Annotated in this window: 105 protein-coding genes and 1 tRNA gene (2 of these 106 only partly in view); 53 read left to right on the top strand and 53 right to left on the bottom strand. The window is 69.7% G+C overall.

All coding sequences use genetic code 11. The features are described 5' to 3' along the window. Both ACLQ2O_RS04460 and ACLQ2O_RS04455 read right to left on the bottom strand, forming a co-directional pair. Window positions 1–385 carry the 5' portion of a cysteine dioxygenase gene (locus tag ACLQ2O_RS04460; RefSeq protein WP_425827439.1) on the bottom strand. Its footprint begins 179 nt before the window's first position, so only the first 385 of its 564 coding nucleotides appear in the window; it begins with the start codon at window positions 383–385; the stop codon falls past the left edge of the window. Between the two features lie 102 nt (window positions 386–487). After that, window positions 488–1,426, bottom strand: coding sequence for an amidohydrolase family protein (locus ACLQ2O_RS04455; protein ID WP_425827437.1), 939 nt, complete (start codon window positions 1,424–1,426; stop codon window positions 488–490). A 113-nt stretch (window positions 1,427–1,539) separates the two neighbouring features. Between ACLQ2O_RS04455 and ACLQ2O_RS04450 the strand changes: the two genes are divergently transcribed. Then, complete coding sequence (locus ACLQ2O_RS04450; protein ID WP_425827435.1) at window positions 1,540–2,553, top strand: LacI family DNA-binding transcriptional regulator; 1,014 nt, start codon at window positions 1,540–1,542, stop codon at window positions 2,551–2,553. Window positions 2,554–2,671: 118 nt separating this feature from the next. On the opposite strand, the gene ACLQ2O_RS04445 is transcribed toward ACLQ2O_RS04450, so the two are convergent. Continuing rightward, on the bottom strand, window positions 2,672–4,117 hold the full coding sequence (locus ACLQ2O_RS04445; RefSeq protein WP_425827433.1) for a GAF domain-containing protein: 1,446 nt from the start codon (window positions 4,115–4,117) through the stop codon (window positions 2,672–2,674). 108 nt (window positions 4,118–4,225) lie between these two features. Between ACLQ2O_RS04445 and adh the strand changes: the two genes are divergently transcribed. Beyond that, a complete protein-coding gene (adh, locus tag ACLQ2O_RS04440; RefSeq protein WP_425827431.1) occupies window positions 4,226–5,749 on the top strand; it encodes an aldehyde dehydrogenase in 1,524 nt (507 codons plus the stop codon). Between the two features lie 8 nt (window positions 5,750–5,757). Further along, on the top strand, window positions 5,758–6,135 hold the full coding sequence (locus ACLQ2O_RS04435) for a DUF779 domain-containing protein (RefSeq protein WP_425827429.1): 378 nt from the start codon (window positions 5,758–5,760) through the stop codon (window positions 6,133–6,135). 60 nt (window positions 6,136–6,195) lie between these two features. Here ACLQ2O_RS04435 and ACLQ2O_RS04430 read toward each other — a convergent pair whose 3' ends face one another. Further along, complete coding sequence (locus ACLQ2O_RS04430) at window positions 6,196–6,615, bottom strand: RbsD/FucU family protein (RefSeq protein ID WP_425827427.1); 420 nt, start codon at window positions 6,613–6,615, stop codon at window positions 6,196–6,198. Between the two features lie 125 nt (window positions 6,616–6,740). Here ACLQ2O_RS04430 and ACLQ2O_RS04425 point away from each other — a divergent pair, with 125 nt between their 5' ends. The 8 genes from ACLQ2O_RS04425 (at window position 6,741) to ACLQ2O_RS04390 (ending at window position 17,715) form a co-directional block, all read left to right on the top strand. Then, window positions 6,741–7,724, top strand: coding sequence for a hypothetical protein (locus ACLQ2O_RS04425; RefSeq protein WP_425827425.1), 984 nt, complete (start codon window positions 6,741–6,743; stop codon window positions 7,722–7,724). A 149-nt stretch (window positions 7,725–7,873) separates the two neighbouring features. Next, a complete protein-coding gene (locus ACLQ2O_RS04420) occupies window positions 7,874–10,732 on the top strand; it encodes a M36 family metallopeptidase (protein WP_425827423.1) in 2,859 nt (952 codons plus the stop codon). Window positions 10,733–10,969: 237 nt separating this feature from the next. Then, complete coding sequence (locus ACLQ2O_RS04415; protein ID WP_425827421.1) at window positions 10,970–11,308, top strand: DUF6204 family protein; 339 nt, start codon at window positions 10,970–10,972, stop codon at window positions 11,306–11,308. 56 nt (window positions 11,309–11,364) lie between these two features. Beyond that, entirely contained in the window at window positions 11,365–12,552 is a 1,188-nt protein-coding gene (locus tag ACLQ2O_RS04410; RefSeq protein WP_425827419.1) for a TRAFAC clade GTPase domain-containing protein, read from the top strand. Next, on the top strand, window positions 12,549–12,938 hold the full coding sequence (locus ACLQ2O_RS04405) for a hypothetical protein (RefSeq protein WP_425827415.1): 390 nt from the start codon (window positions 12,549–12,551) through the stop codon (window positions 12,936–12,938). The genes ACLQ2O_RS04410 and ACLQ2O_RS04405 overlap by 4 nt, the downstream gene beginning before the upstream one ends. A gap of 72 nt (window positions 12,939–13,010) precedes the next feature. After that, window positions 13,011–15,161 (top strand): (Fe-S)-binding protein, encoded by a 2,151-nt coding sequence (locus ACLQ2O_RS04400; RefSeq protein WP_425827413.1) that lies wholly within the window; start codon window positions 13,011–13,013, stop codon window positions 15,159–15,161. 87 nt (window positions 15,162–15,248) lie between these two features. Then, window positions 15,249–16,832 (top strand): alkaline phosphatase D family protein, encoded by a 1,584-nt coding sequence (locus ACLQ2O_RS04395; protein ID WP_425827411.1) that lies wholly within the window; start codon window positions 15,249–15,251, stop codon window positions 16,830–16,832. 10 nt (window positions 16,833–16,842) lie between these two features. Further along, on the top strand, window positions 16,843–17,715 hold the full coding sequence (locus ACLQ2O_RS04390; RefSeq protein ID WP_425827409.1) for a hypothetical protein: 873 nt from the start codon (window positions 16,843–16,845) through the stop codon (window positions 17,713–17,715). Here ACLQ2O_RS04390 and ACLQ2O_RS04385 read toward each other — a convergent pair. Together ACLQ2O_RS04385 and ACLQ2O_RS04380 are read right to left on the bottom strand one after the other, a co-directional pair. Beyond that, window positions 17,712–17,927 carry a hypothetical protein gene (locus ACLQ2O_RS04385; RefSeq protein ID WP_425827407.1) on the bottom strand — a complete coding sequence of 72 codons (216 nt, stop codon included), beginning with the start codon at window positions 17,925–17,927 and terminating at the stop codon, window positions 17,712–17,714. The two genes, ACLQ2O_RS04390 and ACLQ2O_RS04385, sit on opposite strands and share 4 nt — an antisense overlap. 154 nt (window positions 17,928–18,081) lie before the next feature. After that, window positions 18,082–18,876: an SDR family NAD(P)-dependent oxidoreductase gene (locus ACLQ2O_RS04380; protein ID WP_425827405.1), complete on the bottom strand. Its 795-nt coding sequence runs from the start codon at window positions 18,874–18,876 to the stop codon at window positions 18,082–18,084. A gap of 110 nt (window positions 18,877–18,986) precedes the next feature. On the opposite strand from ACLQ2O_RS04380, the gene ACLQ2O_RS04375 reads away from it, so the two are divergent. From ACLQ2O_RS04375 to ACLQ2O_RS04355, 5 genes are all read left to right on the top strand, one after another. Continuing rightward, on the top strand, window positions 18,987–19,784 hold the full coding sequence (locus ACLQ2O_RS04375) for a hypothetical protein (RefSeq protein WP_425827403.1): 798 nt from the start codon (window positions 18,987–18,989) through the stop codon (window positions 19,782–19,784). Further along, complete coding sequence (locus tag ACLQ2O_RS04370) at window positions 19,781–20,611, top strand: DUF4097 family beta strand repeat-containing protein (protein WP_425827401.1); 831 nt, start codon at window positions 19,781–19,783, stop codon at window positions 20,609–20,611. The genes ACLQ2O_RS04375 and ACLQ2O_RS04370 overlap by 4 nt, the downstream gene beginning before the upstream one ends. A 48-nt stretch (window positions 20,612–20,659) precedes the next feature. Next, window positions 20,660–20,878 (top strand): hypothetical protein, encoded by a 219-nt coding sequence (locus ACLQ2O_RS04365; RefSeq protein ID WP_425827399.1) that lies wholly within the window; start codon window positions 20,660–20,662, stop codon window positions 20,876–20,878. Window positions 20,879–21,033: 155 nt separating this feature from the next. Beyond that, complete coding sequence (locus tag ACLQ2O_RS04360; RefSeq protein WP_425827397.1) at window positions 21,034–22,623, top strand: hypothetical protein; 1,590 nt, start codon at window positions 21,034–21,036, stop codon at window positions 22,621–22,623. Window positions 22,624–22,642: 19 nt separating this feature from the next. Next, window positions 22,643–24,142 carry a hypothetical protein gene (locus ACLQ2O_RS04355; protein ID WP_425827395.1) on the top strand — a complete coding sequence of 500 codons (1,500 nt, stop codon included), beginning with the start codon at window positions 22,643–22,645 and terminating at the stop codon, window positions 24,140–24,142. Window position 24,143: 1 nt separating this feature from the next. Here the strand turns inward: ACLQ2O_RS04355 and dcd are convergent, their stop codons facing one another. Together dcd and ACLQ2O_RS04345 are read right to left on the bottom strand one after the other, a co-directional pair. Then, on the bottom strand, window positions 24,144–24,722 hold the full coding sequence (gene dcd / locus ACLQ2O_RS04350) for a dCTP deaminase (RefSeq protein ID WP_425827393.1): 579 nt from the start codon (window positions 24,720–24,722) through the stop codon (window positions 24,144–24,146). Window positions 24,723–24,905: 183 nt separating this feature from the next. Further along, window positions 24,906–25,343, bottom strand: a complete 438-nt coding sequence (locus ACLQ2O_RS04345; protein ID WP_337925927.1) for a MarR family winged helix-turn-helix transcriptional regulator — start codon at window positions 25,341–25,343, stop codon at window positions 24,906–24,908. A 225-nt stretch (window positions 25,344–25,568) separates the two neighbouring features. On the opposite strand from ACLQ2O_RS04345, the gene ACLQ2O_RS04340 reads away from it, so the two are divergent. After that, window positions 25,569–25,642 (top strand) — tRNA-Gly (locus ACLQ2O_RS04340). 232 nt (window positions 25,643–25,874) lie between these two features. After that, window positions 25,875–27,098, top strand: a complete 1,224-nt coding sequence (locus ACLQ2O_RS04335) for a hypothetical protein (protein WP_425827390.1) — start codon at window positions 25,875–25,877, stop codon at window positions 27,096–27,098. A gap of 12 nt (window positions 27,099–27,110) precedes the next feature. Here ACLQ2O_RS04335 and ACLQ2O_RS04330 read toward each other — a convergent pair whose 3' ends face one another. Further along, window positions 27,111–27,797 carry an SDR family oxidoreductase gene (locus ACLQ2O_RS04330; protein WP_425827388.1) on the bottom strand — a complete coding sequence of 229 codons (687 nt, stop codon included), beginning with the start codon at window positions 27,795–27,797 and terminating at the stop codon, window positions 27,111–27,113. Between the two features lie 291 nt (window positions 27,798–28,088). Between ACLQ2O_RS04330 and ACLQ2O_RS04325 the strand changes: the two genes are divergently transcribed. Next, a complete protein-coding gene (locus ACLQ2O_RS04325) occupies window positions 28,089–30,587 on the top strand; it encodes a polysaccharide lyase family 8 super-sandwich domain-containing protein (protein WP_425827386.1) in 2,499 nt (832 codons plus the stop codon). On the opposite strand, the gene ACLQ2O_RS04320 is transcribed toward ACLQ2O_RS04325, so the two are convergent. Continuing rightward, complete coding sequence (locus ACLQ2O_RS04320) at window positions 30,584–30,970, bottom strand: G5 domain-containing protein (protein ID WP_425827384.1); 387 nt, start codon at window positions 30,968–30,970, stop codon at window positions 30,584–30,586. The two genes, ACLQ2O_RS04325 and ACLQ2O_RS04320, sit on opposite strands and share 4 nt — an antisense overlap. On the opposite strand from ACLQ2O_RS04320, the gene ACLQ2O_RS04315 reads away from it, so the two are divergent. After that, a complete protein-coding gene (locus ACLQ2O_RS04315) occupies window positions 30,960–31,121 on the top strand; it encodes a hypothetical protein (RefSeq protein ID WP_425827382.1) in 162 nt (53 codons plus the stop codon). The two genes, ACLQ2O_RS04320 and ACLQ2O_RS04315, sit on opposite strands and share 11 nt — an antisense overlap. 180 nt (window positions 31,122–31,301) lie before the next feature. Here ACLQ2O_RS04315 and ACLQ2O_RS04310 read toward each other — a convergent pair whose 3' ends face one another. Continuing rightward, window positions 31,302–33,221 carry a hypothetical protein gene (locus ACLQ2O_RS04310; RefSeq protein WP_425827380.1) on the bottom strand — a complete coding sequence of 640 codons (1,920 nt, stop codon included), beginning with the start codon at window positions 33,219–33,221 and terminating at the stop codon, window positions 31,302–31,304. Between the two features lie 139 nt (window positions 33,222–33,360). Here ACLQ2O_RS04310 and ACLQ2O_RS04305 point away from each other — a divergent pair, with 139 nt between their 5' ends. Genes ACLQ2O_RS04305 through ACLQ2O_RS04295 form a run of 3 tightly spaced genes read left to right on the top strand, consistent with a single transcriptional unit; the run spans window position 33,361 to window position 35,174 of the window. Continuing rightward, entirely contained in the window at window positions 33,361–33,984 is a 624-nt protein-coding gene (locus ACLQ2O_RS04305) for a TetR/AcrR family transcriptional regulator (RefSeq protein WP_425827378.1), read from the top strand. A 1-nt stretch (window position 33,985) separates the two neighbouring features. After that, window positions 33,986–34,729, top strand: a complete 744-nt coding sequence (locus ACLQ2O_RS04300) for a CPBP family intramembrane glutamic endopeptidase (protein WP_425827376.1) — start codon at window positions 33,986–33,988, stop codon at window positions 34,727–34,729. A gap of 4 nt (window positions 34,730–34,733) precedes the next feature. Further along, entirely contained in the window at window positions 34,734–35,174 is a 441-nt protein-coding gene (locus ACLQ2O_RS04295) for a GNAT family N-acetyltransferase (RefSeq protein WP_425827374.1), read from the top strand. Between the two features lie 160 nt (window positions 35,175–35,334). On the opposite strand, the gene ACLQ2O_RS04290 is transcribed toward ACLQ2O_RS04295, so the two are convergent. Continuing rightward, window positions 35,335–36,435 carry a MerR family transcriptional regulator gene (locus tag ACLQ2O_RS04290; protein WP_425827372.1) on the bottom strand — a complete coding sequence of 367 codons (1,101 nt, stop codon included), beginning with the start codon at window positions 36,433–36,435 and terminating at the stop codon, window positions 35,335–35,337. Window positions 36,436–36,530: 95 nt separating this feature from the next. On the opposite strand from ACLQ2O_RS04290, the gene ACLQ2O_RS04285 reads away from it, so the two are divergent. Further along, window positions 36,531–37,001, top strand: a complete 471-nt coding sequence (locus ACLQ2O_RS04285) for an AAA family ATPase (protein ID WP_425827370.1) — start codon at window positions 36,531–36,533, stop codon at window positions 36,999–37,001. 6 nt (window positions 37,002–37,007) lie between these two features. Here the strand turns inward: ACLQ2O_RS04285 and ACLQ2O_RS04280 are convergent, their stop codons facing one another. The 5 genes from ACLQ2O_RS04280 to ACLQ2O_RS04260 form a co-directional block, all read right to left on the bottom strand. Continuing rightward, entirely contained in the window at window positions 37,008–37,754 is a 747-nt protein-coding gene (locus ACLQ2O_RS04280) for a hypothetical protein (RefSeq protein ID WP_425827368.1), read from the bottom strand. Window positions 37,755–37,770: 16 nt separating this feature from the next. Continuing rightward, on the bottom strand, window positions 37,771–38,265 hold the full coding sequence (locus ACLQ2O_RS04275; RefSeq protein ID WP_425827366.1) for a SigE family RNA polymerase sigma factor: 495 nt from the start codon (window positions 38,263–38,265) through the stop codon (window positions 37,771–37,773). Between the two features lie 61 nt (window positions 38,266–38,326). Further along, on the bottom strand, window positions 38,327–39,208 hold the full coding sequence (locus ACLQ2O_RS04270; RefSeq protein ID WP_425827364.1) for an alpha/beta hydrolase family protein: 882 nt from the start codon (window positions 39,206–39,208) through the stop codon (window positions 38,327–38,329). A gap of 54 nt (window positions 39,209–39,262) precedes the next feature. Further along, on the bottom strand, window positions 39,263–40,441 hold the full coding sequence (locus ACLQ2O_RS04265; RefSeq protein WP_425827362.1) for an anhydro-N-acetylmuramic acid kinase: 1,179 nt from the start codon (window positions 40,439–40,441) through the stop codon (window positions 39,263–39,265). A 1-nt stretch (window position 40,442) separates the two neighbouring features. Continuing rightward, entirely contained in the window at window positions 40,443–41,744 is a 1,302-nt protein-coding gene (locus ACLQ2O_RS04260; protein ID WP_425827360.1) for an MFS transporter, read from the bottom strand. A 149-nt stretch (window positions 41,745–41,893) separates the two neighbouring features. Here ACLQ2O_RS04260 and ACLQ2O_RS04255 point away from each other — a divergent pair, with 149 nt between their 5' ends. From ACLQ2O_RS04255 to ACLQ2O_RS04215, 9 genes are all read left to right on the top strand, one after another. Further along, complete coding sequence (locus ACLQ2O_RS04255; RefSeq protein ID WP_425827358.1) at window positions 41,894–42,394, top strand: SigE family RNA polymerase sigma factor; 501 nt, start codon at window positions 41,894–41,896, stop codon at window positions 42,392–42,394. Beyond that, on the top strand, window positions 42,391–43,719 hold the full coding sequence (locus ACLQ2O_RS04250; RefSeq protein ID WP_425827356.1) for a hypothetical protein: 1,329 nt from the start codon (window positions 42,391–42,393) through the stop codon (window positions 43,717–43,719). The genes ACLQ2O_RS04255 and ACLQ2O_RS04250 overlap by 4 nt, the downstream gene beginning before the upstream one ends. 102 nt (window positions 43,720–43,821) lie before the next feature. After that, complete coding sequence (locus tag ACLQ2O_RS04245) at window positions 43,822–44,727, top strand: endo-beta-N-acetylglucosaminidase H (protein WP_425827354.1); 906 nt, start codon at window positions 43,822–43,824, stop codon at window positions 44,725–44,727. A 134-nt stretch (window positions 44,728–44,861) separates the two neighbouring features. Further along, window positions 44,862–46,721 carry an acyl-CoA dehydrogenase gene (locus tag ACLQ2O_RS04240; RefSeq protein WP_425827352.1) on the top strand — a complete coding sequence of 620 codons (1,860 nt, stop codon included), beginning with the start codon at window positions 44,862–44,864 and terminating at the stop codon, window positions 46,719–46,721. A 192-nt stretch (window positions 46,722–46,913) separates the two neighbouring features. Then, complete coding sequence (locus tag ACLQ2O_RS04235) at window positions 46,914–48,197, top strand: hypothetical protein (RefSeq protein WP_425827350.1); 1,284 nt, start codon at window positions 46,914–46,916, stop codon at window positions 48,195–48,197. Continuing rightward, window positions 48,194–48,865, top strand: a complete 672-nt coding sequence (locus ACLQ2O_RS04230; protein ID WP_425827348.1) for a hypothetical protein — start codon at window positions 48,194–48,196, stop codon at window positions 48,863–48,865. The genes ACLQ2O_RS04235 and ACLQ2O_RS04230 overlap by 4 nt, the downstream gene beginning before the upstream one ends. Then, a complete protein-coding gene (locus ACLQ2O_RS04225) occupies window positions 48,862–50,118 on the top strand; it encodes a hypothetical protein (protein ID WP_425827346.1) in 1,257 nt (418 codons plus the stop codon). The genes ACLQ2O_RS04230 and ACLQ2O_RS04225 overlap by 4 nt, the downstream gene beginning before the upstream one ends. Before the next feature lie 134 nt (window positions 50,119–50,252). Beyond that, a complete protein-coding gene (locus tag ACLQ2O_RS04220) occupies window positions 50,253–51,029 on the top strand; it encodes a DUF4097 family beta strand repeat-containing protein (RefSeq protein WP_425827344.1) in 777 nt (258 codons plus the stop codon). A 119-nt stretch (window positions 51,030–51,148) separates the two neighbouring features. Then, entirely contained in the window at window positions 51,149–51,397 is a 249-nt protein-coding gene (locus ACLQ2O_RS04215) for a DUF6458 family protein (protein WP_425827342.1), read from the top strand. 219 nt (window positions 51,398–51,616) lie between these two features. On the opposite strand, the gene ACLQ2O_RS04210 is transcribed toward ACLQ2O_RS04215, so the two are convergent. Then, the gene (locus ACLQ2O_RS04210; RefSeq protein WP_425827340.1) at window positions 51,617–53,398 is read right to left on the bottom strand and encodes an NHL domain-containing thioredoxin family protein; all 1,782 of its coding nucleotides are present in this window, start codon (window positions 53,396–53,398) and stop codon (window positions 51,617–51,619) included. Between the two features lie 285 nt (window positions 53,399–53,683). Here ACLQ2O_RS04210 and ACLQ2O_RS04205 point away from each other — a divergent pair, with 285 nt between their 5' ends. Continuing rightward, window positions 53,684–54,175: an MFS transporter gene (locus tag ACLQ2O_RS04205; protein WP_425827338.1), complete on the top strand. Its 492-nt coding sequence runs from the start codon at window positions 53,684–53,686 to the stop codon at window positions 54,173–54,175. Window positions 54,176–54,326: 151 nt separating this feature from the next. Here the strand turns inward: ACLQ2O_RS04205 and ACLQ2O_RS04200 are convergent, their stop codons facing one another. The 11 genes from ACLQ2O_RS04200 to paaN form a co-directional block, all read right to left on the bottom strand. Then, window positions 54,327–54,767, bottom strand: coding sequence for a hypothetical protein (locus ACLQ2O_RS04200; RefSeq protein ID WP_425827337.1), 441 nt, complete (start codon window positions 54,765–54,767; stop codon window positions 54,327–54,329). Window positions 54,768–54,926: 159 nt separating this feature from the next. Beyond that, on the bottom strand, window positions 54,927–55,448 hold the full coding sequence (locus ACLQ2O_RS04195) for a hypothetical protein (protein WP_425827335.1): 522 nt from the start codon (window positions 55,446–55,448) through the stop codon (window positions 54,927–54,929). A 136-nt stretch (window positions 55,449–55,584) separates the two neighbouring features. Then, window positions 55,585–57,219 (bottom strand): hypothetical protein, encoded by a 1,635-nt coding sequence (locus ACLQ2O_RS04190; protein ID WP_425827333.1) that lies wholly within the window; start codon window positions 57,217–57,219, stop codon window positions 55,585–55,587. A gap of 136 nt (window positions 57,220–57,355) precedes the next feature. Continuing rightward, window positions 57,356–58,261 (bottom strand): carbohydrate ABC transporter permease, encoded by a 906-nt coding sequence (locus tag ACLQ2O_RS04185; protein WP_425827331.1) that lies wholly within the window; start codon window positions 58,259–58,261, stop codon window positions 57,356–57,358. Next, on the bottom strand, window positions 58,258–59,157 hold the full coding sequence (locus ACLQ2O_RS04180; protein WP_184800267.1) for a carbohydrate ABC transporter permease: 900 nt from the start codon (window positions 59,155–59,157) through the stop codon (window positions 58,258–58,260). The genes ACLQ2O_RS04185 and ACLQ2O_RS04180 overlap by 4 nt, the downstream gene beginning before the upstream one ends. A 47-nt stretch (window positions 59,158–59,204) precedes the next feature. After that, a complete protein-coding gene (locus tag ACLQ2O_RS04175) occupies window positions 59,205–60,470 on the bottom strand; it encodes an ABC transporter substrate-binding protein (protein WP_425827328.1) in 1,266 nt (421 codons plus the stop codon). A 139-nt stretch (window positions 60,471–60,609) separates the two neighbouring features. After that, on the bottom strand, window positions 60,610–61,641 hold the full coding sequence (locus ACLQ2O_RS04170) for a zinc-dependent alcohol dehydrogenase family protein (protein ID WP_425827326.1): 1,032 nt from the start codon (window positions 61,639–61,641) through the stop codon (window positions 60,610–60,612). A gap of 30 nt (window positions 61,642–61,671) precedes the next feature. Continuing rightward, a complete protein-coding gene (locus tag ACLQ2O_RS04165; RefSeq protein ID WP_425827324.1) occupies window positions 61,672–62,190 on the bottom strand; it encodes a flavin reductase family protein in 519 nt (172 codons plus the stop codon). A gap of 159 nt (window positions 62,191–62,349) precedes the next feature. Continuing rightward, window positions 62,350–63,210 (bottom strand): serine hydrolase domain-containing protein, encoded by an 861-nt coding sequence (locus ACLQ2O_RS04160; protein WP_425829061.1) that lies wholly within the window; start codon window positions 63,208–63,210, stop codon window positions 62,350–62,352. Beyond that, a complete protein-coding gene (locus ACLQ2O_RS04155) occupies window positions 63,134–63,733 on the bottom strand; it encodes a serine hydrolase domain-containing protein (protein ID WP_425827322.1) in 600 nt (199 codons plus the stop codon). Before ACLQ2O_RS04155 ends, ACLQ2O_RS04160 begins: the two co-directional genes overlap by 77 nt. Then, window positions 63,726–65,399 (bottom strand): phenylacetic acid degradation protein PaaN, encoded by a 1,674-nt coding sequence (gene paaN / locus ACLQ2O_RS04150; RefSeq protein WP_425827320.1) that lies wholly within the window; start codon window positions 65,397–65,399, stop codon window positions 63,726–63,728. The genes ACLQ2O_RS04155 and paaN overlap by 8 nt, the downstream gene beginning before the upstream one ends. Before the next feature lie 78 nt (window positions 65,400–65,477). On the opposite strand from paaN, the gene paaI reads away from it, so the two are divergent. The 3 genes from paaI to paaK all read left to right on the top strand — a co-directional run bounded on the left by paaI (window position 65,478) and on the right by paaK (window position 68,676). Then, the gene (gene paaI, locus ACLQ2O_RS04145) at window positions 65,478–65,903 is read left to right on the top strand and encodes a hydroxyphenylacetyl-CoA thioesterase PaaI (protein ID WP_425827318.1); all 426 of its coding nucleotides are present in this window, start codon (window positions 65,478–65,480) and stop codon (window positions 65,901–65,903) included. Window positions 65,904–66,059: 156 nt separating this feature from the next. After that, window positions 66,060–67,265, top strand: a complete 1,206-nt coding sequence (pcaF, locus tag ACLQ2O_RS04140) for a 3-oxoadipyl-CoA thiolase (protein WP_425827316.1) — start codon at window positions 66,060–66,062, stop codon at window positions 67,263–67,265. 97 nt (window positions 67,266–67,362) lie between these two features. After that, window positions 67,363–68,676 carry a phenylacetate--CoA ligase PaaK gene (gene paaK, locus ACLQ2O_RS04135; RefSeq protein ID WP_425827314.1) on the top strand — a complete coding sequence of 438 codons (1,314 nt, stop codon included), beginning with the start codon at window positions 67,363–67,365 and terminating at the stop codon, window positions 68,674–68,676. On the opposite strand, the gene ACLQ2O_RS04130 is transcribed toward paaK, so the two are convergent. Beyond that, complete coding sequence (locus ACLQ2O_RS04130) at window positions 68,673–69,293, bottom strand: TetR/AcrR family transcriptional regulator (RefSeq protein ID WP_425827312.1); 621 nt, start codon at window positions 69,291–69,293, stop codon at window positions 68,673–68,675. The two genes, paaK and ACLQ2O_RS04130, sit on opposite strands and share 4 nt — an antisense overlap. A gap of 172 nt (window positions 69,294–69,465) precedes the next feature. On the opposite strand from ACLQ2O_RS04130, the gene ACLQ2O_RS04125 reads away from it, so the two are divergent. The 6 genes from ACLQ2O_RS04125 to ACLQ2O_RS04100 all read left to right on the top strand — a co-directional run bounded on the left by ACLQ2O_RS04125 (window position 69,466) and on the right by ACLQ2O_RS04100 (window position 74,823). Then, the gene (locus tag ACLQ2O_RS04125) at window positions 69,466–70,263 is read left to right on the top strand and encodes an SDR family NAD(P)-dependent oxidoreductase (RefSeq protein ID WP_425827310.1); all 798 of its coding nucleotides are present in this window, start codon (window positions 69,466–69,468) and stop codon (window positions 70,261–70,263) included. A 1-nt stretch (window position 70,264) separates the two neighbouring features. Beyond that, window positions 70,265–71,380, top strand: a complete 1,116-nt coding sequence (locus ACLQ2O_RS04120; RefSeq protein ID WP_425827308.1) for a DUF5938 domain-containing protein — start codon at window positions 70,265–70,267, stop codon at window positions 71,378–71,380. A gap of 69 nt (window positions 71,381–71,449) precedes the next feature. Next, a complete protein-coding gene (locus tag ACLQ2O_RS04115; RefSeq protein ID WP_425827306.1) occupies window positions 71,450–72,997 on the top strand; it encodes an AMP-binding protein in 1,548 nt (515 codons plus the stop codon). 113 nt (window positions 72,998–73,110) lie between these two features. Beyond that, window positions 73,111–73,635, top strand: coding sequence for a DinB family protein (locus ACLQ2O_RS04110; RefSeq protein WP_425827304.1), 525 nt, complete (start codon window positions 73,111–73,113; stop codon window positions 73,633–73,635). Between the two features lie 112 nt (window positions 73,636–73,747). Next, the gene (locus ACLQ2O_RS04105) at window positions 73,748–74,386 is read left to right on the top strand and encodes a DUF433 domain-containing protein (protein ID WP_425827302.1); all 639 of its coding nucleotides are present in this window, start codon (window positions 73,748–73,750) and stop codon (window positions 74,384–74,386) included. Further along, the gene (locus ACLQ2O_RS04100) at window positions 74,386–74,823 is read left to right on the top strand and encodes a DUF5615 family PIN-like protein (protein WP_425827300.1); all 438 of its coding nucleotides are present in this window, start codon (window positions 74,386–74,388) and stop codon (window positions 74,821–74,823) included. The genes ACLQ2O_RS04105 and ACLQ2O_RS04100 overlap by 1 nt, the downstream gene beginning before the upstream one ends. Window positions 74,824–74,831: 8 nt before the next feature. On the opposite strand, the gene ACLQ2O_RS04095 is transcribed toward ACLQ2O_RS04100, so the two are convergent. Then, the gene (locus ACLQ2O_RS04095; protein ID WP_425827298.1) at window positions 74,832–76,178 is read right to left on the bottom strand and encodes a serine hydrolase domain-containing protein; all 1,347 of its coding nucleotides are present in this window, start codon (window positions 76,176–76,178) and stop codon (window positions 74,832–74,834) included. A gap of 410 nt (window positions 76,179–76,588) precedes the next feature. Here ACLQ2O_RS04095 and ACLQ2O_RS04090 point away from each other — a divergent pair, with 410 nt between their 5' ends. Then, window positions 76,589–79,867 (top strand): ATP-binding protein, encoded by a 3,279-nt coding sequence (locus ACLQ2O_RS04090; protein WP_425827296.1) that lies wholly within the window; start codon window positions 76,589–76,591, stop codon window positions 79,865–79,867. Here the strand turns inward: ACLQ2O_RS04090 and ACLQ2O_RS04085 are convergent. Continuing rightward, complete coding sequence (locus ACLQ2O_RS04085; protein ID WP_425827294.1) at window positions 79,818–80,474, bottom strand: TetR/AcrR family transcriptional regulator; 657 nt, start codon at window positions 80,472–80,474, stop codon at window positions 79,818–79,820. The genes ACLQ2O_RS04090 and ACLQ2O_RS04085 overlap by 50 nt on opposite strands. 144 nt (window positions 80,475–80,618) lie before the next feature. Between ACLQ2O_RS04085 and ACLQ2O_RS04080 the strand changes: the two genes are divergently transcribed. From ACLQ2O_RS04080 to ACLQ2O_RS04070, 3 genes are read left to right on the top strand one after another with little or no spacing between them, the layout of a single operon-like run. Beyond that, window positions 80,619–82,151, top strand: a complete 1,533-nt coding sequence (locus ACLQ2O_RS04080; RefSeq protein WP_425827292.1) for an AMP-binding protein — start codon at window positions 80,619–80,621, stop codon at window positions 82,149–82,151. Next, window positions 82,148–83,329, top strand: coding sequence for a lipase family protein (locus tag ACLQ2O_RS04075; protein ID WP_425827290.1), 1,182 nt, complete (start codon window positions 82,148–82,150; stop codon window positions 83,327–83,329). The genes ACLQ2O_RS04080 and ACLQ2O_RS04075 overlap by 4 nt, the downstream gene beginning before the upstream one ends. A 33-nt stretch (window positions 83,330–83,362) precedes the next feature. Then, window positions 83,363–83,767: an SgcJ/EcaC family oxidoreductase gene (locus ACLQ2O_RS04070; protein WP_425827288.1), complete on the top strand. Its 405-nt coding sequence runs from the start codon at window positions 83,363–83,365 to the stop codon at window positions 83,765–83,767. 51 nt (window positions 83,768–83,818) lie between these two features. On the opposite strand, the gene ACLQ2O_RS04065 is transcribed toward ACLQ2O_RS04070, so the two are convergent. The 4 genes from ACLQ2O_RS04065 to ACLQ2O_RS04050 all read right to left on the bottom strand — a co-directional run bounded on the left by ACLQ2O_RS04065 (window position 83,819) and on the right by ACLQ2O_RS04050 (window position 87,783). Next, entirely contained in the window at window positions 83,819–84,652 is an 834-nt protein-coding gene (locus ACLQ2O_RS04065) for an ABC transporter permease (protein ID WP_425827286.1), read from the bottom strand. Continuing rightward, a complete protein-coding gene (locus ACLQ2O_RS04060; protein WP_425827284.1) occupies window positions 84,649–85,635 on the bottom strand; it encodes an ATP-binding cassette domain-containing protein in 987 nt (328 codons plus the stop codon). Before ACLQ2O_RS04060 ends, ACLQ2O_RS04065 begins: the two co-directional genes overlap by 4 nt. Window positions 85,636–85,747: 112 nt before the next feature. Next, window positions 85,748–87,064, bottom strand: coding sequence for an MFS transporter (locus tag ACLQ2O_RS04055; protein WP_425827282.1), 1,317 nt, complete (start codon window positions 87,062–87,064; stop codon window positions 85,748–85,750). Continuing rightward, window positions 87,061–87,783 carry a GntR family transcriptional regulator gene (locus ACLQ2O_RS04050; RefSeq protein ID WP_425827280.1) on the bottom strand — a complete coding sequence of 241 codons (723 nt, stop codon included), beginning with the start codon at window positions 87,781–87,783 and terminating at the stop codon, window positions 87,061–87,063. The genes ACLQ2O_RS04055 and ACLQ2O_RS04050 overlap by 4 nt, the downstream gene beginning before the upstream one ends. 202 nt (window positions 87,784–87,985) lie before the next feature. Here ACLQ2O_RS04050 and ACLQ2O_RS04045 point away from each other — a divergent pair, with 202 nt between their 5' ends. Then, entirely contained in the window at window positions 87,986–89,440 is a 1,455-nt protein-coding gene (locus ACLQ2O_RS04045) for a S8 family peptidase (protein ID WP_425827278.1), read from the top strand. Window positions 89,441–89,681: 241 nt separating this feature from the next. Continuing rightward, the gene (locus ACLQ2O_RS04040) at window positions 89,682–90,002 is read left to right on the top strand and encodes a hypothetical protein (RefSeq protein WP_425827276.1); all 321 of its coding nucleotides are present in this window, start codon (window positions 89,682–89,684) and stop codon (window positions 90,000–90,002) included. Window positions 90,003–90,060: 58 nt separating this feature from the next. Here ACLQ2O_RS04040 and ACLQ2O_RS04035 read toward each other — a convergent pair whose 3' ends face one another. From ACLQ2O_RS04035 to pdhA, 3 genes are read right to left on the bottom strand one after another with little or no spacing between them, the layout of a single operon-like run. Beyond that, window positions 90,061–91,488, bottom strand: a complete 1,428-nt coding sequence (locus ACLQ2O_RS04035) for a dihydrolipoamide acetyltransferase family protein (protein ID WP_425827274.1) — start codon at window positions 91,486–91,488, stop codon at window positions 90,061–90,063. Continuing rightward, the gene (locus tag ACLQ2O_RS04030; protein ID WP_425827272.1) at window positions 91,488–92,465 is read right to left on the bottom strand and encodes an alpha-ketoacid dehydrogenase subunit beta; all 978 of its coding nucleotides are present in this window, start codon (window positions 92,463–92,465) and stop codon (window positions 91,488–91,490) included. Before ACLQ2O_RS04030 ends, ACLQ2O_RS04035 begins: the two co-directional genes overlap by 1 nt. Window positions 92,466–92,468: 3 nt before the next feature. Further along, complete coding sequence (pdhA, locus tag ACLQ2O_RS04025; protein WP_425827270.1) at window positions 92,469–93,638, bottom strand: pyruvate dehydrogenase (acetyl-transferring) E1 component subunit alpha; 1,170 nt, start codon at window positions 93,636–93,638, stop codon at window positions 92,469–92,471. 903 nt (window positions 93,639–94,541) lie between these two features. On the opposite strand from pdhA, the gene ACLQ2O_RS04020 reads away from it, so the two are divergent. Next, window positions 94,542–95,138, top strand: a complete 597-nt coding sequence (locus tag ACLQ2O_RS04020) for a hypothetical protein (protein WP_425827268.1) — start codon at window positions 94,542–94,544, stop codon at window positions 95,136–95,138. Between the two features lie 124 nt (window positions 95,139–95,262). Here the strand turns inward: ACLQ2O_RS04020 and ACLQ2O_RS04015 are convergent, their stop codons facing one another. From ACLQ2O_RS04015 to ACLQ2O_RS03995, 5 genes are all read right to left on the bottom strand, one after another. After that, window positions 95,263–95,988: an SDR family NAD(P)-dependent oxidoreductase gene (locus ACLQ2O_RS04015; protein ID WP_425827266.1), complete on the bottom strand. Its 726-nt coding sequence runs from the start codon at window positions 95,986–95,988 to the stop codon at window positions 95,263–95,265. A gap of 28 nt (window positions 95,989–96,016) precedes the next feature. Beyond that, window positions 96,017–97,096: a histidinol-phosphate transaminase gene (hisC, locus tag ACLQ2O_RS04010; protein ID WP_425827264.1), complete on the bottom strand. Its 1,080-nt coding sequence runs from the start codon at window positions 97,094–97,096 to the stop codon at window positions 96,017–96,019. Window positions 97,097–97,174: 78 nt separating this feature from the next. Then, window positions 97,175–98,047 (bottom strand): dimethylarginine dimethylaminohydrolase family protein, encoded by an 873-nt coding sequence (locus ACLQ2O_RS04005; protein ID WP_425827262.1) that lies wholly within the window; start codon window positions 98,045–98,047, stop codon window positions 97,175–97,177. A 111-nt stretch (window positions 98,048–98,158) separates the two neighbouring features. Continuing rightward, window positions 98,159–98,773 (bottom strand): PEGA domain-containing protein, encoded by a 615-nt coding sequence (locus ACLQ2O_RS04000; protein WP_425827260.1) that lies wholly within the window; start codon window positions 98,771–98,773, stop codon window positions 98,159–98,161. Window positions 98,774–98,837: 64 nt separating this feature from the next. Then, window positions 98,838–100,406, bottom strand: coding sequence for a phage tail tip lysozyme (locus ACLQ2O_RS03995; RefSeq protein WP_425827258.1), 1,569 nt, complete (start codon window positions 100,404–100,406; stop codon window positions 98,838–98,840). A gap of 185 nt (window positions 100,407–100,591) precedes the next feature. On the opposite strand from ACLQ2O_RS03995, the gene ACLQ2O_RS03990 reads away from it, so the two are divergent. Then, window positions 100,592–101,260: a GntR family transcriptional regulator gene (locus tag ACLQ2O_RS03990; RefSeq protein ID WP_425827256.1), complete on the top strand. Its 669-nt coding sequence runs from the start codon at window positions 100,592–100,594 to the stop codon at window positions 101,258–101,260. Here ACLQ2O_RS03990 and ACLQ2O_RS03985 read toward each other — a convergent pair whose 3' ends face one another. Genes ACLQ2O_RS03985 through ACLQ2O_RS03950 form a run of 8 tightly spaced genes read right to left on the bottom strand, consistent with a single transcriptional unit; the run spans window position 101,261 to window position 110,348 of the window. Beyond that, entirely contained in the window at window positions 101,261–103,324 is a 2,064-nt protein-coding gene (locus ACLQ2O_RS03985; protein ID WP_425827254.1) for a hypothetical protein, read from the bottom strand. It lies immediately after the preceding gene. Further along, on the bottom strand, window positions 103,321–104,541 hold the full coding sequence (locus ACLQ2O_RS03980) for an enolase C-terminal domain-like protein (RefSeq protein ID WP_425827252.1): 1,221 nt from the start codon (window positions 104,539–104,541) through the stop codon (window positions 103,321–103,323). Before ACLQ2O_RS03980 ends, ACLQ2O_RS03985 begins: the two co-directional genes overlap by 4 nt. Further along, window positions 104,538–105,383, bottom strand: coding sequence for an SDR family NAD(P)-dependent oxidoreductase (locus ACLQ2O_RS03975; protein ID WP_425827250.1), 846 nt, complete (start codon window positions 105,381–105,383; stop codon window positions 104,538–104,540). Before ACLQ2O_RS03975 ends, ACLQ2O_RS03980 begins: the two co-directional genes overlap by 4 nt. Window positions 105,384–105,400: 17 nt before the next feature. Next, a complete protein-coding gene (locus ACLQ2O_RS03970) occupies window positions 105,401–106,225 on the bottom strand; it encodes a carbohydrate ABC transporter permease (protein WP_425827248.1) in 825 nt (274 codons plus the stop codon). Continuing rightward, a complete protein-coding gene (locus tag ACLQ2O_RS03965) occupies window positions 106,222–107,109 on the bottom strand; it encodes a carbohydrate ABC transporter permease (protein ID WP_425827246.1) in 888 nt (295 codons plus the stop codon). The genes ACLQ2O_RS03970 and ACLQ2O_RS03965 overlap by 4 nt, the downstream gene beginning before the upstream one ends. Beyond that, window positions 107,106–108,389, bottom strand: a complete 1,284-nt coding sequence (locus ACLQ2O_RS03960) for an ABC transporter substrate-binding protein (protein WP_425827244.1) — start codon at window positions 108,387–108,389, stop codon at window positions 107,106–107,108. Before ACLQ2O_RS03960 ends, ACLQ2O_RS03965 begins: the two co-directional genes overlap by 4 nt. Before the next feature lie 16 nt (window positions 108,390–108,405). Next, window positions 108,406–109,107: a FadR/GntR family transcriptional regulator gene (locus ACLQ2O_RS03955; protein WP_425827242.1), complete on the bottom strand. Its 702-nt coding sequence runs from the start codon at window positions 109,105–109,107 to the stop codon at window positions 108,406–108,408. After that, complete coding sequence (locus ACLQ2O_RS03950) at window positions 109,104–110,348, bottom strand: DUF4185 domain-containing protein (protein ID WP_425827240.1); 1,245 nt, start codon at window positions 110,346–110,348, stop codon at window positions 109,104–109,106. The genes ACLQ2O_RS03955 and ACLQ2O_RS03950 overlap by 4 nt, the downstream gene beginning before the upstream one ends. A 134-nt stretch (window positions 110,349–110,482) precedes the next feature. On the opposite strand from ACLQ2O_RS03950, the gene ACLQ2O_RS03945 reads away from it, so the two are divergent. Then, window positions 110,483–110,869, top strand: a complete 387-nt coding sequence (locus ACLQ2O_RS03945; RefSeq protein WP_425827238.1) for a phage holin family protein — start codon at window positions 110,483–110,485, stop codon at window positions 110,867–110,869. A gap of 13 nt (window positions 110,870–110,882) precedes the next feature. Further along, window positions 110,883–111,320, top strand: a complete 438-nt coding sequence (locus ACLQ2O_RS03940) for a low molecular weight protein-tyrosine-phosphatase (RefSeq protein WP_425827236.1) — start codon at window positions 110,883–110,885, stop codon at window positions 111,318–111,320. A gap of 4 nt (window positions 111,321–111,324) precedes the next feature. Here the strand turns inward: ACLQ2O_RS03940 and ACLQ2O_RS03935 are convergent, their stop codons facing one another. Further along, window positions 111,325–112,051, bottom strand: the 3' portion of a protein-coding gene (locus ACLQ2O_RS03935; RefSeq protein ID WP_425827234.1) for a pyrophosphate--fructose-6-phosphate 1-phosphotransferase. It continues 485 nt past the right edge of the window; only the last 727 of its 1,212 coding nucleotides appear in the window; the start codon falls outside the window, past its right edge — the gene reads right to left on this strand; its stop codon occupies window positions 111,325–111,327.

The following is a 112,051-nucleotide window of genomic DNA, read 5'->3' as shown; positions in this document are numbered from 1 at the left end:
CGGCTTCGATCTCGGTTTCGAGGGAGGCGGTGCCGAGGGCGAGGTTGTGTTCGACCAGGCGGCCCTGGGCTACGGCGACGGCGCCGGAGGAGACGTCGTGGTCGTGCCAGCCGGTGTCGTTGACGGGGGTCCAGCAGATTAGCCAGACGTCGACGTTGGCGTCGCGGTGGAGGGAGGCGAAGACGCGCTCTTCGTCGCTGTAGGCGACCTTGTCCTCCCAGAGGTGGGGCTGGGCGGCCAGGCCGCCGGCGAGCTCGGCCAGTTCGTCGGGGTCGAGATCACGTCCGGGGAGGTTGTCCAGGGACAGACAGCCGTTCAGCTCCACGAGCCGGCTGGCCTGGCGCGCGGGAACGACGGGTGCGTCGGAAACGGGCTGAGCAGTCACTGCACTCCCCTCTCGGAGGACGCCGGCTCTGGGCCGGCAGTTGGTTGGGCTCGCCGCTGGTCCGCAGCGAGTGGTTGCCCGGCGTACAGGACGCCGGAAGATTCAGTACGACGGTGCGCCGCGCCCGAAGCCGATGCGGCCGGGGGCGTCGCGTGGTGGCGAGGTGCCGAACAGCAGCCGGTGCGGGTTGTCGTGGCGGATCACGGTGGTCGCGGCCTCGCCCTGGCGGAGCTCGGTGATCCCGGCGTACGGGCGGTCGGTGCCGTGCACGACCTGGTCGATGCCGAGGACCCGGGCGACCGCGTCGATGCCCTGCGGGCCGTAGCTGGACGTGTCGACGAACAGCCGCGGGTCGATCGTGCCGAGCCGTCCACCGCGGGCCGACAACCGTTCGTGGTGGACGGGGGCGAGCCCGGCCGCCGCGACGAAGCACACACGCAGGTTCGGGAAGGAGGTGCGGCCCGCGAACGCGTGCCACGCCCACCAGGCGGACTGCAGCTGGTTCACGTAGTCGACGACCGGCGCCCACCAACCGGGCAGCTGATCTGCCCCGGCCTGCCCCGCGGTGCCCGGGTGCACGAGCACCGGTTTGTCGGCCTGCTCCGCAACAGCCAGTACGTCGGACAGCGCGGCCCAGGCGGCCGGCGTACCGAGGACGTGCGCGGGCAGCTGCACGCCCACGAAGCCGGCTTCGAACAACCCGGCAAGTCCCGAAAGGTCAGGCGCCAACAGATCGACCGACGCCCAGGCCCGGAACGGTTCAGGCAGTGCGGCCGCGCCGACGTGCCACGCCTCCAGCAGCGCCGGATCGCCGAGCTGCTCGATCCCGAGCGGGCTCGACAGGGAGACCGCCGCGAGCGACGTCCCGGCGTCGAGCTCGAGCGCGACCCGTTTGTCGATCTCGTGGTCCGACGGGTCGACGTCGTACGGCGGTTCGCCGTGGGTGTGCAGCGTCCAGCCGTCCAGGTACGGCGGCTCGCGACGGGCTCGGAGGCGGTCGACGAACGGCGCCGGCCACAGATGCTGATGGACGTCGATCACGATCTCACCCTCCTCACTGGGCCGCTTTGAAGCGCTTCAAGACATGAAGAGTGAAGCGCTTCAAAGCGGTTCTTGTCAAGTTTCTGTCCACGGCAGGCCCTAGGCTCGACTCCATGTCCGGTACTGGCCGACGGCCGACCCTCAAGGACATCGCGGCTGACACCGGTCTCTCGATGGCCGCCGTCTCCTACGCGCTGCGAGGTCTGCACGGCACGACCGAGACCCGCCAGCGGGTGCAGGAGTCGGCCGAACGGCTCGGCTACCAGGCCGATCCGGTGGCCCGCGCGCTCGCGTCCGGACGCAGCGGCTCGGTCGGCGTACTGTGCGCGTCCCTGGAAGACCTCTGGCAGCAGCGCCTCGCCGCCGCGCTCGGCCGCGAGCTGCTCGCCCCGGACCGCAACGCCTGGATCATCGACTCCGCCGGCGACGCCGACCGCCAGCTCGAGCTCGCGCAGCACCTGGTCGACCACCGCGCCGACGCGATCGTGGTGATCCCGATCGACCCGGCCGCCAAGGGCTGGGCGCCGATCGCCCAGCAGGCGCCGGTGATCGCGATCGGCGACGCGCTGCCGGCCGCCAAGGCGAAGTCGGAGGTCCTGTTCGACAACGAGCTGGGCATCAGTACGGCGCTGCGCCGGCTGGCCGAGGCGGGGCACCGCGAGGTCGCCGTGCTGACACCGTCGCGCCGGGTCGAGGTGGATCGGCCGGCCGAGGAGATCACCCAGCGGATCGCCGCCGAGCTGCACCTCACCGCGACGATCGTCCCCTGCCCGCACGACCTGCCCAGCGCCACCGAGGTCGCCTGCGAGCTGCTCCGCCGGACGCCACGCCCGACCGGCATTCTCGCGCTGGCCGACTCGATGGCCTTCGGGGTGTACGCCGCGGCGCGCGAGCTCGGCATCGCCGTACCGGACGAGCTGTCCCTGCTCGGGTACGACGACCAGCCGATGTCCCAGCTGCTCACGCCGCCGCTGTCCACCTTCCGCTGGCCGCTCGACGAGCTGGTCCAGGACGTGGTCGCGCGAGTCACCTCCGCGGTCGACACCAACCGCCGAGTCCGCCGGACCACGGTCGTCCCGACCCTGATCGAGCGCGGCTCGGTCGCCGCCCCGCCCGCACCGGCGTGACGACGACCTCCGAGCGCCTGCATCCACACCCCGAAACTAGACCAAATCAGTGGACTTAATTCCAGATCTCAATATCTGGAACATCTGCCCACTAGTTGGCTGCGATGGTCGGTGAGGCTTACTCCGCAAGCCGTTCCACTCGGGCTGCTACGGCCGGGCGGCGGTGGTCGTCGGCGGGCAGCCTCAGGGCCAGGACCTCGAAGACCTCCAGGTCCTCGGCGCCTACCGGGGTCTGGGCGAAGCGCCAGAGGAGGTCGGCGTCGCCCGAGTCGAAGACCGCGCGCCGGAGGGTGCCGTCGAGCTCGTCGCGTTCGGCGCGGAGAGCCGGGGCGTCGGAGCGGGCGAGCAGCGGGCCGGCGTACAGGTCGAGGGCCTGGGTCAGGTCGCCGCGGCGGATGCAGGTCTGGACGTCGGTGACGTCGCCGGTGACGTTGGCGAGGATGCGGTACGGCTTGGTGTCCAGTACGCCGGCGCCGAGCAGGTTGCGCAGGCGGTGCATCTCGGCGCGGACCGTGGTCGGGTTCCCCTCGTCGCCGTACAGCTGCAGCATCAGCTGCTCGGCCGTCAGCCCAGAAGGGTGTAGCAGGAGCAGCGCGAGCACCTCGGCCCGGCGCAGCGTCAGCGGGATCTCGCGCCCACCGACCACGGCGACAGGCTGCCCAGAGCCGAGCAGGCGCAGCCGCAGCGACGTACGACGTCGAGCAGCGCCGGGGATCCGCAGCAGGTACCCCTTGTCGAGCTGCTCGATCACCCCCTCGCGCCCATCGCCGAGATCGATCCGATCCGCCCCAGCCGGTACGGCGAGCCGATCCGGCAACCACGCCAGCGGCTGCACGGCCAGCACCCGCCCGCTCGGCGTCAGCAACGCCCCCGGCGCGTCGCCCAACGCGATCAGGTGCCGCATGTTCCGCGCCCGGAGCACCTCGTCGGCCGCGGCCATCCGCACCCGCAGCTGCCCCTCGGCCAACCCGGCGGCCGCGGTCACCAGCGCCATCATGGCCGGGTGCACGGTCCGCAGCGGCCCGGAGACGTCGACCGCGCCGATCAGCTTGCCCGTGTCCGGGTCGTGCACCGGCGCCGCCGCGCACGTCCAGGCGTGAATCCGCCGTACGAGGTGCTCCGCGGAATGGATCTGGACCGGTTGGTCGGCGGCCAGCGCCGTGCCCATCCCGTTGGTCCCGATCGCGTCCTCGGACCAGATCGCCCCCTCGGAAAGCGCGATCCGATCGGCCTGCCGCCGGACGGCGGCCGCGCCCTCACGCCACAGGATCAGCCCGCGCGCGTCGGTGACGATCATGATGTGCGACGCCTCGTCCGCGATCGTCGTCAGCGTCTGCCGCAGCACCGGGAGGACGGCGTGCAGCGGGTGCCCGGAACGGATCTCCTCGAGCTCTTCGCCGGAGACCACGACCGGCGGCGCGTCCAGCTCCGGGTCGACCAGCGCGGCCAGGGACCGCTGCCAGGATTCGGCGACCAGCGCCCGCGGCGCTTCGGGTACGCGACCGCCGCTGAGCACCTCGTCGTAGAGCTCGCTCAGCCGCCGCGCCTGGTCCGGTGCGTCCACACCCAACCCTCGCCCGGATCGGTACGCCGTTCAAGAGCCGGGCGTGCAACGTTGATGCAACGTCGGTCCCTCTAGCGTGCGCTGCACCGCACCGGAGCAGGAGGACCAATGACGATCTATGCCGCTCCCGGGCAAGAAGGCAGCCCGGTCACCTACAAGTCCCGCTACGACCACTTCATCGGTGGTGAATGGGTCCCACCGGCCAAGGGTCAGTACTTCGAGAACCCGACCCCGGTCACCGGCGAGAATTTCACCGAGATCGCCCGCGGTACCTCCGACGACGTCGAGGCCGCGCTGGACGCCGCGCACGGCGCCGCGCCCGGCTGGGGCCGGACGTCCGCGGCCGACCGGGCGAACATCCTGAACAAGATCGCCGACCGGATCGAGAGCAACCTCGAGCTGCTCGCGGTCGCGGAGAGCTGGGACAACGGCAAGGCGGTGCGGGAGACGCTGGCCGCCGACCTGCCGCTGGCGGTCGACCACTTCCGGTACTTCGCCGGCGCGCTGCGGGCCCAGGAGGGCTCGATCTCGCAGGTCGACGACGACACGGTCGCGTACCACTTCCACGAGCCGCTCGGCGTGGTCGCGCAGATCATCCCGTGGAACTTCCCGATCCTGATGGCGACCTGGAAGCTGGCCCCGGCGCTCGCGGCCGGCAACGCCGTCGTCCTGAAGCCGGCCGAGCAGACGCCGGCCTCCATCCACGTGCTGATGGAGCTGATCGCGGACCTGCTGCCGCCGGGGGTGCTGAACATCGTCAACGGGTTCGGCGTCGAGGCCGGCAAACCGCTTGCCTCCAGCAACAGAGTGGCCAAGGTCGCGTTCACTGGTGAGACCACGACCGGCCGGCTGATCATGCAGTACGCCTCGGAGAACATCATTCCGGTGACGCTCGAGCTCGGCGGCAAGAGCCCGAACATCTTCTTCGACGACGTCGCGAGCAGCAAGGACGCCTTCTACGACAAGGCGCTCGAGGGCTTCACGATGTTCGCGCTGAACCAGGGCGAGGTCTGCACCTGCCCGTCCCGGGCGCTGATCCAGGGCGGCATCTACGACTCGTTCCTGAGCGACGCGAAGGCCCGCACCGAGGCGGTCAAGCAGGGCAACCCGCTGGACACCGACACGATGATGGGCGCGCAGGCCAGCAACGACCAGTACGAGAAGATCCTGTCCTACATCGACATCGGCAAGGCCGAGGGCGCGAAGGTGATCACCGGCGGCGAGAAGGCCGACCTCGGCGGGGACCTGAGCGGCGGCTACTACATCACGCCGACGATCTTCGAGGGCGACAACAAGATGCGGATCTTCCAGGAGGAGATCTTCGGCCCGGTCGTCTCGGTGACGCGCTTCGACGACTACGCCGACGCGATGAAGATCGCCAACGACACCCTGTACGGCCTGGGGGCCGGCGTCTGGTCGCGCGACATCAACACGGCGTACCGGGCCGGGCGGGAGATCCAGGCCGGCCGGGTCTGGACCAACTGCTACCACGCCTACCCGGCGCACGCGGCGTTCGGCGGCTACAAGAACTCGGGCATCGGCCGCGAGAACCACAAGATGATGCTCGACCACTACCAGCAGACCAAGAACATGCTGGTCAGCTACTCGCCCGACAAGCTCGGGTTCTTCTAGGCCGCCTGATGACCGAGAGGGTTTCGTACACGGAGGAGGCGGCGGAGCTGCTCCGCCGTCTGACCGAGATGCACGGGCCGCTGATGTTCCACCAGTCCGGCGGGTGCTGCGACGGCAGCTCACCCATGTGTTACCCGGACGGTGAGTTCAAGACGGGGGCGGCGGATGTGCACCTGGGCGACCTGAGCGTCGACGGCCTCGACAAGCCGATCGGCTTCTGGATGTCGGCGAACCAGTTCGAGTACTGGAAGCACACCCACCTGACCGTCGACGTGGTCAAGGGCCGCGGCAGCGGCTTCTCGGTCGAGGCCCCGGAAGGGGTCCGCTTCCTGATCAGGTCCCGCCTGTTCAGCGATCAGGAGTCCATGGAGCTGGGTCTCCTCTAGAGCGAGTGCCGACCGTCCGGTGGCGTTGCCGGGCGGCCGGCGCTCTTTCCTGCCCGGCGGTCAGCTGCCGCCGACAACGCCCAACGTCAGCAGGATGTTCGCGTACAACCGCTGCTCACCGGTCGCGACGGCAACGGCCAGCTCCGGGCCGCGCGCGGTGGTGTAGAAGTCCGCGCGCTGCAGCGGCTGCAACGGCGTACCGGGCAGCAGTTCGCGGAAGCGCGCGTACACGTCCGGCTCCTCGCCGGTCCCGGTCGCCATCACCCGCGCCGCCTCCACCGGTACGACGCCGAGCAGCGTCTCCAGCACGTCGTCCACCGGGATCTGCCCCGGCCGCAGGTTGAGCCAGATCGTCTCGACCCCCGGCGCGACCGCGGTCGCGTACGGGTAGTTGCCATCAGCAAGCAGTACGACGGATCCGTGGCCGGCGCGGGCCAGCGCTCCGAGCAGCGGCGGGTGGATCAGCGGGTAACGCAGCACCAGGGTCCTCCAGGAGTCCGGCGGCCAACACTGGATCAGGGTGCACTCAGGGTAGGCCCAGAACCACCTCCCGAGGGGAGCCTGAGCCTCTGTCCCCACGCCGCCGACGGCTCGACGATCGATCCATGACCACCACGACGTCCGTCCCGCCGGCGCTGCCCACCCTGCCCAGCAGTCCCCATCGCCCGCACCGCCCACTCGTCGCCGTCTCGATCGCGCTCGCCGTCCTGACGCTGGTCGGCATCGGCGGCGCGCTCTTCGACGACCGCGACCTGCTCGGCCACCCGATCTGGATGAAGCCGCTGAAGTTCATGATCAGCTTCGCGCTGTACTGCGCCACGCTGGCCTGGATGCTGTCGCTGCAGACCAAGGCCCGCCGGCTCGGCTGGTGGATGGGCACCGTCGTCGCCGCCGGAGTCGCCGCCGAGATGGTGCTGATCGTCGGGCAGGTCGTGGTGCGCGGCCGGCAGCTGCACTTCAACATGTCGACGCCCGCCGACAAGCTGATCCACGACATCATGGCCGGCACCGTCTACCTGATCTGGGCCGCCGTCCTGGTGGTCGCGATCCAGCTGCTGTTCGACAAGCCCGGCGACAAGGCGTTGCGCTGGAGCATCCGGCTAGCACTCGGCACGACGCTCGGCGGCATGCTGCTCGGCAACCTGATGTTCCGCGCGACACCGGCCCAGCAGACCGCGATGGACACCACCGGCAGCGAGGACTTCTTCGGCGCGCACTCGGTCGGCGTCGAGGACGGCGGACCCGGCATGCCGATCACCGGCTGGAGCACCGAGGGCGGCGACCTGCGGATCGGCCACTTCCTCGGCGTGCACGCCCTGCAGCTGATCCCGTTGCTTGCCCTCGGCCTCATTCTGCTCGCCCGCCGGTACGCCGTACTGCGGCCCGAAGGCCCTCGGACAGCGCTCGTCGCGACCGGCGCGGCGGCGTACGGAGGTCTGATCTTGCTGGTCACCTGGCAGGCCGAGCGAGGCGAATCCCTCGTGCACCCGAGCGGTTCGACACTGCTCGCGTTCGGATCGTTGCTCAGTGCGACCATCCTGGTGTCACTGACGGTTTTGCTCCGGGCACGAAGGACAACCCTCGTCTAGACATATTTGTGCCGAATTCTCTTCCGCCGGACCGGGAGCAGGCTTAGTGTCGGGCCGGACGGGTCGTGGAGGGCGACTCGCGCACACAACTTCATGGAGCGTTTGTGAAAGTTTCAGGCAAAGGGCGGGGGCTCCTGGCAGTCTCTGCCGTGTCCGCGACCGCCCTACTGGCCGTAGCCGCCGGCGGCGGGGCTTCGGCCGCCGTCGCCACTCCCGACAAGGGCGACGAGCAGAGCCCGTCGGTCACCGCGAAGGAACGCAAGGGCAACTTCGACGCCCGCACCCCGAGCGCCCGGACCAACTACGCGCGGGCCGCGAAGGTGGTCGGCAAGGACACCGCGGCCGCGGAGAAGTTCCGCGACTCCCTCGGCGCCCAGGGCGTCGTCGGCATCGACGAGAACACCGGGACCCCCTCGCAGGTGACCAAGCTCAACGGCTTCCTCACCGCCGCGAGCACCAAGAAGGCCACCCAGGTCACGCTGGACTACATCAAGGCGCACCCCGAGGTCTTCAAGCTGACCGAGTCCGACCTGGGCACCCTCAAGCTCCGTAAGGACTACGTCGACGACCTGGGCACCCACCACATCTCCTGGGTCCAGGAGGTCGACGGTCTCGAGGTGTTCGGCAACGGCCTCAAGGCCAACGTCACCAAGGACGGCAAGCTGATCTCCGTCCAGGGCGCGCCGGTGGCCGGCCTGGTCAGCCAGGCCAAGGCCCGTACGGCGTCGGCCAAGCTGACCGCCGCGGCGGCCCGCAGCACCGCGGCCGAGGACGTCGGCGGCAGCGCGAAGAGCGCGACCGCCAAGGCGGCCGGTGGCACCACCACGTGGAGCAACGGCGACTGGGCCAAGGAGGTCTGGTTCCACACCGCCGACGGCCTGCGCAAGGGCTGGTCGACGTACACCAACGGTGGCGGGTCGCTGATCTACACCCACGTCATCGACGCCCAGACCGGCGCGCTGCTGTACCGGCGCGACCTGTCCAGCAAGGCCACCGAGGGTATCGGCGACGCGCTGGTGCAGGACAACTACCCGGGCGCACCGCTGGGTGGCGTGCAGCGCACCGAGAACCTGATCTACAACAAGTGGCTGCCCAAGAACGCCAAGACGCTGCTCGAGGGCACCTCGGTCGCGGCCTTCGCCGACGCCAACGACGACAACCAGCCGAACGCCGGCGAGACCGTCAACGCGCCGGGCACCGCGACCTCCTCGCAGTACAAGATCGTGCCGTTCCAGTCCAACCCGCTGTGCTCGGCGGCGTACGTCTGCACCTGGGACCCGGCCAAGCCGGACTCCTGGAAGACGAACATGAACCAGGACGTCACCAACGGCTTCTACCTGGCCAGCAACTACCACGACTGGCTGGCCAAGCCGCCGATCAGCTTCACCAAGGCGGCCGGCTCCTTCGACGCCGACGGCGGCGACCCGGTCCTGCTGAACGCGCTCGACGGCGCGGCGACCGCGGCCAACGGCGGCCCGGACGCCAACCACGTCAACAACGCGAACATGAACACCCCGCCGGACGGCACCCCTCCGACCATGCAGATGTACCTGTTCGGGACGCCCGGTGACAACACCACCGTGCCGAGCAGCTCGTCGAACTCGGCCGAGATCCTGTACCACGAGTACACCCACGGCCTGTCGAACCGCCTGGTCGTCGACGCGACCGGCAACTCGACGCTGAACAGCATCCAGGCCGGCTCGATGGGCGAGGCGTGGAGCGACTTCTACGCGCTCGACTACCTGGCCTCGCACAACCTGGAGAAGGACACCACCGCCAACGGCGAGATGCGGATCGGCAAGTACGACACCGCCGGCGGCACCATCCGGACGATGCCGAACGACTGCCGGGTCAAGGCCAAGGAAGCGGCCTGCGTCGGCATCGACGGCTCGCAGGGCGGCTACACCTACGGCGACTTCCCGACCATCGGCGGCGCGCCCGAGGTGCACTCCTCCGGTGAGGTCTGGGCGCAGACCCTCTGGGACCTGCGGGAGCGCTTCGGCCGTTCGTACGCGGTCAGCATCATCACCCGCGCGATGGAGCTGTCCGCGGCCGACCCGACCATGCTCGACATGCGCAACGCGATCGTGCAGGCCGATCTGGTCGCCTCCGGCGGCAAGAACGCCAAGACCATCTGGCAGGTCTTCGCCAACCGCGGCATGGGCTGGTACGCCGGTGTCCTGGACGGCGGCGACTCCACCCCGGTCGAGGACTTCCACATCCCGCCGACCGGTGCCACCACCACGATCAGCGGCAAGGTGACCGATTCCGACACCAAGGCTCCGGTCGCCGGCGCACTGGTCTTCATCGGCGGTCACGCCTCCGGGTACGCCGGTGACTACTCGGCCGTCACCAAGGCCGACGGCAGCTACACGATCGACAACGTCTTCCCCGGGACCTACGGCAAGTTCGTGGTCTCCGGTGCGGGCTACGAGATCCTCGGCAACGCGCTGGCGGTCAAGGCCGGCGGCACCACGGCGAACTTCACGCCGCGGCGCAACTGGGCCGCGGCCTCCGGCGGCGGCTCGGTCGTCGACTTCAACGGTCCGGACTTCAGCCCGCAGTGCGGGCCGGCGTACGCGATCGACTCCAGCCAGGGCACCGGCTGGGGCAGCACCACGGGCGACGACGCCGGTACGCCGGCCGGGGTGATGATCCCGAAGCACATCGACATCAAGCTGCCGTCGGCGGTCACGGTGTCGAAGTTCTCGGTCGACCCGTCCAACACCTGCGGCGACCCGGGCAGCTCGGCCACCGGTAAGTACCGGATCGAGACGTCCACCAACGGCACCACTTGGGCCACCGCCCAGGAGGGCGAGTTCACCGCCGCCAACCGCGGCAAGTACACCGAGCTCACCCCGTCCGCGGCGACCACGAACGTCCAGTACGTCCGCTTCTGGATGCTCAGCCCCCAGGTCCCCGATTTCGCGACGAACTGCCCCGACGGCGCCTTCGGCGGCTGCCAGTTCACCGACATGACCGAACTCCAGGTCTTCGGCAGCAAGTAACACCCCGCACGAACCCGAAGGGCCCCAGCCGATCCACCGGCTGGGGCCCTTCGGCCGTTCGAGGAGAAGAAGCACAAGGAAGAACTACAAGGGCAAGGACAGAAGTCGGAGAAGGACAAGACAAAGAGAAGAAACATAAGTGAGGTCGGCGAATGGTTGCTGCCGGCATTGAGCTGACCGTTGCCTGCAGTGAAAATCGGAGGCGCCCGGGCACGTCGCCGATCTAGGGTCCGGGGTATGAGTTCAGATGTCCGCACCTATCGGGTCGTTACTCGCGGCGAGTTCCAGAACCTCACCGACGCCCAGCGCGTGAAACTCCGCGCCGAGCTCGAGGCGCACGATCTGCTGAGGGCGGACTACACCGAGACCGGAACCCTCAGCTACGACGCCGAGCTCCGGCCGTTCACCATCCGCTGCCAGGTCGTCCAGCCCGCCGATCGCCCCGACCAGGAGGCCGCCGACACCGGCGCCCTGGTGGCGCTAGAACTTCTCGAAGCCGAAGGCCTGGACCACCACCGCGTCCGCACCACCGTCACCTGCCTCGAAGACATGAAAGTCAACCGTCGTCACAGGTGAGATCCTCACCTGTCCACAGGCGCTTTCCTGTCGCCATGGTGAGGTACGTTCCCGCCATGACGAATTACCCCAGGATCCGCGAGCAGCACATCGCCGTTTTCGGAGAGAGCGGCTCCGGGAAGACGGTGCTTGTCTCCTCGTTCTTCGGCCCGACGCAGGAGGGCTCGTACTCGAACGATCTCTGGGACCTCGTCGCAGACGACACCGGCCAAGGCAATCGGCTCTACCAGAACTATCTCGGGATGAGAGACCGCGGGAAGACGCCGATGCCGACCCGGTTCGCGGCCACGACCTACTACTTCTCGGTGAAGCTCAAAGGCGGGGACAACGCCGCCGGGAAGCAGCGCCCGTTCGATGCTCTGCGACTCGCCTGGCACGACTACCCCGGGGAATGGTTCGAGGAGTCGCCGAGCAGCGAGGAAGAGGCCGGCCGCCGGGTCGACACCTTCCGGTCACTGCTGCGCTCCGATGTCGCGCTCCTGCTGGTGGACGGCCAAAAGTTGCTGGACTACGCGGGTGAGGAGGAGCGGTACCTCAAGTCCCTCCTGACCAACTTCCGCCAAGGCGTGCTGCGGCTCAAGGACGACCTGCTGGACGAGGATCGTCTGGCTGAGTTCCCGCGCATCTGGATCGTGGCTCTCTCGAAGGCGGATCTCTTCCCGGACTGGGACGTCCACTCCTTCCGCGATCTGGTGATCGAGAAGGCCGCCGGTCACCTCGACGACCTGCGCTCGACGCTCAGGGAATTCGTGGAGACGCCCGACGCCTTATCGGTGGGCGAGGACTTCATGCTGCTCTCCTCGGCAAAGTTCGAGCTCTCCGCGGCCGGCCCGGAGCCGGTGGAGATCGACGTGACCCAGCGCGTTGGGCTCGATCTCATCCTGCCGGTGGCCTCGATGCTTCCGCTGGAACGCCGAGTTCAGTGGAACGAGCGGATGGAGATCCCGCGAAAGGTGCTGGACACCCTGGCGGACGGCGCCGAGACCCTGGCTGCGGTCCTGACCGGCGGGAAGTCCCTGGGTGTCGACAAGCTGGTTGCGCTGCTACCGAAGGTCGGCCCCCTCGCGAGCTTGGCCGCGCTCCCTGTCCTGACCGCCGCCGCCAAGATGGCTGGGTCGCAACTCAGGGACCTCAACGCCCAGGCCCGGCAGAACCACGACTTCCTGACCGCGACAATCACGCAGTTCAAGCTCGACCTCGACCAAGGCGTCAAGGACAAGCTGCTCATCAGGAGCCTCAGGTGAGTGCCGAGGATCTGTCCGAGAGCCTCATCTGGGCCACTCGAGGGCGCTCCTGGGGTTTCCGGTTCCTCCTCGACGGTGGGCGGTCCGACCCACTTCCGGACTACGAACGCAGCTTCGCGGGTCTCGAGGACGAGCCGACGACGTGGCGTCGCGCCGCCGGAGGGGTCGCGTTGCGGTTTCCCGATCCGCTGGAGCGGAAGGACGCGGCCGGTCGCGTCATCCCCCACGAGTTCGTCGTGTTCGGAGACTTGGGCGATCAGATCGGGTCCGCCGAAGACGGTGTGCAACAGATCTGGCCGCTCGTCGCAGAGGTCTATGCCAGAGTCTGGGATGCCGAGGATCCGCCCCCGGTTGCGGCGCTCGACTCCGTGCGCCCGGGCAAGTGAGACGGGACACGCTGGGGTGATGAGGGGCTCATCGACATGACTCGTCGGTAACCAGCCAATAGCATCGCTGGTATGCAGATCTTCGCCATCGTTGTTTCGCTTGCGGTTGCCGCGGTCGGGGTCGCGTTGTTCGGGAAGACGATCGGGCACATGGTGTCGGTGGTCAGGCTCGGGCAGCCGGTACGGCGGAGCGATCGGCCGGGGCAGCGGTCGCTGACGCTGGCCAAGGAGTCGCTGCTGCACACGCGGATGCTGCAGTGGAGTCACATCGGGGTGCTGCACTGGTTCGTGGCGTTCGGGTTCATCGGGCTGTTCCTCAGCCTGGTGACGGCGTTCGGGCAGCTGTTCGACGCGCACTTCGCGTTGCCGCTCATCGGGCACTGGTTCGTGTTCGAGTGGGTGAGCGAGTTCCTCACCTGGACCGGGCTGGTCGCGATCGCCGGGCTGATCGCGATCCGGCTGCGGAACCTGCCGAAGGGTGAGCAGGGGCGCTACAGCCGGTTCTTCGGGTCGCGCGCCTGGCAGGCGTACTACGTCGAGTACACGATCCTCGGTGTGCTGGTCTGCATCCTGTTGCTGCGGGGGCTGGAGTACGAGCTCGGCGCGGGCGACAAGTTCCACTTCCCGTCGACGTTCTTCATCGGCAGCGGACTGTTCGGCGGGCTGTCCGAGCACGCGCTGGAGAACGCCGTCTACCTGGTCGCGATGGTCAAGATCCTGATCTCGTTCGCCTGGATGATCACGATCTCGCTGAACGTCACGATGGGTGTGGCCTGGCACCGGTTCACCGCCTGGCCGAACATCTGGTTCAAGCGCAAGGCCGACGGCGGTACGTCGCTGGGCGCGCTGCAGCCGATCATGATCAACGGTGCCCCGATCGACTTCGAGAACATCGAGGAGCTGGACGAGGACGCCGCGCTCGGGGTCGGCAAGGTCGAGGACTTCACCTGGAAGGGCCTGCTCGACTTCACCACGTGTACCGAGTGCGGCCGCTGCCAGTCGCAGTGCCCGGCCTGGAACACCGAGAAGCCGCTGTCGCCGAAGCTGATCATGATGAACCTGCGCGAGCACGCGTACGCCAAGGCGCCGTACCTGCTGGCCGATGACGACGGCCGCAAGTCGTTGTCCCAGCTGGTCCTCGACGAGCAGGAGAAGCCGCTGGTCGGTCCGGCCGACGTCGCCGTCATCGACGAAGAAGCCCTCTGGGCCTGTACGTCGTGCGGCGCGTGCGTGCAGCAGTGCCCGGTCGACATCGAGCACGTGGACGCGATCATGGACATGCGCCGCTACCAGGTGCTGATCGAGTCGTCGTTCCCGTCCGAGCTGAACGGGCTGTTCAAGGGCCTGGAGAACAAGGGCAACCCGTGGAACATGAACCCGTCGGGCCGGATGGACTGGGCCAAGGACCTGCCGTTCGAGGTCAAGCAGGTCGGCACCGACGTGGAGACGCTGGCCGAGGTCGAGTACCTGTTCTGGGTCGGCTGCGCGGGCGCGTTCGAGGACCGCGCGAAGAAGACCACGCAGGCGGTCGCGGAGCTGCTGAACATCGCGGGCGTGAGCTTCGCCGTACTGGGTGACGGTGAGACCTGCACCGGCGACCCGGCCCGGCGGGCGGGCAACGAGTTCGTCTTCCAGCAGCTGGCGATGCAGAACGCCGAGGTGTTCAAGGAGACCGGCGCGAAGAAGGTCGTCTCGACCTGCGCGCACTGCTTCAACACGCTGAAGAACGAGTACTCCCAGCTCGGCGTCGAGCTCGACGTCATCCACCACACCCAGCTGCTCAACCGGCTGGTCCGGGAAAAGAAGCTGACCCCGGTCGCGCCGGCCGACAGCACGCTCAACGGGCAGAAGATCACCTACCACGACCCTTGCTACCTGGGCCGGCACAACCAGGTGTACGACGCCCCGCGCGAGCTGCTCGAGATCATCCCCGGCGCCGAGTACGCCGAGATGCCGCGCAACAAGACCAAGTCGTTCTGCTGCGGCGCGGGCGGTGCGCGGATGTGGATGGAGGAGAAGACCGGCAGCCGGATCAACCTGAACCGGACCACCGAGGCGGTCGAGACCGGCGCGGACAAGATCGCCACCGGCTGCCCGTTCTGCCGCGTGATGCTGTCGGACGGACTGACCGCCCAGCAGGCCGACGGCTCGGCCCGCGAGGAGATCGAGGTCAGCGACGTCGCGCAACTGCTGCTCGCATCGGTCAAACGCGGCGAGAGCTGATCAGTCAGCATCTTTCGTTGTCTCCGGTTCTCCCGTTGGTTGATCACCTGACACGGAACCGACCGGTCCACCGGCTTGGGTGGGCCGGTGACGACGAACAAGCTGCTGGGCAGCACCCGGCGAGGGTTTCTGACCGTGACCGGCGCGGCCGCCGCGCTCGCGCTGACCGGCAGTCTGCCGGGCATCGAGCGGGCCGACGCGGGCTCGACCGGTCGGCCTGACCGGCGCGATCCGTTCACGCTGGGCGTCGCCTCGGGCGATCCACTGCCCGACGCGGTGGTGATCTGGACGCGGCTGGCGCCTGAGCCGCTGGCGGCGTTCGGCGGGATGGACCGCCGACCGGTCGACGTCCAGTGGCAGGTCGCCGAGGACGAGCACTTCCGGCGTGTGGTCCGCAGCGGTTCGGCGCAGGCACGGCCGGAGGCGAGCCACTCGGTGCACGTCGACGTCCGCGGCCTGCGGTCCTGGCGGCACTACTGGTACCGCTTCCGCGTCGACGGCCACTACAGCCCGGTCGGCCGGACCCGCACCGCACCGGCGTACGACGCGAACGTGCCGATGATGTCGATGGCGTTCGCGTCCTGCCAGGCCTGGTGGGAGGGCTGGTACACGGCGTACGCCGACATGGCCAAGCGTGAGCACGACGTCGTGTTCTTCCTCGGCGACTACATCTACGAGTTCGGCATCGACCGCGGGGTCCGGCCGCACTCGAACGAGGACTACGTGACCCGGCAGACGGTCACGCTCGACGAGTACCGCAACCGCTACGCGTCGTACAAGATGGATCCCGATCTCCAGGCCGCGCACGCGTCCGCGCCCTGGGTGGTCACCACCGACGACCACGAGGTGGTCGACAACTGGGCCGACGAGGCTCACCCGAGCGCGCCTCCGGCACAGTTCCTCGTACGCCGGGCGAACGCGTTCCGCGCGTACTGGGAGCACATGCCGCTCCGCCTCGCGCAGCTGCCCAAGGGCCCGGACATGCAGCTCTACCGACGGATCCGCTTCGGCCGGCTCGCGGAGTTCAGCGTGCTCGACACCCGGCAGTACCGCTCCGACCAGGCGTACGGCGACGGCTCGAAGCCGCCCGGCCCGGACTCGCTCGACCCGGCCCGCACGCTCACCGGCGACAAGCAGGAGCGCTGGCTGCTCGACGGCTGGACCGCGTCGCGCGCCCGCTGGAACGTGCTCGCCCAGCAGAACGCGCTGGCCCAGCTCGACGTCCAGGACGGTCCGCAGCTCGTCGTCCCGATGGACACCTGGGACGGGTACCCCGCTTCGCGCGACCGCGTGCTCGGCGGCGCGTACCGGCGCAAGGTCCGCAACCTGGTGTCGATCGGCGGCGACCTGCACCGCAGCGTCGCGTCGGACCTGAAACTGGACTTCGCCAACCCGGACTCGCCGACGGTCGGCAGCGAGTTCGTCGGGACGTCGATCACCTCCGGGCTCGACGGCATGGACCTCGACCCGGGCGGCGAGACGCTGCTGCGCGAGAACCCGCACATCAAGTACGGCAACTTCCAGCGCGGCTACGTCAGCTGCACGATCACGCCGCGGCAGTGGGTGTCGGACTACCGTGTGGTGGACCGGGTCACGGTCCCGAACGGCACCGTCAGCACCCGCGCGAAACTCCTCGTCGAGGACGGCCGCCCCGGAATCCAGACCCTCTGAGGAGCCCCAGATGCCGCGCACCGCACGCACCCTGACCGTCACCGTCGCCGCGACGGTGGTCGCGTCCACCGCCCTTTCGATGCTCACGGCAACGACTTCTCCCGCCGACCCGATCGCCGGGAAGCCGAAGCCGGGCGTTCAGGTCAGCACCGACCCGCAGCAGCTCAGCGTCGTCGGCCTGCCCTGCTTCCCCGGTCTGCTCAACCTCACGATGACCAACACCCAGCGCGAAGGCCTGTACGCCGACCTCACGCTCGACCCGACCGGCCCGTTGCAGCTGTCCCGCGACCTCTTCTCGTCGTACCTGCCGCCGGCCCAGCCGGTGAGCGCGCCCGTCGAGGTCCGCGTCCCCCGCGACGCCAAGCCCGGCAAGTACCGCATCGAGCTCGAGGCCGACCGCACCAAGGTCTCCGTGCCCGTCCAGGTCGACCCGCTCCCGCCGAAGACGCCCGGCAGCAACGTCGCCCTCGGCGAGCAGGCCGCCGCCTCGTCGACGCACGGCAACTTCGCGCTCTGCGGAGCGGTCGACGGCGACAGCGATTCCGAGCACTGGGACACGCTGACCGGCTGGAACGACGGCACGCGCGCGGTCTGGCCCGACACGTACGACGTCGCGCTGGCCACGCCGGCCACGATCGAGCGGGTCGAGCTCTACACCCTCGACTCGGTCAAGTACCCGGCCGCGACCAACGGCCTGCGCGACTGGGACGTCCAGGTCCGCTCCGGCAACAACGACTGGCGGACGGTGGCCGAGGTCCGCGGCAACACGCTGGGCCACGTGACCTCGACCTTCGCCCCCACCCCCGCCGACGCCGTCCGCATCCTCGCGCTGGCCGGCAACGGCAACACCTACAGCCGCATCGTGGAGCTGGAGGTCTACTAGGCGATCCGGTACTTGATGAAGAGGGAGTAGCCGGTCGCGTAGGTGCCGGTGCACTTGTAGGTGCTGGCGATCAGGTGGTGCACGTACTGATTGCCGGTGTCCTTGCAGTCCTGCAGGTAGCGGTAGGCCGCGATGTAGGTCCACTCCGCGGCCTGCGCCGTCCCGGCCGCCGACGTCATCAGCCCCGCCGATGCCGTCGCGGCCAGGGTCACCGCCGCGATCCTTCGCCGTACCGTGGACGACCTCGTGCCTGCTTGTCTCGGGTTCGACATGCCACACCTCTCTGTCAGCAGTCCTGTGCGAGCGGTCAGCATGGTGGTCGGCCGGTTCGGCGTCAAGACCTCCCGTTGCGTCTGCGGAAACTGCTCAGTGCAGGTACGACGCGCCGTTGAAGTCGACCACCCCGCCCGTCGACCAGCCCGCCTTGGGCGACGCCAGCCAGTGGATCGCCGCGGCGACCTCCTCGGCGGTCGCGACCCGGTTGAACGGGCTCTGCGCCCGGAGCGCGTCCCCCTCCGGCGTGTTCAGCCGCTGGGCCGCCATGTCCGTGGCGATGAATCCGGGCGCTATTGACGTCACGGTGATGTCATGGGGCGCCAGCGCGACCGCCATCGACTGCCCGAATGCCTGCAGACCCGCCTTCGCCGCCCCGTACGCCGGTACGTCGGGCTCGCCGCGCGACGCTCCGCGCGACCCGACGTTGACGATCGCACCCCTCCGTACGCCGTCGGCGGGCTCCTGGTCGATCATCTGCCGCGCGACGCACCAGGTCAGGTGGGCGGCACCTTCGAGGTTGACCGCGAGGGTCCGCCGCCAGGCCGCGACCCACTCGTCGTACGGCGTCTCGGCGATCGGGTGGCCGATCCGTCGGGACCCGGCGACGGGCTGCTCGACGTACAGGGCGGCGTTGTTGACCAGAACATCGATCCGGCCCAGGACGCCGACCGATTCCTCAACCAGGGAAGGGATGACGGCCGAGTCACCGAGGTCAGCCGTGACGACCCCGTGCCCCTCACCGGGCAGTTCCCGGCGGATCGCCTCGGCCTGGTCGACCGCGCCCCGGCAGTGCAGCACGACCCGGTCGCCGCCGGCCGCGAACACCTTGGCCACCTCGGCTCCGACCCCGCGTGACGCACCGGTGACGAGTACTCCTCTGGACACCTTGGTCCCCTCTCGTTGGCAGGCCTTCATTCTGCCCTGACACCACCTCGACGCCGCGATGACATCATGAGGGGTTGACAGTGACGTCACCATGACGTCATAATTGCGTCATGGAACTTGACCACTACCTCGAGTCGGTCCGCCGTAGCGTGGAGAACGCCACCGCGTTGGCCGACGACCGAACTCGCTCCGTGGCACAACGCCTCGGAGCCACGCTGGATGACGCGGGCCGCCTGGCCCTCATCTCAGCCCTGTCCGACGCCGCCGGGGAGATCAGCCGTGAGCTGTCGCCCGGATCGGTGGAGCTCCGGATGGCCGGCGGCCGTCCCGAGTTCGTCGTCACCCCCGCCCCGAGTCAGCTGACCGGCGCGGACGACGACGTGGACGACGACAACGACGACGACACCAACGACTCCGGAGCGACCGACCTCGCACTGCAGCAACATCTTTCTGGCGACGAGCCGACCGCACGGATCACGCTGCGGCTGCCGATGTCGGTGAAGAACAAGGTCGACGAGGCCGCGACCGCCGAGGGCATCTCCTCGAACGCGTGGCTGATGCGCACCGTGATGACCGCCCTGACCGGCGACCGCGGCCGCCGCGGTGGCCCTCGGCCGCCCCGGCCCCCGCGCCCGCCGCGCGGTGGGATCTTCGGACCGGACGGCCCGCTCGGGCCCGACGGACCGCTGGGTCCCGACGGGGTCTTCGGGCCCGACGGCGTGCTCGGCCCGGACGGGCCGTTCGGACCGGACGGCGTGTTCGGCGACGGACGGCGCGGTGACCGGGGCGACCGCGGTGAGCGGCGCGGCGAGCGCGGCGAACGCCGTGAGCGCGGCCGGGACAGAGGACACAGCAACGGCCGCGGCGGACGCGGCCCGGGCCAGCGGATCACGGGGTGGGCGCAGTGAGCGACTTCAGCACGCAGTTGACCGGCGAGCCCGGCCAGGTCGACCGGGTCCGGATCGAGATCGGCGCCGGCAAGGTGGAGATCGTGCCGACCGACGGCGACCGGACCCACGTCCGGATCGACGTCCAGCACGGCACCGAGGACGACGTGCGCTACAAGCTGTCCGGCAGCGAGCTCGTCGTCGAGACGGTGAACAACCAGCGGCGCGGGCCAGAGGTCCACGTCCTGATCCAGACCCCCGACGTCCTGGCGGCGCGGATCAAGACCGGTTCGGGCGACATCACCGCCCGGGCGACGCTGGACGAGTCCCGGTTGTCGACGGGGTCCGGCGACCTCCGGATCGAACGGATCGAGGGCACGCTCGCGGCCGGCACCGGCAGCGGTGACATCCGCATCGAGCACGCGGCCGCCGCGGTTCGGGCCAACACCGGCTCGGGATCGATCGACATCGAGCAGGCCGACGGCCAGCTCGGGCTGTCCACCGGGTCCGGCGACGTCCGGGTCGGCGACGCGGCCGGTCCGACCACCGTCAAGGTCGGTTCGGGCGACATCACCATCGAGCGGATCCGCGACCACTCGGTCGCCACCTCCGGCTCCGGCGACGTCCGGGTCGAGCTGGCCGACGGGCCCAGCGTCCGGGCCGAGACGGCCCGCGGCGACGTGCAGATCGGCGTACCGGACGGCGTCCCGACGTACCTGGACCTGAAGACCGTCACCGGCCACATCCAGTGCGACCTCGAGCCGAGCGAGCAGCCGGCCGAGGGCGAGCGCTCGCTGGTCCTGCGGGCCCGCACCGTGTCCGGCGACATCACCGTCGTACGGGCCTGAGGCAACAAACCATCAGCATCCACGGGGACTAGTGAGGGGAGAAGCACGATGATCACCGAGCACCAGGAAATCGCGCGCTACCAGGTCGCCGAGCAGCTGCGGAACGCCGAGCGGCGGGCCCTGTGCAAGCAGGACCGCGCCGACCGGCGGGACACCGACGGCGTCAACGCCCCGCGGCGGGAACTGGCCGGCGCCCTGCGCCGGCTGGCCGACCGCCTCGAGCCCCAGCCGCGGCACCGGCGGACCGGTTTGTCCGTGGTCCGCTGAAGTGTCAGGCAGTGCCGAAAGAGTTTGCAGCAAGATGCAGTCCCACCGGTCCGGCACCGGGCCCTCGGCGGCCCGGTCCCGCTGCTAGCGTTCCGTGAGCGATGCGGGACACTCGCGTTCCGCCGATCACCGATGCCGGACCCGGGAGAACCACCATGTTGCGTCAGGTATTCGCTGCCACGGCCGCGGTCGCGTTGCTGGCCGGGTGCAGCGGCGGCGACGACAAGTCCGAGGACAGTCCCCCGAAGGACGGCGCGGGACAACCGTCCAGCACGCCGAGCGCCCCGGCGCCCGTGGCGTACGACCCGCCGAAGGCCTTCCAGGCGGCGGCCGCGTTCTCGCTGCCGGAGGAGGCCGGCCACGGCTCGTTCACGCCGATCGTCGGCATGGTCGGCACCACCGCCGTCGCGAACACCCTGAGCGGCGCCGCCGGGCAGAGCGTGGCCGGTAGCGACAAGCCGTGGTGGACGCCGTCCACCGAGACCACCGACGGCAGCGTCGTGACCAACGACACCACCCGCCCGGTCGCGGTTCAGCTCGACGGCAAGTCGGCCGTCGCGGTCGCGTACTACCAGCGGGTCAAGGGCAGCGGCACGCAGAAGCCCGGCGTCCAGGTGCTGTTCCGCTGGCTCGACCCGGCCGACGGCAAGCCGGTCTCCGAGGCGACGGTCGACGTGACTCCGCTGCTCGGCGACGCGGAGGTGAACAGCGGCCTTCCCGGCGGCTTCACCGATCTCGCCGCCGACCCGGCCACCGGGCAACTCGCGGCCGGCCTCGCGCCGGCCAGCCTGATCGGTGCCAAGTCCGGCGTGATCACCGTGACCGCGGACCCGGCCACCAAGAAGGGCGTCGCGATCCCGTTCATGAAGCCGGCCGGGATCAGCAAGGGCGTCCTGGTCGGTGCCCAGGGCAAGGAAAACACCCGCCGTTCGGTCGCCCTGATCGACGCGGCCACCGGCAAGGTGACCAAGTCCGGCCTGCTGCCCGGCCTGGAGGGGCTCAACCCGACCGGGAGCAACGGCGGCAAGTACGTCTACCTGTACGGCCAGAAGTACACCAAGGGCATCGGCGCCTACGGCACCGGTGACTACATCGGCAGCCTGTACGCCGTCGATCCGGCCACCGGCGCCGTCGTACAGACGACGTCGGCGGTGAAGGACACCAAGTACCTCGTGGACTACAGCTGCTCGCACGACGGCCAGAAGACGGTCGTCTGCGCCGCCGGCCAGGGTGCGTCCGAGAACGAGATCGTCGGCCTCGACGACACCACCGGCAAGAAGCTCTGGGGCTACACCGAGAAGAGCGCCGGCCGGGTCGTCCCGCAGGTGACCGCGGTGTTCCACGGGATCGTCTACGGCACGGTCCAGCGCAAGCCGGTCCTGATCAACGCCCTGACCGGCCAGGACGTCCCGGCTCCGGCCCCGACGCCGAGTGACTCGGCCACCCCCGGCGCGAGCACGACCCCGAGCGACGGCAGCTCCCCGTCCGACGGCAGCACTCCCTCGGACGGCAGCACCCCGAGCGACGGTACGACGCCGAGCGACGGCACCACGCCGTCCGACGGCAGCTCGCCGTCCGCGACCCCGGGCGCCACCGGCCCGATCCCGGCAGCGCCTGACTTCCAGGAGCTGCTCTCCCCGGTCAGCGTGTCCGAGTACGGCGGCACCTACCTCCGTCCCGACGACCTGTCGGCCTCGACCGACGAGGTGGCCGGGACCCTGCAGGTCCTGAAGGCGATCGGCTGAACCCGTGGGAGACAAACGCGTGCTACGACCGTTGATCATGGCAACTGTTGCCGCCACCCTGCTCGCCGGCTGCAGCGGAGGCGACGACAAGGCGACCGACCAGCCCTCGGCCGACAGCGGGTCGCCGTCGGCCTCGTCGACACCGACCGGGCCGCAGCTGGCGACGTTCGACCCGCCCAAGGCGTTCGCGCCGGTGTCCGCGCTGGCGCAGGGCAACACCGGGCTGTCCAACGGTTCCAGCATCGAGGCCGGCATGGTCGGCGAGGCCTCGCTGTACGCGCTGCGCAGCGGGCTGACCGCGCGCACCCTCAGCGCGAACAGCTGGGAGGTCCCGGCGTCCGACGTACCGACCACGACGACCAACGACTTCACCGCGCCGATGGCCGTGCAGCTGAACGGCAAGGAGGTCGTCGCCACGGCGTACACGCAGATCGTGCAAGGCAGCGGGACGCAGAAGGCGCACGGCCAGGTCACCTTCCAGTGGATCGACCCGACCGCCGGTGACGTGCTCGCGACCGCCGTCGCCGACCTGACCACGCTGCTCGGCCCGGGCAACAGCGGCGCCGACTTCTACCCGCCCGCGTACGACGCGGCGACCGGTCAGATCGCGGTCGGGCTCACGGTCTCGTCGCCGGACCGGTCGGCGAAGCTCCGGCAGTTCAGCGTGTTCGCCGACCCGGTCACCAAGAAGGCGGTGACGATCCCGTCGGTGCGCGCGGGCGGCGTACAGAACGGCGTCGTCGTCGGTCTCAAGGGCGTCGGCGGCGAAGGCGTGAAGGACAACGCGATCGTCCAGGTCGACGCGGTCAGCGGGACGGTCAAGAAGACCGTGCCGGTGCCGACGATGAACTACCTGAACCCGCAGGGGTCGGGCGGCAAGCACGCCTACTTCGGTGGGACCGGGTACGTGCAGGACACCAAGTACGAGCATCACTACGTGAACGCGTTCTACGCGGTCGACATTGCGACCGGCGAGGTGGTGGAGACCAAGCTGCCGAACTCCCCGGACCAGGGCGACGGCGCCGCGTGCTTCTCCGACCACGTGTCCTCGGTGGTCTGCAGCCGCACGCTCGGCGGCCAGGAAGGGATCGTCGGCTTCGACGACACGACCGGGAAGCTGCTCTGGAAGTACGACGCCTCGGCCAACCGGATCGTGCCGGACGTCACCGCGATCTACAACGGCCTGGTCTACGGCCTGGCCGACGACCAGGCGATCCTGCTGGACGCCAAGACCGGCCAGGACGTTCCGACCCCGGCGCCGTCACCGGGCGAGACCCCGACTGACGGCTCGACCCCGTCCGACGGCAGCAGCCCGAGCGACAGCACGTCGCCCAGCAGCACGGACTCGTCGTACAGCAGCGGGAACATCGGCGGCTGGGGCGACACCTCGCTGCTGTCCGGCGAACCGAAGTCGCCGGCGATGGTCTCCAAGTACGGCAGCGTCTACCTGCAGGACCCGGGCAGCAAGGCCCCCCGCAACACCGAGAAGATCCTGGTCGTCCAGAAAGCTGTCGGCTGACTTATCCAATATCCGTGCGGTGGAAGTTCAGGTGCGACCGCGAAGGTGTCGGCCCGCGTTGCCCTTGGTAGCGCGAGCCGTACTTCGCGGAGCCGTACGGGTGCTCGGCCGGTGAGGACAGCCGGAAGAAGCACAGCTGGCCGATCTTCATGCCCGGCCAGAGCTTGATCGGCAGCGTCGCGACGTTCGACAGCTCCAGCGTCACGTGCCCGGAGAAGCCGGGATCGATGAAGCCCGCGGTCGAGTGCGTCAGCAGACCGAGGCGGCCCAGCGAGGACTTGCCCTCGAGCCGCGCCGCGACGTCGTCGGGCAGCGTGACCAGCTCGTACGTCGAGCCGAGCACGAACTCGCCCGGGTGCAGGATGAACGGCTCTTCGTCCAGCGGCTCGACCGTGCGGGTCAGGTCGGGCTGCTCCTCGGCCGGGTCGATGTGCGGGTACTTGTGGTTCTCGAAGACCCGGAAGAACCGGTCCAGGCGTACGTCGACGCTGGACGGCTGCACCATCGCAGCGTCGAACGGGTCCAGCTGGACGCGCTTCGCGTCGAGCTCGGCCAGGATGTCGCGGTCGGAGAGCAGCACGCAGGCACAGTAGCGCAGCCCAGCCTCGAGAGGGCAGGCCGGACCTACGCGCCGCTCACGAACTCACGACGTACTGACGGCCCTGGTCGCTCCCCGTCGACTGGTGGTGCTCCGGTCCGGACCCCTCGGCTCTCCGGAACAGTGCTCACCTGCGGGCCGTCGGCAACGGCTTCACCGGCCTGGTCAGGCCAGCTTGTTGAACTTCGAGACCTGGTTGGCGAAGGTCTTCACCTGCGTCGGGGACCAGTCCTTGAGCAGGTCCTCGATCACCTTGTGCCGCTTCTTGCGGGCCGCGGCGAGCTTGCGCTTGCCGTTCGCGGTCAGCGTCAGCAGCGTTGCGCGCGCGTCGGACTTGTCAGCCGCCCGCTTGAGCAGACCTTCCTCCTCCAGCCGTGCGCAGGCCCGGCTGACCGGTCCCTTGTCCACCTCGAGTGCTGCCACCAGGTCGGCCATCCGCACCGGTGCCAGTTCCTCGACGTGGTTCAGCAACGCGTACTGGGCCGGTTCCAGGTCCGGGTGCGCCTCGTCGGACAGCGTCCGCTGCAGACCTCGCAGCCGGCGCGCCATCGTGACGAGCTCCCGTTCCAGGTTGTCCAGTGCGTCGTTAGTGTCAGTTGCCACCTCTTCACCCCTTCTTTGCAGTTGCCCCGCAACCATCTTGTCCGGTCCAGGTCAGGACCGCATCCTCACGTTGCGTCCATTGTTGCCCCCGGCAACGCGTTCTAATCTGCCAGAGTTCGGGCGCTCTGCCCAGCCCTTGGGCACGGGTTTGTGGAAAACTGCCCGTCGCACCCCCTGTGCAAACGGCGGGCCGAACCAGGTATGATCCTTCGCGTTGCCAGGCGTGCGGGTGTAGTTCAATGGCAGAACATCAGCTTCCCAAGCTGACAGTGCGGGTTCGATTCCCGTCACCCGCTCCATTTCAGGGCTCATGTCCTGACCAGCAGCACAGGCGCTTCCCGGATCCGGGAAGCGCCTTTTCGCAGGGTGAATCGCCCGCGACACGGCCTATTCGAACATCAACTGACCACCGTGTTTGACCGCTCCCAGAGCGGGTAGCCCCCGGCAACCACTGGCATTCGAGCCAGAACGGGCTCTTCGCCGGTGACCCGTCGCGGCGCCAGGATGTGCACGACCTCGGGGGGCGAGAAGATGACGACGACACCGGTGATGGCGCGCGTGCTCGGCGGGTGGCTCGGACTGGGCGCGGTTCTCACCGCGGGGGTGGCTGCGGGGATCCTGCTGAAGAAGCCTTTTCGGATCGACGCGGCCGGCGACCTGGGCATCGCGTACGCCGTCCTCGGTGGCTGGTTGGCCGTCCACCTCGTGCTCGGGGTCCTCGTCGTCGCCGACGCCGCGCGACTGACCCGGCGACGCGAGCTCGACGCCCTGCACCGCGCGGCGGACCACGTGAAGCTCGTCGCGATCGCGTTCTTCGTCCTGAACTTCGTGGCCCTGGCGGGCGCGGTGATGATCCAGGGCGCCGACGACCGCGACCGGCTCGGTCTCGACGGGTTCGTCGTCGCGCTGCTGTTCGTCGTACTGACCTACCTGGCGTTGCTGCCGACGTCAGCCTATGGCGTGGGCTGCCTGGTGGTGATGCGCAAGGACCAGCGCGTCGGGCAGCTCTTCTTCGGCGTCAACGTCGCCCTGCACTTCCTGTTCGTCGTCGACGTGCTCAGCTCGATCGTCGTGGTCGAGGTTGCCCGGCAGCTGCTCGGGACCGCCCGCGCACCGGGAGCGTGGCCCAGGAACCTGATGACCGGTGTGCTCGTCGCGGGTTCGTCGCTGGCGGCGGTCTGGCTGGTGTTCGTCGCGATCTTCTACGGGCTGGACTTCCGCCCGGACTTCATCGCGCAGGGCATCGTCTGGCTGGTGCTCGTCCCGCCGGCGGAGTTCGTGCTGCTGGTGGTGGTTCCGGTCATGCCGCTGGTGACGTTCCGGACCGCCGTACGGCTGTTCCTCGGCAGTGATCTCGACACGCTGCGGCGCGCGGCCCGGACGGTCAAGCTCGCACTGATCCCGCTCTTCCTGCAGAACTTCGTGCTCTGCGCGGTCATCGTGCTCGGCCTGACGCTGCTGCCGGTCGCCATCACGCGGGGCCTGATCCTGTTCAGCGGTCCGGCCGGCATCGCGTTCGTCGGTGTCTTCACGGCCACCGGTCTGGTCCCCACGGTGATCGGTACGTACCTGATGCTGCTGCCGACCTCGATCTACGGGATCACGTGCCTGGCACTGATGATGCGGCACCGTGCTGTCAGTCCGCGCTTCGGCGTCGTCAACACGGTGCTGCATCTCGTCTTCGTCGCCGACATCGTCAGCGCACTGGCCGCGTTCAGCGGCCGGCAGCCGCGCACAGCGGTGGCGGCCCGGTAACCCTCGACAGCCTCAGACGACGCGGGTGCCGCCGTCGAGGACGAGGTCGATCGCGTTGACGCCGCCGTTGGTGAGCAGGAAGTCGACGCCGCCGACGATCTCGGCCGTCGTCACCGTGCGGCCGATCGGCGTCCGGCCGACGACGTGCGACAACTCGGCGTCCTGCCACTTCGGGCTGTCGCCGATCACGCCGGGATGCAACGCGTTCACCCGCACCGGTGCGAGCTCGACGGCCAGGGTCCGGGCCAGCGCCGAGACACCGCCGTTGGTCGCGGTGACCATCGTCGAGCCCGGGTAGGGCCTGTCCTTCGCCAGACCTCCGAACAGCACCACCGACGCGTCCGGCCGGAACCGGTCGGCCAGCACCCGGACGGTCTCGGTGTACCCGACGAGCTTGACCGTCGCCGCGGCGATTGCGTCGGCAATGTCGAAGCCGCTGACCGTGTTGCCGGTCTGCGCGATCGCGGTGATCACCAGGTGGTCGACCGCGGTGATGTCCGCGAGGGCCTCCTCGATCGTCTCCGGCCGCGCGAGGTCGACGGCCAGCCCGCGCGTCGTGCCACCGGCCAACGCGGCGGCCTCCTCGGCGCGTGCCTTGTCCCGGCTCGTCACGATCACGGAGTCACCGCGGCCGGCGTACTCCTGGGCGATCGCCAACCCGAGTCCACCGCTTCCGCCGACCACCAGCACCTCAGCCACGTGCAGTCCTCCCACTCACCGCCCGGCGCTGCTCGCCGCGCAACGATCACCACCAACCACGCCGACCGCCGATCTGTTCCGCCCCCTCTCCCCCTCCACCGATTCGCACTTTGAGCACGGCTCAGTCACCGTACGGGCGGAAAAGCGGCTGGCCGGTGCTCAAAGTCGAGTTGTTGGAGTCGGGTCCGCGGGTCAGCTGGCGGGAAAGTCGGCGGTAAGCGGTTGCCGAAAGATAGTTTCGACTGGTTGACTCACGGCAGTGAGGTTCTTCCCTTTCGCCCGGGAGTTGCTGTGGAGCTCAGTCGTCGCCGCCTGCTGTCGTTCGTCCCTGCCGCAACCCTGCTGACCGCGGTGCATCCAGCACCCGCGTCGGCCGTCGGCCTGTCCGCCGAGGCGGCCGCTGCCGCCGACGCCGGGCCCGAGCAGTTGCTGGCCAACCTGGCCGGCATCTTCACCGGGACCGCCGAGTCCAACGCGCGCCCGGAGGTCGCCGCCAAGCTCGCCGCGCTCGACCAGACCGCGCGCACCTGGCTCGCCGCGATGGATCGCGCCGGTGCGAGCGAGGCCTTCGCCGGGCTCCCGCTCGGCACCAGCGACCCGAACCTCAGCGCGTCGTACCAGCACCTGTACGAGATCGCGCTCGCCGTGAAGCGTCCCGGCCCGGCCTCCGACCTGCAGGGCAACGCGGCCGTCCGGACCAAGGTGCTCGACAAGCTGACCTGGCTGCACGCCAACTACTACGGCGACCAGTCGAAGGGCTACTACGGCAACTGGTTCACCTGGGAGATCGGCATCTCGGGCTTCGTCGCCAAGACGCTCGCGCTGCTCGACGCGCCGCGCGACCTCGTCACGACGTACGTCGCCTCGATGGACTCCTACCTGCGCAACGGGGCCAACGGCGACGTGAACCTCGACTCGCGCTTCCACACCGGCGCGAACCTGGCCGACATCACCACCAACCGGGTCATCCAGGGCGCGCTGCTCGGCGACGACGCACGGATCCGCAAGGCGTTGCAGGACCAGTTCACCGTGTTCGCGACGATCGATCCGTACGACCTGCAGCACGGCGTCACCGACGGGCACTACGCCGACGGCTCGTTCATCCAGCACAGCTCGGTCGCCTACACCGGCTCGTACGGCAAGGCCCTGCTCAGCCGCGTCGTGCAGACCGTGAAGCTGCTCGACGGTACGGCGTACGCGACCAGCGACGACCTCGTGAAGGTGGTGCAGGGCTGGGTCGAGACCGGGTTCGCGCCGCTGATCTTCGAGGGCTGGATGATGGAGATCGTCAAGGGTCGCGCGGTCTCGCGGCCCGGCACCGGGTACGACGACGTCGCGGTCGTGATCGAGGCGGTCGTCGACCTCGCCGACTACGCCGCGGCGGCCGATGCGGCGCGGCTGCGCTCGTACGTGAAGTTCACCGCGCGGCCGACGCTCAACCCGACCAGCTTCGTGTCGCCGGTCAGCGTCGCGCGCTTCGCCGAGATCGTCGCCGACCCGTCGATCGTCGGCGCGGACCTGAACCCGGCGGCCTCGTCGGTGGCGTTCAACGCGATGGACAAGACCGTGCACCGGCGGCCCGGCTACGCCTTCGCGCTGGCGCGGAACTCGGAGCGGATCAGCAAGTACGAGTACATGAGCGGCGAGAACCTGCTGCCGTGGTTCCAGGGCGACGGCGCGTACTACCTGTACCTGGCCGGGCAGGACCAGACGCAGGCGTACGGCGTCGACTACTTCACCACCGTGTCGCCGTACGGACTGGCGGGGGTGACCGCGCCGGTCGAGACCCGCCGGTCGATCCCCGAGCTGTACGGGACGGCGTACTACGACAACCCGACGCACCCGCTGAACTTCACCGCGTCGTCGGAGTCGCAGAACACCTACGTGTACTTCCCGGTCGGCACCAACCGGCACTCCGGCGGCGCGACGCTGGACGCTCTCGGCGCGGTCGGGTGGGTGCAGTCGGACGACTTCGCCTACGCGCACCGGGCCGAGCTGCCCGAGGATTTCGTTGCCTATCGCAACGCTTCGGCGACCAAGTCGTGGTTCCTGCTCGACGACCAGATCGTCGTACTGGCCGCTGGTGCCGGCGATCGGCAGCGTGCGGCGACGACCACGCTCGACGCCCGGCCGTCGGTCGCCCCCGCGGTCGTGGAGGGCGTGCTTCGCAACGGCCGCCGCTGGTCAGGCGCGGGCACCGCGGACCTCCGGTGGCTGCACTACTCCAACGGCGCCCAGTCGGTCGGCTACTACTTCCACGCCGGCCCCAGAACCCGCGTCGCCCTCGATCAGGTCACCCGCAGCCGCCGAGTCGTCCGTACGGCGAACCCGGACACCGCGGTCACCCGCAACGTCTTCTCCCTGACCCTCGACCACGCACCCGGCGCACTGACCTCCCACGCGTACTCGCTGCTCCCCAACGCCACGCGCACCCAGCTGGCGACCCACCGCCCGCCGCGCATCCTCACCAACACCACCCGAGCCCAAGCCATCCAGGCCTCGAACCTCACCGCCGCCAACACCTTCGCCCCAGGCCCGCACCTCCTCCCCGGCCTGATCGTCGACGGCGCCGCATCCACCATCGTCCGCACCCAAGGTCGTGGTATCACCGTCGCGGTGTCCGACCCGACGTTCGCCCGGTCCACGATCACCGTCACCCTCCCGGCCCGCTGGGTCAGCCTCTCCAAGCCCAACCCAGCGGTCCGAGTCACCCGCACGCTCCTGGGGACGCGCCTGACGTTCACCACCCACCACCAGTACGGCGCCACGCTTACCGCCGAGCTGCGTTAGTCCTCACACCCGACGCCGTCGTTGTTGGCGTCGAGCCCGTAGATGTCGGACCCGATGACATCTACGGGCCCCTCGACGTACTCGGGTCCGTTGCCGCTGCCGCCCGCGCAGTCGACATCACTCGCGATCGGCACGCACCCGCTGTAGTTGGGGTCGCATCCCCCACCGGACTCCTCCTCGGCGGGCTTGGTCCCCACCGAGGTCACCTCACTGACCGGCTTCCGCGTCACCACCTGCTTGACCAGCCGCTTCCGCACCTGCACGCCGTCGGTGACCGTCACCTCGTACGTGAACCGCTGCACGCCGGCCCGCCCGCGCGTGGTGACCTCCCGCGTCCCGACCTCGAGCGTCGCGTCCTTCCTGGTCACCCGCTTGAACGCCACCGCCCGCGTCTCCACCACCAACCGCCGTACGGTCACCGGCTTCACCACAGGTGTCACCGGCGGCTTCGCCGGCACCGTCGGCGGCGCGCTCGTCGGCGTGCTCTGCGGTGCGGTCGGCGGCGTACTCACCGGCGCGCCGGCAGGCGCCTGACTCACCGCTTCCGCGACCGGCGCGACCCTTCCCCCCTCCTTCGGCCCTTCGATCCCGCAGCCCCCAGCTGCGATTACCAGTCCCACTACACAAAAGATCCATCTCCCACCCATCCCCACACCCTGGCCTTACGGTCCGGGCCTCACAAGAGCTCGGACCCGACGGATGCGGGGCTGGGGGTCAGCTGCCGCCGGCTCCTACCAGTTGGCCGTCCAGGGAGAGGATCTGGAGTTTGCCCTTGCCCTTGGGTGGGATGACGACTGCCAGCTGGTGGAGGTAGTCCTGGTGGAGGGTCTGGGTGTACTTCACGTAGCTGCTGAAGGCGGTCGGCGGGCCGTCGGTCCAGTACGCGTTGGAGCCGGGCTCTACGTGCTGGAGGTACTGCTCGGTGAGGGCCAGGAAGACCAGCGCCCGGCCGTCGGGGGTGATGAAGGTCAGGGGGTCACCGGTCGGGCGGAAGGTGTCGGTGGCCGTGGCGATGTAGGGCTTCTTGGCGTCGGCGATCTTGTCCTTCGCGCGCTGGTTGAGCAGTTCGGTGGTACCGGGCGACGGGGTGAAGAGGCCGGCCTTGGGTGACGCCGGACCGCCGGTGAGGTACTCCGCGAGGTTGGCGGCCGCCGACTGCGGCAGGCTGGCGAGCTTGTCCATGTCGGTCTTGGTCGGCGCCCGCAGGCCCTCCAGCGGCGGGAGCTTCACCGTCGTGCTCGGGTAGACCGAGTACTTGAGCACCCACGGGTCGCCCGCGGTCGTGCGCTCCCAGACGCCGAGCTGCTTGCTGTCGGGGCTGGTCGAGATGCCCGACGCGACGACGAAACGCATCGGGTACGCCCCGTACTGCGGCGCGCCGACCACCGGCTCGGTGTAGGTGAACGGCTTGACCTTGTCCTTGCCGGCCTCGTCGGTCTTCAGCCCGACCTGGTACCCGGCGCGCGTCATCGCGAGCGTCGGATCCGCCTCGATCGTCTCGGACAGCTTGGCGTTGCGGGCCAGGTTGGCCTGGTTGTTCACGTCGTTGTACTTCTGTACGACGGCCAGCCCACCCGCCACCGTCACGGCTGGCCGGGTCACCGGGCCGCTGCTGGTGTTCTCCTGCGGTACGGCGACGCAACCAGTTGCTGTCAGCAACAACATGCCACCGGTCAGCGCCGACGCCACCCGCTTCACCCGCGGCGGCGAGTACGCCGGCGCCTGGTACTGCGGCGGAATCCCCGGCACCGGAGCCGGCCGCGGCGCGGGTTCTTCCTCGGGCTCGTCGACGGGCTCGGGGCGAGGCGAAGCAACTGGAGCGGGCGCGGGCGACTCAGCCGGCGGCAGCACCGGCGCCGGCGGGACCGGAGCCGGGGGCTGGACCGGAGCCGGGACCGGCGCACCCGGCGCAGGCGCGACCGGAGGCACAGCACCCGGAGCCGACGCACCAGCCGGCAGGTTCGGCACCGTCGGTACGACGTACGGCATCGTCTCGTGCCGGGTCTCCGGCACGCTCGGCTCCTCCGGCCGACGCCGGCGCGGCAGCACCAGCCAGATCCCCAGGAACAGCAGAATCAGCCCGACCCCCAGGACCACGAGACAGATCCCGAAGAGCCCCTTGAGCTCGGCGCCGAACGTCACCGTCGCGTCGACGCCCGGCGTACCGTCGGCGTTCATCACCACCACGTCGTACGCGCCGTCCTGCGTCTCCCACTCCGCCGACTGCTTCCCGGCGCCGCTCGCGTCCGCGACCCACCAGTCCAGCCCGGTCGGCGGGTTCAGCCGCTCGCTCGTGCCCTTCAACTCCTGCGTCGCGAAGTCCGATGGCAGGTCGAAGCGGACGACCCGTGTGGACGCGACGCCGCCGAGGTAGCTGCTCACGTCGAGATCGTGGCCGACGCCGACGAACACCGGCCGCGCGCTCGACGCCGTCACGTGCAGCGTGAAGCCGTGCCGGTCGAGCAGGTCGGGCGCGGTGGCGACGGCGAGACCATGACTGGCCAGCCGCTGCTCACCGGTCTCGACGGTGCTGTCCGGGCCGACCAGCCAGAACGCGGAGGCGGCCCCGGCAAGCGTGGCGACCACCCCCACGAGCGCGAGTGGCAGACCAAGGGTGACGCGGGCGAAGCGCATGAGTGGGACTCCCGTTGACGACATGTCAGGTCCATGGCGGAGGACCGACCGGCACAGACCCTAACCACAGGCAGAGGTCGGCCGTCGTTCACGAATAACTGATCGGGCAGCGATCTGTTACTGTCTCCGGAGTTAGTGAATGAGGATTTACAAACCACCGAGGGGGTACGCCGTGGCCCGTCCACGCCTGGTCGACGACGACGCGATCCTGGACGCGACCCGCGTCGTACTGGCCGAGCTCGGCCCCGTGAAGCTCACCCTGGCCGCCGTCGGCGCGCGGGTCGGGCTGGCGGCGCCGACGCTCATCCAGCGGTTCGGCTCCAAGCGCGGGCTGCTGCTCGCGTCCGCCGCCCGGTCCCCGCTGATGGTGCTCCGGGCCGCGGCGGAGGCCGAGGCGCGCAACACCTCACCGCTGGCCGCCCTGCGCGACTTCGCCCTGTCGAGCGTCGCCCACATCGAACGCCGCGAGGAGCTGGGCAACGGGCTGGGGTTCGTCCAGCTCGACGTCGCCGATCCCGAGTTCCGCGAGCACGCGCTGGCGCACTCGGCCGCGATCGTCGACACCACCGGCCGGCTGCTCCGCGCCGCCCGGACCGCCGGAGAGCTGAAGCCTTCGGCCGACGTGGACGCTCTGGCCCGCCTGACCCTGGTGTGCTTCAACGGCGCCCTCCAGGTCTGGGCGGTCAACGGCTGGGGCTCACTGACCGACTTCCTGCGCGACCAGCTCGACCTGCTGCTCGCGCCGTACCTGATCGAGGAGTGACATGTTCTTGCGCGTAGCCGTCTTCTACGTCGCCACGCTGCTGTTCTCGGGCCTGCTGATCGCGGTCCAGGGCGGCATCGGGCCGGATCCGGACCTGCTCGAGCTGGTGCAGTTCGCGCCGGCGCTCGGGGTCGGGCTGATGTTCGTGCTCTTCCGCCGTACGACGCGCGTCGAGGCGCGGTTCACCCCGGTCGCGGTCGTCGGCCGGAACTCCGCGCTGGTCGCCGGGATCGTCGTCGCGGCGATGGCCGTGTCGGTCGTCATCCACCTGATCGCGGGGCAGCCGATCCACTTCGACGAGCAGAAGTACCCGCTCTGGGCGCTCACGCTGACGATGCTGATCGGCTCCGCCGGCGAGGAGCTCGGCTGGCGCGCGTACCTCCAGCCCTACCTGCAGACCCGGTACGGCGTACTGCGCTCGTCCGTCACCGTCGGCCTCCTCTGGGGCATCTGGCACATCGGCGGCTTCGCGAACGGCCCGGTCTTCATGGGCGCGTTCCTGGTGATGACCCTCTCGCTGTCGGTGGTTCTGGGCGTGGTCCTCCAGTCCGCCCGCGGCACCAACCTCGCCGTCGCCACCGTCGCCCACACGGTCGTCAACCTGTCGATGTTCGCGCTCTTCGACGAGGAATCAGGCCACGCCTTCCCGATGGTCGTCATGGCCGCCGCCTGGGCCGTCGCCGCCGTCATCACCTACCGAACCCTGCGACCGGCAACTGTTGCCCCGGCGCTGGTGACAAGCTGATCCCATGCCTGTGCGCCGCCTGACGCCATCTGACTGGCCCGACCTCTGGCCGCTCCTCCAGGGCTTCGGGACCAAGCTACTCGAGGACGAGGCTCGGGCCGTGTACGGCGAACTGCTCGTCGACCCTCGCTGGGCGATCTTCGGCTTCGTCGACGGCGATCGCGTGATCGGCTACGCGGCCGCGCAGAACTACGGGCCGCACCTGCGGGCCGGGCGGCGGCACCAAGGGCGGTTGCACGACCTGTACGTCGAGCCGGCGGCTCGTCGTACGAGCGTCGGGCGGGGACTGGTCGCGGCGGTCGTCGAGTGGGCTGCTGGGGAGGTGCGCTGGCTGGAGTGGCAGGCGCACCACGAGCGGGCAGCGCCGTTCTACGAGCGACTGGGGTACGTCGGTGCGGCTTGTCCGCAGCCGGAGTACCCGACGTTCGAGATCGACTTCGGCTAAGGCGTGTCTGGCAATTCCCGCCGTAGCGAGCAGGTGCTCGGTGCGGTAGCTCAGCGTGCTGGAGTGAAGGCCTCGATGTCTTTCGATCGTGGTCTTTGCTCCAGTGCGCTGAGGTGCCGTGCCGAGTGCCGCACAGTAGGTGGGAATTGCCAGACACGCCCTAGAGGCGGTTCGGCATGACCAGGGTGGTGAAGGTGCCCTGGTCGGCGGAGCGGATGACGACCGGGCGGTCGGGGGCGTGGATCTCGAGGAGGACGTCGGGGCCTACGCCTGCGGCCAATGCCTCGGCGAGCAGGCGGGTGGTGAAGCCGATGCCGAGGGGGTCGCCGGTGGTGATCGCGTCGATGGTGCGGTCGCCGATCGTCACCCCCTGGTGGTTGATGCTGAGGGCAACTACCTCGTCGGTGCCCAGCAGGTCGGTGAGGGCGGCGCGGTCGGCGACCACACGGCAGACGGCCGGCTCCTGGCCGTCCAGGATGACTTGGTAGTCGGGGTACTCGGCATCGACCGATGGCACGGTGCGGGTGTCGGTGGAGGTGGTGAGGGTGAGGTCGGCGCCGGCCTGCAGGTCGACCGTGTCGGCGGCGGACAGCCAGCGGGACAGTTCGGTCAGGGCCGGTGCGGGGACGAGGATCGCGCTGGGGGTGCCCTCGAAGGACTGCGGGTGCAGCTTGCGGACGGCGAGGCGGTACCGGTCGGTGGCGACGAGGGTGACCTCGGTCTCGCTCAGCTCGATCCGCACGCAGCCGAGCGCCGGGAGAAACCGCTCAGCGTCGCCGGCCGGCTGGTGCGCGGGGGCGCCTGGGGCGGGGGCGCCGGAGGCGGAGGCCCCGGGCGCCGCGACAGGGGCGGGCGTGGCGGCCGACGGTGTCACCTGGCGGATGGCGCTGGCGAGCTCCGGGCCGCCGAGGGTGACTCGCGGCGTCGTACTCGACAGCCCCGCCAAGATCCGGTGGGCCGCCTGCCGCGTGCTGACTGCTTTCTGCTCGACCGTCCTCAGGTGCGCCTCGACCACCGCGGCCGCGGCGCTCGGCTCGCCGTCGAGCACCCGGCGTACCTCCGGAAGCGGCAGGTCGATCTCCCGCAGGTCCCGCAGCAGCCGGGCGCGTGGCTCCTGGTCGGGCGCGTAGTACCGGTAGCCGTTCCCCTCGTCGACCACAGCCGGCCGCAGCACCCTGCAGTCGTCGTAGAAGCGCAGCGCGCTGGGCGTCAGCCCCACCCGCCGCGCGAACGCGCTGATGCTCACCAGGTCGTCCACCACCCTCCGATCCAACACCTTCCACCCACTCGAAGGTCAATCGCCGACGCGCGGGAAACCGGGCGACGAGCGGTGGAGCGCGTGCGGACAATAGGAGCATGTCGAGGCTTTTCGTGGTGACTGGTGCGCCGGGGTCGGGCAAGTCGACGGTGGTGCCCGAGCTGCTGCGACTCAGTGCGGGTGGGCTGGTCGTGATGGACATGGACGAGCTGCTCGACGACGGCAAGCTGCTCGGGATCACGATCGCCGACTCGGCAGCGGCCGCGCACTGGCCGGCGTACAACCTGCTCTGGCTGCGCATCACCGAGCTGGTACGCCGCTCAGGCGTCCCCGTCCTCCTGCTCGGCCCGCTCACCCCCAGCGAGCTCCCCGAAGGCCGCTGGCTGCACCTCGACTGCCCGGACGCCGTACGCCGGACCCGCCTCGCCGCACGAGGCTGGTCCGAGGCCCAGGTCGAGGACGCGCTCGACGACGCGGTCGAGCTCCGCACCCTTGTCCCCCGCTCGGTCCACGGCGCCGGCACCCCGGAGGACTCGGCCCGCGAGATCCTCACCTGGGTCAAGGAGTAGCGAGCGTCAGCGGGTCGGCGTGCCCTGCGGGTCGACCTCGGCGAGCCAGTCCGGGTTCGCCGCCCACTCGTCGGCCAGCGCGAGCAACGACGGCGCCGACACGACGGCCAGCAGCTCCTGGTCGCTGATCGGGATCGGCTTGCGCGCGCCGATGACCGGGTACAGCCTGAGCTGGACGTCGTAGCCCTGGTAGAGCACCCGCGCCGTGGGAACGCCGATCGTCCGGCCGGCACCGTCGTAGACGACCCCGTGACTGGCGAGCGCCGGATAGCCACCGGGCTGAACGGTCGTCCTGATGCAGGACAGCATGTACTTGCGCTCGGCGCACTCGAGCGGAGGCCGGCCGCGCTGCGGCTTCTCGACCACGAAGTCGAGCGGGACCGGTGCACCGTCCACCGTCACCCAGTAGGCCTGGATGCTCACGTCCGCGGTGACCTTCCCGAAGCGGGCCGGCAGCAGTCTGTCCAGCTCCGCGGCGACCTTGCTCCGGAACTGCGCCCGGTCGGCGCCGGGCGAGGGCGCCGGCGACGCGGTGGGTGGGGCGGCGAAGCCGGGCTCCTCCTGTCCGCCGTACAGGTTGACGGCGCCCACCGTCCCCGCGACCACCGCGACAACGCCGACGATGCCGAGCACCGCCCGCCGGCGCCGGACGCTCCGCCGTCCTCGGGCCAGACTGGCCGGCACCGCGTCGTCCATGTCCTGCACCGGCTCCGCGAGGTGCTCGAGCAGGTTCTTCAGTTGCTGGTCGCTCATCGTCCTGTCCTCCATCTCAGTGCCCCTGCAGGATGTGGAAGTTCTCGCCGAGCCTCTCGCGCAGCAGCCGGAGAGCGCGGTTGCTCTGCGACTTCACCGTGCCCTGGCTGCAGCCGAGCGCCTCGGCGGTCTGCTCGACACTCAGGTCGTCCCAGAACCGGAGTACGACGACCGCTCGCGCCCGGCGGGGGAGATCGGCCAGCGCGGCGAGCAGGGTGAGCCGGAGGTCGGTCGGGTCCGCTGCCCGGGCAGGGGCGGGCAACCTGCTGAGCTCGTGCTCACGCCGCCACTTGCGGCGGCCGTGCAGGTAGGTGCGGACCAGCGTCTTGGAGCTGTAGGCCTTGAGGTACTCCACCTCGGAAGCGCGCGGCCACGCGCGGTAGAGCTTGAGCAGCGTGGCCTGGACGAGGTCCTCGGCCTGATGCAGGTCTCCGGTCAGCAGGTAGGCCTGCCGGTACATCCGCTGCTGGTGGGTCGCCGCGTACTCGGCAAACCCCTGATCCCGTTCCATCCGGCCTCCTGGTCGCTCCTGACACCTACCTCAGAGCGCGCTGCCGCGGGAAAGGTTGGAATCAGTGGCTGAACCAGTCCGCGAGGATCTTCGTGTACGCCGGGCTGATGCCTTCCCGCGACCGGTCGGGTGTCCCTGGCCAGTGGCCGACGCCAGGCACCCGGACGCTCGCCACCCGCTCGTTGCCCGAGGTCGCGGCTGCGCGGCGCCAGACCTCGAGGGTCTCGGGGACGGGCAGGTTCGCCTCGTCGGCGCCGTGGATCAGCAGGACCGGGCAGCGCACGGTCGCGTAGAGCGGTTCGGAGTCGAAGTCGATCTCGTGCCAGACGGGCAGTTCCTCGCCCAGGTCGTCGGCCGTGACGCCGACCAGTTCGAACCACGGCTCGCCCGCCTGTCGCCGTAGCAGGTCGACGACCCGGTCGCGGTCGGCGGCTCCTCGGAGCAGGTCGGCCACCGCGTCACGAATCCCGACGGCCTGCCCCACCGCCTCCTCGTCGTACCCGGCCCGCCGGACCGACTCGGCGGTCGCGTGCCGCATCTGCTCCGCCGGGCTCACGCCGGAGCACCCGAGCAGCAGGAGGAACGCCGCATCCCGGTCACGAGCAGCCAACGCCGCGATCCACGTTCCCTGGCTGACACCCCAGAACCCGATCGGTACGTCGTACAGGCCGCGCAGTACGTCGTACGCCGCGACCGCCCCCGCCGCCTGGACGTCGAACGGAATGTCCACGTCGTCCCGGTCCCACGGCGCCCGCTCGAAGCTCAGCACCGCGATCCCCAGCGGCGCCACCGTCTCCGCCAGGTGCTCGAAGATCACCTGCCGGTACGACGAACTGCTCGACCCGTGCAGCGCGACGACCCCACCCCGCACGATCCCGTCGGCGGGCACGGTCAGCAACCCGGGACGCCCGTCGACCTCGACCTGCGAGGAGGAGATGCTCATGCGCCGGATGATCACACGCCTTCAGGTCAAAGCCGGGGAACGGGCCGAGCGAGGTCAGACGGCGCCGCTGTCCAGCCGGAGGCTGGTGGGCGGCACGGCAGCCTGTGTCTGCGGCAGCCCGCCGCGACCAGGCGTGATCGAGCCCAGCACCGACGCGTGCCGCGCGCCCGTGCAGCTGGGGACCGTGCCGGGCAGGCCGTGGATGGTCAGGAAGCCCAGGACGGCGAAGGCGTAGGCCTCCTTCGCGCCTGAGGCGAGGCCCAGTTCGTCGGTGCTGCGGAGCGGCAGACCGTCGCCGAGCTCCCACTCGAGCCGGTGCATCAGCGCGGGGTTGCGGATCCCGCCGCCGGCGGCGATCACCTCGGTGCCGCCGTACGCCTTGACCGCGTCGGCGACCGTCCGGGCGGTCAGGGCGGTCACCGTCGCGACCACGTCGTCGGGCTCGATCTCCGGCAGACCGCGCATCCGGTCGGCCAGGTAGGCGAGGTGGAAGAGCTCCTTGCCGGTGCTCTTCGGTGCCGGCCGCGCGTAGTACGGCTCGGCCGTCAACCGGTCGAAGAGCTCCGGGTGGATCCGTCCTCGCCCGGCCATCACACCGTCGGCGTCGAAGGCGAGCCGCCCAGCCGTCAGCTCACCGACGACCGCGTCGATCAGCGCGTTCGCCGGACCGGTGTCGAAGGCAACAGGATCCCCACCAGGCGGTACGACGGTGACGTTCGCGATCCCGCCCAGGTTCAGCGCGACCGGCGTCCCACCGCGCCCGCGCAACCACAGCACGTCGAACAGGCTGACCAGCGGCGCCCCCTGCCCGCCCGCCGCGACGTCCCGCGACCGCAGGTCCGACACGACGGTCGTCCCGGTCGCCTCCGCGATCCACGCCGGCTGCCCGATCTGCAGCGTCCCCTGCACCACACCCGAGTCGACCCAGTGGAACACCGTCTGCCCGTGCGAAACGATCAGGTCCGCCTGCCCGCCGCACAGCTGCTCGACCGCCTGCGCCGCGACCTCCGCGAACGCTTGCCCGACGCCCGTGTCCAGCCGGGTCACGGCCTCCAGCGACGTGCTTGCCGGAGGCAACGAAGCGGCGACTGCCGCCCGCAACGACGCGGAGTACGGCCGGCTCAGCATCCCGAGCGGCTGCAGCACCAGCTCGTCACCCTCGAACCGCAGGTCGGCCGCCGCCGCGTCGATCGCGTCGTACGACGTACCGGACATCAACCCGATGACACGCATCTCAGTCCCGCAACTCTCGCCGGTGGTCGTCCCCGCGCAACGTCAGCAGCGCGACCACGCTGATCGCGCACGTGATCATCACGTACCAGGCGGGGATGTCGATGTTCTTCGTCCGCTTGATCAGCTCGGTGATGATCAGCCCGGCGCACCCGGAGAAGACCGCGTTCGACAACGAGTACGCCAGCCCGAGCCCGGTGTAGCGCGCCCGGGTGGTGAACATCTCCGACAACATCGCCGGTCCCGGCCCGGCCATCAGCCCGACCACGAGCCCCGCGAGGAACACCGCGATCCCCTTCGCGGCGTTCGACGAGTCCTTGTCCTGCAGGAGATTCATCAACGGGAACGCCAGTACGACGACCAGCGCCGCCCCGGTCACCATCACCGGCCGCCGGCCGATGCGATCGCTGATCCATCCCGCGGGCATGATCGACAGCGCGAACCCGAGGTTCGCCAGCACGGTCGCGACCAGTGCCTGCTGGAACGTCGCGTTGAGCGTCGACTGCAGGTACGACGGCATCACCACCAGGAACGTGTACCCGGCCGCCGACCACCCCATCAACCGGCCGATGCCCAGGGCAATCGCCTTCGCGACCTCACCCTTCCCGGCCGGCTCCCGCTCCGGGGCCTCCTGCACCCGCGCGAAGTTCGGCGTCTCTTCCAGCCGAAGCCGCAGGAGCAACGCCACCAGCCCCAACGGCAACGCGAGGAGGAACGGCACCCGCCAGCCCCAGTCCTGCAACGCCTCCTCGCTCAACACGGTCGCCAGGATCGCCGCCAGCCCGGCTCCGACCAGCAGCCCGAGAGCGACGGTCAGCGACTGCCAAGCGCCGTACAGGCCACGCTTGTTCCGCGGGGCGAACTCGGTCATGATCGCGACCGCGCCGCCGAACTCACCACCGGCCGACAGCCCTTGCAGGGCGCGGACCAGCGTGAGCAACCAGGGCGCCGCCGCCCCGACCGTCGCGTACGTCGGCAGCAGGCCGATCAGCGTGGTCGACAGCGTCATCAGCAGCAGGACCAGGATCAGCGTCGGCCGCCGCCCGATCCGGTCGCCGACCCGGCCGAAGATCGCGGCACCGATCGGCCGGAAGAAGAACGCCAGCGCGAACGAGGCGTAGGTCTTGATCAGACTCTCCGCGTCGCTGGTCGAGGTGCTGCTGAAGAAGTTCGCCGCGATCACGGTGGCGAAGAAGCCGTACGCGCCGAACTCGTACCACTCGACGAAGTTGCCGACCGTCCCGGCCACCAACGACCGGCGGTGCCGCCGTCCGTCGACCGCCGGCGTCCCTGCTGAGCTGCTCATCGGGTCCTCTCCCGCTCGACCCCCGGTAAGTTTCCTCCCTCAGTACTGCCCATCTTCGTCTATTACTTCCCTCGCCGCGAGCTCGCCCCCGGAGCAACCTTCGGCGGCCCTACGGTGTCATAGCGGGCAACCCAGCCGGAAGGGACCCGATGGCCACCCGCGGTACCGACTTCGACGAGTTCGTCCGCGGCAGCTCGACCAGGCTGCTGCGCACGGCGGTACTGCTGACCGGTGACCGGCAGGCGGCCGAGGACCTGGTCCAGGAGATGTTCGAGCGCGTCTACGTGCGCTGGCGCTGGATCAGGGGCGCACCGGAGCCGTACGCCCGCCGTACGCTCACCAACCTCGTCGCGAACCGCTGGCGCCGTAGGAGCCGCAAGCCGGAGACCGCCCTGGCCGAGGGCTACGAGATCCCGACGCCGGACAGCACCGACCAGTACGCCGTACGCGACCAGCTGCTCACCGCGTTGCAGGAGCTGCCGCCGCGGCAGCGCGCAGTCGTGGTCCTGCGCTACTACGAGGACCTGACCGAGCTGCAGACCGCGGAGGCGCTCGGCTGCAGCGTCGGCACGGTCAAGAGCCAGACGTCCCGGGCTCTGAAGAAGCTCCGCGAGGCCACCGAACCCGCGATCCTGGAGGGACTGCGATGAGCGAGACCGATCTCAGGGAGCGCCTCACAGCGGGCGTCGCGGACGTCGAGGCTCCCACCGACCTGCTCGACCGCGTCCGCGCGGGCGGCTCACGGCGGCTCCGGAGGCGACAGCTCGGCGCGCTCGCGACCACGGCACTCGCGGCCGTGCTGGTCGCCGGCGTCGCGATCACGGCGCCCGGCGTACTGCGTGCTGACCGGCCGGAGGTCGCTGCCACGCCGTCCCGTGCGGAGCCGTACGCCCAGCTGACCACAGGCCCGACCCGAGGCGACCTGGCCGGTGACCGCCAGTACCTCAGCGAGATCCTTGCCGCCTGGAAGGCCTACACCGGCCCGACCGGCGAGCCCGTCCACGTCGACCTCCGCGGCAGCGAGCCGCACGTCGCCTGGGCCGGCCGGACTCCGGGCGGCCGGGCCGCGATCATCGCCCAGCGGGGGTACCTGGCCCACCCAGGGGACCTCCCGCCCAGGAGCGAAGGCACCCGCCACACGATGCTCGGCTTCTTCGCCGACGGCGCGGACGGCCGGCCGACGCTGATCAAGGAGGCCGGCCCGGGCATCGGCGCGATCGGCGGCCTGATGGTCGGCGATGCCGCGCACCGCACACTCGTGGTGATCGACGACGGTACGCCGACCGGCCTGTCGACCAGGCGCGACTACCTGGCGGACGGGACCAGCCGCCACCGGTACGACCCGCTGACGTTCAAGGACGGGGTCAGCATCACGATGCTGCCCGCCGGGACGGACCCGGACGCCGTACGGGTCAAGCAGCTCGCACCGGGCTCTGTCCCGCTGGCGCTGATGGGCACCGGCACGGTGGACGGCGAACGCATCCCCGAGCACCGCCTCTGGCCCGGCAAGGACAAGGAGAGCTGGCCGATGACCGCCGCGGGCGGCGACCTGCGCACCGCGGCCCACCAGGTCTTCGCCGCGGCCACCGGCAAGGTCCGCGACCAGGACGCCTACTCGTTCGCGACCTCTACCTGGGCCGCGTACGGCGTCACGCCGAACGGCTCCCGCCTGATCCTGGGCGAGATGGCCCTCGACCGCGACCCGACCCGGAGCTACGCCATCCTGACCCGTCCCGGCGGCCGCCTGACCGTCGTTCCCGGCGGCGAGCCGGACCGCATGTCGGACCTCCCGGTCAAGGTGAAGCTTCCCGACGGCCAGGGCTGGGCGGTCGCGTCGCGCGGTGCGCAGCTCGACTACCGCCTGTCCGGCGGGAGCTGGAAGGGCCTGCGGACGAACGCCCTGCTCGTCCCTGCGGCGGCCGTCCAGGTCCGGGTCCGGCTGAACGGCGATCAGCAGGTCGTCCCGCTGCACTGAGCTCACCCTCCGCGCATGCCTTGACACAGCCCGCACGGCGCCTGATGATCGGGGAGCTATACCGGTTTATCTCCCTCCGTACCCGCCCTGAAAGAGGTAGAGATGAAGGACGAGCTCATGCGCCGCAGGACCCTGCTGTCACTGGTCGCGGCGACCGGCGCCGCGGTCGCGACCGGCGTACCGCTGACCGCCTCGGCCGCGGAGTGCAAGCCGCGCGCGAAGGCCGGCCCGGTCTCGGTCGCCTACGTCGAGGTCAACAACAACAGCATGCTGAACGTCGGCAAGTACACGCTCGCAGGAGGCGGCGCCCAGGTCTTCGACGTCGCCGTCATCTTCGCGGCGAACATCAACTACGACGGCTCGAAGGCGTACCTGCACTTCAACGAGAACGTGCAGCGCGTGCTCGACAACGTCGCGACCGAGGTCAGACCCCTGCAGCAGAAGGGGATCAAGGTCCTGCTGTCGGTCCTCGGCAACCACCAGGGCGCCGGCTTCGCCAACTTCCCGTCGCAGGCCGCCGCGAACGCCTTCGCCCAGGAGCTGGCCGACGCGGTCAACCGCTACGGGCTGGACGGCATCGACTTCGACGACGAGTACGCCGACTACGGCGTCAACGGCACTCCGCAGCCGAACGCCGGCTCGTTCGTCTACCTGGTCCAGGCGCTGCGCCAGAAGCTGCCGAACAAGCTGATCACCCTGTACGACATCGGCCCCGCCGCCGCCCGCCTGAGCTACAACGGCCAGAGCGTCGCCGAGACCTTCAACTACGCCTGGAACCCGTACTACGGCACGTGGTCGGTGCCGCGCGGCCCGAGCGCGAAGTCCAAGCTCTCCCCGGCCGCCGTCCAGATCAACGCCTCGTCCAACGCCGCCAGCCTGGCGACCCGCACCAAGAACGAGGGCTACGGCGTCTTCCTCACCTACGACCTCGGCGCCGGCGACGCCAGCAGCTACATCTCCGGCTTCACCAACCCGCTCTACGGCAGCAACACGGTCTACACGCCGTAACAGCTCCGCACCACCCCCATCGGCCACCAGGGACTCTGCCTGGTGGCCGATGTCGCTTTGCCTTCGTTACCGGCGGGTATATACTCGAAGTTACTCGTGGGTAAAGTGAAGCGAAGAGGTTAAGGGGAACCCCTGTGAGCCACTACAAGTCGAATCTGCGCGACATCGAGTTCAACCTGCTCGAGGTGCTGGGCCGCGGCGACGTGCTCGGGCAGGGCCCGTACGCCGAGATGGACGTCGACACCGCCCGGGACGTGCTGGCCCAGGTCGACCGGCTGGCCAAGAACGAGCTGGCCGCGTCCTTCGAGGACTCCGACCGCAACCCGCCGGTCTACGACCCCGCGACCCACGAGGTCCGGATGCCGGAGTCGTTCGCCAAGAGCTTCCACGCCTACATGGACGCTGAGTGGTGGCGCCTCGAGCTCCCGCCGGAGCTGGGCGGCCAGCCGACCCCGCCCTCGCTGCGCTGGGCCGCGGCCGAGATGGTGCTCGGCGCCAACCCCGCCGTCCACATCTACGCCGCCGGACCGAACTTCGCCCACGTGCTGTGGCGTAACGGCACCGACCGCGACAAGTTGATCGCGCAGCACATGATCGACCGCGGCTGGGGCGCGACGATGGTGCTGACCGAGCCGGACGCCGGCTCCGACGTCGGCGCGGGGCGGTCCAAGGCGACGCTGCAGGACGACGGCACCTGGCACATCGAGGGCGTCAAGCGGTTCATCACCTCGGGCGAGCACGACATGACCGAGAACATCGTGCACCTGGTGCTGGCCCGTCCGCAGGGCGTCGACGGTGCCGGCGGTCCGGGGACGAAGGGGCTGAGCCTGTTCGTCGTACCGAAGTACGACTTCGACCTGGAGACCGGCGAGCTGACCGGGGAGCGCAACGGCGCCTTCGTGACGAACGTCGAGAAGAAGATGGGCATCAAGGTCTCCACCACCTGCGAGATCACCTTCGGCGAGAACACCCCGGCCAAGGGCTACCTGCTCGGCGAGGTGCACAACGGCATCGCGCAGATGTTCCAGGTCATCGAGTACGCCCGGATGATGGTCGGCACCAAGGCCATCGCGACCCTGTCGACCGGCTACCTGAACGCGCTCGAGTACGCCAAGGAGCGGGTCCAGGGCGCCGACCTGACCAACGCCGCGAAGACCGCGCCGCGGGTCACCATCACCCACCACCCCGACGTACGGCGTTCGCTGCTGACGCAGAAGTCGTACGCCGAGGCGCTGCGCGCGCTGGTGCTGTTCACGGCGACGTACCAGGACCGCGCCGAGCAGGCCCGGTACGCCGGGGAGCACGACGAACTGGCCGAGCGGGTCAACGACCTGCTGCTACCGCTGGTCAAGGGCTACGGCTCGGAGAAGTCGTGGACGCTGCTCGGCACCGAGTCGCTGCAGACCTTCGGCGGCTCCGGCTTCCTGCAGGACTACCCGATCGAGCAGTACGTCCGGGACGCCAAGATCGACACCCTGTACGAGGGCACCACCGCGATCCAGGGCCAGGACCTGTTCTTCCGCAAGATCATCAAGGACCAGGGCCAGGCGCTCGGTCACCTGGCAGAGCAGATCCAGGGCTTCGTCGCCTCCGAGGCCGGCAACGGCCGCCTCAAGGAGGAGCGCGGCCTGCTGGCCAAGGGCCTCGAGGACACCAACAAGATCCTCGGCGTGATGGGCCAGGCGTTGATGGCGAGCAACCCGCAGGCCGAGAACGGCGACCCGCGCAACATCTACAAGGTCGGCCTGAACACCTCGCGGCTGCTCTACGTGCTCGGCGACGTGGTCTGCTCCTGGCTGATGCTGCGGCAGGCCGAGGTCGCGCTCGAGCGCCTCGGCGGGGAGCTGTCCCCGGCCGACCAGGACTTCTACACCGGCAAGGTCGCCGCGGCGCAGTGGTTCGTCCGGTCCACGATGCCGACCGTGCGCGCCGAGCGGATCAAGGCCGAGCTGACCGACCTCGACGTGATGGACCTGCCCGAGACCGCTTTCTGAGGTGCCCCAGGGCAGATCCTGATCTGCCCTGGTGGGCGCCGCCGTTGTGTAGCAACGTTTTCGCCCTGAGTGATTGGCGTCCCTGGCTCGGTCTCCCCTGTCCCCGCCAGGGCCGCCGTCTCTCGGAACCGGAAGGCGCCGGTTCACGTCAGTGCAGGCGTGAAGGCATCCCGTCGTCGTAAGGTGAGCGCGATGTCCGCCCGTCTCCGCGTCCTGGCCGTGCTGCTCGCCGTCCTGGCGTTCCTCCCGGCCGGCCCCGCGCACGCCGCCCCGCCCGACCTCTCGGACCAGATCGCCGCTGCCTGGCGTACGGACCGGATCTTCGTCGACCCGGCGCTGCGACCGGCCTTCCCGAAGGCCGAGCTGGACCGGATCCGGACCGCCTCGACAGCCTCCGGCCTGCAGGTGTACGTCGCGCTGCTGCCGCGGACACCGTCCGTGCGCGAGATCTACTTCGACCTGCCGACGCTGCTCCAGGCACGGGTCGGTCAGCCGGGCCTCTACCTGGTCTGGACCGTTTCGGACGACTACTGGAGCGGCAGTCAGGAGCTGTTCCGGCCGGCCGGGCTGAAGGGCCGCGACCTGACCAGCGTGCAGCTGGACGACGAGCACGACAACGACATCGTCAACACCCGCCCGGCGCCGAAGATCGTCCGCACGATCCAGCAGGCCGCGACGGCGTACGACGGCCGCGCGCTCCCGGAGATCCCGAAGGACGATCTGGAGGAGCCGTACGTACCGCGGAAGGGCCCGTCGACCACCGACAAGGAGGACCGGTCGGTCTTCGTCGGGATGGGCATCGGCGGTCTGATCGGCTTCCTGCTCGTGCTGATCCTGGTGCTGCGCCGGCGCGGGCGCGTTACCGGGCGTGGGAAGGCCGCGCGCTCCACCGGCAAGGGCAAGCCGGGTCGCGCCGCGGTCAAACAATCCCCGCCGGTCGCCGAGATCAACCTGAAGCGCGTTCGGTCCCAGGCCGATCGCTGGATCCCCAAAGCCAACCGCGCCCTGCGGAGCCTGGAGAAGCGGCCGGACCTGACCCGCGCACAGCTCGACCAGCGCGACGACGCCCGGCTCCGGCTGGACGCCGCCCGGACCCTGCGCAAGGCCGAGCCGGACGACGTGCTCGCGCTGGCCGGCGCGTTCGTGCTCGCCCGCCAGGCCCATCAAGTTGCTAGCGGCAACGACCTGCTGCGGCCGTGCTTCTTCGACCCGACCCACCCGTCCGGCACCAGTACGGCGTCCTGGTCGGACGACACCGACGTGCCTGCCTGCCGGACCTGCGCGGAGACGGTCAGCGACGGCGAGACGCCGTACGGGCTGCGCGTGACGCCGGGGAACGGGTTGCTCAGCGGCGTCCGGGCCGCGGAGCCGTACTGGACGCTCGACCCGGAGAACCCGATGGTGGCGACGGGCTTCGGTGCGCTGTCGGACGACCTGACCGAGCGGGTCGAGCGGGTCTACGGGGGTGTCCGATGACGTCGCTGTCGCGCCGGGCGGGCCTCCTGCTGCTCGCCGTCGCCGCACTGGCTGTAGGCCTGCCCGTGAACGCCTGGAGCGTGCCGGCCGATCCCCGGGTCAGCGCGGCCGTGACGGGCTGGAAGGAGCAGCCGGTGTACGTCGATCCCCAGTACGCCGAGGAGGTCGGTGCGGCCCAGGTCGAGAAGATGCTGGCCCGGATCGCCACCGCGCCGGTGCCGGTGTACGTGGCCGTCGTACCGACCGGGTCGTGGTTCCAGGAGAAGGGGGACACCGCGCTGCTGGCCGGCTGGATGGCGGTCGCGAACGGCAAGCCCGGGATGTACCTGGTGGTCGACGACAGCATCACCTACGGGGTCGACCACCTGATCAAGGCGTCCGGGCCGGGACGCGTCTACGGGAAGTCGGCCAAGGATCCGGCGGCACAGCTCAGCGAGTACCTCGACGGCATCAGGACGAGCGACCGGTACGAGGCCGAGCCCGCCCGGACGACGCCGCTGCCGCCGCGGGAGGACCGGACCTACCCGCCGGAGAAGTTCACCGTGGGCAAGGCGATCTCGAACGGCCTGGGCGGCGCGATGCTCGGTCTGATGGGCGGCGCGCTGCTGGCCGGGCTGGTACTGGGAATGGCGGCTCTGGTCGCCCGACGAGGTGGAGGACGGTCGTGAAGGCCAGGTACGCGTTGACGGCAGTCGTGGCGGTGGTGCTCTCGCTGGCCGCCGTACCGGCGGGAGCCCGGACCACCCAGACACCGGCCGAGCGGGCGCGTGAGATCGCGACCGCGCTGACCAAGGACCCGGTGTACATCGACCCGGCGTACCAGGGCGGCCTGCCGGAGAACCTGCGGGCCGATCTGCGGACGAAGGCGTCGGCGCTCGGCTTCGCGACGTACACGATCATCCTGCCGCTGACCACGAGCGACGCGTTCCAGGGCAAGGAGACCAACGTCCTCACGCTGGTGATGGACGCGCTGAAGAAGCCCGGCCTGTACGTCGTGGTGGAAGGCGGCGGGCGGTTCCCGTACTTCAAGGCGAAGGACCTGCCGCAGTTCACCGAGGACAACGACCAGCTGAACAACGCGCGGGAGCACGCGCTGGAGGACACCGGGTACGACGCCGGGCCGACCGAGACGGTCGCCAAGTTCTACGAACTGCTGGCCGGGCCGGCCCTCGGGCCGGTCGACACCAAGAAGCCGGTGCGGCCGCCGGTGTCGTCGCGGACCGACGATGACGATGACGAGGACTCCGACGACTCCAACGGCGCGACGGTGTTCCTGATCGTGATCGCGTCGATCGCGGCGCTGGTGGTGCTCGGGCTGGTGATCGGGTTGCGGGGGCGTCGGCCGGGACGGCGGGAGAAGGCGTTCAGCATTCCGCCGCACGTCGCGCAGACCGTCGCTGCCGAGCGGCGTCGCCGGCTGACCCGGGAGACGACGGCCGAGCTGACCACGCTCGGGTCGGAGCTCGCCGCACTGCCGTCGACGGCTGGTCAGGGGCTGGCACACCAGCAGGCTGCGCTGGACGCGCACCACGCGGCCGGGAAGGTGCTGGACTCCTCGCAGGACCTGGTCGACTTGGTCGGCGCGATGGTGCTGCTCGACCAGGCCCGGCGCGAGTACGACCAGGCGGTCGCGATCTCGCAGGACCGCAAGGTGGTCGTCGTACCGGGGTTGTGTGCGTTCAACCCCTTGCACGGCAGGGCTTCCGGGCGCCCGACGCAGGTCGAGAGCGACGGTACGACGGTGGCGCTGCCGCTGTGCGCGGAGTGCCGGCGGGCGCTGAAGTCCGGGACCGCGCCGAAGTCGCTGCCCGGCGACGACGGGCCGTACTGGCACGGGGACGACCTGTGGGCGCGGACGTTCTTCGGGAACCTGACCGACGACCTGCCGGCCGCGGTGATGCGGGGTCAGCACAAACCCTGATTCTGCGGGCTGTCCTGAGCGGTCCCTGAGGAGGTGTTCAGGGGTTGCTGGGGGTCGGCGCCTGATCCTGCGGGCCGTCGTACGGACCTACTGTCGTCACGACGGTTCGGCGCGGGACGAGGATTGGACGGACGATGGCAAACGTCAAGCAGGTCGGTGCGCTGCTGCTGGTGACCGGGATCGGCCTGGCCGTCTGGACGTGGGGTGACAAGCAGGCCGACGACACCTCCGAGGTGAGCGAGCGGATCTCCACCGTCCGGCTGGACTCGGCGAACTCCGACATCACCGTGAAGGTCGGCGACGGGTCGGAGACGACCGTGCAGGTGAAGCGCCAGTACTGGCTGCGGAAGCGCGCCGACGGATACTCGGTCGACGGGGACACGCTGAAGCTCGACGGCAACTGCGGCTGGCAGTGCCGGGCCGACTACGTGGTGACCGTGCCGCGCGGGACGAAGGTCACCGGCGACAACGGCAGCGGCGACCTGCGGCTCAGCGGGACCGGCGCGGTGGATCTGAAGTCGCGTTCGGGCGAGCTCGAGCTGTCGGACGTCACGGGTGACGTGAAGCTGGACCTGACGTCGGGGGACGTGAAGGTCGACCGGCTCAGCGGGCGGCTCGACGTACAGGCCACTTCGGGCGACATCGAGGCGAGCGGGCTCAAGGGCGGCGCGGTGAACGTCCGGACGACGTCCGGCGACCTGACCCTCGACCTGGCCGAGGCGAACGACGTGACCGCCGACGTCACCAGCGGCGACATCGAGGTGAACGCGCCGAGCGGTGCCTACCGGGTCGAGACCGGCACCCGCAGCGGCGAGGTCGAGAACGGCCTCGGCGACGCGCTGCAGGCCGACCACACCATCCGCGCGAAGACCGTCTCCGGCGACGTCGAGCTCACGGCCCACGGGTCCTGAGGTTTGCGGCCGGGTACCTGGCCTTCGCAAGTGGCGTGATCGACACCCTTTGTTGATGGATTCCGTCCGAAGGCCGGAGTAGCTTCGAAGGTGTCGAACGACTTCACGAGGAGGCTCGGATGAGCATCGGTGTGGGGATCTTCCTGATGGTGGTGGGCGCGATCCTCGCGTTCGCCGTCCGCGACTCCTGGGACGCGGTCGACCTGACCGTCGTCGGCTACATCTTCCTGCTCGCCGGAGCACTCGGAATCGTTCTGAGCTTCTACATCACCAACCGACGCCGGCGCGTCCCGAACGAGTCCCTCGACCCCGCGGTCGAGGAGGAGTACCGAGTCGTCGAAGAGCACCACCGCGACGTCAAGGAGTAGGGCGCGGCAGGACCAGTTCCAGCGGCCGGTCGCAGAACGCTCAGGTGGGCGCTCCGACCGGCCGCTCGCGCATGCCCAGCGAGGTCCACAGCGCCACGAACACGATCCAGCCGCGGAACGAAGCCCACAGCTGACTGGGCTCTGCACCTAGCTGTTTCCCGGCCGCTGCGGCGGCCGGCCACAGGCCTCGTGCCCGGCCGCATGGTCGCCGACCTGTAGTCAGCTGCTGGCACCCGAGAGCACGAGCTCCAACCGCCCCGAGCCATCCGCCGTGACAACGACCGGCACACCCCAGTCCTGCCGGTGCATATGGCAAGCAGGGAACTCAACAGCCGACGAGTCATCACAAGAAGCAGCCTGCACAGCAACATGCAGCACCCCGTCCCCAACCCGCTCGTCGATCACCAACCGCCGCGCAAGGTCCGTCCCGTCACCGGCCCCCTCGCGCAGCAGGTTCTCCGGCGTCGACGAGATCAGCAACCGCGTCGACGGCCCGTACCGATCGTCCAGCTTCTGACCCGGCGGCGGCGTGAACACCACCTCCAGCGTCATCTCACCCCCGGCGATCTCCATCGGCGGCCGCTGGGTCCGCGTGCTGAACTCGTCCACCTGCGCGGACGCGCCCAGCGGTACCCGCGTCAACCGGTGCGCCGAAGACTCCACCACGAGCAGTTCGTTGCCCACGACAACGGCCCCGCTGGGCTCGGCCAGCCCGGTCGCCATCGTCTCGACGAGGTTCTGGCGTACGTCGTACCGGCGTACGGCGCCGTTGTAGGTGTCGAGCACGGCGACCGACCCGTCCGGCAGCGCGGTCACGCCGAGCGGATGCTGCAGCAACGCTTCCTCGGCCTTCCCGTCGCGCAGCCCGAAGTCGAACAGTCCCGTGCCGACCGCCGTGTGCACCTCGTCGTCGACCCACCGCAGCGCGGAGATCTCCGAGTCCGCCAGCCACAGCCGGTCCCCGTCCGCCGCCAGCCCGCTCGTCTGCGCGAACCAGGCTTCCTTCAGCGCGCCGTCCCGCAGGCCTTCGTTCGTCGTACCGGCGGCTACCTCGGTCACCGCGGTCAGCGGGTCGAACGTCCACAGTTGGTGAACGCCCGCCATCGCGATCCAGACCTTGCCCTCCCACCACGCCACGTCCCACGGCGAACTCAGTACGTCGGTCCCGTCGCCGTCCATCCACTGCTTGCCGGTCCCGACGAGCGTCCGGGTCTCGCCGGTCGCCAGGTCGATCCCGCGCAGCGCGTGGTTCACGGTGTCGGCCACGACCACGTCATACCCGACCGTCTTCGCGACCTCATCTGGGAGCAGAGTGAGGCCGTTGGGCTCCGAGAACTGCGCGGTCTCGGAGGCGCCGTCCTCGAATCCCCTGGTCTTGCTCCCGAACCGCCGTACGACGGTCTGTGCGTCCGCCGCCAGCTCGGCCACACTGTGGTTCCCGGCGTCCGCCACCAGGAACCCGTTGCCCTTCGCAATCACCTTGGCCGGGAACCGCAGCTCGGTCGGCTCCGCCACCGGCGCCACGTACGGCGACTTGCCGCGCGTCAGCGTCCCCTTGTCCTCGTGCTCGGCGATCAGCTCCTCGAGCAGCGCGTCGAGCGCGTGCGCATGCCCCTCCCCCGAGTACTGCGCGACGATGTACCCGTCGGGATCAACGAGCACCAGCGTCGGCCAGGCCCGCGCCGTGTAGTTCTGCCAGGTCACCAGCTCCGGGTCGTCCAGCACCGGGTGTCCCACCTCGTACCGCGCAACAGCCGCCTTCACGGCCGCCTCTTCCCCCTCATGCGCGAACTTCGGCGAGTGCACCCCAACGATCACCAGGGCGTCCCCGTACTTCTCCTCCAACGGCCGCAACTCGTCGAGCACGTGCAGGCAGTTGACACAACAGAACGTCCAGAAGTCCAGCAGCAAGAACCGCCCCCGAAAGTCCGCAAGCCGAAGCTCCGACCCCCCGGTGTTCAACCATCCCCGACCCTTGAGCTCCGGCGCGCGCACATGCATGCCTCCATCATCCGCCCCACCCCAACCACCACCCGCGGGGGCTCGGTCCGTGGGCACCGTCCGCCAGGCTTCTCCCCACGCACTGCGTGGATCCACCGATGACTGGTCCCTTGTCCGACGCCTGGCGCGGTACATCGCAGCAGCCGCCCGACAACGCGCCAGTCATCGAACAACGCGTCAGTCATCACCTGCTCGGGTCTTCGGGGGTGTCTGCCGGTAGCAGAGTGGTTGCGTTCCGCGAGGAGGACCCACCTACGGTGGTCGGACGACCGACCTTGGGGTGACATGGGTTCCACGGTCGTGATCCTCACCGGGGAGGTCACCCTCGCGCAGTTGATCGCGGCGGCGGTGGTCGGCTCCGCGTTCGGCGCGGTCTTCGACTCGGCGCAGACGGTGGCGATTCGGCACGTCGTACCGCCTGAGCAGTTGCCGCAGGCACTGGCGCAGGACTCGGCTCGCGGGCATCTCGCCGGGCTGGTCGGGCAGCCGCTGGGTGGATGGTTGTACGGCGTGAGCGTCGCCGTACCGGTCTTCGCGGACGCCGTCTCGTCCTTCGTCGGTGCCGGTCTGACCGCGCTGGTCCGCAACCCGCTCCGGACCGAACGCGCACCGGAGGACGGCAGCGGAAAGCCCGGGCGCTTCCGTGCGCTCTGGCGGGACATCACCATCGGTCTGCGGTTTGTTGCCTCGTCGCCGTTCTTGCGGGTGACGCTGGCGTGCGCGGTCGGCTTCAACGCGATCTTCGCCGGGCTCACCATCGCGATCGCCTCGCCTTGATGTTCTTCGTGGCCACGCCGGCGAACGCGACCCTTTCGCCACGCTGACCGCCGTACTGACGGTCGTGATGCACCTCAGTCCAGCAGTCCGAACCATGCCCCGCCCGGGCGCCGATCCGCAGTCGGCCAACGCTGCCGCCGACTCCAACTAGTCAGCTCTGGCCGAAGCGGCGGACGCCTGGGCCGGTTTCGCCTTTCAGCCAGGCGGTGAACTGGTCCTGCTCGTACGGCGGCATCGGCCAGCTGGCTGGTTCTACCCAGACGACTGTTCCGAAGCCGCAGACGCGCGGGCCCTCGTACATCCGGAGGATCTCGCCCGGGCCGACCGCGCGCCACGCGGGTAGGTGGTCGGGGATCGTCGGGACCAGGACCGCGCGGGCGGTCTCGCCGGGCTGGATGTCCACCGCCGAGAAGCCCAGGACCGGGCCTGCCGTCTGCTCGCCGGCACCCCAGGCGGGCATTCCCCAGTTCGGTCGGTAGGTGAAACGGTCCCCGGGTGCGCAGCCGCCCTTGAGCGCCGACTCCCGGCCGCCCTCCCCCGTCGGGACAAGCTGAAGCTCAACACCAACCGCCAACGTGCTGACTGCTTCCATACCCGCAGCGTTCCACATCAGCCTCCGCTACCCCGTCAGCAGGTCCGGACGCGTCGCCCTCTGGCGGCTCACCCTCGGTTGTCCCGTGCGCTCGACCAAACACATCCAGTGACAGAATGTCGCGGTGTCGATCGATCCCGGCGTCGACGGCAAGCCAAGTCACGGCCGTCCCAAGCCGGGACCACGGTTGTCCCGCCGGATCCGAAGGCGAACACCGCGACGGCTGCCCCGTGGTTTCGCGACGGGAACAAGCTCGCGCTGATGGGGCTTGCCGTCGCCGTTGTCGTCGCGCTGTTCGGAGACCACCTCTGGAGCAGAGTCGGAGCAACCCTCCACGGCGAGGCGAGCATAGACACCAAGGAAGCGTTCTCGCCTGGATTCGGGCTGGTCGAGCTTGAGACAGACGTCACCAATCACCTGTTCGCCAGCTTTGCCGTCACCAACCACAGCGGAATCGCCTGGGTTCTCGACCTCTCGACGACACCGGTCAGGACCTTCGGCACGGTCGGCGGTACCGGACTGGTGATCGACGGATTCGAAGCGCCCGATCTCGGCGGCCTCCGACGACTGGCCGCCTATCGAGAAGGATGGCCGGCCAACGCGCAGAATCCCACGACGAGCCTTCAGGTCGTTCCGGCCCGGAGCTGGCACCGCAGGTCCCGCCGCCATGAGGGCCGCCATACTGGCGGCCTCAACTGGACAGCGGCGCCCAGCCAGGCAGCACCTACTCTAATTTTTCTTGTGTCTTTGTTCTTTGCCTTACTTCTTTGGCTTTCCTTCTTCTCTTTGCTTGGTTCCTTTTGCCTTGCCCTTTGGTTTACCTGGGGAGGACGAGGGTGTCGGTCAGGAGCTTGGTGGTTTTTCGGAGGGTGGGGGCTGACGAGGCCAGGTCCGCGGCCAGGGAGTGGGGGGTGAGGGGCTCGCCGGGGCCTACCAGGCGGTGGTGGTGGGCGAGGTGCCAGACGATTGCTCTCGGCCAGGTGGAGAGGCGGGCCTTGGTGAGGAGGTCGGGGGCTTCTCGGACCAGGCGTTCGGCGATTTCGAAGGCGTCGGTGGCGTAGGCGATGCCGAGGGTCTCGCCGGCCAGGAGCCAGGCGTGGGGGGCCAGGACGGAGAGCGTGGCGGCCTGGGACTTGTCCAGGCCGTCGAGGTCCGGGCGAGGCGGGGAGCCCAGGCCCGACAGGGTGCGGTAGGCCTCGTCGAGGTCGGTGCTGGTTTCGTCGAGGAAGACTCGTTCGCCGGAGACGGAGCCGATGGGCTCGTCGAGGGCCGCGGCCTCCAGGGCCGGGGTCCAGACGTCGACCGCGTCGACGGCCTCCTCGACGGCGTCCAGCTCGAGCTGGGTCCGGTCGCCTGCGAACTGGAGCCAGGCCTTCACGACGAGCGGGACGTGACCGAAGTAGGTGCTGTCGGCAAGGACCTTCTGCGGCAGCCAGTTGGCGAGGAAGAGCTCGACCAGTACGGCGCTGACGCGCAGCGGCCCGCCCACGGTGCGGTCGACGGCGTGGTCGATCCACAGGCGGGCGATGTCGGCGGCGTCGCCCGGCAGGCTCGCGGCGTACGGCGAGTCCAGGAACTCCTCCACCAGCTGCTCGCGCTGGCGCGGCGACAACGAGGCCCGGATCGGTGGGCGGACCGGGCGTTCGGGCAGCTGCGTGAGCCGGTTGACCAGCAGCCCGGAGAAGAACTCGAAGTCCTCGGTGACGGGCGGTTCGTCGTGGTCGCGGGTCTGGCCGATCGCCTGCAGGATGATGCCCGCGGCCGTCGCCGGGCGGACCGTGCGCACGGTGACCCGCCCGCCGCGCTGGTAGGCCTCGACGACGCGGTCGACCGGCGGGCCGACGAAGACGTCCTTGGCGATCGCGCCCAGGTTGTTGTCGACGAAGACCACCAGTGTGTGCGGGTGCCGTTCGTCGTCGTAGTCCAGTACGACGCTGAGCCCGTCGCCGGTCACGTCCTCGGAGACGATCGCGCTGGTCAGCCGGAAGCCCGCGATCCGGGACACCCAGTCGGGCACGTCGTCCTGCGTCCGCCCGCGGGACAGGTGCGCACGCTGCAGCGGCAGCCTGCCCGCCGGGCCGACCGTGCGGGCCAGACTCGTCAGCAGGACAAAGGAATCCACGTCCCGGCGTTCACCGAGGACGCGGGCGGCGTCGGCCCAGAAGTAGCGTTCGACCTCGCCGATCTCGTCGGGGCGCCCGGCCGGCCAGAGCTGGTCGGCGAGCAAGGCGGCGGACCGGGCCACCGAGGCTTCGGCGATCACCGGGTGCAGGGCGGGCGGCGCCGCGGCCAGGTCGAGCAGCAAGGTCTCCTGCAGGGTGTCCAGCACAGCGACGCTCGGCGTGGTGTCGGCGTCGTCGACACCCGCCGGGGGCGGGGGATTCGGTCCGGGAGTGGAGCCGACCAGCCGCAGGTGGCTGCCGCGTCCGTCCCGGTCTCGTGACTTGGTCACCTTGGCGAGATTACCGCCGAAGCGCACCCGGCCGCAGGGTGCTGCGCGAGTCCTGTGGACAACCTTTACGACACGCCGTCACGTAAGTACTACGGCCCGTGGCTCCCGAGGGAACCACGGGCCGCGAAAAGGAAGCTCAGCCCTTCAGCGCACCGGCCATCAGCCCGCCGATGAACCAGCGGCCGAGCACGATGTAGACCAGCAGCGTCGGGAACGACGTGATCAGCGCGCCGGCCATCGAGGCCGCGTAGTCGACCTTCTGCCCGCCCGACAGCGCCGCGAGCCCGAGCGTCACCGGCCCGTTGTTCTGCTGGGTCAGGAACAGCGCGAACAGGAAGTCGTTCCAGACCGAGGTGAACTGCCAGATCAGCGTGACCACGAACCCGGAGATCGAGATCGGCAGGATGATCCGCGCGTAGGTCTGGATCAGTCCGGCGCCGTCGACCCGGGCCGACTCGATGATCTCCATCGGGACGACGGTCGCGTAGTAGTTGCGGAAGATCAGCGTGCAGATCGGGATGCCGTAGATGACATGGGTGATCAGCAGCGTCGGGATGCCCCGGGTGACGTCCAGGTCCTGGTAGGTCTGCCGCAGCGGCAGCATCACGGCCTGGTACGGGATGAACATGCCGAACAGGATGAACGCGAACACCAGGTTCGCCCCGGGGAAGCGCCACCGGGCCAGTACGAACCCGTTCGCGGAGCCGATCAGCGACGCGATGATCGCGGCCGGTACGGCGAGCGACAGCGAGCGGACCATGTACGGCTGCAGCACGTCCCAGGCCTTGCGCCAGGGCTCGAGCGTCCAGGTCTCCGGCAGCGACCACTGCGCCGCGGCGGTGGTGTCCTGCGAGGTCTTGAAGCTGGTGATCACCACGACGTACACGGGCGTCAGCACGAACAGCAGGAAGAGCAGCAGCAGGAGGTAGCGCACGGTCCGGCTCTTGCGGGTCGAGCCGTCGCTGACCGCGTTGCGCCGCGGCTTGTTGGCGACCGCCGCGGCCGCCTTGCCGGTCGCCTGACTGGCGTCGACGACGCTCATTCTTCGCTCTCCTGCCGGACGGTGTACGCGACGTACGGGATGACGAGGACAGCGACGACGGCCAGCAGCACGATCGCGATCGCGGCCGCCTTCGCCATGTCGCTGCGGAGCAGGGTGTTCCACATGTAGACCGACGGCACTTCCGTGCGGAACTGGTTCGGCCCGGTGATCGCGTAGATCAGGTCGAACAGCTTCAGCGACATGTGGCCGAGGATGATCAGCGCGGACAGCGCGATCGGCGACAGTTGCGGGAACAGCACGTACCGGTAGAGCTTGAACTCCGACGCGCCGTCGACCCGGGCCGCCTCGCGCAGCTCCGGCGGGATACCCCGGAAGCCGGCCAGGAACAGCGCCATGATGTAGCCGGACAGCTGCCAGACCGCCGGCAGCGCGATCGAGGCCATCGTGGTCCAGCGTGATCCCGCGGTCCACCAGGGGTTCTCGAGGAAGTTCAGGTGCAGGATCGAGAACAGCCGGTTCAGGCCGCGCGCGTCGTCGCCCTGGGACGGGTTCAGCAACCAGCCCCAGACGACGCCGGACGCGATCATCGACACCGCCATCGGGAACAGGAAGACCGAGCGGAAGATGCCTTCGCCCGGGACTCCCTTCTCCAGCAGCAGCGCCCAGAGCAGGCCGAAGATCAGCGTGCCCACGATGAACGCCACCGTGAGCACGCCGAGGTTCTTCAGCGAGTTGAGGAACCGTTCCTCACCGAACAGGTTGACGTAGTTCTCGAAACCGACGTGGTTCGTCGGCACCGGCCGGGCGTTGTGCTTGTCCGTCAGCGACGTGTTGAACGTCCAGGCGATCAGCCCGTAGACGAAGTACCCGAGCAGCAGGACCGTGGGCAGCAGTACCAGTGCCCCCGGACCCCAGGTACGGATCCTTCCGTGCATGAGACTCAGGACTCCGAATCGTTGGTCGGCCGGTGGAGAGAGCTAGGTCAGTTCGGCTTGGCGGCCGCGACGAGTGCCTTCTGCAGCACACCGACGTCCATGCCGCTGCTGAACTGGCCCATCGCCGACAGGATCGAGTCGTTCTGGCCGAGCGTGCACGCGGCACCGTGGGCGCAGGACGGGACGATCTTGTTCGCCTTCCAGTCGGCCATCGCGGCCTGCTGGTACTTCGGGTAGTCGGTCACGACGGCGTCGGAACGCGCCGGGATCGAGCCCTTCTTGGTGTTGAAGGCCTTCTGACCGGCGGCCGAACCGACGACCTTCAGCCAGCACTTCGCGCCCTCGGGGGTCTGCCCGTTGGTCGGCAGCGTGAAGGAGTCGGCCAGGTACTGGAAGTTGCCCGCCGTACCGGGAGCCGGCCAGTAGGTGTACGCCGAGTCCGGGACCTTGTCGGCGAGCTGCTGCGCGGCGACCCAGTCACCCATCACCGTGTACGCCGCCTGGCCCTTGTTCACGTACTGCAGCGCGTCCGGCCAGTCGATCGCCTCGCGGTCGGCGTTGCTGAACGACAGGATCTTCTTGAACTTCTCCAGCGCGGCGGTGACGTCGGCGCCGGCCATGTCGGTCTGACCGTTCCACAGGCCGGTGAACTTGTCCGGGCCGAGCTCGGCGAGCAGCACGACCTCCATCACCATCTCCTCGGCGAAGCCCTTGGAGGTGGCCAGCGGAGCCTTGACCCCGGCCGCCTTCAGCTTCTCCATGTCGGCGATCCAGGCGTCGACCGAGGCCGGGGCCTTGGTGGCGTCGAGGTTCGCCTTCTTCAGCACCGCCGGGCTGGTCCACACGACGTTGGCGCGGTGGACGTTGGCCGGCACCGAGTAGATCTTGCCGTCGACGGTCAGGTTGTCGATCAGGCTCTGCGGGAAGGCCTTGTCCAGACCGAACTCCTTGTAGAGATCGCTGACGTCGTCGACCTGGGCGTTCTTGATGTAATCGCCCAGCTCCGCGCCGGCGTGCGCCTGGAAGGTCGCCGGCGGCTTGCCCGCGGCCAGGTCGTTCGCCAGCACCTGCTTGGCGTTCGAGCCCGCGCCACCGGCGACGGCCGAGTTCACGAACTTGTAGTCCTTGCATTCGGTGGCGAACGTCGAGACCAGGCCGTCCAGACCGGCCTTCTCGCCACCGTCGGCCCACCAGGTGAAGACGGTGACGTCCTTGCTCGCCGACGCGTCCCCACTGCCGCCGTCGTCGCTGTTCCCGCAGGCACTGACCGCGAGAAGACCCGCGGCACCCAGCACCGCGATGGTCTTGCTCAAACCACCACGCATTTTCGTTCTCCGATCAGTTCGTGGAGGGCCCCTTGACGGGCCAACTCTGGGCACCAGCGTCCGGAGGTGTCAACGCTCTACCCCAGCACGTTGTGCACATGTGACACCTTTTGTGTGGATTTGTCGATCAGGGCCACAACAGGGTCTTGATCGCGCGCCGCTCGTGCATCGCAAGGTAGCCCTCGGCGACCTCGGCCAGCGGCAGCTGCTGGTCGAACACGCGTCCCGGTTCGATCTCACCCGCGAGGACGGCGGCCATCAGTTCCGGCAGGTAGGCGCGCACCGGCGCGACCCCGCCGGCCAGCCCGACGTTCTTGCTGAACATCTTCCGGATCGGGACCTCCACGCCATGCGGTACGCCGACGAAACCGACCGTCGCGCCCGCTCGCGCGATGTCGAACGCGGTCTTGAACGACTGGTCCGTCCCGACACACTCCAGTACGGCGTCCGCGCCGACTCCGTCGGTCAGCTCCAGCACGGCGTTCTTCGCGTCGTCACCGCGCTCGGCGACGATGTGTGTGGCCCCGAAGGACGTGGCGAGTTTCTGCCGCGATTCATGCCGCGACAAGGCAACAACTTTCTCGGCACCCATCCGCACAGCAGCCAGTACGCCGCACAGCCCGACCGCGCCGTCGCCGACCACCACGACGGTGTCGCCGGCCTTCACCCGCGCCGACCGGGCCGCGTGCCAGCCGGTACCCATCACGTCGGACAGCGTCAGCAGCGACGGGATCAACGAGTCGTCCGGTACGCCGGGTGTCGCGACCAGCGTGCCGTCGGCGTGCGGGACCTTCGCGTACTCGCCCTGGCCGCCGTCGGCGCGGTCGCTGCCGATCCCGACGATGTTCTGGCACACGGACTGGTACCCGGCCAGGCAGTTGGGGCAGGTGCCGTCGCTGGCCACGAACGGGGTGACGACGAAGTCGCCCGGCTTCACGGTCCGGACGTCGGCGCCGACCTCCTGGACGATGCCGACGTACTCGTGCCCGATCCGGCTGCCCGGCTTGATCTTGTTCTCGCCCCGGTACGACCACAGGTCGGAGCCACAGATGCAGCCGGCGACGATCTTGACCACCGCGTCGGTCGGGTCGACGATCACCGGGTCCGGCACTTCGCTGAGCCGAACATCGAACGGGGCATGGATCGTGGTGGCTCGCATGCCCGCAGCATAAGCCTGATGGTTGAAACTTCAGATGACGGTGTAGCGGCCGCGCCGGTGGACCAGGGGCGGTACGTCGTCGGCGAGCAGCTCGACGTGCTCGATCGCGAGCTGGACCTGCAGCGACCAGCCGGCTTCCGGAGGGTCCTCGGTCACCAGCCGGCAGCCGGCCCAGGTGCTGACCCCGACCGGCGCCGGACCCCACGATGTCTCGATCCACTCGAGCATGCGGAACGGTCCGCCGGGCGCGGGAGCCACGTACCCGAAGGCGTCCGCGAGCTGCTGGTGCGGTCCGCCGAGCAGCCCGACCACCGCGGTCTTTGCCTGACGCAACGTTTCCCAGAGGTCGGAGTCGGGATCGATCAGCCCGACCACGACCCCGGGGTCGCCGTCGCCGACAACCATCGAGGAGACCGTCAGCCCGGCGCGCTTCCCCTCGTACTCGCTGGTCCACAGACCAACCGGCGAGGCCAGTCGCCCGCGAAAGCGCCGAACCGGGCTCCGGTCACTCTCCGCAGGCAGGAACGGATGGTCCCCGTGAATGGTCACGGGGCCTCCTCGAAAACTCGGAGTCCCCCCAGGTTTTGGGGCCTCCCGCTCTGGACTGAGGAGGGAGGGAGCGCAGCGACCGACCGACGAGGGAAGAGCGGGAGACAAAGCCCCAAAACCCGCGGCGACGAAGTCGACGCCAAAAATACAGTCACGGGGTCAGCGTACGGCGGTCACCCGATCAGGTAGCGAGTATTGCTCGATCGGGCGGCTGAGCTGACCGCTTGCCCCTCGCACCGATTCGATCCGGCCGGCGGCGAACTCGAAGCGCAGGTGCTCGCCGTAGCCGCCGTAGCCCGAGCCGCTGGTGACCCGCAGCGTGCTGTCGCCGGACGGCTCCAGCTGGGTCGGCTCCGCGGTCGGGTCCGCCGCGGTCGGGTCGATCAGGTAGAGCCGGCCGCCGAGCAGCGCGATGTCGTCCACGCCCCACAGGTTCGCGAAGCGCCCTGTGAAGCGGGCCAGATCGCCCTCGCCGCGGTCCTTCGACTCGGCCAGGTCGATCAGCTTCAGCACCCCTTCGGCCAGCTGGTTCGCCGGTCCGTCGATCGCGTTGGTCAGCACCGACACCGCGACCCGGCGGTCGGCGTCGACCAGCGAGCGGGTGATGTGCCCGGGGTAGCCGCCGCCGTGACCGAAGACGTCCCGCTTGGCCACCTTGTTGATCTGCAGCCCGAGCCCGTACTGCGGCCCGTCCTCCTCGGTGGTCTTCCACAGCCCGTGCTGCATCTGCCGCTTCGACGCGTCGGTCAGCAGCCGGTCGTCGCCGGTCAGGTGGGCGGACCAGTAGCTGACCAGGTCGTGCGCGGTGCTGTAGAAGCCGGTCGCGGAGGCGAGCGCCCCGGTGTCGATGTGCTCGATCGGCACCCGCTGGTCGGCGTACGCGTAGGCGCTGTAGCCCGCGGCGTACTGCGCGCTCCGGCCGGGATCGAGCTCCGGCCCGAGGTCACCGAGTCCGAGCTTGGCCACGATCGCGGTCCGCACGTGCTCGTTGTACGACGTCCCGGTGACCGCCTCGATCACCAGGCCGAGCAGGCCGTAGCCGATGTTGGAGTACTTGAACCGGTCGTTGTCCTCGAGCACCGCCGACGTGTCCGTCTTTCAGTACGCCGAGCAGGCCCGCACGGTCCGGGAACGGCCTCACGAGCTGCCAGAAGTCCGAGTCCAGGCTGTCCCGGGTGACGCCGCCGGCGTGGCTGAGCAGGTCCCGCAGGGTGCGCTCACCGAGCGGCGTCCCGACGATCTCGGTCACGTGCGCCGACGCCTTGTCGTCCAGCCGGACGCGGCCCTGCTCGACCAGCTGCAGCACGGCGGTCGCGGTGAACGTCTTCGAGTGCGACGCGATCCGGAACAGATGCTCCGAGGTCAGCGCGACCTGGCCCTCGACGTCGGCCAGCCCGTACGCCGTCGACAGCGCGACCCGGTCCCCGGCGTACACGGCGGCCTGGACCCCCGGGACCCGCTGGTAGCGCTGGTTGAAGGCCAGCCAGGTGTCGTAGTACGCGAGGACTTCGGTCAGGTTCCGGTCGTCCACAGGGTTAGGCATGACGCCTGGATTGAATGACGCGGAAGCGACTCGCAACGTAGGCGCCGTCGGTGTACGTCGCGTTGGCGGCCGGGTTCGCCCCGGTGCCGTGGAAGTCGCTGAACGCCGCCGACTGGTTCACGAAGACCTGGCCGGTCAGGTTCTCCGACAGTGCGACGCCGACATCCAGCGCGGTGTCGCGCGCCAGCTCCAGCACGCCCTCGTCGGTCGAGTAGATCCCGGCCGTCATCGCGCCGCCCTCGGCGACCGTCCGGCCGAACAGCTCGATCGACTCCTTGGTGTCCGCGGTCCGGACCAGGAAGGAGACCGGGCCGAAGCACTCACGCCCGTAGACGCCCTCGTCCTTGGCGTCGATCGCCACCAGCAGCGGCGTACGGACCACAGCGTCCTCGTACGACGGATGCTTGATCGCGCGCGACTGCAGCACGACGTCGCCGTACTCCTCGGCCAGCTCGAGCCGGCTGACCACTGCCTGGTTCACGATCCCGCCGAGGATCTCGACCGCGCGGGCGTCGTCGCCGAGCAGCTTGCCGATCGCGGTCCCGATGCCGGCGCCGACCTCGTCGAACGACTTGTGCCCCTCGTCGGTCTCGATGCCGCCGGCCGGGACGAACAGGTTCTGCGTGGTGGTGCACATCTGGCCGGAGTACAGCGAGAGCGTGAAGGCCAGGTTGTTGCACAGCGCCTTGAACGAGTCGGTCGAGTCGACGATGACCGCGTTGACGCCGGCCTTCTCGGTGAACACGGTCGCCTGGGTGGCGTTCTGCTCGAGCCACTCGCCGAACTCGCTGCCGCCGGTGAAGTCGATCAGCTTGACCTCGGGCCGCTGCGCGAGCGGCTTGGCCAGGCCGTCGTCCGGCCGCTCGGCGACCAGGGTGACCAGGTTCGGGTCGAGACCGGCCTCGGCGAGCACCTCGCGGCAGACGTCGACGGTGATCGCCAGCGGCAGGACGGCCAGCGGGTGCGGCTTGACCACGACGGCGTTGCCGGTGACGAGCGAGGCGAACAGGCCCGGCCACGAGTTCCAGGTCGGGAACGTGTTGCAGCCGATCACCAGCGCGACGCCGCGGCCGGTGACGGTGAAGTTCTTGGTCATCCGGATCGGGTCGCCCTTGGCCGGCTTCTCCCACAGCGCCTCGGCCGGGTAGCGGCTCATCTCCTCGTACGCGTAGGCGACCGCTTCGAGCGCGCGGTCCAGCGCGTGCGCGCCGCCGGCCTGGAACGCCATCACGAAGGCCTGGCCGCTGGTGTGCTGTACGGCGTTGGCGAGCTCGAAGACGCGCTTGTGCAGCCGGTCGAGGATCTCCAGCGTGACGCCGGTCCGGCCGTCGATCCCGGCCTTGCGCCAGTCGGTCAGCCCCGCCTGAGCGGCGGCGAGCAGCTCGTCCAGGCCGCTCTCGGTGGTGCGCGGGTACTCGACGTTCAGCTCGATGCCGAACGGCGACTGCTCGGTGACGACCGTCCCGTTGGCCCCCGGGGTCGGCAGCGCGTACTCCTTGCCGAGGTGCTGCTCGAAGGCGGCCTTGCCGTCGGCGGCCGCCGTCTCGCCGTACACCCGCGGGCTCGGCGACTCGGGGAAGGCGGAGAAGTAGCCACGGCTGCGGATCGCCGCCAGCGCCCCGTCAAGGCGGTCGCGGTGGGTGGCGAGCCAGTCGGTCGATGTCATGGGGTGCGCTCCAAGCTGAGATGGTCGACGAGGCTGATGTTACAGTCGGCAGACGAATCGGCGATAGGGTGTAACAGCATGGGCGAGAACCTGCCGTCCCGCGTGGCGGCCGCGATGTGGGCCGGGGACACCGCCAGTGCGATGCTCGGAATGCGCCTGATCGAGGTCGGAACCGGCACGGCGCGTCTGGAGATGACGGTGCGCGACGACATGGTGAACGGCCACGGTATCGCTCACGGCGGCTTCGTCTTCACGCTCGCGGATTCCGCGTTCGCGTTCGCCTGCAACTCGCGCAACCAGGTCACCGTCGCGCAGGCCTGCGACATCGTGTTCGTCGCGGCCGCCCAGCGTGGCGACGTGCTCGTCGCGGAGGCCGTCGAGCGAACGTCGTACGGGCGCAACGGGATCTACGACGTCACCGTGCGCCGCGGCGACGAGGTCGTCGCCGAGTTCCGCGGCCGCAGCCGCCAACTGTCCGGAACCGTCATCCAGGAGGACTCATGAGCTGTGCTGTTGGCCTCGCCTCCGGCTCGGCGGGTCATGGGGCTTGGTCTCCCGGTCTTCCCTCGTCGTTCGGTCGCTTCGCTCCCTCACTCCTCAGTCCAGACCGGGAGGCCCCATGACCTTGGCCTGCTCCTCGATTCAGAACGGAATGGCGCTATGACCCGCGTGGCCTATCTCGTCGACGGGATCCGGACCCCGATCGGCCGGTACGGCGGTGCGCTGGCCGCGGTGCGGCCCGACGATCTCGCGGCGCACGCGCTGCGTTCCCTGCTCGCCCGGCACCCCTCGCTGGACCCTTTGGGCATCGACGACGTCGTCCTGGGCTGCGCGAACCAGGCCGGCGAGGACAACCGGAACGTCGCCCGGATGGCCGTGCTGCTGGCCGGGCTGCCGGACAGCGTGCCCGGCTCGACGATCAACCGGCTCTGCGGCTCCGGCCTGGACGCGGTCGCCTCGGCCGCGCGGTCGATCGTTGCCGGTGACAACGAGATCGTGATCGCCGGTGGGGTCGAGTCGATGTCGCGGGCGCCCTTCGTGATGCCCAAGGCCACGAGTGCGTACGCGCGCTCGGCGGAGATCTTCGACACCACGATCGGCTGGCGGTTCGCCAACCCGGTCCTGAAGCAGCAGTACGGGATCGACTCGATGCCGGAGACCGCGGAGAACGTCGCGGCCGACTTCCGCGTCGGCCGCGAGGACCAGGACCTGTTCGCGCTACGCAGCCAGCAGCGCGCGGCCAAGGCGATCGCGAACGGCCGGCTGGCCGAGGAGATCGTTCCGGTCGAGGTGCCCGGCAAGCGCGGCGCCGTGACGGTGGTCGACACCGACGAGCACCCGCGCGAAACCTCGCTGGAAGCCCTTGCGGGGTTGAAGACTCCGTTCCGCGACCCGGGCACGGTGACGGCCGGCAACGCGTCCGGCGTGAACGACGGCGCGGCCGCGCTGCTGGTGATGAGCGGCGAAGCGGTCGAGCGGCTCGGCGTCACGCCGCTGGCCCGGATCGTCGGGACCGCGGCGGCCGGCGTACCGCCGCGGATCATGGGGATCGGGCCCGCGCCCGCGACCCGCAAGCTGCTCGACCGGACCGGTGTCGCGCTCGCCGACGTCGGCGTGATCGAGCTGAACGAGGCGTTCGCGGCGCAGTCGCTCGCCGTACTGCGTGAGCTCGGTCTGCCCGACGACGCCGACCACGTCAACCCGAACGGCGGCGCCATCGCCCTGGGTCACCCCCTGGGGATGTCCGGTGCCCGTCTCGCCCTGACCGCCGCCCTGGAGCTTCGCCACCGCGACGCCGGGTACGCGCTGACCACCATGTGCATCGGCGTCGGGCAAGGGATCGCGACCCTGCTGGCACGCATTTGATGGGTTAACCCCTCAAATGGACCGTTGGCCTACCGGATTATCGTGGGCCAACGGCGCATTTGCTGGGTGAACCCCTGAAATTTCGGAGGTCTCCGCCATGACCGAGCGCTTTCTCGGTGAAGCTTGCCCGCCCGAGCTGCAGGACGCCGGTGAGCGGCTGTCCGTCGACGAGCTCCGGGCGCGTCAGCTCGCCCAGCTGCAGACCACCGTGCGCGCGGCGTACGAGAATGTGCCGCACTACCGGGCGGCGCTCGACGGCGTGGGGTTCACGCCCGACGACCTGCGGGAGCTGTCGGATCTGAGTCGGCTGCCGTTCACGGCGAAGAAGGACCTGCGCGACAACTACCCGTTCGGGATGTTCGCCGTACCGCGTTCGGAGGTCGTGCGGGTGCACGCCTCGTCCGGTACGACGGGCCGGCCGACGGTCGTCGGCTACACGCGCGGCGACATCGATCGATGGGCGGACCTGATCGCCCGCTCGATCCGGGCCGCGGGCGGTCGGGCCGGGGACGTGTGTCACGTCGCCTACGGATACGGGCTGTTCACGGGTGGGCTCGGCGCGCACTACGGCGCCGAGCGGCTCGGGTGCACGGTCGTGCCGATCTCCGGCGGCATGACCGAGCGGCAGGTCGACCTGATCCGCGACTTCGGCGCCGAGATCATGATGGTCACGCCGTCGTACTTCCTGTCGATCCTGGACGAGATGGAGGCCCGCGGGCTGGATCCGCGCGACACCTCGCTACGGATCGGGATCTTCGGCGCGGAGCCGTGGACCGAGCAGATGCGCCTCGAGGTCGAGCAGCGGACCGGCATGCACGCGGTCGACATCTACGGACTGTCGGAGGTGATGGGCCCGGGCGTCGCGCAGGAGTGCGTCGAGACCAAGGACGGGCTGCACATCTGGGAGGACCACTTCTACCCGGAGGTCATCGACCCGGTCACCGGCGAGGTCCTCCCGGACGGCTCCGAGGGGGAGCTGGTGTTCACCACGCTGACCAAGGAGGCTTTCCCGGTCCTGCGTTATCGCACCCGGGACCTGACCCGCCTGCTCCCCGGCACCGCGCGGCCCGGGATGCGCCGGATGGAGAAGATCACCGGCCGTACCGACGACATGATGATCGTCCGCGGTGTCAACGTCTTCCCCACCCAGATCGAGGAGCAGATCCTGCTGGTCGAGGGCCTCACGCCGCACTACCTGTGCGTCCTCACCCGCCCGAACCGGCTCGACGAGCTGACTGTCCAGGTCGAGGCCGCCCCCGGCCTGACCGACCACTCCCCCGCGGTCCGCGAGCTCTCCCACCGCATCAAGACCCACGTCGGGATCACCGCGGCCATCGAGGTCCTGCCGCCGCACGCGCTGGAACGCTCGCTGGGCAAGGCGAAACGCATCAACGACCGACGGAAGCTCTAGGGCTCCAGCAGTTTCGGCAGGGTTTGGTGGGCCGCGGCGGCCAGGTCCTCGGTGGCGTTCGGTACGCCGGCGAGGTGGCGGAGCAGGGCCTGGGTGAACAGGCCGTCCAGCAGGCCGTACGCCGTACTGGGGGTGACCGTCAGCGGGCGGTCGGCGAGGTCGGCGTACGTCGTGACGACGCGCCAGATCATCAGCTCGAGGGTCTGGTCGATCTCCAGGACGTCCTTGCGGAAGGACTCCTCGAAGAGGGCCTGGTTGCGCAGGTCGTACCAGAGGCGGTGCATCGCGGCGTCCTCGCGGCACGTGGTCGCCAGGGCGTCGGCGAAGTCCTTGCGGATGCCCTCGGCGGTGGTCGCGGTGTCGACGAGCTCGTCGTACCGGGTCACGCACTCGGCCTTGTACTGCCGCACGCAGGCGGTAATCAGCTCGACCTTGTCGCGGAAGTAGTAGTGCAGCACTCCGTGCGAGAACTCGGAGTTCTGGGCGATCTCGCGCAGGCTGGTCCGGGCGTAACCGAGCTCGGACAGCGTGCGCAGCGCCGAGGTGGCCAGTTGCGCGCGGCGTTCCGCGAACTTGTCCACCTGCCGGCGCGAGATCCGGTCCGTCACCTCGGTCATCGGCGAGCCTCCTGACCACCAGCCTACCCGGAGCCGCGGGAATTCCTTGACAGTTGTCCAAGAAAGTCTTGACGACTGTCCAGGATTCGGTGACGCTGAGGGGCATCGCCCCGGTCATCGCCTCACCGGTGACCGTGGCGTCAAGCATCCGCACCGTCTGAGGGGAGATGCCATGTACGACCTGACCGGACGCAAGGCTCTGGTGACCGGGGGCGCCCGCGGGCTCGGCGCCGGGATGGCCGCGGCACTCGCCGCCGCCGGCGCCTCGGTGGTGATCGCCGACATCCAGGAGGACCTGGGCAGCGCGACCGCCGACGAACTGAAGCAGACCGGCGCGAACGCGGTGTTCGTCAAACTCGACGTGACCGATGACGCCAACTGGGAGACCGCGATCACCGCCGCCGTCGGTGAACTGGGTGGCCTGGACATCCTGGTGAACAACGCCGGCGTCGAGCTGTCCGGCCTGGTCGTCGACCTCGAGCCGGACGACGTACGCAAGATGCTGGAGATCAACGTGCTGGGCACCGCGCTCGGCGTGAAGCACGCGTTCCGGGCGATGCGCCCGGGCGGACCGGCGGGGTCTGGTGGCTCGGTGGTCAACATCTCCAGCGTCGCGGCAACGATCCCGTTCCCCGGCATCGCGGGCTACTCCGCGACCAAGTCGGCGGTCGACCGGCTGACCCGCGTGGCCGCGATGGAGTCCGGCAAGCTCGGGTACGGCGTACGGGTGAACTGCGTCTACCCGGGACTCGTCCCGACCGAGATGGGCATGAAGCTCGCGGCCGACATGGTCACGCTCGGCCTGTGGCCGTCGGCTGAGGCCGCGGTGGGCGACGTGATCGGACTGACGCCGCTGGGTCGGCTCGGCGAGGTCGGCGACATGGCGGACGCGGTGGTCTTCCTGGCCAGCGACGCGGCCAAGTTCATCACCGGTGCGGGCCTGCCGGTCGACGGCGGAATGGGGATGTGACATGACCAAACCTGTCGTCGTGTACGGCGCCTCCGGCTACACCGGCCGTCTGGTGTGTGAGTACCTGCGCGAATACCACGTCCCGTTCATCGCGGCCGGCCGCGACAAGGCCCGGATCCAGGCGGTGCTCGACAAGGTCCCGGGGATCGAGACCGTGGAGCACGAGGTGGTCGAGGTCGACCACGAGGTCGGCGCGCTGACCGAGCTGTTCAGCGGCGCGCAGGTGGTCAGCAACATGGTCGGCCCGTTCGTGAAGTACGGACCCGAGGTCGTCGAGGCGTCGCTGGCGGCCGGCTGCCACTACCTGGACACCACCGGCGAGCAGGACTGGATGCTGGCCGCGCAGGAGAACTGGGGCGACAAGTTCGCGTCCCAGGGCCTGCTGCTCGGCCCCGGCATCGCGCAGATGTACACCACCGGCGAGATCGCGGCGAACATCTGCCTGGAGACGCCCGGCCTGGACACGCTCGACATTCTCGTGCTGTGGAAGGGTTTCCCGACGTACGCGTCGACGCAGACGATCTTCACGATCCTCAAGGCGGACTGGCACTACCTGGAGCAGAACAAGCTGGTGAAGTGGGACCCGCTGACCACGTTCGAGGTGAACGTGCCGGGCCAGCACGAGTCCGCGCTCGCGCTGCCGTGGGGTGGCACCAGCCATCCGGTCTGGTTCCGCAACGACCCGCGGGTGGCGAACGTCAAGGTCGCCGGCGGCGTCTTCGACCGGGCCGTCATGCAGGGCGTGGTCGAGGCCGTGAAGATGGTCGAGACGCAGATCAAGACGCTGCCCGCCGACCAGCAGGAGTCGGCGCTCGCGGACGTCGCCGCGTCGGTCCAGGCCAGCATGCCGCCGCGGGAGAACCCGCGGATCAACACCTCGCTGGACTCGGTCTACGCGACCGGGCCGCTCGGCCGCGCGCACTGCGTGATCTACGGGAACAGCAACTACAAGCAGACCGGCGCGCTGCAGGCGTACGCGGCGTACTCGCTGCTGCAGCAACCGCCGCGGCGCGCCGGGCTGGCTTCGGCCTGCCAGGCCTTCGGGCACCGCGAACTCCTGGGCGTCCTGCGGAGCTTCGGGCTGGTGCTCGAACCCGTTGTGACCGTCCACCACTGAGCCAGGCGCGGGGGCGTCCTCTCTCACCCCCTTGGGTCTCCCCCGCGCCTGTTCCACCGAGGAGTTCGCGTGCGGTTGTACGACTATCTGGACAAAGGGGCGTCGCTCGGTCCGGCGGCGCCCTGCCTGACGATGGACAGGACCAGCCTGAGCTACGGCGCGGTGCAGGAGCTGTCGTACCAGGTCGCGCGGGCGCTGGCGAAGTCCGGGATCGCGCCGGGCGACAAGGTCGCGATCCTGTCGGCGAACAACCCGGTCGCGTTCGCGTGCGTGTTCGGCATCTCCCGGGCCGGCGCGGTCTGGTGCCCGGTGAACCCGCGCAACGAGGCCGCCGAGAACCGGGACCTGCTGGACGCGTTCGACTGCTCGGTGCTGATCTTCCAGCGCGCCTTCCTGCCGTTGGTGCAACGGATCCTGCCCGACCTGCCGAAGCTGCGCCTCGTCGTCTGCCTCGACGAGTCCTTGCCTGAGGCAAGCAGCTTGGCGGAGTGGCTGGATGGCGTACCGGCGGAGCCGTGGCAGGCCGAGCCGGTCGACGACGTCGCGCTGCTGGTCGGCACCGGTGGGACGACCGGGCGACCGAAGGGGGTGATGCTGACCGGGCGCAATCTCGAGACGATGTCGGCGATCACGTTGATGGCCTATCCCTTCGAGGGGCGGCCGGTCTATCTCGCGCTCGCGCCGCTGACGCACGCGGCCGGCGTACTGTGCTTTCCGGTGCTGACGCTCGGCGGCGAGATCGTCGTGATGCCGAAGCCCGACCTGCCGCAGTTCCTGGCGCTGGTCGAGCGGCACCGGGTCACGCACACGTTCCTGCCGCCGACGCTGATCTACATGCTGCTGGCCGAGGAAGCCTTGCCCAGCACGGATCTGAGCTCCCTGCAGTGCTTCTGGTACGGCGCCGCGCCGATGTCGGCCGCCCGCCTGGAGGAGGCGCTGGAGCGGATCGGGCCGGTGATGGCCCAGCTGTTCGGCCAGAGCGAGGCGCCGATGATGATCGCGACGATGGCGCCGGCCGACCACTTCCACCCCGACGGGTCGCCCGCGGTCGAGAGGTTCGCCTCCGCGGGACGGCCGAGTCCGCTGACCCAGGTCGCGATCATGGCGGACGACGGACGGCTCCTGAACCACGATCAGCGCGGGGAGATCGTGGTCCGGGGGTCGCTCGTGATGGCCGGGTACTACCAGGACCCCGAGGCGACCGCGGTTGCTTCGGCGTACGGCTGGCACCACACCGGGGACATCGGGTTCCTCGACGACGACAACTACCTCTACATCGTGGACAGGGCGAAGGACATGATCATCACCGGTGGGTTCAACGTGTACTCGGCCGAGGTCGAGCAGGCGCTGATGACGTACCCAGCGATCCAGGACTGCGCGGTCGTGGGGCTGCCCGACGAGAAGTGGGGCGAGCGGGTCACCGCCGTGCTGCAGCTGCACCCGGGGCTGACCGTCTCGGAGTCGGAGGTCCGCAACTACGTGAAGAGCCGGCTGGGCAGCGTGAAGACCCCCAAGCAGGTCGTGGTCTGGACCGATCTGCCGCGCTCCAAGGTCGGGAAGGTGCTGAAGGCCGAGGTGAAGGCAATCCTGTTGAGTTCCGGCCCCGCGGACCGCTAAGGTTCAGGCAACGACGAGAGGAGGTGAGCGCGATGTCTGGTAAGACCTATGTGCCACCGACTCGTCGTACCCGCGACTGAGCGGTGGCTCCAGTTCCACTCTTGGAGTCGAGAATGACCGAAGTCACCCGTCCGCCGCTCACCGCGGACGAACGCACCCAACTGATCGGCTGGCTGGACCTGCAGCGGTCTTTCGTGCGGATGAAGTGCAAGGACCTCAGCGCCGCTGACGAGCACCGCAAGGTGGTCCCGACGTCACCGCTGATGACGATGGCAGGCATCGTCGCCCACCTGCGCTGGAACGAGTACTCCTGGTTCCAGCTGAACGTCGCCGGCGTCCCCGACACCGGGCAGACCCCGTGGACCGACGACGGGCACGTCGACGCCGAGATGTTCGTCGACGACGTACCGCTGGCCCAGCTGCTCGACGAGTACGACGAGGAGTGCGCCCGGTCGAACGCGACCATCGCCGACCTCTCGCTCGACGCGCTCGAACAGGGCCCGTCGATGCGCGACGGCACCGGCGTCGCCTCGCTCCGGTTCGTGCTGTGCCACCTGATCGAGGAGACCGCCCGGCACCTCGGGCACCTCGACATCATCCGCGAGCTCCTCGACGGCCACACGAGCTACACGAAGTAGCTCGACTGATCTGCCCGGGGATTCCCCGGGCAGATCAGCAGTTCATCCACAAACGGCCACGGGACCTTCTCCACGAGGGATACCATCGAAATCCGAGCGATGGGAGGGATCGATGGCATACCGGCCACAGCTGGCTGCGGCGTTGTCGGGTGCGTCTGTCCGCCAGCTCGCGTACTGGAGGAAGGCCACCACGTCCGGCGGCCCACTGCTCGTCCCGGAGGTTTCGCAGCAGCCTCTGCTGTACTCCTTCCGTGACGTGATCGCGCTACGGACCACGGTCTATCTCCGCAAGCGCATTTCGCTGCAACGTGTTCGCCGAGCCATCCAGAACTTGTACGACCTCGGCGAGGGAGAGCACCTGTCGACGTACCGCCTCGTCGCCCAGGGCAACAGCGTCGTGCTCGTGGCCCCGGACGACTCGCCGGCCATCGACTTGGTCAACCGGCCGGGACAGCAGGTCACTGTCGTGATGTCGGATGTGCTGCAGGCATTCCTCACGGCTGACGAGGTGCTGGTACCTGATCTGATCCACCCGCGCAGAGCCCTTCACGTCGATCCCGAGGTCCGCGGTGGCCACCCCGTGATCCTGGGGACCCGGGTGCCTTTCGAGCCTGTCGCCGGTCTGCTCCGCGATGGTGTTGCCGCCGAGGAGATCTCCGACTACTACCCGTCCGTGGGCGCCGCGGCGGCTGCTGACGCCCTGGATTTCGCCGATTACGTCGACCGCTACGGCCGGACAACCGCGGCCTGATGCGCATCCTGCTCGATGAGGACGTAGCTGTTCAGGTCCTCGATCCGCTGAGGCATGTTCTGCGTGGACACCGCGTCGAACACGTACACAAGCTGGGATGGAGCGGCAAGAAGGACCTCTTCGTTCTGCGCGACGCCGCGGCCCAGCATTACGAGGTCCTGGTCACCAATGACGCCAGCCAGCTGGACGATCCGGTCGAAGCGGCAGCGATCAAGAAGAGTGGCCTTCATCACGTGCGCTACCGCCAGAAGTACGACCTCGGTGTCACCGGGCTTGCACTGGCCTTGGGTGCCGTCGTTTCCGCCATGCCGTACGTGGTTGCGGAGCTTGCGATGGCGGACGGTCAGCGGCTGGTGCGCATCCTCAGCATCGAACCCGGGGGACGGCACGTGACCGTGGACCCAGCAGCTGCCCCTCCTAAGTACTGGCCTCGCTGAGCGCCCGCCTACAGGTGCTGGCCGAAGGCCAGGGGTTCGCGGGTGCAGAGGTAGGTTGCCCAGTTCAACTTTGTCGGGGTGCCGTCGGCGTCGCGGGTGATGCGGAGGAGTTCGCCGATTTCCCGGCCGGAGACGGTGCGGTAGACGTCCGTGGAGACCTGCTCGAAGACCGCCGGGGCGATGTGGTCCGCGGCGGCCGGGGACCTGGCCTCGAGGTGTCCCTCGCGGACCGAGAAGACGAACGGCTGGCCCTCGGTGAACCAGGTGCCGAGGACGTCGGCCAGTTCGGCCGGGACAGTGGTGCCGGGGGTCCACGGCTTCGGGAGGACCGGGTCGTCGTCGAGGACCTTGAGGGCCAGCTCCGTGGCGATCGCGGCGGGGGACGGCGAAGCGGTGGTGTTCATCAGCGCGATGCCCGCCGTACCGGACGGGCGGTGCAGGAACGTGCCGGTGATGTGGCCGGGCATGCCGCCGGTGTGGCCGATGAAGACCCGCTCGCCGACCCGGAGCAGCATGAAGCCGAGACCGAAGGCGAGCTGCCAGCGGTCCAGGTCGGCCATGATCTGCGGCTGGCACATCTCGTCGATCGTGTCCTTGGACAGCACCTCGTCGGTCGGGTCGGCCAGGAACGAGGTCCACCTGGCCAGGTCCGCCGCGGTGCTGGCGAGTCCGCCGCAGGCGTCCATCGCGCCGAGCGAGAGCAGCGGCTCAGGCACCGGTACGTCGCTGAACGGCGGCACGTAGTACCCGGACGCGGCCGGTCCGCCGTCCATGCCGACCGTCGTGCGGCGCATCTCCAGCGGCTGCAGGATCCGGGCCTGGACCGACTCGTACCAGGTCCGCCCGTCGAGCCGCGCGACGATCTCGCCGAGCACCGAGTAGACCAGGTTGGAGTAGTGGAACCGGTGGTGCGGCCTGCCGATCCGCTCGGCCTCGTTCCAGCCGGCGATCAGCTCGGCGCGGTCCGGGAACGCCATCACGTCCCACACGTCGCCGACCGGTTCGCGCTGCATGCCGCTGGCGTGGCTGAGCATCTGCCGGACGGTGACGCCGGCGTGCTTGCTCTCCGGGACGAACTTCTCGACGGTGTCGTCCAGGCTGAGCTTGCCCTCGTCGCGCAGCGCCATGATCGCGACCGCGGTGAAGGTCTTGCTGTGCGAGGCGATCAGGTACTGCGTGTCGGCGGTCGGCGCGACCCCGGGCTTGTCCAGCGAGGCGGAGCCGACGCCGCCCGACCAGGCGAGCTTCCCGCCACGGGCGACGGCGCCGACCAGGCCCGGAACCCGGCCCTTGGTCTGACGCTCGGTGATGATCCGGGTAAGCGCTGTCTGCGTGTGCGCGGCGATATCGGTCACGAGAGCCGACCTTAGCCCGGAGAGGTGGTGAAGGGGGAAGGGGAGCCTAGCGCCCCGGACGCCTGCGCCGGCTTCGCCGACGCGGCGGAGAGTGGCCGGGGGCAGGGGGCCTGGCGCCCCGCGAGAATGTGGCCAGGAGCAGGGTGCCTGGCGCCCCCGCGAGAATGTGGCCAGGAGCAGGGTGCCTGGCGCCCCCGCGAGAATGTGGCCAGGAGCAGGGTGCCTGACGCCCCCGCGAGAATGTGGCCAGGGACAGGTTTTGGGGCCGCCCGTTCTGGACTGAGGAGGGAGGGAGCGCAGCGACCGACCGACGAGGGAAGAACGGGCGAAAAGCCCCAAAACCCGCGGAGACGAAGTCGACGCCAAAAGTAGAGCCGGGGCTGTGGGAGGCTGGTGGAGTGCGCATAGCGGTGCTCGGTCCACTCGCGATGTGGGCGGCCGACGGTTCACCGCTGGACGTCCGCGGTGTCCGGCTGCGCGGACTGCTGGCCAGGCTCGCGCTCGGAGCCGGCAAGCCTGTCGGAGTGGACACCCTGGTCGACGGTCTCTGGGGCAGCGAGGCACCGAGTGCGAACGCTCTGCAGTCGCTGGTCTCCCGGCTCCGGGCCGGTCTGCCCACGACCGAGTCGAGCATCTCGGTCCAGTCCGGCCCCGCCGGGTACACGCTGACCATCGGGCCCGATTGCGTCGACGCCGTCCAGTTCGAGGAGCTCGCCCGGCGCGGGCGGCAACTACTCACCAGCGACCCGGCCCAGGCGCGCACGCTGCTGTCCCAGGCCGACCGTCTCTGGCGCGGCGAGGCCCTGGCTGACCTGCGCGACCTGCCGTTCGCGCAGGTGGAGGCTGACCGGCTGACCGAGCTGCGCCTCGGCACGGCCGAGGATCTGGCCGAGGCCGGGATCGCCACGGGTCACGCCCGCGACGTCGTGGCCGACCTGGAGCGACTCACGCTCGCGCACCCGCTGCGGGAGCGCCCGCACGAGCTGCTGATCCGTGCGCTCGCTGCCGACGGCCGCCAGGCCGAGGCGCTCGCGGCGTACGAGCGAGTCCGTACGACGCTCGCCGACGAGTTGGGTGCCGACCCGGGCTCGCGGCTGCGCGACGTCCACGTGGCGGTGCTGCGCGGGGACGAGCTCGACCCACCGCCGGCCGCAGCCGGCACCGCCGTACGGGCTGCTGATCCGGCGCCCAAGCCCAAGAGCAACCTGCGGACCCCGCTGACCAGTTTCGTCGGGCGCGCCCAGGACGTGGCCGAGCTGACTCGGCAGCTGAGCGACGGGACCCGGCTGGTGACGATGGTCGGGCCAGGCGGCGCCGGCAAGACCCGGCTGGCGACGGAGACCGGCCGGACGCTGGTGAGCGAGACCGGCGACGGCATCTACTTCGTGGAGCTGGCGCCGCTGGCCGACTCGTCCGACGTGGCTCCGGCGCTACTGATGGCGCTCGGCGCGACCGAGTACGTCGACACCCTGCAGACCTCGCTGACGCCGAAGCTGCCGACCAGTCGCTCAGCGACGGACCGGCTGGTCGAGGTGATCGCGGACCGTCGCGTCCTGCTCGTGCTCGACAACTGCGAGCACCTGATCCAGGAGGTCGCCGGGCTGGTCGACTCGCTGCTCGCGCAGTGCCCGCGGCTGCGCGTGCTGACCACGAGTCGCGAGCCCCTCGGCATCTCCGGCGAACACCTGCACCAGGTCGGCCCGCTCGAGCTGCCGCCGGTCGACGCGACCGACGACGACTACCCGGCCGTCCGCCTGTTCGTCGACCGGGCCCGTGCGGTCCGGCCGGACTTCGCCGTCACGGACGCGAACCGCCACGCGATCGCGGAGATCTGCCGCCGGCTCGACGGGATGCCGCTCGCGATCGAGCTGGCCGCGGCCCGGTTGCGGGCCCTGACTCCTCTGCAGATCGTGGACCGGCTGAACGACCGCTTCCGCCTGCTGACCAGCGGCTCCCGTACGGCGTTGCCACGGCACCAGACACTGCGTGCGGTCGTCGAGTGGAGCTGGGAGTTGCTGGAGCCCGACGAGCAGGCGGTCGCTCGGCGCCTGTCCCGCTTCTCCGGCGGTGCGACGCTCGAGGCCGCCGAACAGGTCTGCAGCGGACCGGGTCTGCCACCGGAGGCCGTGCTCGACGTACTGGCTTCGCTGGTCGACAAGTCGCTGGTCGAGGCCGGTGCCGAAGAGCGATCGGTCCGGTACCGCATGCTCGAGACCGTCAAGGCGTACGGCGCCGAGCAACTCGCGGCCGCCGGTGAGGTCGACCAGGTCCGGCAGGCGCACGCGGCGTACTTCGGTGAGCTGCTGCGCAAGGCGGAACCGAAGCTCCGGACCGGCGACCAGCTGGTGTGGATGGCACGAATGGACGCCGACAGCGAGAACCTGCTGGACGCGCTGCGCACCGCGATCGACTCCGGCCAGGCCAACGAGTCGATCCAGCTCGTCGCGATCCTCGGCCAGTACTGGAACATGCGCGGCCGTCCGTCCGAGGCGGTGGCGTGGTTCGAGGCGGCGCTCGCCGTACCGGGACCGACCGAGCCGGTGTCCCGGGCGCTGACCGTGATGCTCTACTCGATCGGCACGCTGTCGAACGGCGCGGATCCCTCCGACTCGGTGACCAAGGCGATCCGGGGACTGGCCGAGGTCCGGATGCTCAGCCGCCGGTACGACGAGGTGCGGCAGTCCGCGGTCGGCTGGTTCACCAACGCGGTCTGGGCCGCCTTTCGGCGCGACAAGGCCACCGCCTTCCGGCAGCTCGAGGAGGCCCGGGAGAGCAGCGACGCCTGGACCCGGAACATGGCCGTGATGATGACGGCGATGTTCCGCGAGAACGAGGGCGAGGTCCAGCAGATGGCGGCCGACCTGCAGCTCGCCCACGACGGCTTCACCGCGATCGGCGACCGCTGGGGCAAGTCGCTGGCGCTGCGCGGACTGGCCTCGTACGCGGGGACCCACGGCGACCACCGGACCGCGCTGGACTCGCTGATCGAGGCGATCCGGCTGACCGAGGAGCTGGGCACCACCGAGGGCATGCCGCAACTGCTCGGGCAGGCAGCGCTCAGCCGCGCCGAGCTGGGCGATCTCGACGGCGCCTGGTCCGACGTCCGCGAGGCGCAGCGGCTGGCCGGTGAGACCGGCGGCCGCGGCGGTCAGGGCATCGCGCTGATCGGCATGGCCGCGCTGCACCGGATGTCCGGGCAGCTGGACGAGGCGCTCGAGCTGGCCGAGCAGGCGATCGCGACGCTCGACCCGGAGGCCGAGCGGATGGCACCGCACGGCGAAGCGATGGTGCTGACCGAGCTCGCCCGGGTGCTGGTGGCCAGAGGCGACCTCTCCGAGGCGCGCCGGAAGGTCGAGCCGGCCGTCGCGCTGGCGCTGACCACCGAGGACATGCCGATCGCGTCCGCCGTGGTCGAGGTCGCCGCGTCGGTCGACCTGATGGACGGTGACGCGGAGCTGGCGGCGCGGACGCTCGGACTGGCCGCGGCGATCCGCGGCGTACGGGCTGTTCCCGATCAGTGGGTCCGGCGCACCGTCGAGGGCGCTGTCGCGGCGCTCGGCGAGGCCGGCTACGAGACCGCGTTCCAGTCCGGGGCGGGACTGGGCCACGACGACGCGATGGACGAGCTCGGCAAACGGTTCACCCTGCCGGCGGGCCGGCGGCGCGGGGGTCTGCTGTCATCAGACTGACCGCGAGCTCGCGCAGGGCGACCTGGACCTGCTGCTCCGGTGGCCGCGGGTCGGCCAGCATCCAGTCGTAGACGACGGTGTTCACCGCGCCCATGAAGGACAGGCCGACGAACCGGAAGTCCTTGCGGGTGATCTCGCCGCGGGCCACCGCGGCCTCGCCGATCGAGGTCACGCTGGCGATCAGCAGCTCGCGGAACGCGATCCGCTGCTCCTCCACCGCCGGGCTCGCCCCGACCACCTCGACGAACGAGATCCGGGCCCGTCGCAGGTCGGTCATGATGGTCTGCAGGTAGCCGTCGACGGCTGCCGTGATCCGCTCCCGGACCGGTGCGTCCACCGTCGCGGCCAGCGCCTCCCCCGTGCTGCGGACCCCCAGCTCGATCACCTGGGCGTGCACCGCGAGCAGCACGGCTTCCTTGTTCTGGAACTCGTGGTAGAAGTGCCGGGTCGACACTTTCGCCTGTGCACACAGGCGTTCCACCGAGGTCGCGGGATACCCGTCGGTCCCGAACAGCTCCAGCGCGGCGTCCAGCAGGCGTTCCCGCCTGGCGGCCTTCCACTCGTCGACCGAGCGTCCGGAGTACCGGCGCACGGAGGGATCGCTCATAACACCTCTTGTCGCTACCCCGTGCGTGACCCGCTCATCTTAGTCACTCAGAGCAAGGTCTTGTCAGCTGGTTATCGGGTGTCTAAATTACTGGTGGGTTTAAGTGAAAACTGGGCTTTTCACTTACCGCTCGTGGAGGCGCTGATGCGGATCACGGAGAAGGTGCGCGCGGTCGGGGTGCTGCGCGCCGCCGGGATGGTCGAGCCGGCCCGGCCGGTGCTCGCGGTGCGGAAGGCACGGGCGATCCGGCGGCTCGGACCGATCGCGGGCGCGGCGCAGGCGGCGGCTTGGCGAATGCCCGATGCGGTGGCCGTGATCGACGAGAGCGGGCGGCTGACGTACGGCGAGCTGGATCGCCGGTCGGGCGCGCTGGCGCGTGGATGGTTGGCTGCTGGGTTGGCGCCCGGAGAAGCGGTGGGGGTGCTGGGTCGCGACCACCGCGGAGTGGTCGAGGCAATGGTTGCCGCAGGCAAGCTTGGCGCACGGCTGGTGCTGCTGAACACGGGATTCAGCGACGTGCAGCTGACGGACGTCGTACGGCGTGAAGGTGTCGGCGGGCTGGTGTGCGACGACGAGTTCGAGGGGATGGCGGCTGCTGTTCGGCGGCTTCCGCTCGAGGGTGCGGAGGGATCCTCGTTGCCTTGGCCCCGGACGCAAGGTGGCCTCGTGCTGCTGACGGGCGGGACCACCGGGACGCCGAAGGGAGCACCTCGGGTCGTGCGCTCACCTCTGGTGGCGGCGCAGTTCCTCGACCGGGTGCCGTTGCGGCGGACCGATGTCGTCCAGCTCGCGGCGCCGCTGTTCCACGGGACCGCGCTGACGCAGTTCATCATGGCGTTCGCGCTCGGGGCGACCGTCGTGCTGCGGCGGCGGTTCGACCCGGCGGCGACGCTGGCGACCGTCGAGCGGGAGCGGTCGACCGCGCTGATCGTCGTACCGACGATGCTGCAGCGGATGCTCGCGGTGGAACGGACCTTCGACACGTCGTCACTGCGGATCATCATGAGCGCGGGCGCGCTGCTGCCGACCGATCTCGGCAACCGGGTGATCGACCGGTTCGGACCGGTGCTGCACAACCTCTACGGCTCCACGGAGTGCGCGGTCGCCACCGTCGCGACTCCGAGCGACTGGCTCGCGGCCCCCGGGACCACCGGACGCCCACCCGTCGGCTGCAAGGTCCGCCTGTACGACGACGCCGGCCGCCCGGTCACCGCGCCCGGGACGACCGGCCGGATCTTCGCCGGCAACGGGCTCAGCTTCGGCGGCTACAGCGGCGGCGGCAGCAAGGAGATCGTCGGCGGGCTGCTCAGCACCGGCGACCTCGGGCACTTCGACGCGAACGGGCGGCTGTTCGTCGACGGCCGCAGCGACGACATGATCGTGTCCGGCGGCGAGAACGTCTTTCCCGGTGAGGTCGAGGACCTGGTCGAGGCGATGCCGGGCGTCGCCGAGGTCGCGTCGGTCGGCGTACCGGACCACGACTTCGGCCGGCGGCTGCGCCTGTACGTCGTACCGGCCGCGGGGGCGGAGCTGGACGCCGAAGAGATTCGGGTCCACGTGCGTAACCATCTGGCCCGGTTCAAGGTTCCTCGTGAGGTGGTCTTCCTCGACGAGCTGCCACGCACTGCCACCGGGAAAATCGATCGCCGCGCCCTTGTGAACGGAGCCGCCCCATGAAGAGAACCACGCTCGCCCTGCTCGCCGGATCACTGATCGCCGGCCTGCTGGTCGCCGCCCCACCGGCCGCCTCGGCGGCCCCGATCCCCGAACCGGACCAGGACGCCTTCTACCAACCTGCCCCCGGCTACGAGTCGAAGGCGCCCGGGAGCGTGCTGAAGCAGCGCCCGGTCACGGTGACCGGGCTCGGGATTCCGCTGCCGGTGAAGGCGTTCCAGGTGCAGTCACGCAGCACCGACGCGAAGGACCGGCCGGTGACCGTGGTGTCGACGGTGATCGTCCCGCTCACGGCGTACCCGGGTGGTGCGCGGCCGCTGCTGTCGTACCAGCCCGCGACCGACTCGCTCGGCGACCAGTGCAACCCGTCGTACACGCTGCGGACCGGGCTGGAGAAGGAGATCCCGCTGCTCGCGCTCGGCCTGGCCAAGGGCTGGGCGGTCGTGGTCACGGACTACCAGGGACCGCGCGACGCGTACGGCGCCGGGCGGATGGAAGGGCACGCCGTACTGGACGGCGTCCGGGCCACGCTCGCCTCACCTGAGGCCGGGCTGTCGGCGCGGACGAAGGTCGGTCTGTGGGGCTACTCCGGCGGCGGACTCGCGACGGGCTGGGCGGCGGAGCTGCAGCCGTCGTACGCGCCGGAGCTGAATGTCACGGGCGTCGCCTCCGGTGGTACGCCGGCCGATCTGACCGCGGCCGGCCGGCAGATGGACGGCGGCCCGTTCGCCGGGCTGTTCCTGGCGGCGGCGATCGGCGTCAGCCGGGAGTACCCGGAGCTGCTCGGCATCTTCAATGCCCGAGGCAACCAGTTGATCGCGGCGATGGACGACCTGTGCGTCACCGAGGAGGCGCTCTACGCCTTCCACAGCATCAAGCAGTACAGCGACTCCCCCGACCCGCTGACCGAGCCGGTAGCCCGCGAGGTGCTGGCCAAGAACAAGATGGGTACGAACGCCCCGACGGCGCCGGTCTACCTGTACCACTCGAAGTTCGACGAGCTGATCCCGTGGGCGGTCGGCAAGAACCTCGAGGACGCTTGGTGCGCCAAGGGCGCGAAGGTTGCCTTCTACACCGACTACCTGAGCGAGCACAACGTCCTCGCCGTCACCGGCGGCCCGGGCGCGGTCGCCTACCTGAGCGCCCGCTTCGCCGGGATCAAGGCGCCGTCCACCTGTTGACCTCAACTTCTCTTGAGGTACGACGCTCTACCCATGACACTGACAAGAGACACTGACGAGGACCAGGTCAGGGCGCTGATCGTCGCCGCGCACGAGGCGCAACTCTCGGCGGCCGGCCTGGTCCCGCTGCACCACCGGCAGGCTGTGCTGGTGAACGTGGCGGGCCGCCGGGTCCTCGGCCGGGACGCGATCCAGGAAGCGATGGTCGCCGCGCTGGCCTCGCCGTTGCAGGACGTGCTGACCACGGTCGACGTACTCGACGTACGGTTCCCGGTCGCGGACCTGGCCGTGGTCAGCTGCGTCAAGACCATCGACGACCGCCGCGCAGAGGCTGACCGGGGCGCGCTGCCGCTGACCGGGGCGCTCACCTACGTGTGCGCCCGGGTCGACGGTGAGTGGTCGATCCTGCTGGCGCAGACCACGCCGATCGCCGGCTGACACGGCAGCAGGGCCGGAGCCCCTCGCTCCGGCCCTGCTGCGGCTCTTCTTCTAGGTGCGCTTGCGGTAGGCGCGGATCGCCAGCGGGGCGAAGACCGCGACCAGGCCGACCATCCAGGCCAGCGTGATCAGCAGCGGCTTCTGCACGTCGCCGCCGAGCATCAGGCCGCGCATCGCGTCGGCCAGGTAGGTGATCGGGTTGATCTTGGTCCACGACTGCAGGAAGCCCGGCAGCGTGCTGGTCTGGACGAAGATGTTGCTGCCGAAGGTCAGCGGGAACATCACCAGGAACGCGATGCCCTGGACCCCCTGGGCCGTCCGCACCTTGAGGCCGAGCCAGACCCACACCCAGCACAGCGACAGCGCGAAGGCCAGCACCAGCAGCAGTGCGAGCAGGCCGTTGCCGACGCCGTTCTCGAACCGGAAGCCGAGCGCGAACCCGGTGACCATCAGGATCGCGATCGAGGTCAGGTACCGGACCGTGTCCCCCAGCACCGCGCCGACCAGTGGCGACACCCGGGCGATCGGCAGGCTGCGGAAGCGGTCGAAGACGCCCTTGGCGAAGTCCTCGTTCAGGGCGACCCCGGTGCCCAGCGTCGAGAACACCACCGACTGCACGAGCACGCCCGGCAGCAGGAACGGCAGGTAGTCGTGCCAGGTCCCGCCGGCCTGACCGCTGATCGCGCCGCCGAAGACGAACAGGAACAGCAGCAGGAAGATGATCGGCTGGAACGTGACGTCGGCCAGCGCCTCGGGGTTCTGCCGGATCCGGACGATGTTGCGCCAGGCCAGCGTCAGGCTCTGCGGGACCCAGGCGAGCGGGCCGTTCCGCCGTACGGCGTGCCGCGGGTCCGCGGTGGTAGGGGTGAGTGTGGCGGTGCTCATCGGCCCGCTCCTTCCAGGACTGCGGTGGACTCTTCCTCGGCGGCGTGACCGGTCAGGGCGAGGAAGACCTCGTCCAGGCTGGGCAGCCGCAGCGCCAGCTCGGTGACGGCGATCCCGGCCTCGTCGAGGCGCCGGACGACGACCGGCATCGACGACCCGTCGCTCACCGGCACGCTGACCCGGGCGTTGACGACGTCGACGGTGGGCCGGGTGCCGGTCGACTCGGCGACGATCGCGGCGACCCGCTCGAGGTGACCGGGCTCGGCCGGGCTGACGTCGAGCGACTGCTTGCCGGCCTGCGCCTTGAGCTCGGCCGGGCGTCCGGCGGCCACGACCCGGCCCTTGTCGAAGACCATGATCGAGTCGGCCAGCGCGTCGGCCTCCTCCAGGTACTGGGTGGTCAGCAGGACCGTCGTACCGTCGAGGACCAGGTTACGGACGGTCTCCCAGACGCCGTTGCGGGCGTGCGGGTCCAGCCCGGTGGTCGGCTCGTCCAGGTACAGGATGCTCGGGTTGCCGACCAGGCTCGCGGCGAGGTCGAGCCGGCGGCGCATGCCGCCGGAGTAGGTCTTGGCGATCCGGTCGCCGGCGTCGCTCAACTCGAAGCGCTCGAGCAGCTCGGCGGCGCGGCTCCTGGCCTCCGGGCGGGACATCCCGATCAGCCGGCCGATCATGACCAGGTTACGGCGGCCGGACATGTCCTCGTCGACCGAGGCGTACTGTCCGGTCAGGCCGATGATCTCCCGGACCCGGCCGGCCTCCTTGACCACGTCGAACCCGCCGACCGTCGCGTGCCCGGCGTCCGGCGTCAGCAGGGTGCCGAGGATCCGGACGGCGGTGGTCTTGCCCGCCCCGTTCGGTCCCAGCACGCCGAGCACGGTGCCGGTCGGCACGGTCAGGTCGACGCCGTCCAGCGCGACCGTGCTGCCATATTTCTTGACCAGGCCTTCCGCCACGATGGCGGGCTGGTTCGTTGTGGACATTCGGTGCCTCCAGATGACTTCGTGTCTCTGGGAACCACAGTCCACCCCCGCGCTGGCACCGCCCTGTCAGCGGGCTGAGAGCCCGTCTCAGCCCGCTGTCGCAGCCCTGGGATCAGCCCTTGAGCGGCATGATCCGGTTGGCCAGCAGCGCCTGGTAGGCCTCCGGGTTGTACCGGGCCAGGTGACCGCGGGCCTTGCGCCGGTACTTGAGGATCTGCCGGGTGCCGATCGCCCACAGCACGTACTGGAACGCCAGCGCGAACTTGAAGTCACCGATCTCCTGCGGAGCGCCACCGGACGACACGTCCAGCAGCACGCCGACCATGCCGATGCAGATCAGCGTCGCGATGAAGCCGCCGGTGTTCACCATCCCGTTCGCCGCCCCGAAACGCGTCGACGGATTGAACGTCCGGGCGTAGTCCAGCCCGAGCATCGACCCCGGCCCACCAGCAGCCTGTACGACGATCAGCAGCAACAGCACCGGCATCGGAGCCTGCCCCGGCCAGACCAGCACGACGGTCCACATCAGGACCGACCCGGTGATCACGGCCAGCACGATCCAGGACCGGTAGAACGGGAAGCGCGCGGCGTACCGGCCGACCAGCGGACCGTAGAACAGGCCGGCGAGCACCGGCAGGATCAGCAGCGACGCGGCCGTCGTCGGCGACAGTCCCTGCCCGCGGACGAGGAACGGGTAGCCCCAGAGCAGCCCGAAGGTGGAGCCGCTGAAGCTCGTGGTGAAGTGCGTCCACAGGCCGAGGCGAGTGCCCGGCTCGCGCCAGGCGCGGCGCAGGTTGTTGCGGACCTCGGTCAGCGACTGCTTGGCGCGGTGCAGCGGTTCGTCGTACGGGGTGTCCTTGATCAGGAACAGGACGGCGACGCCGGTGACCAGGCTGAGCACGCTGGCGCCGGCGAACGTGCCGGTCCAGCCGAAGGCGTGGAAGGCCGCGGCCATCGGGACCGTCGAGACGATCGCGCCGATGCCGCCGAGCATGCCGGTGGCCTGCGACATCACCGGCTGCCGCAGCGCGGGGAACCAGGACATGACGACCCGGAGCACGCTGATGAAGACCAGCGCGTCACCGACGCCGAGCACCGCCCGGGCCGCGAGCGCCGCCGGGTAGGACTCGACCAGGCTGAACGCCGACTGAGCCAGGAAGAGCAGGCCGGACGCGGTGATCAGCAGCCGCTTGGAGCCGTACCGGTCGAGCAGGATGCCGACCGGGACCTGCATCGCGGCGTACACAGTGAGCTGTACGACGGTGAAGCTGGCCAGCGCCGACGCGGAGATGTGGAAGCGCTCGGCCGCCTGCAGACCCGCGACGCTCATCGAGCCGCGGTGCAGCACGGTCACCAGGTAGGTGAAGACGGCAGCCGCCCACACCGCCCAGGCTCGCCGACCGCCCAGGGGGAAGAGGAGCTCGGTCACCGCACCCCTCGCAGATCCGCCGCGGCGACCTCGATGTGGGACACGACGAGCTCGCGGAACCGCTTCACGCTGTTGCCGCCGAGCGCCTCGATCATCTCCGCGTGGGCGACGATCGACTTGTCCATCCGGGCCGGTTGCACCTCGATCCCCGGCACGCCCATCCGGACCTGGCGGTCGCGGAGGCTGTTGTAGAGCTTGGCGAGGATCTCGTTCCCGGCCGCGCCGACGATCGCTTCGTGGAAGGCCCGGTCGGCCTCCAGAAAGCTCTTCGCGTCGCCCGCCTTGCGGTGCGCGCGCATCTCGTCGACCTTCGCGGTCAGCACCTCGATCAGCTGCTTGCGCCGCGGCCAGACCTTCGAGGCCGCGTGCGTCTCGAGCAGCTCGCGCGCCTCCAGCACGTCGTTGATCTCCTGCGGCAGCACCGGCAGGACCAGCGCGCCCTTCTTCGGGTACAGCTTGACCAGGCCGGACTCCTCCAGCCGCAGCAGCGCCTCGCGCACCGGCGTACGGGAGACTCCCACCGCCGTGGCCAGCTCACCTTCGGTGAGCAGCTCTCCGCCCGGGTACGACCGGTCGAGGATCGCCGCCTTCACGTACGCGTACACCCGCTCGGCGGCCGGGATCTTCTCCACCCCCGGCCCCGCCTCGGCCACCACCCTGGCGATCTCTGCTGTCTCGTCACCCAACACCGGCTGCTCGCCGGGCACCCCGCCTGCCACAACACTCCCTCAAACACGACAAGTATCTCTGTTGTATCTATCTTATCACTCGACTGTTTGATCCACATTCTGTGGATAAACCTGTGGATAAGCGTGCGGGGTTTCCCCTGTCCTGGCCGGGTTGGTGTGCGTGGCAGGCAATCCGATCTAGGCTCACCGCAGCGTTGCCGTCCCGTTTCGCTCTGTGTCTTGAGGAGAGAGTGTGTCCCGAAGCTCACGTACCCGCCGGCTGAGCGCCGGCCTGGCGGTGGCCGCCCTGGCCTTCACCACCGCCGGTGCCGCGACCGCCGCCCAGGCGGCCCCGTTCGCACCCTCGACCAGCACGACCGCCGCGGCCGAGCCCGGGGTCCTGATGAACTACGTGGTCAACACCAAGGCCACGAAGCCGCACGTCAAGAAGGTCGAGAAGGCGGTCAAGGCCGCCGGCGGCACCGTCGTGTCGTCGTACGACCAGCTCGGGGTGGTGATCGCGCAGTCGACCAACCCGGACTTCCGGACCGACGTCCGCAAGGGCCGTGACGGCCGCGAGGTGCAGTCGGTCGGCGCGACCCGGACCGCGGCCGTGTCCGAGGGCCCGGTCGGTACGGCGAAGAAGGCCGCCGCCAAGGGCCTGAACGCCGGCGAGGCGACCGTCGTCCCGGACCCTGACGAGACCAAGCAGTGGGACATGGTCCAGATCAAGGCGGACCAGGCGCACAAGATCACCGACGGCTCAAAGCGCGTCCTGGTCGGCGTCACCGACAGCGGTGTCGACGACACCCACCCGGACCTGAAGCCGAACTTCGACGCGAAGAACTCGGTCAACTGCACCGGCAACGGCGTCCCGGACCGGACGGTGGGCGGCTGGCGTCCGACCACCAGCTCGCACGGCACCCACGTGGCCGGCACGATCGCCGCCGCCCGCAACGGCGTCGGCATCGTCGGCGTCGCGCCGGGCGTGAAGATCGCCTCGGTGAAGGTGGTCAACGACGACGGCTTCATCTACCCCGAGTACGCGATCTGCGGCTTCGTCTGGGCCGCCGAGCACCACATGGACGTCACCAACCACAGCTACTACATCGACCCGTGGCAGTTCTGGTGCGACGACGACGGTGACCAGGGCGCGGTCCAGGAAGCCGTCCGGCGGGCGATGAACTACCAGACCAAGAAGGGCGTCCTGTCGGTCGCCGCGGCGGGCAACTCGAACTACGACCTGTCGAACAAGACCACCGACACCTCCAGCCCGAACGACAGCACGGCGGTCACCCGGGACATCGACAACAAGTGCCTGGACATCCCGACCGAGCTGCCCGGCGTGATCACCGTCGCCAGCACCACGCAGGCCGGGGTGAAGAGCAGCTTCTCGAACTTCGGGCTGCGCTCGATCGACGTCGCGGCCCCCGGCAGCAGCATCCTGTCGACGCTGCCCGGCGGCGGCTACGGCACGATGAGCGGTACGTCGATGGCGTCCCCGCACGTCGCCGGCGTCGCCGCGCTGATGAAGTCGGCGCACCCGTGGTGGGGCCCGCGCGACCTGGAGAAGGCCCTGCAGCGCCAGGCCGACGACACCGCCTGCCCGACCACGCCGGACGCCCGCTGCACCGGTACGACGGCCAAGAACGCCTTCTACGGCGAGGGCATCGCGGACGCCCTGGACGCGGTCAAGCGCTTCTGGTGAACCACCGCTGAAAGCTGAAAGAGGGGGTCTCCCGCCCGGGACCCCCTCTTTCCTTTTGCCCGAAGCAGCCCCTTTGCCCCGGGCGGCCCCATTGCCTCAGGCGGCCCTGGCCCCGGCGGCCCTGGACCCCGGCGGCCCTGGTCCCAGGCGGCCCTGGTTCCCGGCAGGTTCCTGCCGCGGCCCGGGCGTGGCACCGGTGCCGTTCTAACCTTGCCGCGGTGGGCGAGGAAGGGACTGACGCGTGATCCTCATGCGAGCGATCGGGGTGCTGACGATCGGCATCGGACTCCTGCTGATCCGGGTCCTGGACGGCGGGACGACGCACGCGATCGGGCTCGGGTTCTGGTGCTTCGGCGTACTGACGCTGCTCGACGCGCTGATGATGCGGGACGGGTTGCCGGCGCAGATCCTGTGGGGGCTCGGGGTCGGGTTCAGCGTCTGGATGATCGGCTACACCGACGTACCGGACCGGGCCGGGTCCGGAACGGTCGCGACGGTGATGTCGGCGATCACCGTGGCGCTGGCCGTCGCACTGTTCCTACGGAAGCCGCCGGGGATCTAGCCGAACGCGCAACGGCCCGGGTGCTCGACGCACCCGGGCCGTTCGTCGTACCTGTGGATCAGAACATCAGCGCGCGGGCCGGGTCCTCGAGGATGCTCGCGACGTCGGCGAGGAAGATCGAGCCCTTCTCGCCGTCGATCAGGCGGTGGTCGAACGACAGCGCCAGCGTGGTGATCCAGCGCGGAACGATCTCGTCGTCGACGACCCACGGCTGCTTGCGGACCGCGCCGAAGGCGAGGATCGCGGCCTCGCCCGGGTTGATGATCGGCGTACCCGCGTCGACGCCGAAGACGCCGACGTTGGTGATCGTGAACGACCCGCCGGCCTGGTCGGCCGGTGAGGTCTTGCCCTCGCGGGCGGTGGCGACCAGACCGTTCAGGGCGCCGCACAGCTCGGGCAGGGTGAGCGACTCCGCACCCTTGATGTTCGGCACGATCAGACCGCGCGGGGTGGCCGCGGCGATGCCGAGGTTGACCGAGCCCTTGAGCACGATCTCCTGGTTCGGCTCGTCCCAGGCCGCGTTGATGATCGGCGTCCGGCGGGCCGCCAGCGTGACCGCCTTCGCGACGATCAGCAACGGCGAGACCCGCAGGTCCTTGAACGCCTTGTCCTTCTTCAGCCGCTCGACCAGGTCCATGGTCGCGCTGACGTCGACGGTGATCCACTCGGTCACGTGCGGCGCGGTGAAAGCACTGGCCACCATCGCCTGGGCCATCACCTTCTGCACCCCCTTCACGGGGATCCGCACGTCACCAGCGCCAGGCTGTACGGCGTACTGCGGAACAGGTGGTGCAGCGACTGGTGTGGTGGTGTGGTTCTCCACATCAGTACGGGTGATGATGCCGCCCGGACCGGTCGCCGCCACCGTGCCCAGGTCGATGCCCAGGTCCTTGGCCAGCTTGCGGACCGGGGGTTTCGCCAGCACGTGAATGTTGCTTGCGGCAACTGCTGCGGCCTCGGGGGTCGGAGCGGGGGCCGGTACCGGAGCCGGAGCGGCGACGACCGGCGCCGGGGCGGGCACCGCCTGCGGCGCGACCGCGGCGGCCGGCGCAGGCGCGGCTGCCGGGGCGGACGCGGGAGCGGGTGCTCCGCCCTTGCGCGGGCGGCGCTTGGCTTCCGTCGTGCGGGGGCCGTAGCCGACCAGTACCGCCGTACGGCCGGTGCCACCGTTCTCGGTGTCCGGGACGAGGTCTTCCTTCGGCGTACCGGACGTGACCGGCGGCGCGAGCTCACCGGGGGTCGCCTCGGCGGTCTCGACGGCGATGATCGGCGTACCGACCGGGACCGTCTCGCCCTCGGGCACCAGGAGCTCGGCGACCGTGCCGGCGAACGGCACCGGCAGCTCGACCAGCGACTTCGCGGTCTCGATCTCGACGACGGTGTCGTTGAGCTTGACCACGTCGCCGGGCTTGACCTTCCAGCTGACGATCTCGGCCTCGACCAGACCCTCGCCGACGTCGGGGAGGCGGAACTGCTGGATGCCCATCAGTACCCCATCACCCGGTCGACACCGTCGAGCACCCGGTCCAGGTCGGGCAGGTACTCCTCCTCCATCCGCGACGGCGGGTAGGGAGTGTCGTACCCGGCGACGCGCAGCACCGGCGCCTCCAGGTGGTAGAAGCACTCCTCGCTGACCCGCGCCGCGACCTCGGCACCGGGGCCGAGCGAGAACGGCGCCTCGTGCACGACGACCGCGCGCCGCGTCTTCTTCACCGAGTCGAAGATCGTCCGCAGGTCCAGCGGCGAGATGGTCCGCAGGTCGACGACCTCCAGGTTGCGCCCGTCCTCGAGCGCCGCCTCGGCCGCCTGCAGACAGGTCTTCACCATCGGGCCGTAGCAGAACAGCGTCGCATCGGTGCCCTCACGGACCACCTTCGCCTTGTGCAGCGGGTACGCCGGCGGCACGCTCTCGTCGAGCTCGGCCTTCTCGTGGTAGCGCCGCTTGGGCTCCAGGAAGATCACCGGGTCGTCGGAGGTGATCGCCTGCTGGATCATCCAGTACGCGTCGACCGGGTCGCCGCACGCGACGACCTTGAGCCCGGCGATGTGCGCGAACAGCGTCTCCGGCGACTCCGAGTGGTGCTCGACCGCGCCGATGCCGCCGCCGAACGGGATCCGGATCACGATCGGCATCCGCAGCTTGCCCATCGACCGGTAGTGCATCTTGGCGACCTGGTTGATGATCTGGTCGTACGCCGGGAAGACGAACCCGTCGAACTGGATCTCGCAGACCGGCCGGTAGCCGCGCAGGGCCAGGCCCACCGCCGTACCGATGATGCCGGACTCCGCCAGCGGGGTGTCGATCACCCGGTCCTCGCCGAAGTCCTTCTGCAGCCCCTCGGTGACCCGGAAGACGCCGCCGAGCTTGCCGATGTCCTCACCCAGGATGATCACCTTGGGGTCGTTCTCCATCGATGCCCGCAGGCCGGCGTTGATGCCCTTGCCGAGACTGATCTTCGTCATGGCTCAGACCTCGCCGTCTGCGTGGAAGGAAGCGGCGTACGCGGCGTAGGAGTCACGCTGCTCGGCGAGCTCCTCGGGCATGTCGACGTACGCGTACTTGAAGAAGTCGGTCAGCTCCGGGTCGGGCATCGCCAGGCAGCCCTGACGCAGCTCGGCGGCGACCTGGTCGGCCTCGGCCTCGACGTCGTCGAAGAAGGCGTGCTCGACGCCGGCCTGGCGGGCCAGGTACGCCTTGACGCGCTCGATCGGGTCCTTGAGCTTCCAGTACTCCAGGTCCTCCGACAGCCGGTACTTGGTCGGGTCGTCGGACGTGGTGTGCGCGCCCATCCGGTACGTGTAGGCCTCGACGAGCGTCGGGCCGCTGCCCTCCCGGGCCCGCTTCAACGCCTGCTGGGTGACCGCGTACGTCGCCAGGACGTCGTTGCCGTCGACGCGGACGCCGGGGAAACCGAAGCCGGCCGCGCGCTGGTACAGCGGGATCCGGGTCTGCCGGTCGATCGGCTCCGAGATCGCCCACTGGTTGTTCTGGCAGAAGAAGACCACCGGCGCGTTGAACACCGAGGCGTAGATGAACGCCTCGTTGACGTCGCCCTGGCTGCTGGCGCCGTCGCCGAAGTACGCGATCGTCGCCTCGCCGGTCTCCGGGTCGCCGACCGCGTGGTCGCGCTGCTGACCCATCGCGTACCCGGTCGCGTGCAGCGTCTGGGCGCCGATCACGATCGTGTAGAGGTGGAAGTTGTTGTCCCGGGGGTCCCAGGCGCCCTGGTCGACACCGCGGAACAGGCCGAGCAGGTTCAGCGGGTTGACGCCCTGGCAGAACGCGACGCCGTGCTCGCGGTAGGTCGGGAAGACCATGTCCTTCGAGTTCAGCGCGCGGCCGGAGCCGATCTGGGCCGCCTCCTGGCCGAGCAGCGAGGCCCACAGGCCCAGCTCACCCTGCCGCTGCAGCGCGGTCGCCTCGGTGTCGATCCGGCGGACCAGGGTCATGTCCCGGTAGAAGCCCTTGATCGCCTCGTCGTCGAGGTCGAAGGAGTAGTCCGGGTGCTCGACGCGCTCACCTTCGGGCGTCAGCAGCTGGACGAACTCGACCTCCTCGGAGGCCTGTGGGGGACTGACCGGCGCCTCGACGGGCGCGAACACTTCCGGGGCAAGGCCCGGCACCGACTCACTCACATGCACTCCTCGGGTTCGAGCGCGGGATCGCCGCGACCGCAACTAGCACGCTGCCCGGCCTGACGCGGCCGGGTGAGGCTTCGCAGGCGGACCACGTGGATCCAGGGTTGATGCACCGCTCGGCAGTGAACCTCCTCACTGGTATCACTGCCCATCTTGCCGGACACCGTACCCAGCGGATCGTTGCGGCGCTAACTTCCTGGACGCCAACTCGTACGCCGGTACCGAAAGGCGTGCCGCCCTGAGACACCAGTCCATCAAGTGGTCATCTCCGGGGCCGTCGGCACGCTCGCAGCGAGCCGTGTGACGCCCGCTGCGCACTCCGAGTGTTTTGTGTCACACCTTCGTACCGATCAGGGCGCCGCTCGCGCGCGCGGGCGTTCGCGCGCGTCAGGAATAGAAAGACCCGGGCTCCCATGGGGTGCCCGGGTCTCCCACCGCTGCCGATGCGCGCGGCAGCGGGTCCAGAGTTGCCGGTCGCGCGCTGTGCCCCGAAAAAACACGGCGCGAACTCCGGCAATAGTGCGACGACATACCGATTCATCATGGTATTGCCGATTCGATGGCCACCGAGCCCGCCGAAAATCTTCCATGAATCACCGGGCGATCCGTCTCCCGCGATGACACAACGAGGAAATCCGGGATCGGTTACGCGTTCGGGCGGAACTCGCGGGAACAACTTTCCCGCCGCGGCAGGCAAAGCGCCTGCGCTCTCAGTTACCCGCAAGTTGCCTGGTCAGGGCCCGGTTGTTGCGGCGTCAGGGACCGAGTGGTCTGCCGCCTGAGAAGTTCCGGCTGTCATCCATCCGAAACAAAACTCGACGAAAAAGTCTGTAACCGGCGTACCCAGGCGTCGTTACCCACTAAGACGAATCCGTCAAACCCGAAAGGAAACCTCGCATAATGCAGGTAACACGCAAGATCGCCGCTGCTGCGGCCGTGGCGACCGTCGCCACGCTGGGCCTGGCCACCGTCGTCAGCGCGAACATGATCGACGACTCGAAGGCCAACAGCGGCCTTGCTGACACCGTTTCCGCGGCCTCCAAGGGCTACGGCGACAAGGGTGCCCACAAGTGGTACGGCGTTGACCGCGACGGCGGCCTGATCGCCGTTGACGACAACAAGGTCGGCCCGTTCCAGGCCTGTGACAACTTCATCCCGGTGAACGCCGTGGGTGTCCAGGTCCCGGTCAAGGACATCGTCGGCATCGTCGGTCTGGACCAGAACGGCAACTCCGCCACCGCGGTCAAGACCTGCGAGCAGGAGGTCGGCCAGAACGACAACCACGGCAAGTGGTACCGCGCCGGCGACGACGGCCTGATCTCGGTCTCGGACAACAAGGTCGGCCCGTTCCAGGCCTGCCACAACGACATCCCGATCAACGCCGTTGGCGTCCAGGTCCCGATCTCGGACCTGACGGCTCTGCTGGGTCTCGACCAGAACGCGAACGCGGTCGAGTCGATCAAGACCTGTGAGCAGGAAGTCGGCCAGAACAACTGACCCTCCCTGGTCAGTGATGCAGGACCCGACACTGTCGCCTCGGTGGGGCGACTGAATCGGTAGCACCATTCGAACGGCACCGGGAAGCAAGCCTCACTCCTTCCCGGTGCCGTTCTGCTGTTGTCTACAGGTCGAGCAGATCGCGCAGATCGACCACCGATCCGCTCGGCAACGACCGCTCCACGACCGACCAGATCCCCGCGGCCGCGGCCTCCGGCGTACTCAGCCCGCCGGTCCGGCGCAACTCCCGGAACCGCTCGACCGAGGGGAACGCCCGCTCGTCGACCTTCCGAATCTCCCCCTGCATCGCGGTGTCGACCACTCCGGGCGCGACCGCGACCACCCGGCACCCGTTCGCCTCCAGGCCCACGGTCCGCACCCAGTGGTCGACGGCCGCCTTGCCTGCGTTGTACGCCGACCACCCCGCGTACGGCTTCTTCGCGGCTCCCGACGTGAGCATCACCAGGTGCTTCTCGCACTCCAGCCCGGCCGTCGCTCGCAAGAACGCCCGCCCGAGCACCTGCGGCGCGGCCGAGTTCAGCAGCACCGCCCGCGTGTAGGCCGCCGGATCGACGTCCCCGGCCGGCCCGATCGGCGTCACGGTCCCCGCGTTGTGCACGAACACCAGCCGCTCACCGTCGAAGCCGTCCAGCTCCTCGGCGAAGTGCCGTTCAACGCGTTCCCACTCCGCGGGCTCGGCGAGGTCGGCCGCGAAGTGCTCGGCGGCCGCTCCCCCACCCCGGCGGGACAGATCGATCACCCGAGCGTCCGGCCACGGCACGTTCGCGGCCAGCGCGGCTCCGATGCCCGCCGAGGCTCCTGAGATCCAGATCAGTGCTTGTCCACTCACGCCGTCAACGTACCGACGGCCGCGAGCCTCACTTGCGCCAGGTGCGGGCTACCTGGAGGAAGAGGTCGTTGGCCTCAGGCTCGCCGATGGTGACCCGGGCGCCTTCGCCGGGGAACGGGCGGACGGAGACCCCTTCGGCCTGGACGGCCTCCGCGAAGGGGACGGTGTCCTCGCCGAGCGGCATCCAGACGAAGTTCGCGTGGGTCTCGGGGACGTCCCACCCAGCCGCCTGGAGCTCACCGACGACGCGGCGGCGTTCGTGGCAGAGGGACTCGACGCGGTCGAGCAGCTCCTGCTCGGCGTGGATCGACGCGATCGCGGCGGCCTGGGCGACCTGGCTGACGCCGAAAGGCAGGGCGCACTTGCGGATCGCGGCGACGACCGGCGGGTGGCCGATCGCGTAGCCGACGCGGAAGCCGGCCAGCCCGTACGCCTTGGAGAACGTGCGCAGCACGACCACGTTCGGCCGGTCGCGGTAGATCTCGGCGCCGTCGACGGTCTCCGGCTCGCGGACGAACTCGCGGTACGCCTCGTCGATCACCACCAACACGTTCGCCGGGACGACGTCCAGGAACGCGAGCAACTCGTCACGCCGTACGACGGGACCGGTCGGGTTGTTCGGCGTACAGACGAGCACGACCCGGGTCCGGTCGGTGATGGCGGCTTCCATCGCCTTGAAGTCGTGCCGCGCGTCCTCGGTCAGCGGCACCCGGACCGACGTCGCGCCGGTCAGCTGCACCGCGATCGGGTACGCCTCGAACGACCGCCACGCGTAGACGACCTCGTCGCCGGCCGAGCACGCCGCCTGCAGCAGGTGGTACAGCACCGCGACCGAGCCCGTCCCGACCGCGAGATCACTGACCGGTACGCCGAACCGCTCCGACAACGCCTCGAGGAGGTCGACCGCGCCCATGTCCGGGTACCGGTTCATGTCCCCGGCAGCGGCCGTCGCCGCGGCCAGCACACCCGGCAGCGGCGGGTACGGGTTCTCGTTGCTGGACAGCTTGTACGTCGGGCGGCCGTCGGTGCGCTCCGGCGGACGGCCCGGCTTGTACGCCGGGACGTCGTCCAGGCAGGGGCGGAAGCGGACCTCATCCTGTGCGGTCATGACCGCAGGCTAAGGTCTGGCAGCACCTGGGTAGAAGAGTTCGCCTCGTGACTGTACAAACTGTCCAGCAATCCTGGCTCAGCCCGGCAGGATGACCTCTCCACCGGGGACACTGATACCAGAAAGATCGAAATCGAGCGGATTCGTCATGCACCGCGCCGAGCCGCCGCCCTTGTGGAACTCGGACAGGTCGAGCACGACGACGCGCAGCCCGAGGCCGGTCAGGATCTCGCGCAGCCGCGGCGAGCAGTCCGGCATCAGGATCGTCTCGCCGACCACGACGGCGTTGCCGCTGAACGCGAACGCCTCCTCGTCGGTGAGCACGATCGGCTCCGGCACGATCTGCTCGAGCTGCGCCCGGCCGGCCGCGTCGAAAGCCGGCGGGTAGATCATCGCGTGGGTGCTGTCGACCGGGCAGAACGGCAGGTCCAGGTGGTACATGCCCTCGTGCGCGATCCGTAGGCCACGGACCCGGATGTTCCACTCGGTCGCCAGGTGCTTGAGCGCCAGCGCCTCGGAGCGGTGGCCGTAGCCGACGACCAGGGCGTCGCCGAAGACGAAGGCGTCACCGGACTCGAAGTGCGGGCCGACACCGTCGGTGCCGATCCGGCTGAGCGTGAAGCCGTTACCGGTGAACCACTCCGCCGCGGACAGCGACTCCTTGCGGCGCGGCTCGAACCGCATGTGCGACAGCATCGCCCGGCCGTCGGCGGTGGCCAGGCCGACGTTCATCGCGTACACCATGTCGGGCGAGTCCGGGCGCTGCTCGAGCACCTCGACGCTCCCGCCGGCGTCGACGATCGCCTGCCGCAGCGACTCCCACTGCTTGGTCGCCAGCTCCGGGTCGGGCTGGTCCTGGGTCGACATGTACGGATTGATCACGTAGTCGATCCGGTAGTGGTCCGGCCGGACCATCAGGTTGCGGCGACCCCACCCCAGCGACTGACCCATCGACGTACCTCTTCGCACTCTGATCCGTGATCGACGGATTCTCTGATTGTCCGACAATCAGTCAGTGTGCAGATCAACCAGGGGAACGTCAACCAGGGCCGGACCGAGTGCCTACGAAGTCGTCCAGACGATGTCGAGGGTGGCCGGGTCGTAGCCGTGGCCTTCGATCCACTCGAGGGCTTTCGTGCGGCCCTCCGGGGCGTAGGTGCGGATCTTGAGGGAGATCGCCTCGGGGTTGTTCGGGTCGGACCTGGACGAGCCGTACGTCGCCTTGAAGCCTGGGCCGACGTACGGGAGCTCGCGCATCACCGGGTACTTCGCGGCCAGGCGGCGCTGGATCTCGTCGTACTTGCGGCCGGCCTCGGCCTCGGCCTCGAGGGCCTGGTCGGGGTTGTTCTGCACCCAGCTGCGGCCGGCCGGGCCGTTGGCGTACAGGTACATCTTGACCGACAGCGGGTCGCCGCCCTTGGCCGTCACGGTCTGGGTGTAGGTCTCGAAACCGTCCCGCTCGCCCTTCAGCGTGTGCTGGCCGGCCTTGATCTTGACCTCGCCGTTGGCCGCGATCGGTTGGCCGTCGATGGTCAGGGTCAGGTCGTTCGGGATCGACTTGACGGTCAGCTTCGACTCCGCGCCACCGCGGAAGGCCAGGTAGCCGCCGATCAGCACCACCAGGATGACGACCACGACGCCGCTGAGCAGCCAGAGCCGCGGCCTCTCCTCGTCCATCTGTCTCTCCTCCGTCGTTCGGTGCCGGTCGGTGCGGTACGTCGGTGCCAATGATCGGTGCTGGTCAGTCCTTCGGGGTCGGCGCGTTCTTCAGCCGGGCGATCACGAACCCCAGCTGCGTTCCCACCTGGTAGGCGTTGCCGGCCTCCGGCACGTGGCCGTGCAGGGACGCGGCCGCCGAGTTGTACCCGTTGAACTCGCCGACGTACAGGTAGGTGTGGCCCGGCCCGATCAGGACGTCGCCGGGCTGCAGCTTGTCCTCACCCCAGCCGTAGTGCATGTCCCACTTGTCCGAGCTGTCCAGGTAGGTCTTCTGGACGTCGGTGCCGCGCACCGGGTAGTCCGGGTCGGCGCCACTCATCCGCATCACGGTCGCGACGAAGACTCCGCAGTCGGAGTACTCGTCGGTGCCGGTCGAGCCGTTGTACTCCGGCAGCGCCGCCTGGTACTCCGGCTTGGCGTCGCCCTTGTTCTTGCCGTGGCCGGGGGTGTCCCAGGCGAGGTTCTTCGCGGTCGCGACGATGTCACCGTTGCCCGCGCCGCACCCGCCACCACCGGGGGCCGCGCCATCACCGAAGGTCGCGAAGACCTCGGCGGCGGTCGCCTTGCGCTCGGTGTAGCGCGGGTTGCTCAGGTCCTCGGACCCGGCGAAGCGCTCGAAGTACTGGCCGAACGCGACCGCGGCCGCCGCGACCCCGTTCGCCGCGTGCAGCTTGTTGCCGGCGTTCTCCTCCGGCAGCGGTCCTTCGCCGTTCAGCTGCTTGAGCAGGAACTCCAGCTGCCACTCCAGCGACGCGACCTTGGCCTCGTCGTTGTTGGTGGCCTCCAGGGACGGTCTGATCATCTTGCCGGCCGGGGTCCACTGGACGATGCCCCAGCCGAGCGTGCTGCCGACGGCCTGGCCGGCCGGCGTCTCCACACCGGGCAGCGTGCCCTGCAGGCGAGCCGGCTCGACGCTCGACTCGTGGATCATGTTGCCGACGATGCCGGCGGCCTGCTCCTTGCTGAACCCGTTCGACGCGAAGAAGTTGAAGGCCTTCTCCTGGTTCGTCCCGCCGACCAGCGCGCCGCCGCCGCAGCACCCCGACGACTCCGAGCTGTCCGCGCCGAGCTCGTCGGTCGGGTCCTGCGGCTGCAGGTCGCCCTTGCCGTCCTCGCCGCCGCGGATCCGCAGCTCGAAGTGCAGGTGCTCGCCGGACTCACCTGGCTCGTCCTCGTCGCCCGAGCCGGACTTGCCGATCTCCTGACCGCGTTTGACCTTGTCGCCGACCCGGACGCTCTTGGACTCGAAGAACCGGTACCAGGTCTGGACCGCGTCGTCCTGGTGCTTGATCTTGATCCAGTCGCCGCCGGTGTCGATCACCTCGCCGTCCTCGGCGGCCATCACCTTGCTGCCCTTGTCGACGTCGAAGTCGAGACCGGTGTGCTTGGGGTCGCCGTCGTCCCAGTCCCCGGACGGCTCCTGCTCCTCGGTCGGCCAGCCGAACGCCTTGCCGGCGCTCGTGGACGCACCGCAGTCCGCCGCCTCGCCGATCGAGCCCATCGAGGTGACCAGCATCGCCACGACGATCAGCAACGGAAGGACGAGAGCGAGCCCGACGAAGCTCAGGGCGGGCAGTGCCTTCCCCTCCATCGCGTCCTCCTGGTCGATCAGCGGCTCTCCGGGCGGAGAGTGGGCGGCCGTCGCTCGCCAGCGCCCCAGGGCGCTAGGAACAGACTGCCCGAAAAGTGGCTCATCATGTCGGGAGTTGTCCACAGGTAGGGTCGGGGGACCGCGCCGCGCGCGACAACGGCCTCTGACTGGACGAGAATCCTCCCATGTACGAACGGCTGCGAGTAGATCGCTCGACCACGGTGGACCGGGTCGTGGACGCGCTCCGGGCCGCTCTCTTCGCCGGCGACCTCGAACCCGGTACGCCGCTGCGCGAGCAGCCGCTGGCCGAGGCGCTCGGGGTCGCCCGCAGCACCGTGCGCGAGGCGATGACGATGCTGGTCACCGAGGGGTTGGCGGTCCGCGAGCCGAACAAGGGCGTCAGCGTCGCGATCCTGCACCCAGGCGCGGTCGCCGACATCTGCCGCGCGCGGTTCGTGCTCGAGTCGGCCGGGATCAAGGCCTGGTACGACGCCGAGGAGTCCGCCCGGGAGCAAGTCCGGGTGGCGATGCGGGAGTTCGCCGCGACCGCCAAGGACGGCGCGGACCCGGAGGCGATGACCGAGACGCACCTGGCGATCCACCGCAGCCTGGTCGCGCTGACCGGGAGCGAGCGGCTGATCGCTACGGCCGACTCGATCACGGGCGAGGCCAGGCTGGCGCTCGCTCGGGTGGACGCGCTCCGGCAGGACGCGAAGCAGCAGGTTGCCTCGCACCGCAAGCTGATCCGGCTGCTGGAGAAGGGTGAGCTCGACGAGTGCGTCGAGGAGCTCCGGAGGCATCTGGCCGGAGCCGAGGAGTCCCTGCTGGAAGCCATCGCGATCCCGCACAGTTGATCACTGCACAGCAGCTACCCCGTTCGCGGTGACGTTGTAGCTGGTGCCGCCCACTCGCAGGCCCAGGAGGCGGGCCTCCGGGTCGAGCGTGCTCAGCTGCGGGGTCGCGGCGACGCTGCCGTCGAGGCCGATCTGCAGACCGAAGACTCCCTCGAGGATCAGGCTGACCCAGGAGCCGGACGACGAGCAGGACCAGTCGATCAGGTACGGGAACTGCGGCGGCGACTTTCGTGCTCCTCCGGCCATCGCCGGCACGGCCTCCTCGACGAAGTGCGCCTGACCGCACGGGCCCTGGTTCGCCGTCTTCGCCAGACCGGGCAGCCAGTCCAGCGCCACGTCGCCGCGGCCGAGAGCGAACAGCGCTCGCCCGGCGTCCGCGGGCCAGGCCGGATAGGCACCGTTCCACTGGTGGTCCGGCCGCAGGCTGAAGGCCGCGTCCGCGTCGTACGGCGAGAGCGCCCGCATCCAGGTCGGCGTCTGCAGCTCCCGCTGGAAGAACTCGACCATCTCGGTGCGCTGCGTCTCGGACAGGTCGTCGGCCATCGTCGTACCGACGATGTTGAAGTCGTAGCAGTGCCGGACGGGCCACAGCGTGCCGTCCGGCTGCCGGGCGTGCCAGAAGCCTGCTCCCTCGATGTACAGCTCGTTGACGTGCCCGGCCTGCTCGTCGGCCTCCTTGCGCAGCAGTTCGGCCCGGCCGACGTCACCGTCGCGCTCGACGACCTCGGCGGCCACTCGCAGGCACCAGACGTTCGCCGCGTTGAAGCTGGCCACCTCGTGGACGTAGCTGCTGACGCACTCCATCAGGTTGTCGATGCCGCCGTAGTCGGCGAGCGCGTGGTCCTTGCGCAGGCCGCGCCACGCCGTCGCCCAGTCGTGCAGGTGCTCCGCGACGGGTTTGCGGGCGGTCTCCCGGCCGACCGGTGCCGCGAGGAAGTCGCCGTCCCCGGTGAACCTGACGTAGTCCCGCACCAGCCGCGTCATCGCGAAGTCGTTGACCGAGTACCAGTAGCCGACCGGTCCGCCGGTGAGCCACTCGGTCCCGAAGTGCGCGTGGGTGTCGAGGTCGATCCAGTGCTCGATGTGGCGCCGCATCGGCTCGGGGTCGAGCAGCGCGTGGGTCAGCGAGGAGAGGCTGTAGTCCCAGATGAACGTCGTGGTCTGCCAGTACCGCGGCATCAACGTGTCGTACGTCCGGCCCAGCACGCTCGCCGGGTTGTCCCGGCGGAACCAGATCACCCCGAGCACACCCCACCAGTACAGCTTGCGCAGCGCCTCGTTGGACGTCTCCAGCACCGGCAGCGACCCGCTGAACCCGTCACCGGCCGGGTCGAACGCATCCGCCAGCGCCTTGTCCCACAGCTGCTCGGCCGCCTCCAGCACACCCGGTACGTCGGCCACGCAGGCGTCGTAGTGCTCCCCTGCCTCGGTGACTGTCCCGGTGAGCACGTGGACGTACCCGAGCCGTCCCCGCCCCGAAGCATCGAGCGTGAGCGTCGTCTCGACGAGGGACTGCCCACGGACCTCCCCCGGCCCGTCGAACCCCTGCAGGCTCACCGCCGAGCCCGACTCACCGGTCCCGACCAGGGCGACGCGCCCGTCGGCAGCGGCCAGTGTGTTCGGCTCCGACGGCGGCTCCGGGCGCAGCCAGCCGCTGGGCGAACGCGTCGCCGTACTGGCGAGTGCCAGTCCGATCCGCACCTCCCGCCCGGGCGTCCCCTCCACCTCCAGCTGTACGACGACCGCCGGGCGCCCCGGCGCACAGGCCGTCGTGGTGCGCAACGACAGCCCGTCGACCGTGGTCGAGCGGACCACGCAGTCCGGCCGCCAGACCACGTCCACCTCGCCGCCGTACGAGCGGGCCAGGCGGCCGTCGACGTACAGCTGACCGGTGATGCAGTCGCCGTGCGAGTACGGCGGGAAGTTCACGCTGCGCACGGCGAACACGTCCAGGTCGACCTGCGCGGTCCCGAGGAAGTTGGTCAGGCCGGGCGGGTTGAACATGTCGTCGTAGGTATGGGTGAGGACGTCGCTCGCGAGATCGGCAGCGGTGGGGATGGTCATGCGGAGGCCCAATCGGTGTTCGGCAGGAGGGGATACCAGTCCGGGCGCGCCGGGTCGCGGTCGTACGGGTACGGACCGAGCTCGCGGAACAGCTCGGCGTACTCGGCGAGCTTGTCCCGGTCGAGCTCGACGCCCAGCCCGGGCCCTTCCGGTACGGCGATCGCGCCGTCGACGTACGGGAGCTTGCCGCCGACGATGACGTCGTCGCGCAGGTGGTGGTAGTGCGCGTCGGCGGAGAACGCGAGGTTCGGTACGACGGCGCCGAGGTGCAGCATCGTGGACAGCTGGATGCCCAGCTCGCCCGAGGAGTGCACGGCCACGCCGAGCTGGAAGGTCTCGCAGACCCCGGCGGCCTTCACGCACGGACGGATGCCGCCCCAGAAGGTGGTGTCGAGCAGGATCACGTCGACCGCGGGGTCGCGGACGTTCGCGGCGAGCTGCTCGAAGTTCACCACCACGGTGTTGGTGGCCAGCGGGATCGGCGTCTTGTCGCGGACCCGACGCATGCCGTTCATGCCCCAGGTCGGGTCCTCCAGGTAGTCGTTGTCGAGGTCCTCGATCCCGCGGGCGAAGCGGATCGCCTCCTCGACGCTGAACGCGCCGTTCGGGTCGAACCGAACGCGGTGCCCGGGGAACGCCTCGGCCAGCGCCCGGAGGCAGTCGCGTTCGTAGTCCGGCGCGAACACGCCACCCTTGAGCTTGTGCACGCTGAAGCCGTGCTCGTCGACCAGCGTCCGGGCGTGCTCGACCAACTGATCGGGGGTGCTGATCTCGCCGGTGCCGTCGTCGGCCGGGTGCCGGAAGAACAGGTAGCTGGCGAACGGCACCCGGTCCCGGACCTTGCCGCCGAGCAGCTCGTGCACCGGTACGCCGAGCGCGCGGCCCTGCAGGTCGAGGCAGGCGAACTCGATGGCCGCGAGCAACTGGGTGCGATTGTTGTACAGGCTCGCGGTCGGGTTGGCCAGCATCCAGCGCAACGCCTCGGTACGCGCCGGGTCGTGCCCGACCAGGTACGGCTTCAGCCCCGCGATGGCGGCCTCGGCGCTCTGGCCACCGCCGCCCATCTCGCCGAGGCCGATCAGCCCGTTGTCGGCCTCGACCTCGACCACCGTGCGGACGAACCGTCCCCAGTGCGCACCGTTGCTGTGCCGCAGCGGTGCCTCCAGCGGCACCGTCACCGTCGTCGCCCGGACGTCGACGATCTTCAGTCCGCTCACTTGCCCTCCTCCGGCAGTACGACGGCCAGCCCGGCGGTCAGCCCACCGTCGACCTTCACGTCGGCCCCGGTGACGAAGGCCGCCGCCGGAGAGGTCAGGAAATGGATGACGTCGGCAACTTCCGCGGGCGTCGCCACCCGGCCGAGCGGGTGCGAGCGACCCCATTCGGCGACCACCTCGTCGGTCGACCGCCCGCCACCGAACTCCGCCGCCGAGGTCCGCAGCATCGGGGTGTCCACCGAGCCCGGGCAGACCGCGTTGACCCGGATGCCGTCGGCCGCGTGGTCCACGGCCATCGCCCGGACCAACGAGAGCAGCGCACCCTTGCCCATCGCGTACGCCGCGACGCCGTGCTGCGCGGCGTACGCCTGGACCGAGGAGACGACCACGACGCTGCCGCCGCGGGTCAGCAACGGGACGAACGACTGGCAGGCGAAGAAGACCCCACCGATGTTGATCGCCATCACGTCGTCGTACACCTGGTACGGCGTGTCCACGACGGTGCCGTAACGCTGTACGCCGGCCGCGCAGACGAGCGCGGACAGGCCCTCCTCGCCGACCGCGGCCGCGACCTGCCGCGCTGCGCCCGCGAGCGCGTCGCGGTCCCCCACGTCGACGACCAGTGGGACGACCTGGCCGCCGAGCTCGGTCGCCAGGGCCGCCAGGGCATCGGCGTCCCGGTCCAGGGCGAAGACCCGGGCCCCGGCCTGGACGAGGCGCTCGGCCGCGCCTCGGCCGATCCCGGCGGCGGCGCCGGTGATCACGGCGGTGCCGATCGCCCCGCCGGCCGGAGCGGTCTGCGGTGCGCGCGACGCCGCAGCGCTGTGCGGTTCCTGTGACATGGAGATCCTCCGAGAGATCAGAACTGCCCGAGGGCGAGGCCCCGGGAGAAGAAGCGTTGGGCGGCCAGGAACAGCACGACCGTCGGCAGTGACACCAGCAGGCCGCCGGCCAGCACGGTGGGCAGCGCGGCGCCGCCGTACGTGCTCTGCAGGCCGGTCAGGGCCGGCATGATCGGCCGGACCGAGTCGGACTGGCTCAGCGTCAGGCCGAGCAGCAGGTCGTTCCAGACGAACGTCGCCTGCAGGATGAAGATCGCGGCCAGCGCGCTGCCGGCCATCGGCAGGTAGATGCTGCGGAAGATCCGGAACAGGCCGCCGCCGTCGACGATCGCGGCCTCGAACACGCTGCGCGCGATGCCGGTGAAGAAGTTGCGCATCACGAAGGCCGAGAACGGCACGCTGATCGCGGTGTAGACGACGACCATGCCGAGCCTGGTGTCGTACAGGCCGGAGCTCGCGTAGCCGGAGAACAGCGGCATCAGCACCATCTGCAGCGGGAAGATCGTGCCGCCGAAGATGAACACGAACCACAGGAACCCGCGTTTGAGCCGCAGGACCACGATCGCGTACCCGGCCGCCGCGCCGATCAGCACGGCGAGCACCGGCGCCACGACGCTGTAGAGCGTGGTCGCCAGCACCGTGCCACCGAGCGCGGCCTTGTCCCAGGCGTCGGCGAAGTTGGCGAACAACGAGAACCCGTCCGGTTTCCAGACGGTGGCCGCGTTGAACCCGTCGACAGGCTTGGCCGCGTTCACGACCAGCAGGTACACCGGCAGCAGCCAGATCAGCCCGAGTACGGCGAGCAGCACCGTGCGGACCGGACCCGAGGAGGTGTTCTTCATCGTGAGTCCCCGTCCGCGAGCTGGTAGCGCAGGTAGAGCACCGACGCGGCGAACGTGACCAGGCTGAGGAACAGCGCGATCGCCGCGCCCTGGCCGTAGTCGTTGAGCACGAAGGTCTCCTTGTACATGGACAGCGCGAGCGTCTCCGACGACGTACCGGGGCCGCCTTGCGTCATCACCCAGACCACGTCGAAGGTCTTCAGGCTGCCGACGATCGACAGCCCGATCACGACGGTGGTGATCGGCCGCAGCTGCGGCCAGAGGTGGTGCGCGAACAACCGGAACCCCTCGGCACCGTCCAGCCGGGCGGCCTCCAGCGGCTCGGCCGGGATGGACTGCAGCCCGACCACGAACAGCAGCGCGTTCACGCCGGCCGCCTGCCAGGTGACCGCCACGATCATCATCAGCGTGTTACCCGGCCCGGCCTGCAGCCAGCCTGTGTGCGCGCCGGGCAGCCCGAAGAACCCGAGCGCCTGCCCGAGCGCGCCGTCCGGCTGCAGCACGAAGCCCCAGATGACGCCGACCGCTACCCCGGAGATCGCGTACGGCAGCAGGAACGGCAGGCGCAGCCAGGTCCCCCACCGGTGCCCGTAGGTCAGGACTGCGATCACCAGGCCGAGCGCGACCGGCAGCGTGACCATCCCGACCACCCACAGCAGCGTGTTGGTCAGCGCCCCGATCAGGTCCGGGTCGCTGAACATCGCCTTGTAGTTGGTCAGTCCGGACCACACCGGCGACTCGAGTCCGTCGTAGTCGGTGAAGCTGACGTACGTCGTCCACAGGAACGGCACGTACAGCAGCAGCGCGACGACACCGGCGGCCGGCAGTCCGAACAGGGGCGCCGCCCGGCCACCAGTACGGGCGTCGCGAACCTTCGAGCTCACTTCTGCTTGGCCCAGTACTCGTCCGCCTCGGCCTGGATCTTCTGCAGTCCGGGCATCGGGTCGCCCGGCTTGGTGACGAACGCGCCGAACACCTCCAGCGCCTTGGTCGCGACCGGGACCGGCGTCGCCTCGAACCAGCGGTTGATCAGCCGGTAGCCCTCACCGCCGACGTCCTTGTTCAGGGTGGCCAGGCCCGGGTCCTTGACCTCGGCCTTCGGGTTGAAGGACAGGTCGCCCCGGGCGTTCGCCCACGCCGTCTGCGCCTGCGGGCCGACCCACCAGTCGCTCCACTTGGTCACCGTCGAGGCGTGGTCGCTCTTGGCGGCCGAGCAGACCGGGCCGGTCTCGAAGATCATCGAGGTCTTCGGCAGGGACGCGTTCACGTTCGGGATCACGAAGAAGTCGTAGTCGGTGCCGGCCTTCATCTTCAGCGTGTTCAGCGAGCCGCTGAACCAGGTGCCGAAGTTGACCATCCCGACCTCGCCGTTCTTCAGCTGGCTCTGCGGCTCGGTCTTCGCGCCCGGGTCGCTGAAGTAGCCGGCCTCGATCATCTTCTTCCAGTCGTTCATCACCTCGACCACACCCGGGTCGGTGTACTTGGCCTTGCCGGTCGCGAGCGCGTCGTACAGGTCGGGGTCCTTGCCGGCCAGCAGCGTCTCGAACCAGACGAAGCTGAACAGGATGTTGGTCTGGTAGAACGGCTTCACCCCGGCGGCCTTGACCTTGTCGGCGACCGCGAGCAGCTCCGGCCAGGTCTTCGGGGTGGCGGTGATCCCGGCCTTCTTGAAGACGGCCTTGTTGTAGTACATCACCCAGTAGCCGGCGTTCAGCGGGATGCAGTACTGCTTGTCGTCGTAGGTGAAGTACGGCTTGAGCGCCGCCGGAATGTTGCCGTCAGCAACCGCCTTGGTCCACTGGTCGGTGGTCTCGGCGACCAGCTTCTGGTCGACCAGGTCCTCCAGCTCCTTGCCGGTGTGCCAGGTGAACAGGTCCGCCTTCTCCTTGGTCCGGAACGACGAGCGGATGAACGCGGTGTAGGCGTTGGAGTCGGAGTAGCCGACCGGCTCGATGCCGACCCCGGCATCCTTCTTGCTCGCGGCACCGACCTGGACGAACGCGTCCTTCCAGCCGCCCTTGTCGTTGTAGAACTTCAGCGAGTCGACGGGCTTGTCCTCGCCCTTCGCGGCCGGGGAGCCACCGCCGCCGCAGGCGGACAGGGCGAGCGCGCCGGCCACCGCGAGTGCGGTGAGCGCGGTGCTGCGGTTGGCGATGCGTGTCATGGGTCGACCTTTCGGCTCAGGGGTGGACGCGTTCGTTGATGACGGCGAGCACGCCGCCCAGGTGCTCACGGGTGAGCCGCTCGGCCAGCTCGGCCTCGCCGGCCCGGACGGCGGCGAGGATGGCCTGGTGCTCGACCAGGTCGGTCTGCCGGTCACCGTGGATGTGCAGGATCTCGAGCTGCTCACGGACGTTGACGACGGTGACGGACTCGACCACCTCGGCCAGCGTCGCGTTGCCCGACGCCTGCGCGAGGTTGCGGTGGAAGTCCATGTTGACCTCGGCCAGCCGGGCATGGTCGCCGACGGCGATCAGCTCCGCGGCCGCGGCCAGGTCGGTCGCCATCCGGTCGAGTGCCTCGGCGCTCCGGACCTGGGCCGCCAGCGCCGCCACCGGCGGCTCGATCAGGACCCTGGCCTGGAGCAGCTCGACCAGCCGGTCCGCCGTCGGGGTCGGCGCCAGCGGGTTGGCCAGGACGAGCCTGCCGATGTGCGGACCGACGTACACGCCGGAGCCGTGCCGGAGCTCGACCGCGCCGGTCGCCTCGAGCCGGCGCAGCGTCTCGCGCACGGTCGGTACGGCGACCTTGAACCGGTCCGCCAGGGACCGGACCGACTCGAACGGGTCGCCGGCGGCCAGCTTGCGCTCGGCGATCAGCGTCAGCATCGACGCGGCGAGATCGTCGAGCAGAGTCCGCCGTACGACGCCTGGCGTGCTCATCGGCCGCTGTCCCGGGTGAGGCTGACGCCGACGAACCGTGGCCGGTAGATGCTGACGTCGGCGTACAGGTCGTTGTTCGAGTCGAGGCTGTTGACGTTGTAGCTGACCAGCAGCGTGTTGCCGCGGCGCAGGTCGGGGTGCTCGTGGGAGTTGTAGGTGATGATGTCCGCGTCGCCGTAGCTGCCCGTCGCGCCGGTCTCGGGCGTCCGGTACAGCTCGACCTGGTTGACGAACGGGCCGGTCGGCGAGCAGGAGAAGTAGCCGACGACGCGATCGCTGAACAGCTCGGTGGTGTCGTGCGTGACCAGCAGGTACCCGTCGCCCCAGCGGGTGACGCTGTGCTCGTTGGCGACGCCCTCGAGCACGCGCGCCGACGCGCTCTCGTCCGCCGACCAGCCGCTGCCGGTCCAGTACTGCCAGGGCGCCGCGGCCAGGTCGTCGCCTCGGACCCGCGCGACGTGCTCGTACTTCGACGCGCCCAGGTCCTCGACGCCGTACACGTAGGTGTAGCCGCCTTCGCGCAGCAGCCAGCCGGACCACTGGATGTTGGCCGCCGACGGCAACGGGATCAGCTTCTGCAGCTTCAGCGTCTTGCTGTCGAACCGGGCGAGTGAGTTGCTCGCCCAGTGCCAGTCCCACTGACCCGGCCCGGTCCGCTCGAACCGCAGCGCGACGACGTCGAGGTTCCGGCCGGCCTTGCTCGTGCCCGCGGCGCCGAACCAGTACCAGCCGTTCGCGGGCGGCGGGACCAGTGCCGTCGGGTCGGCCGCCGTACCGCCGGTGACGGTCTTCAGGGTCTTGCCGCGCTGCACCATGAACGAGTTGTTGATGAACGGCGTCGTGGTGGGCCGGCTGCCGTCCGGGTTGACCGGGCCGAGGAAGGTGTCGGAGAAGATCCAGGCGGTCCGGCCTCCGGGCAGGCGGACGGAGTACGTGCTGTCCGCGCCCGTCCAGCCCTTGCCGGTGTCGCTGTAGGCGTTGAACAGGGCCTCGGGAGCGGCGTGCGGCCGCGCGGTCGCCTTCCACGTCGTCCGTACGGTCGCGCAGTTCTGGGTCCCGGTCTGCGCGGCGAACGCGTGCGGCGGTCCGGTGGTGGTCGTCGCCGGGGCGCGGAGGGCGCCGATGACAGGCGACGGGACGGGTTCGGCGGCGGCGGGCGACAGGCTCGTGGCGGCCGCGGCCACCGCGGTCACGGTGGTGACGGCGGCGATCCAGCGGCGGTGTGACTTGTTGTCCTTCACCATCATCCTCTTCGACAGAGACTTACCTCTTGAGAAAATGATCTGATCACTTGGTCATTAGCCTGTCAAGACTCGGGAAGGCTCAGGGTCACCGGTGAGCCGCGGCGGCACGCGCGGATGGGAGGATCGGGAGCATGAAGAACCTGATCATCAAGTTGCTGGCGAACGCCGTCGCGCTGGCGGTGGCGAGCTGGGTCGTCGGGGGGATCACGCTGGAGGGGGCGACCACCGGACGGCGGGTGCTCGCGCTGCTGATCGTCGCGGCCATCTTCGGCGTCGTGAACGCGGTCGTGAAGCCGATCGCCAAGCTGCTCTCGCTGCCGTTCATCATCCTGACGCTGGGCCTGCTGATCTTCGTGATCAACGCCCTGATGCTGCTGCTGACCTCCTGGATCACCGGCAAGCTCGACGTCCAGTTCCACGTCGACGGGTTCGTCGCGGCGCTGCTCGGCTCCCTGGTGATCACGCTGGTCGGCATGCTGCTGAACGTCGTCCTGCCGGACAAGGCGGAGATCCGCTGAGATGAGTCCCGCGGTGAGGCGCGTCGAGGTGGTCTGCACGGGCAACATCTGCCGCTCACCGGTCGGCGAGGTGGTGCTGCGCGCCAAGCTCGCCGAGGCCGGCCTGGACGACGTCGTGGTGACCAGCTCGGGCACGAGCGGCTGGCACATCGGCGACCCGATGGACGCCCGGGCCGCCGCGGCCCTGGCCAGACGCGGGTACGACGGCAGCGCGCACCGAGCGCAGGAGTTCCGCAGCTGCTGGTTCGCCGAGCGCGACCTGGTGCTGGCGATGGACTCGGGGCACCTGTCGGCGCTCAACCGCCGGCTCGGCGACGAGGCCGTGACGGTCGGGCTGTTCGCCGACATCGACGTACCGGACCCGTACTACGGCGAGGACGAAGGCTTCGACGACGTACTCGACCAGATCGAGAAAGCCGCGGACCTGTGGGTCGCGCGGCTTTCTCGCTGACTGCCTACGGCTGGCCGATCTCCGCCTTCAGGGCGGTGAACCACTCCACGTCCGCGTCGAACTCCTTGCCGCCGGCGATCCGCGGGAACTCGATCGCACGCAGCTCGTCGCCGCGCTCCTCGTCGTGGCCGACGACCCCGGACTCACCGCGCAGCGCCGCGTCCACGGCGTAGTCGGTGCACTCCTTGATCAGCGCCAGATCCTTGTCGTTGGCGGCGGCCGAGCGGCTGAAGTACCCGCTCTTCTGCACCATCGTCTTCTCGGCGCCGATCCGCTCGGCGAACTGCTTGGCGAACCAGGCACCCGGGTTGATCGTGTCCAGCTTGACGTGCCCGAACGGGTCCCGGCCGACCTCCTCGCCGCGGGCCTCCAGCTCGGCCACGATCGCCGGTACGCCGGCGCCCTCGGACAGGAAGATGTTCACGCAGTCGTTCTCGTCCATCACGGCCTTCAGGCGCTCGGCCTCGGCGTCCAGGTCGATCGTTGCCTCCGGCACGTACACGGCGTGCACGTCCCAGCCGCCCTGCGTCAGGCCGATGCCCGGGTTCCACTCCTGCGCCGTGACCCACTCACGGTACGACAGCGCGGTGGCGGCGGTGAGCCAGCCGCAGTTGCGGCCCATCACCTCGTGCACGACCAGCATCCGCGGGTTCGAGCTGTGCTCGGCGATCACGTTGCGGGCGAACAGCGCGCCCTGCTCGGCGGCGGTCCAGGCACCGAGGCTCTGCCGG

It is taken from the genome of Kribbella sp. DT2 (assembly GCF_049844575.1).
Taxonomy (GTDB): Bacteria; Actinomycetota; Actinomycetes; order Propionibacteriales; family Kribbellaceae; genus Kribbella.
Note: the sequence above shows the minus strand (reverse complement) of the source record. Positions and strands in the feature narration are given on the sequence as shown.

What these genes read in the sequence shown, in the direction of transcription:
- ACLQ2O_RS04450 (WP_425827435.1), top strand. Translation starts at nt 1,540, where the DNA reads ATGTCCGGTACTGGCCGACGGCCGACCCTCAAGGACATCGCGGCTGAC.
- adh (WP_425827431.1), top strand. Translation starts at nt 4,226, where the DNA reads ATGACGATCTATGCCGCTCCCGGGCAAGAAGGCAGCCCGGTCACCTAC.
- ACLQ2O_RS04435 (WP_425827429.1), top strand. Translation starts at nt 5,758, where the DNA reads ATGACCGAGAGGGTTTCGTACACGGAGGAGGCGGCGGAGCTGCTCCGC.
- ACLQ2O_RS04425 (WP_425827425.1), top strand. Translation starts at nt 6,741, where the DNA reads ATGACCACCACGACGTCCGTCCCGCCGGCGCTGCCCACCCTGCCCAGC.
- ACLQ2O_RS04415 (WP_425827421.1), top strand. Translation starts at nt 10,970, where the DNA reads ATGAGTTCAGATGTCCGCACCTATCGGGTCGTTACTCGCGGCGAGTTC.
- ACLQ2O_RS04410 (WP_425827419.1), top strand. Translation starts at nt 11,365, where the DNA reads ATGACGAATTACCCCAGGATCCGCGAGCAGCACATCGCCGTTTTCGGA.
- ACLQ2O_RS04400 (WP_425827413.1), top strand. Translation starts at nt 13,011, where the DNA reads ATGCAGATCTTCGCCATCGTTGTTTCGCTTGCGGTTGCCGCGGTCGGG.
- ACLQ2O_RS04390 (WP_425827409.1), top strand. Translation starts at nt 16,843, where the DNA reads ATGCCGCGCACCGCACGCACCCTGACCGTCACCGTCGCCGCGACGGTG.
- ACLQ2O_RS04375 (WP_425827403.1), top strand. Translation starts at nt 18,987, where the DNA reads ATGGAACTTGACCACTACCTCGAGTCGGTCCGCCGTAGCGTGGAGAAC.
- ACLQ2O_RS04365 (WP_425827399.1), top strand. Translation starts at nt 20,660, where the DNA reads ATGATCACCGAGCACCAGGAAATCGCGCGCTACCAGGTCGCCGAGCAG.
- ACLQ2O_RS04360 (WP_425827397.1), top strand. Translation starts at nt 21,034, where the DNA reads ATGTTGCGTCAGGTATTCGCTGCCACGGCCGCGGTCGCGTTGCTGGCC.
- ACLQ2O_RS04335 (WP_425827390.1), top strand. Translation starts at nt 25,875, where the DNA reads ATGACGACGACACCGGTGATGGCGCGCGTGCTCGGCGGGTGGCTCGGA.
- ACLQ2O_RS04310 (WP_425827380.1), bottom strand. Translation starts at nt 33,221, where the DNA reads ATGCGCTTCGCCCGCGTCACCCTTGGTCTGCCACTCGCGCTCGTGGGG.
- ACLQ2O_RS04305 (WP_425827378.1), top strand. Translation starts at nt 33,361, where the DNA reads ATGAGGATTTACAAACCACCGAGGGGGTACGCCGTGGCCCGTCCACGC.
- ACLQ2O_RS04300 (WP_425827376.1), top strand. Translation starts at nt 33,986, where the DNA reads ATGTTCTTGCGCGTAGCCGTCTTCTACGTCGCCACGCTGCTGTTCTCG.
- ACLQ2O_RS04295 (WP_425827374.1), top strand. Translation starts at nt 34,734, where the DNA reads ATGCCTGTGCGCCGCCTGACGCCATCTGACTGGCCCGACCTCTGGCCG.
- ACLQ2O_RS04285 (WP_425827370.1), top strand. Translation starts at nt 36,531, where the DNA reads ATGTCGAGGCTTTTCGTGGTGACTGGTGCGCCGGGGTCGGGCAAGTCG.
- ACLQ2O_RS04280 (WP_425827368.1), bottom strand. Translation starts at nt 37,754, where the DNA reads ATGAGCGACCAGCAACTGAAGAACCTGCTCGAGCACCTCGCGGAGCCG.
- ACLQ2O_RS04275 (WP_425827366.1), bottom strand. Translation starts at nt 38,265, where the DNA reads ATGGAACGGGATCAGGGGTTTGCCGAGTACGCGGCGACCCACCAGCAG.
- ACLQ2O_RS04270 (WP_425827364.1), bottom strand. Translation starts at nt 39,208, where the DNA reads ATGAGCATCTCCTCCTCGCAGGTCGAGGTCGACGGGCGTCCCGGGTTG.
- ACLQ2O_RS04265 (WP_425827362.1), bottom strand. Translation starts at nt 40,441, where the DNA reads ATGCGTGTCATCGGGTTGATGTCCGGTACGTCGTACGACGCGATCGAC.
- ACLQ2O_RS04260 (WP_425827360.1), bottom strand. Translation starts at nt 41,744, where the DNA reads ATGAGCAGCTCAGCAGGGACGCCGGCGGTCGACGGACGGCGGCACCGC.
- ACLQ2O_RS04255 (WP_425827358.1), top strand. Translation starts at nt 41,894, where the DNA reads ATGGCCACCCGCGGTACCGACTTCGACGAGTTCGTCCGCGGCAGCTCG.
- ACLQ2O_RS04250 (WP_425827356.1), top strand. Translation starts at nt 42,391, where the DNA reads ATGAGCGAGACCGATCTCAGGGAGCGCCTCACAGCGGGCGTCGCGGAC.
- ACLQ2O_RS04245 (WP_425827354.1), top strand. Translation starts at nt 43,822, where the DNA reads ATGAAGGACGAGCTCATGCGCCGCAGGACCCTGCTGTCACTGGTCGCG.
- ACLQ2O_RS04235 (WP_425827350.1), top strand. Translation starts at nt 46,914, where the DNA reads ATGTCCGCCCGTCTCCGCGTCCTGGCCGTGCTGCTCGCCGTCCTGGCG.
- ACLQ2O_RS04230 (WP_425827348.1), top strand. Translation starts at nt 48,194, where the DNA reads ATGACGTCGCTGTCGCGCCGGGCGGGCCTCCTGCTGCTCGCCGTCGCC.
- ACLQ2O_RS04220 (WP_425827344.1), top strand. Translation starts at nt 50,253, where the DNA reads ATGGCAAACGTCAAGCAGGTCGGTGCGCTGCTGCTGGTGACCGGGATC.
- ACLQ2O_RS04215 (WP_425827342.1), top strand. Translation starts at nt 51,149, where the DNA reads ATGAGCATCGGTGTGGGGATCTTCCTGATGGTGGTGGGCGCGATCCTC.
- ACLQ2O_RS04210 (WP_425827340.1), bottom strand. Translation starts at nt 53,398, where the DNA reads ATGCATGTGCGCGCGCCGGAGCTCAAGGGTCGGGGATGGTTGAACACC.
- ACLQ2O_RS04205 (WP_425827338.1), top strand. Translation starts at nt 53,684, where the DNA reads ATGGGTTCCACGGTCGTGATCCTCACCGGGGAGGTCACCCTCGCGCAG.
- ACLQ2O_RS04200 (WP_425827337.1), bottom strand. Translation starts at nt 54,767, where the DNA reads ATGGAAGCAGTCAGCACGTTGGCGGTTGGTGTTGAGCTTCAGCTTGTC.
- ACLQ2O_RS04195 (WP_425827335.1), bottom strand. Translation starts at nt 55,448, where the DNA reads ATGGCGGCCCTCATGGCGGCGGGACCTGCGGTGCCAGCTCCGGGCCGG.
- ACLQ2O_RS04185 (WP_425827331.1), bottom strand. Translation starts at nt 58,261, where the DNA reads ATGAGCGTCGTCGACGCCAGTCAGGCGACCGGCAAGGCGGCCGCGGCG.
- ACLQ2O_RS04180 (WP_184800267.1), bottom strand. Translation starts at nt 59,157, where the DNA reads ATGCACGGAAGGATCCGTACCTGGGGTCCGGGGGCACTGGTACTGCTG.
- ACLQ2O_RS04170 (WP_425827326.1), bottom strand. Translation starts at nt 61,641, where the DNA reads ATGCGAGCCACCACGATCCATGCCCCGTTCGATGTTCGGCTCAGCGAA.
- ACLQ2O_RS04155 (WP_425827322.1), bottom strand. Translation starts at nt 63,733, where the DNA reads ATGCCTAACCCTGTGGACGACCGGAACCTGACCGAAGTCCTCGCGTAC.
- paaN (WP_425827320.1), bottom strand. Translation starts at nt 65,399, where the DNA reads ATGACATCGACCGACTGGCTCGCCACCCACCGCGACCGCCTTGACGGG.
- paaI (WP_425827318.1), top strand. Translation starts at nt 65,478, where the DNA reads ATGGGCGAGAACCTGCCGTCCCGCGTGGCGGCCGCGATGTGGGCCGGG.
- pcaF (WP_425827316.1), top strand. Translation starts at nt 66,060, where the DNA reads ATGACCCGCGTGGCCTATCTCGTCGACGGGATCCGGACCCCGATCGGC.
- paaK (WP_425827314.1), top strand. Translation starts at nt 67,363, where the DNA reads ATGACCGAGCGCTTTCTCGGTGAAGCTTGCCCGCCCGAGCTGCAGGAC.
- ACLQ2O_RS04130 (WP_425827312.1), bottom strand. Translation starts at nt 69,293, where the DNA reads ATGACCGAGGTGACGGACCGGATCTCGCGCCGGCAGGTGGACAAGTTC.
- ACLQ2O_RS04125 (WP_425827310.1), top strand. Translation starts at nt 69,466, where the DNA reads ATGTACGACCTGACCGGACGCAAGGCTCTGGTGACCGGGGGCGCCCGC.
- ACLQ2O_RS04120 (WP_425827308.1), top strand. Translation starts at nt 70,265, where the DNA reads ATGACCAAACCTGTCGTCGTGTACGGCGCCTCCGGCTACACCGGCCGT.
- ACLQ2O_RS04110 (WP_425827304.1), top strand. Translation starts at nt 73,111, where the DNA reads ATGACCGAAGTCACCCGTCCGCCGCTCACCGCGGACGAACGCACCCAA.
- ACLQ2O_RS04105 (WP_425827302.1), top strand. Translation starts at nt 73,748, where the DNA reads ATGGCATACCGGCCACAGCTGGCTGCGGCGTTGTCGGGTGCGTCTGTC.
- ACLQ2O_RS04100 (WP_425827300.1), top strand. Translation starts at nt 74,386, where the DNA reads ATGCGCATCCTGCTCGATGAGGACGTAGCTGTTCAGGTCCTCGATCCG.
- ACLQ2O_RS04085 (WP_425827294.1), bottom strand. Translation starts at nt 80,474, where the DNA reads ATGAGCGATCCCTCCGTGCGCCGGTACTCCGGACGCTCGGTCGACGAG.
- ACLQ2O_RS04080 (WP_425827292.1), top strand. Translation starts at nt 80,619, where the DNA reads ATGCGGATCACGGAGAAGGTGCGCGCGGTCGGGGTGCTGCGCGCCGCC.
- ACLQ2O_RS04075 (WP_425827290.1), top strand. Translation starts at nt 82,148, where the DNA reads ATGAAGAGAACCACGCTCGCCCTGCTCGCCGGATCACTGATCGCCGGC.
- ACLQ2O_RS04070 (WP_425827288.1), top strand. Translation starts at nt 83,363, where the DNA reads ATGACACTGACAAGAGACACTGACGAGGACCAGGTCAGGGCGCTGATC.
- ACLQ2O_RS04065 (WP_425827286.1), bottom strand. Translation starts at nt 84,652, where the DNA reads ATGAGCACCGCCACACTCACCCCTACCACCGCGGACCCGCGGCACGCC.
- ACLQ2O_RS04060 (WP_425827284.1), bottom strand. Translation starts at nt 85,635, where the DNA reads ATGTCCACAACGAACCAGCCCGCCATCGTGGCGGAAGGCCTGGTCAAG.
- ACLQ2O_RS04035 (WP_425827274.1), bottom strand. Translation starts at nt 91,488, where the DNA reads ATGGGCATCCAGCAGTTCCGCCTCCCCGACGTCGGCGAGGGTCTGGTC.
- ACLQ2O_RS04030 (WP_425827272.1), bottom strand. Translation starts at nt 92,465, where the DNA reads ATGACGAAGATCAGTCTCGGCAAGGGCATCAACGCCGGCCTGCGGGCA.
- ACLQ2O_RS04020 (WP_425827268.1), top strand. Translation starts at nt 94,542, where the DNA reads ATGCAGGTAACACGCAAGATCGCCGCTGCTGCGGCCGTGGCGACCGTC.
- hisC (WP_425827264.1), bottom strand. Translation starts at nt 97,096, where the DNA reads ATGACCGCACAGGATGAGGTCCGCTTCCGCCCCTGCCTGGACGACGTC.
- ACLQ2O_RS04005 (WP_425827262.1), bottom strand. Translation starts at nt 98,047, where the DNA reads ATGGGTCAGTCGCTGGGGTGGGGTCGCCGCAACCTGATGGTCCGGCCG.
- ACLQ2O_RS04000 (WP_425827260.1), bottom strand. Translation starts at nt 98,773, where the DNA reads ATGGACGAGGAGAGGCCGCGGCTCTGGCTGCTCAGCGGCGTCGTGGTC.
- ACLQ2O_RS03995 (WP_425827258.1), bottom strand. Translation starts at nt 100,406, where the DNA reads ATGGAGGGGAAGGCACTGCCCGCCCTGAGCTTCGTCGGGCTCGCTCTC.
- ACLQ2O_RS03990 (WP_425827256.1), top strand. Translation starts at nt 100,592, where the DNA reads ATGTACGAACGGCTGCGAGTAGATCGCTCGACCACGGTGGACCGGGTC.
- ACLQ2O_RS03985 (WP_425827254.1), bottom strand. Translation starts at nt 103,324, where the DNA reads ATGACCATCCCCACCGCTGCCGATCTCGCGAGCGACGTCCTCACCCAT.
- ACLQ2O_RS03975 (WP_425827250.1), bottom strand. Translation starts at nt 105,383, where the DNA reads ATGTCACAGGAACCGCACAGCGCTGCGGCGTCGCGCGCACCGCAGACC.
- ACLQ2O_RS03970 (WP_425827248.1), bottom strand. Translation starts at nt 106,225, where the DNA reads ATGAAGAACACCTCCTCGGGTCCGGTCCGCACGGTGCTGCTCGCCGTA.
- ACLQ2O_RS03960 (WP_425827244.1), bottom strand. Translation starts at nt 108,389, where the DNA reads ATGACACGCATCGCCAACCGCAGCACCGCGCTCACCGCACTCGCGGTG.
- ACLQ2O_RS03955 (WP_425827242.1), bottom strand. Translation starts at nt 109,107, where the DNA reads ATGAGCACGCCAGGCGTCGTACGGCGGACTCTGCTCGACGATCTCGCC.
- ACLQ2O_RS03945 (WP_425827238.1), top strand. Translation starts at nt 110,483, where the DNA reads ATGAAGAACCTGATCATCAAGTTGCTGGCGAACGCCGTCGCGCTGGCG.